The organism is Thermosulfurimonas sp. F29 (assembly GCF_019688735.1).
In the GTDB taxonomy this organism is placed as follows: Bacteria; Desulfobacterota; Thermodesulfobacteria; order Thermodesulfobacteriales; family Thermodesulfobacteriaceae; genus Thermosulfurimonas_A.
The window spans coordinates 336,776-445,165 of sequence record NZ_JAIFYA010000001.1; the positions used below are offsets into that span (position 1 = coordinate 336,776).

Here is a 108,390-nt window from a genome sequence, read left to right on the forward strand (position 1 = left end):
GGGTGCCTGAACGCTATCCCGTGGTCATTATAGGGGGCGGAATATCCGGCATGGAAACCGCCCTCACCCTTGCGGAGATGGGGTACCGGAGTCTCCTGGTGGAACGGGAGGGGAGCATCGGGGGCAAGATGATCCTCCTTTCCAAGGTCTTCCCCACGCTGGATTGCGCTAGCTGTATTGCCACCCCCAAGATGGCCGCGGTGCGGAACGAGGAACGCATTGAGCTTCTGGTGGCGGCGGAGGTCCGGGAAATCGTTCGTGAGGCGCGGGGATTCCGGGTGAAGATCTGGAAGAGGCCCACCTATGTGGATCCCTCCCGGTGTACGGGATGCGGTCGGTGTGAGGAGGTCTGTCCGGTGGTGCGTCCGGACCAGTTCAATGCGGAGCTTACGGTGAGGAGGGCCATTTACATACCCTTTCCCCAGGCGGTGCCGCGAAAGGCCCTGGTGGAAAAGAAGGGACTCTCTCCGTGTTCCGGGGCCTGTCCGCTGGGAATACGGGTGCATGCGCTGGTGGCCCTCCTGCGGGCCGGCCGCTTCCGGGAGGCGTTATGGATGCACCTCCGGGAGGCCCCCCTTCCCGGGGCCCTTTCCCTTCTGTGCGAGGCCCCATGTGAGGCCTCCTGCACCCTCAGGAAACGCACGGGAAGACCCATGCCCGTGCGGGCCATAAGGAAGGTCCTTCTCGAGAAGGTAAACCCGGAGGAGATCCCCTTTCCCGGCCCCCGTCGGAAGGAACGGGTGGCGGTTCTGGGAGGAGGTCCCCGCGCCCTTTCCTGCGCCTACGCCCTGGCCCTTGAGGGCTATCGGGTGGTCCTGTGGGCCGGGGAGGAGGAACTGGGAGGATTCCTGAGGGATCACCCTCTCCTCGATCCCGAGGTTCTCGAGCGGGATCTGGCCCTGGTGCGGCCCCTCCTGGAGATAAGGAGACCCGAGGGGATGGTGCGGCCGGAAGACCTCATCGGGCAGGGTTTCTCCGCGGTGTTTCTCGAAAAGGGGACCGGCCTTGAGGTGAACGAAAGGACCTTCGAGACCCCGCTTCCCGGGGTTTTTGCCTCCCTGCGTCCTTCCGCGTCCCTTCTCCGGGAGGTGTTCGAGGGCAAGGAGGCCGCCCGGAAAATAATGTCTCACCTCTCGAAAAAGCACTTTGAACCGCGAACCTTTTCCGTGAAGGGGCGCGCGCCAGGGGAGATTCCGGCGCTGGATCTCGGGAGGGTTCAGGAAGAGGCCTCCCGGTGTCTGGATTGCGGGGCCTGCTGTGAATGCCGCTCATGTGTGGAGGCCTGCCCGGCCGGGGCCATAGATTTCACCCAGAAAGGGGAACACCGGGAGGTGGAGACGGGAGCCGTGGTGATAGCCACGGGTTTCAGACTGTACGAACCCGAAAAGGACGATCTTTACGGATACCGCCGGGATGCGAATGTCATTACCGGAATGCAACTGGAGAGACTCCTGGCTCCCACCCGGCCCTATAACGCTCTTCTGAGACCCTCGGATGGGAGGATCCCCGGAAACATCGGGCTGATACTCTGTGTGGGCTCCCGATCCCTGCGGGAGGGAACGCCCCGGTGTTCCCGAATATGTTGCATGTATTCCCTCAAACAGGCCCAGTTGCTCCTGGGAGCCGTGCCTTTTGCCGAAGTATCCATTTATTACATGGACATCCGGTCTTTCGGAAAGGGATATGAACGCTTCCGGCGTCAGACCGAGGAAATGGGGGTCCATCTCATAAGGGGGCGGGTGGCCTATGTGGAGGAGGCGGAGGAAGGAGATCTGTGGGTGTACTATGAAGATTTCGACGCCGGGGGAAAGGTGCGTCGAAACCGGCACGACCTGGTGGTCCTGGCCACGGGGGCCCTGGCGGATCCTTCCCTTCGTCGACTGCTGCCCGGGGAAGCGCTGGATGAGGTGGGTTTCGTGCGGGAGGAAGGGGCTCCGGGAACGACGCGGGAGCCCGGGATATTTGTGGTGGGAGGGGCCTCGGAGCCCCGGGACATACCCGACACGGTAGTGCACGCCCAGGCGGTGGCCCTTAAGGTAGCCCTTCACCTCAGGAGGACGGGCTTTGAGGCCTGAAGAAAAGAAAAAAGCAGGGGTCTTTATCTGCGAATGCGGAGGGAACATCTCCGACTATGTGGAGGTGGCCCGGGTAGCGAGCCGGATGGAGAAAGAGGAGGGTGTGCGGGTCTGCCGGGTCTATCCCTTTGTCTGTTCCGAGGGGGCGCAGGAAGACATTATCCGCCATATTAAAGAGGCGGGACTCGAGGCGGTGGTGATCGCCTCCTGTTCCCCCCGTCTGCATCAGGAGACCTTTCGCCGGATGGTCCGGAGAGCCGGACTCAATCCCTATCGATACATCCAGGTTAACCTTCGGGAACAGTGTGCGTGGGTTCATCCCCATCAGAAGGAGGCGGCCACGGAGAAGGCGGAGAGACTGGTTCGGGCCGGATTGAGCCGCGCCCTTCGAAGCCGGGATCTCTTTCCGCCGGAGGTGGAGGTGTATCCGGAGGCGGTGGTGCTGGGAGCCGGTCCGGGAGCCTCCGCGGCGGTGGAAGCCCTTAAGACCCTGGGCCTTACGGTGCGGTGGCTCGACGACGAGACGGAGATCCTCTCCCGGGAGGGACGCCCGGGAGACTACCTTCTCCGGATAAAAAGGGGGGAGAAGACCGAAGAGATCCGGGCCGGGGCCGTGCTCGTGGCCACCGGGATCCTTCCTTACCGTCCTCAGCCCGGGGAGTTCGGATACGGTGAGGAGGGGGTCATCACCCTAGAGGAATATCGGCGCCTGATGGAAGAAAGTCCATCCGGAGAGCTCCGCTACCGGGGCCGCAGGGTGGAAAGAGTGGCCTTTATTTACTGCGTTGGTTCCCTGATAGGGGAGAACCCCTCCGGAGAGTGCGGTCGCTTCTGCTGTGTGGATACCCTGAGGACCGGATTTCATTCCCTGGAACGCTTCGGGATTCGGGATCAGTTTCACCTGCACCTGGATCTCAGGGCTTACGGAAGATACGAGGAACTTTACCGGAGCTTACGGGAAAAAGGAGTCCTTTTCGTGCGTTTTCCCCTCAAAAGAGTCCCTGAGATTCGGCCGGGGAGGAGACCGGCGGTTCGGGTGTGGGACACCTATCTTGCAGAGGAACTGGAGCTTGAGGTGGATCTGGTGGTGCTGGTCTGCGGGGCCCGGGGAAGAGGGGGAGCGATAGGTGAGGCCCTGAAGCTTCCCGTTGATGAACAGGGATTTTTCACCGAGGTCCATCCCAAGCTGCGCCCGGTGGAGACGCTGGCTCCGGGGATATATCTGGCGGGTTGTGCCTCCGGGCCGAGGACCGAGGAGGAGAGCGTGACCGTGGCTCTCGCGGCTTCGGCCAAGGCCGCGGCCCTGTTCTTAAAGGGAAAGATGGAGCTCGAGGCCCGGGTGGTGGAGGTTATGGCGGAAAGATGTGATGGATGCGGAAAGTGCGTGGAAGTCTGTCCCTTCGGGGCTCTGAGGCTTACCCCGGAGGGGCTCCTGGTGGAGGAAAGCCTCTGTAAGGGTGAGGGGGCCTGCGTGCCCGTGTGTCCTAAGAAGGCCCTGCAGATAGCCGGATACGAGCACGATACGATGGAGGAGACCATAAGGAGGCTTGCCGGTGAAGTGGTCGGGGGAGAGGCTTCGGAGGGTTCCTCTGCGGGAAACCCGGATTCTTGAGCTTCTTCGGAGGGAAGCCCGGAGTGTCCCCGAGATGGCGGAGGCGCTGGGAGTATCTCCGGAGGAGGTAATGCTTGCTCTGAGCGGGCTTCTGCGTACGGGAAAGGTGGAGCCCCTTCCCAAAGGGCGAAGGGAAAGATACTTCCGCTACAGGGCCAGAAATGCTTAAGGTGGATCCGGAAAGGAGAAAGAGGCTGCACCATCTCGGCTTTGAGGCCGAGGTGTGCTTCCACTGCGGCACCTGTTCGGTGCTCTGTCCCCTGGGACTTGGCGAGCTCCCGCGCCGGGTCTTCAGGCATGTTCTTCTGGGAAGACCGCCGGAGGAGGTGGCCCGGGAGGTGTTCTCCTGTCTCCTGTGCGGTCTCTGCGAGGAATTCTGTCCGCAGAGGGTACCCATAACCCGCAACATGAGAATTTTGCGGAGGATTCTGGTGGAACATGTCTGGAAACTGGCTTGACAATCTGAACTTTCTGGCCGTAAGCCTAAGGGAGAGAGGGACCCCTCTTCTCCTCAGCAGATGGGATCTCACGGGATGGACCCGGGGGCTTTCCCTTCCCCGGGGAGGCCGGAGGGTGCTCTACACCGGTGCCCTTTATCAGACCATTCCGCACACCGGCATTCTTTTAAGAAGACGCCGGCACTTAAAAACGCTGGAAAAACGACTCCCCCGTTCCCTTCTCCTTTTCCTGCACCGCCGGTTTGATCTGGCTGCGCTCCCGGCCCGGGCCGTATTCCCCCATTCCTGGCACCGTCTTTACTGGGAACCGTTGCGCGCCGCGGTAAGGCTCCTCCGCAGGTCCGGGGCGGAGGTGGGATACCTTTACGAAAGGGATCTTTATCCCGGAACCCTGGCTTACGAACTGGGACTCTGGGAGGTCTTCTTCCGCACCGCGCTGCGGGTAAAAAGGACCCTCGAGGAGAGCGGAGTGGAAGCCATCATTACCGTGGATCCCCACACCACCTTCATGTTTCGAAAGGTCTATCCCGAGGTCCTGCCCGGTGGATTCCCCTTTGAAGTGAAACACTACCTGGAGGTCCTGAGAGACTCGGGGATATCCGGTAGCCGGAAACCGGAAGAGGCGGGAGAATATGTGCTTCACGAGGGTTGCCTGTGGGGGCGGGAACTCAAACTGACGGATTTTCTGGTGGAGTTTCTTGAAAAAGTGGGATTTTCCGTAAAACAGCCGGATTGGTCCGGATTGCGGGTGAGGTGCTGCGGGGGGCCTGCGGAGGCCCTTTTCCCGGAGAGGGCCGGGGAGATGGCCAGCCGGAGGCTCGGGGAGCTGCTGGCCGTGGGCCGAAGGATTCTCACTCTCTGTCCGATATGTCATCTCGGTTTTCTCAGGGTGGGCGATGAAAGGGTTCAGGTGAAAGATCTGGCCCTGGCCCTGGAGGAAAACCTGAAATCCTGAAAGGGGGGATAAGCCATGGCCGAGACCATTGCGGGGAAAAAGCTGGTTATCGTGGTTACTCACGGCCTGGACGATCCCGAAAAGGCCACCCTGGCCCTGGTGGTGGCCAATGCGGCTCTGACCATGGATGTACAGGTTACGGTGGTCTTTCAGGGAAAGGGGGTAATGTGCTGTACCAAGGGCATGTACGAACACATCCTAGCTCCAGGATTAAAACCCCTTAAGGAACTGGTGGACAACCTTCCCAAATTCGGGGCCAGGATGTTCGTATGCATCCCCTGTATCGAGGAACGACACATCACCAAGGAACAGCTGGTGGAGGGGTGCGAACTGGTCAAGGCCGGGAAGCTGGTCAACGAGGTTATGCAGGCGGATCAGGTAATGGTTTACTGATTACTTCCCTATGCAGAATTGAGTGAAGATTTTATCCAGAAGGTCCTCGGTGGTCACCTCTCCGGTGATCTCCGAAAGGGCCGAAAGGGCCTCCCGGATTTCCACGGAGAGGAGCTCCGGAAGGGGCTCGTGCTTTTCGAGGAGGGCAAGGGCCCGCTCTACGGCCTGAGCGGCCCTCTCCAGGGCGGCCTTCTGACGCAGGTTGGGGGCTATCTCCGGGGGCTCCAGGGCCGCCTGTCCGGTGACCACCCGAAAAATGCGCCGGGAAAGCTCGGAGAGTCCGGTGCCCTCTAGGGCCGAGAGGAACACCGGTTCCTCCGGGAAAAAGCTTCGCCAGCTCTCCAGGGTCTCCCCGGAGGCGATGTCTATCTTGTTCACCGCGGGTACATGGGGACGATCCCGGACCTCCTCGTAGAGGCGGCGGTCCGCCTCCTCGGGGGGGCGGCTTCCGTCCACCAGGAAGACCACCACATCCGCAGCCCGCAGTTTTTCCCGGGCCCGGGCCACCCCGAGGGCCTCCACCCGATCGGTGGTCTCGCGAAGCCCCGCGGTGTCGATGAGGCGCACCGGAAGTCCGGCGATCTGCGCGGTCTCCTCGATGACATCCCGGGTGGTCCCCGGAACCGGGGTCACGATGGCCCTTTCCTCCCGGAGAAGGGCGTTCAGGAGACTCGATTTTCCCACATTAGGGCGTCCGGCCAGCACCACCGCGATCCCCTCCCGGAAGATTCGTCCCTCCCGGGAGGCCCGGATGAGTCCGTGAAGGGGCTTAAGGACCTCCTCCGCAAGCCTTCGGCGCATCTCCGGGGGAGCCAGGATCTCCAGATCCTCCTCCGGGAAGTCCACCGCGGCCTCCACCACGGCCAGTAAATCCAGCAACACCTCCCGTACCCGGTGCACCCTTTCGGAGAGCTTCCCGGAGAGCTGCCCCAGAGCCAGACGCAGGGCGGAGTCCGACCGGGCGGTGATGATCTCCTGCACCGCCTCGGCCTGGGCCAGGTCGAGGCGCCCGTTGAGGAAGGCCCTCCGGGTAAACTCGCCGGGTTCCGCCGGTCGAGCCCCGCTGGCCAGAACCAGCTCCAGAATGCGGGTGAGCACCCGGTAACCGCTGTGGGCGTAGATCTCCAGCACATCCTCCCGGGTGTAGGAGCGGGGGGCCCGCATGAGGGCCACCAGCACCTCGTCCACCGTCTCCCCGGTCTCCGGATCTACGATGTGGCCGTAGTAAAGACGATGGGACTCGAAGTGCTCCCGCGGGCGGGCCGGGCGGAAGATGCGCCGCAGAATGGCCTCGGACTCCGGACCGCTCACCTTGATGACCCCGATGGCCCCCGGACCGGGAGGAGTGGCGATGGCCGCAATGGTGTCTTCGGTCCGGGAAAGGGCCGGGGTCATTTCCGCCGGGAAGACCTGACCGGTCCGGGATGCACCACCACATGACGCCGGTCGCCCTGACCGGCGCTGCGGGTGTGCACATCCTTGCGGCCCCTGAGGACCATGTGCACCAGTCGCCGCTCCCGGGCACTCATCGGGGGGAGGGGAACCGGCTTTCTGGTACGTTTGGCCTTCTCCGCGGCCTCAAGCGCCATCTCCCGGAGTTCCCGCTCCCTCTTCTCCCTGAAACCGTCCACATCCACCACGATCTTGGGCCCCACCCCCAGACGCCGGGCCACCACCTTGTTAACCAGAAACTCCAGCGCCTCAATGGCCGCACCACCGTTCCCGGTGAATATGTCCCGGTCTTCACCGGTGATGTTGATGACCACATGGTCCGAGGCCAGTTCCGCCTGGGGCTCCAGCCTGAGTTCGCCGGAAAGAAATAGCTCCTTGAGAAACATCACCGCCCGGTTGGCCCGCTCCGAAAGGATCTTCTCCGGCTTGAGACGCACCTTGATCCGGGCCTTCTTGGCCCCGAGACCGAAAAGACCGCTTGAGCCGTGCTCCAGGATCTCGATCTCGAGATCCTCGGGCAGACAGCCCATCACCCGGCAGGCCTCCTCTATGGCCTGTTCCACATTCTTGCTTTCGAAAATGCGTTCCTCCGTCATCGCTCCTCACCTCGCCTGAAGTTTGTTGGTGATTAGCTGCTGCACTATGGAAAGGAGGTTGTTAACCAGCCAGTATAACACCAGGCCCGAAGGGAAATTTACGAAAAGCACCGTGAAAAACACGGGCATTATAAGCATAAGTCGGGCCTGCGTGGGGTCAAGGGAGGTGGGGGAAAGTCTCTGCTGCACATACATGGAAACCCCCATGAGAAGGGTGAGCACCGGAATGCCGTGAAGGTAGGGTATGTGAAATCCGAGGTAGAGACGATCCGGGGCGGAAAGGTCGTTGATCCAGGCGAAAAAGGGCGCGTGCCGGAGTTCTATGGCCTGAAGAAGCACCTTGTAAAGGGCGAAAAAGACCGGAATCTGGATGAGCATGGGGAGACATCCGGAAAAGGGATTGATCTTGTAAGTCCGGTACACCTGCATGAGCTCCCGGTTGAGGGCCTGGGGGTCGTCCTTGTACTTCTCGCGCAGTCGCTGGATGAGGGGCTGGATCTCCTGCATCCTTTTCATGCTCTTGTAGCTCAGGTGATTGAGGGGCCAGAAGAGGATCCGGATCAACATCGTGAGGAGGATGATGGCCAGGCCGTAGTTGCCCACGAACCGATGGAAGAACTTGAGGGCCCAGAGGAGGGGTTTGGCCACCGGGTCAAAGAAGCCGAAGTGGAGGGCCGCGGCCAGGTTGTGCCCGGCGGCCTTGAGGTTTTCCGTCTTCTTCGGGCCGAAGTAAAGGGCAAACCGGAAGGTGCGGCTCCGTCCGGGCTCCAGAGAGAACTCCGGACTCCAGAGGAGGATTTCGTGACGCTCGCCGGAAAGCCTCCTCATGGTAACCCGCCACCGGAGGTCTTCCGCGGGCAGGATAGCGGTGAGGAAGTAGGCGTCCTCGTAAGCCACCCAGGAAAGCGCCCCTTGATACTCCCGGAGCCCCTTCTTGAGTTTGACCTCCTCCAGGCGTTTCCCGTCGTAAAAGGCCGGTCCCTTGAAGATGTAGCGGTTGCTACGGGTGAAGGGGGCTTCCACCAGTCGAAGAATCAGACGATCCCTCACGGGCTTTTTTCCGTGGTTCACCACCCGCACGGTGAGGTCAAAGAGATAGTCGCGCCCCCGAAAGGTCAGGCTCTTTTCGATGCGCACCGGGAATTCGTAAGCGGGCTGGAAGTCCAGCCCGGCCCTCTCCGGGCCGGAAAGCCGCCAGTTCGTCCTCCCGGGCCCCTGATAGGGATAGATGGCCAGTTCCGGGTGACCGGCCAGATAGACCTCCACCGGAAGGCCCTCCTTGGGGGCGGAGACCAGCTCCACCGGGGGGGAGTCCGGAGAGAGATCCTGCCGATAGTCCTTCAGGACGAAGCTCTTGAACCTGGCCCCGGCCTCGGTGATCACGGCCCGAAAGAGATCCGTGTCCACCGTGATGTCCCGCACCCGGGCGAGCTTTGCCGGAAGAGGAGGGGAGGGCTTTCGGCCCCTTTTCACCTCCGGTGGAGCCGGACCGGAAGGGGATTTCCGGGAGGCTTTGGCCGCCACGGGGCGCTTTTCCGGCGGAGGAGCGTAGTGGGCGGCGTACCACCAGTTGAAAACCATGAGGATAAACACGGAGATGACGATGGCCAGAAGGGCACGGGTTTCCATCAGTTTCGGCCTCCTTCCGGTACGGGATCGTAGCCTCCGGGATGCAGGGGATGACACCTAAGAAGCCTCCTCACGGTGAGCCACCCCCCGCGCCAGATCCCCCAGCGCAGCAGGGCCTCCTCGGCGTAGCGACTGCAGGAGGGGTGAAAACGACAGTGTCCCGGAAGCCAGGGAGAGAGGAACAGACGATAGCCTTTTATGAGTAAGATCAGGAAACGGGTCAGCATTTTCGAAAGGCCTCGGCCAGTTTGCGGGCCACCTCCTCCGGCGTGTGGTTCAGGATCTCGCGGCGGGGGATGAAAACGAAGTCGCATCCCGGAGGGAAAAGGTCCTTGTGGCGACGGAAGGCCTCCCTGAGCAGTCGTTTTATCCGGTTGCGCACCACCGCTTTCCCCACCTTTCTGGAGACCGCAAAACCTATCCTGCGCCGGTCGAGACCGTTGGGGGCGTACACGACGCGCAGAAAGGGCAGGTCCACCCGCCGCCCTTCCCGGAAGACCCGCTCAAATTCCTTCCTGCGGGAAAGCCTTTCGGCCCGGGAAAGTCCCTCACGCCTCAAGACTAAACCGTAAGCCGCCAGCGTCCCTTGCGCCGACGATTTTTCAATATTCTGCGTCCCGAACGGGTGCTCATCCGGGCCCGAAAACCGTGACACCGCTTGCGTTTGATCCGGCTGGGCTGATAGGTCCTCTTCATGTTCTCCGCCTCCGCTCTTTATTCTCTGCCACCGGGGCAAAGCCCCAGACTCCGAGGCACCGGTGAATCCGGTCGTCTTTTTCGGCCCCCCGGCTTCGTCTGGCGGAAAAACCGGGCGGCCCTGGTCAGACCTCGCCGTCAAAGGTAAAATGTTTGCCCCTAAATAAAACCGTGCGGGGAGAGAATGTCAACGCCGGAATTCCTGGAGCGGATTCTCGAGGAAAAGCGCGGGGAGATCGCCCGGAGAAGACGGCGGGGACTCTTTTTCCGTCCCTTCTGGGATCTCCCCCGACGGGACTTCAAGGGGGTCCTCCGGAGCGAAGGGCTCACCATTGTCGCCGAGGTTAAAAGGGCCTCTCCCTCCAGGGGACTTCTCGTCCGGGATTTCGATCCCGTTCGGCTGGCCCGGGCCTATGCCCGGGGAGGGGCGGGAGCCGTTTCCGTAATCACCGACGAGCCCTTTTTCCGGGGGTCCCTGGAGTATCTGGCCGCGGTGCGGCAGGCGGTGGAGCTCCCGATCCTCCGCAAGGATTTCATCCTGGATCCCGTTCAGATCGAGGAGGCCCGGGCCTTCGGGGCCGACGCGGTCCTCCTCATCGTAGCGGCCCTTTCCCCTGAGGAGTTGCGGGAGCTTCTCGCTTATACACACCGCCTGGGGCTTCAGGCCCTGGTGGAGGTTCACCACGAGGAGGAACTGGAGACGGCCCTTTCCGCGGGAGCCGAGATCATCGGCATCAACAACCGCAACCTCCACACCTTCGAGGTCTCGGTGGGGACCACCTTTCGGATGCTGAAGGCCGTGCCGAAGGATCGGCCGGTGGTCTCCGAGAGCGGGCTTTCGGACCCCGGGACCCTCAAGCGTCTGGCCGAAGCCGGGGTGGCCGGAGCCCTCATCGGAGAGGCCCTGGTGAAAAGTCCGGATCCGGAGTATCTATTGAAAAGCTGGCTTAAGGAGGTCCAATGAGTCATGCTCAGACCAAATTTCGAAAAAATGGGCGGGCTGGTGCCGGCCATCGTCCAGGACGCCGAAAGCGGCGAGGTGCTCATGCTGGCCTACATGAACGAGGAGGCCTGGGAAAAGACCCTTTCCACCGGAAAGGCCCACTTCTACAGCCGTAGCCGGGGGAAGATCTGGCTCAAGGGGGAATCCTCGGGGCACATTCAGGAGGTGCGCGAGATCCTCATCGACTGCGATGCGGACACCGTACTTCTCAAGGTGAAACAGCACGGAGGGGCGGCCTGTCACACCGGATATCGATCCTGTTTCTATCGGCGCATCCGGGGAGAGGGGGTGGAGATCGTCTCTCCGAAAATATTCGATCCGGAGGAGGTTTATGGGCGAAAGGGTGCTTAAGTTCGGCATTCCCAAGGGGAGTCTCGAGAAGGCCACCATCGAGTTGCTGGAGCGTTCCGGATGGCGGGTGAAGGTGCACCACCGGAGTTACTTTCCGGAGATTGACGATCCGGAGATCTCCTGTGCCATCTGCCGGGCCCAGGAGATGAGCCGCTATGTGGAGGCCGGGGTGCTGGACGCCGGTATCACCGGGAAGGACTGGATCCTGGAGAACGACTCCCGGGTGGTGCCGGTGGCGGATCTGGTTTACTCCAAGGTCAGCAAGCGTCCGGCCCGCTGGGTGCTGGCCGTTCCGGCGGACTCGAACATACGGACCCTTGAAGATCTTCAGGGCAAGAAGATCGCCACCGAGCTGGTCAACTTCACCAGGCGCTACTTTGCCGAGCGCGGCATCGAGGTCAAGGTGGAGTTCTCCTGGGGGGCCACGGAGGCCAAGGTGGTGCAGGGACTGGCCGACGCCATCGTGGAGGTGACCGAGACCGGGACCACCATTCGGGCCCACGGGCTCAAGATCATCCACGAGCTCCTGGTCACCCACCCCCAGCTCATTGCCAACGAGGAGGCCTGGAAGGATCCCTGGAAGCGGAAAAAGATCGAACAGCTGGCCCTGCTGTTGCAGGGGGCCCTGCGGGCGGATCGCCTGGTGGGTCTCAAGATGAATGTGGCCGAAAAGGACCTGGAGAAGGTGGTGAAGCTTCTGCCCAGCCTCACCGCCCCCACCATAGCTCGTCTCTATCAGGAGGGCTGGTTTGCGGTGGAGACGGTAATCTCCGAGGACGAGGTGCGGGAGCTCATCCCCAGACTGATAGAAGCCGGGGCAAGGGGGATTATTGAATATTCCCTGAATAAAGTGATATAAAGAAACTAAAAAACTTCAGGGGGGCGTTATGAGACGATTTTTTCTGCCGGCTTTACTGTTGATCGTGGTGGCCTCCTGCGGTCCCTCGGTCACCTATCACGAGAGGGCCGCCGGAATGCACAAGGAGCTGGCCTATGTATACCTCAAGGACGGCCGTTATCCCGAGGCCCTGCGGGAGGCCCTGCTGGCCAGGGCCGAGCGTCCCAGGGACCCCGAGGTGTACAACATTCTGGGCCTCATATACATGGGGCGCCGGGACTACGCCAAGGCCAGAGCCCAGTTTGAGGAGGCCCTGCGCCTGGATCCGAAGTATTCCGAAGCCCTGAACAACCTGGGAGCACTGTCCCTTCTCCAGGGCGATTACGACACCGCCATCTCTTACTTCGAAAAGGCCCTGGATAACCCTCTCTATGTGAATCCCTTCATGGCCCTCACCAACCTGGGCTGGGCCTGGCACAAGAAGGGCGACGACGAAAAGGCCCTTTCCTATCTGGAGAAGGCCCTCAAACTCAACCCCCGTTACGCCAAGGCCTACTACTACGCCGGGCTCATTGCCTTTGGGCAGGGGCGCTGGGACGAGGCCAAACTCAACTTCCGTCGAGCGGTGCGTTTCGACCACGCGGACATGGCCTCGCGTTTCTGGCTGGGCGAGGTCTACTTTCGTCTGGGCGAGGTGGAAAAGGCCCGGCACCTGTGGCAGTCGGTGACCCAGCTCGCCCCGGAAAGCGAATGGGCCCTAAAGGCCGAGGAGAAACTCCTTCTCCTCGAGAAGCTCTCTAATGACACATAGGCCGGGCTCCCTCCGGGGAGGGTTCGGCTGCGGCTTCCTCTGCGAGACGACGCCGCAGAGCTTCCCCCTCCCTGCGGGCGGCCTCTAACCGGTTCAGGGCGTTCACCAGGGCCTTGATCCCCGCGGCCACGATGTCTCCGTCCCGTCCCAGGCCGGCGGTTCTCCGTCCGGAGGCGTCCTCCAGGATCACCCCGCAGACCCCCTCGGCCTCGGTGCCCCGTCCCAGGGCGTCGATGTGGAAGTCCACCAGGCGCAGGCGTTCCCCCTCCTCACCCTCGCCGAAGGCGTAACCCAGGGCCCGGGCCACGGCCTTAAAGGCCGCGTCCACCGAGCCCACCCCCACGGCCACCGCCACCCGGCGCCCGGTCTCCCGATCCTCCACCTCCACCTGGGCGATGGGCCGAAGAGAGGTGCCGTAAAGACTGGAGACCTGAGCAGAGACCACCCTATAGCGATACCCCTCCCCCAGAAACTCGTCGTAGAGGATCCCCTCCAGGTATTCGTCGGGAATGCGCCGGAGCACATCCTTGATCTCAGCCCGAAAACGCTCGAAGACCCGGGAAAGGGCCTCCCGGGAGAGACGCCAGCCCAGGCTCCGCAGCTTGTAATCCACCGCGTGTCTCCCGGAGTGTTTGCCGAGCACGATGGCGCTTCCGCTCCAGCCCACATCCTCCCGGTTCATGATCTCGTAGGTCAGACGATGGGCTATGACTCCGTGTTGATGGATGCCGGACTCGTGAGCGAAGGCGTTGGCCCCCACGATGGCCTTGTTGGGCTGAACGAACATTCCGGTAAGCTGAGCCACCAGCTGACTGGTGGGGACGATCCGCCGGGTGTCCACCCGGGTTTCGAGCTCCGTGCCCAGGCGATCCCGGAAGAAGTCTCCCCGGGTGCGCAGGATCATGACGATTTCCTCCATGGCGGCGTTTCCGGCCCGCTCCCCGATCCCGTTTACAGTGCATTCCACCTGCCGGGCACCGGCGAGAAGCGCCGCCACGCTGTTGGCCACCGCCAGCCCCAGGTCGTTGTGACAGTGCACCGAAAGACGCAGGTCCCCGGAATCCAGCGCCTCGCCGAACCCCTCCTCCCGTAAACGCCCTATCAGGAAGGAAATGAGCTCGTAGTACTCGTGAGGCACGGTGTAACCCACGGTGTCCGGGATGTTAATGACCCGGGCTCCGGCCCTGGCCACCGCCACCACCACCCGGGCCAGGTATTCCCGGTCGCTGCGGGTGGCGTCCTCCGCGGAAAACTCCACATTGGGCGTGAACCCCGCGGCCAGCCTCACCGCCTCCTCGGCGAGCCGCAACACCTCCTCCCGGCTCTTGCGCAGCTTGTACTCCAGATGGATGTCCGAGGTGGCGATGAAGGTGTGGATACGGGGGTTTTCGGCCTCGCGCAGGGCCTCCCAGGCCACTTCTATATCTTTAGGATTGGCCCGGGCCAGGGCCGCAATTTCCACCCCCCTGAGCTCCCGGGCCAGCGTCCTCACCGCCTCGAAATCCCCGGGCGAGGCCACCGGAAACCCCGCCTCGATCACATCCACCCCTAACTCCACCAGGGCCCTTCCGATCTCGATCTTCTGGGACATGTTGAGGGAAACCCCGGGCGACTGTTCACCGTCCCTTAAAGTAGTGTCAAAGATGTAGACCCGGTTGATCATGAAAAGCCTCCCGAAAAATCTCGTCAGATCTTAATGTCCTCAGGAGCGGTATACACCTCTATCCCCAGCTTCTGAGCCACCTCGAAGGCTCGGGGCTCCACCATGGGGGAGATAATGAGTTTCCGTGAAACCTTTCGTCCCTCTCGATTTTCGTAAAATTTGACCTTGCGTTCAAAAACATACACCTCTTCCCAGCTTACCGAGGACTTGATCTCCACGGCCCAGATCTCTCCGTTACGGATAAGCACATCTATTTCCACCTGATCGGGATGTCCGAAAACCTCCCCTTTCTCGTCGTAGCCCCAATAACGCTCCACTCGGTACCGGGTAAGTTCCTCAAGGATGCGCCTGAGACCGTCACGAAAGGCCTTCTCGGACATAAGGCCCCAGCGCGCTCCGAGGGCCCCGATGGTGCGATCTATCTTGCGATCCAGTTTCTCGAAGGTCCCCCAGATCTTCCTGCGTTCCTCTCTCCATTCTCGCATCCACTCCTGCCAACGGCGCTCCGACTCTTGTTCCATCTTTTCGATCTGTTCCCAGATCTTGTCTCTTTCCCGTATCCACTCCTGCCAACGGCGCTCCGATTCCTCCCGCATGTGACGAATTTCGGCCAGCATCTTCTCAAAACGGTCCCCGGCCTCCTCACGGGAGAGAGCGGTTTCCCGGAGGAGCTTCTCGATCTCAAACCGCACTTCAGGATGTTCCCTTAAGATACGGGGCAGTATTTCGCGCACTACCTTCTCGATTTCCACAATTTCCATGCCGTTGCCCCGAAAGGTCTTAACAGAAAAATTCTAATCCTCGTTGACGCCGTAAACAAGGAGTGCTAGTTAGAGAAATAAAATTTCCCGGTAAAGGAGGCCTTCCAGATGAAAATTTACTACGACAAAGACGCGGACCTTTCGCTTCTTCAGGGCAAGACCATTGCCGTTCTGGGATACGGAAGTCAGGGGCACGCCCACGCCCTGAACCTCCGGGACAGCGGTCTTGAGGTGATCGTGGGGTTGCGTCCCGGGGGGGCCAGCTTCGAGAAGGCCAGGGCGGACGGCTTCGAGCCCCTCCCCCCCTCCGAGGCCTGCGCCCGGGCCGAGGTGATAATGGTTCTGGTGCCGGATCAAATCCAGCCTCAACTTTACAAGGAGGCCATCGAGCCCAACCTTTCCGCGGGCAAGATGCTCATGTTCGCCCACGGCTTCAACATTCACTTCGGTCAGATCGTTCCTCCGAAAGATGTGGATGTGACCATGGTGGCCCCCAAGGGGCCCGGGCACCTGGTCCGCCGGGAATTTGAACGGGGTGCCGGGGTGCCCTGTCTGGTGGCCGTGCACCAGGACGCCACGGGCGAGGCTCTAAAGCGGGCCCTGGCCTATGCCAAGGGCATCGGCGGCACCCGGGCCGGAGTCATCGAGACTACCTTCCGGGAGGAGACCGAGACCGACCTTTTCGGAGAACAGTGCGTGCTCTGCGGCGGGGTGGCCGCGCTGATCAAGGCCGGTTTCGAGACCCTGGTGGAGGCCGGCTATCAGCCCGAGATCGCCTACTTCGAGTGCTGCCACGAACTCAAGCTCATCGTGGACCTCATCTACGAGGGGGGACTCTCCTTCATGCGGTATTCTATAAGCGACACCGCGGAGTACGGGGATCTCACCCGCGGCCCCCGGATCGTAAACGAGAGCGTGAAACAGGAAATGAAGCGGATCCTGGAGGAGATCCAGAGCGGGCGTTTCGCCCGGGAGTGGATCCTGGAGAACCGGGCCGGCCGTCCGGTAATGAACGCCCTGCGGCGCCGGGAGGCGGAGCACCCCATCGAGGAGGTGGGCCGGCGCCTCCGGGACATGATGCCCTGGCTCAAGAAGAAGTAAGCTTTTTCCAGGAGCGCCTGAGTTCAATGAGAAGATCGCCCAGAGAAAGAGCTACCTCCAGACGACGCGAGGGATCCATTCGTTCGTAAAGGTTACGGAGATGGGCATCCCCCCGGCCAAAAGCCGGGGGCTTTTTCAAGAGCTCCGCTTCTTTTTCAGAATATTCCATTTCTCCAGAACACCGGCCTGTTTGGCCAGAAATTCAACCCTTTCCTCATCCAGATCACCGGCCTTGAGAAGTAATTCCAGATCCGTCCGATCCTTAAAATCCCGATAATAAATCACTAAAATATCCTCCTTGCGGGCGACCTTCACCAGCCTTTCGAAAACCTCAAGGACCAATCCCTGATCACCAGATGTTCCCAGGGGAACTTTGCCTCTATCAGGTCTACAGGGATTAAATCCTCTTCTTTCCAGAAACGCAAAAGCCTTTTACCTCCAGAAAGGTCCACCACGGCTACTTTAAAGCTTAAAAATCTTAGCCGTTTTTCAAGGCCTTCGAAGTCCAGGAAGGCCACCAGAAAGTCGAGATCCACCGTAGGAAGAATTTCCACCTGGGGGGCCAGAGCCAGCTTCCCGACCAGAGTCCAGTCTTTCACCATGTCCTTTGAGTTTTCCAGGAAGTCCAGCGTTTCAATAAAGGTCCGGGTAAGGATTTAAGCCACCTCCTTGAAGGCCTCGCGGGCGGCCTCGATGGTCCTTTCGATTTCCTCCTCGGTGTGGGCCAGGGAGACGAAGGCGGCCTCGAACTGAGAGGGAGCCAGATAGACCCCGCGCTTTACCATAGCCCTCCAGAAGGCTCCGTAAAGTTCGGTGTTCGAAGCCGCGGCCTCGGCAAAATTCGTTACCCTCCCCTCCCGGAAAAAGAGGGTCATCATGGACCCCACGCGATTGCCGGTGACCCTGAGACCGGCCGCCCGGGCCGCCTCAAAAAGCCCCTCGAAGAGCCGGGACGAAAGCTCCTCGAGCCGCTCGTAGGTGCCGGGACGGGTGAGGATCCGGAGGGTGGCCAGCCCCGCCGCCACCGCCAGCGGATTCCCCGAAAGGGTCCCGGCCTGATAGACCGGCCCCTCCGGGGCGATGTGATCCATGATCTCGGCCCGCCCCCCGTAGGCCCCCACCGGAAGCCCTCCGCCGATGATCTTTCCCAGGCAGGTGAGATCCGGTTCCACTCCGTAAAGACCCTGGGCCCCGGAAAGCCCCACCCGGAAACCGGTAATGACCTCGTCGAAGATGAGAAGGGCTCCGTGCTTCCGGGTAATCTCCCGCAAACCCTCCAGGAACCCCGGCTCTGGCGGCACCACCCCCATGTTCCCGGCGATGGGTTCCACGATCACCGCCGCGATCTCACGGCCCATCCTCGAAAAACAATCCTTTACGGCCTCAAGATCGTTATAGGGAAGACTCACGGTGTTGGCCACGATCTCCTCCGGCACTCCGGGGCTGCCCGGAATCCCCAGGGTGGCCACCCCGGAACCGGCCTTAACCAGAAAGGAATCGGCGTGACCGTGATAGCAGCCGTCGAACTTTACGATCTTTTTGCGCCCGGTGTAGCCCCGGGCGAGCCTCACCGCGCTCATGGTGGCCTCGGTCCCGGAATTGACCAGCCGCACCTTCTCGATGGAGGGCACGCACGCACAGATCAGGCGAGCCAGCTCCACCTCGGCCCAGGTGGGAGCCCCGAAACTGGTCCCGCCCTCGGCGGCGGCCTTGACCGCGGCCACCACCTCGGGATGGGCGTGCCCCAGAATGAGCGGCCCCCAGGAGGCCACATAGTCTATGTAGCGTCTCCCGTCCACATCCACCAGGTAGGGCCCCTCGCCCCGCTCGAAGAAGATGGGGTCCGCCCCCACGCTCCTGCAGGCCCGAACCGGACTGTTCACCCCTCCGGGGATGACCTTCACCGCCTCTGCGAAATAACTCCTGGACCTGGTTCCCGCCATGCCTAACCTCCCTCGGATAAGGTATTTTTGAAAGCTGAGGCTATCCTATCCAGGCATTCAAGGTAAGGACCTTTCCATATCTCTTCGTAAAGATCCCTGGCTGTATCCTCATCGTAAATATGAACCAGAGTATTTCGCAGACGGAGCATCCGCACCACCACTTCTTCATCTTCGGGGGCGATCAAGCCTTCCTTCAAAAGCCCTTCAAAACAGGACCGGGGAGAGCCGCATTCCAGTCCTCTTTCACGAAGGTATGCTTGAGCCGCCTGCCATAAGGCCTCAAATGTGTACTCGAAGCGTTTGATACGAATCTCCATTAAAATCTCCTCCGAAAGTCCCTCCAAAAACGATTCCGAAAAGGCCTCCTTCAGTTTTCGCAACGCTCGCTCAAATTTCTCAATCTTTCGGTAGACCCTTTCCATAGTCTGCCCTTCTCCAGGATTCTTTTAAGGAATCGGGGATCCTTTACGGAAGCCAGATCCACCACATCAACGGCTCGCAAAAGGGGCAGGTCTTCCAGGACTTTTTGCAGTTTCCAGTATTCCCGGTCGGTAAGAGGACGCCCCAGATATAAGCCCACATCTATGTCGGAAAGGCGAGGCGAAAAGTCTCCTTCCACTACCGAACCGAAAAAAATTATGTCCGCTTCAGGAAAGAGATCCTCCAGGGCCTTCCCTACTAAAACGAGATACCTTTCGAGAGTCTCCTGAGAAATCTCTTTCTTCATGAGAAGTACTTCCGTATCCGTCGTACGACTTCCTTTTCCGTGAATAACATCTCGTAGTCCGGAAGATCAAGTTCCCGGGAAAGCTTTTCCACCAATCGCCGGCAGGCCTCCTCGCTTTCGGCATGCACCATGGTATAGAGGTTGTAGGGCCAGTCCGGATAGGTCCTGCGCAGGTAACAGTGGGTGATGAAGGGTTGAGCCGCAAGCCTCTCCCCCACCTCCTCCACCCTTTCCTCCGGCACGCGCCAGGCCACCATCACATTGCCCTCGTATCCGGAAAGATCGTGCCGGATAATGGCCCCGAGTCTCCGGATGACCCTCTTTTTCAGAAGTCCCCGCACGGCGGAAAGGACCTCCTCCTCGCTCACCCCCAGTCTTTCCGCCAGTTTCGCAAAGGGCCTTTCCACGAGGGGCAATCCCTCGGCCAGGAGATCCACCAGGCGTTTTTCGAGCTCGGTGAGTTCTACACCTTTCCCCACAGTATGAGCACCCCCAGAATGAGGAAGATGGCCCCGGAGAGCAGGCGGATCCAGCGTACGGGAAGCGCCTCTCCCAGAAGGCGCCCGGCGGCCACGCCCAGGGCCGAGGCCAGCACCAGGGCCAGGGCCGCTCCCAGAAAGACCGGCCAGAAACGCCTCTCCCGGGCCGAAAGGCAAAGGGCGGCCAGCTGGGTCTTGTCTCCCAGCTCGGCCAGGAAAACCGTGACGAAGGCCAGAAGGAAGATCCGCATCAGCCGAACTTCCCTTTCAGGAATTCCTCGGTGCGTTTGTCCCTGGGCACCGTGAAAAGTTCCGAGGTGGGGCCGAACTCTACCAACTCCCCCAGGTAAAAGAAGGCCGTGTAATCCGAAACCCGTCCGGCCTGGGCGATGTTGTGGGTCACGATGACGATGGTGACGCTGTTCTTGAGCTCCACCACCAGTTCCTCGATCCTGGCCGTGGATTTCGGATCCAGGGCCGAGGTGGGCTCGTCCATGAGAAGCACCTCGGGTTTAACCGCAAGCGCCCGGGCGATGCAGAGCCGCTGCTGCTGCCCTCCGGAAAGGTAGGTCCCCCTTTTGTGAAGACTGTCCTTCACCTCCTCCCAAAGAGCCGCCCTCCGCAGGGCTTCCTCCACGATACGGTCCGCCTCCTCCCGGGGGAGTTTTATCCCCAACAACTTGTAGCCCGCCAGCACATTGTCGTAGATGGTCATGGTGGGAAAGGGGTTCGGACGCTGAAAAACCATCCCGATCCTTCGACGAACCACCACCGGATCGAGGTCCAGGATGTTTTCCCCCCGGAGAAGAATCTCGCCCTTTATCGAGGCCCCGGGGCTTAGCTCGTGCAGACGGTTAAGACAACGGATGAAGGTGGTCTTCCCGCAGCCCGAGGGCCCCATGATGGCGGTGACCCTCCGCTCCGGGATCTTGAAGCTTATGTCCTGAAGTGCCGCCTTTTCGCCGTAATAGGCCCAGAGGTTTCGTATTTCAAAAATGGCCGGCTCCCGCGGTTCCGCCACGGCTCTACCGCTCATGCCCTCCGAACCTCCAGGCCAGCACTCGGGAAAGCAGGTTCAGACCCAGCACCATGAGCGTCAGCACCACACTGGCCCCCCAGGCCTGCCGGATCCACTCCTCGTAGGGGCTGATGGCGTACTTGAAGACCGTAAGGGGCAGGGCCTCAACCGGTTGCAGGGGATTAAGGTTCCAGAAAGGATTCCCGAAGGCGGTGAAAAGGAGCGGTGCCGTTTCCCCCATGATCCGCGCCAGGGAAAGCAGAATCCCCGTGCTGATACCCACCATTCCCGTGGGTATGAGCACCTTGATCACCGTGCGCCAGTAATTCACCCCCAGGGCCAGGGAGGCCTCCCGCAGGGTCTCGGGGATCATTTTGAGGATCTCCTCGGTGGAGCGCACGATCACCGGAAGCATCATGATGGCCAGGGCCACCGCGCCTGAGAAGGCCGAGAAGTGACCCATGGGTTTAACCACCCAGAGGTAGGCCACGATCCCCAGTACGATGGAGGGCACTCCCTGAAGCACATCCGCCGCAATGCGCACCACCTCCCCGAACTTCCCCCGGGCGTACTCGGAAAGGTAAACCCCGCAGAGCACCCCCACCGGCACGGCCATGAGCGAGGCCAGAAGCGCCAGCATCAGGGTTCCCACGATGGCGTTCCCCACCCCGCCCCCCTCCTCTCCGGGGGGTTTCGGAAGGTGCACGAAGAAACCCCAGGAAAGGGCCGAAAGCCCTTCCTTAAGAATTCCGTAAAGGATGTGGAAGAGGGGAAGGGCCGGAAGCAGGGCCAGGACCACGATAATACCGAAGGCCAGCCGGTCTTTCAGCTTGCGCCAGAGGAGTCCCTTCATCGCACCTCAAGCCTCACGATGATGATCCGGGCCACGGTGTTCACCACCAGGGTGATGAGAAAGAGAAGGAGGCCTATTTCGATGAGAGCGGCGAGGTGGATGTCCTTGGAGGCCTCGGTGAATTCGTTGGCGATGACGCTGGCCATGGTGTTGGCGAGATCCCAGGGGCTCCGGGGCATTTCGGAGCGGTTGCCTATGACCATGGTCACGGCCATGGTTTCGCCCAGGGCCCGTCCCAGGGAGAGCAGGAATCCGGCCACGATACCGGAAAGGCCGTAGGGGATGGATACCCCGCGGATGACCTCCCACCGGGTGGCCCCCAGCCCGTAGGCGGCTTCCTTGAGTTCGTGGGGGACCATGCGCAGGACCTCCCGGGTTATGGAGGCGGCGTAGGGTAGGATCATGATGGCCAGCACCAGAGAGGCCGTGGGCAGCCCGAGACCGAAGGGCGGGGCCCCCACCTTCATTTCCACCCAGCGCACCAGCGGCACCAGGTAGAAGAGGGCCCACAGCCCGTAGATCACCGAGGGTATTCCGGCGAGCAACTCCACCAGGGCCGAAAGCGGCCCGGCCAGGGGGGCCGGGGCGTACTCGGCCAGGAAGATCCCGGAGGAAAGGGCAAAAGGAGCCGCCAGGGCCAGTGCCAGGAAGGAGGTGAGAAGCGTTCCCACCAGGAAGGGGAGGGCCCCGAACTCCCCGTTAACCGGATCCCACACGCGCCCCCAGAGAAAGCGGACCCCGAAGGCCTTGAGACTGGGAAGGCTTCCCGCAAGGAGGGTAAGGCCTATCCCTGCCACCAGGGCCACCAGCCCCAGAGCCACGGCCCAGCACAAAAAACGGAAAACCCGATCCGGGTCGTCCACACGCATGACACCCTCTTTTACCAGAGGGCCGGAGGGGGAGGCAACCCCTCCGGCCCCCCTCACTAAAAATTAGGATCGGATCCTATTTTTTACCAGGAGGAAGAACGGGTTTCCCTTTATAGGTAATGGAACGCAGGAGCCTTTCGTTTATGCGCACCACATTTTCCGGAAGCCGGGCGTAGAGAAGGCTTTCGTTGTAATTCTGGGCCTCGTGCACGCACCACCACAGGAGCTCCACCAGGGCCCGGGCTCGTTCAAAGGAACGCCCGCCGTAGGCCTGTTCCTGATAGACCAGGATCCAGGTCATGGCCGAAAGGGGATACCCGTCCGGGGCATCGGTGTCCACGATAAGGGTCCTGGTGTCCGGGGGGATCCTGGTTCTGGCCGCGGCGGAAACGCTCTCCAGGGTGGGGAGAACGAATTTGCCGGCCCGATTGCGCAGGGCCGCCACCGCCAGCCTGTTCTGGTGGGCATAGGCCAGTTCTATGTATCCTATGGCCCCGGGGAACTGCTTCAGATAACCGGTAACCCCCTCGTTGCCCTTCCCCCCGATTCCGGTGGGCCAGCGCACGGCCTTGCCGTAGCCCACGCGCCTGCGCCACTCCGGACTCACCCGCGAAAGGTAATAGGTAAAGTTGAAGGTGGTGCCGGAGCCGTCGGAACGATGAATCACCATGATGGGAAGTGCGGGGAGCTTGAGGTCCGGATTGAGTTTGACGATCCGGGGATCGTTCCACTTGCGGATCTTTCCCAGGAAGATGTCTGCCAGCACCTCCGGGGTGAGCCTCAGTCCGGAGGGCACCCCGGGGAGGTTGTAGGCGATCACCACCGCCCCTATGGCCATGGGAAGGTGAAGGATCTTCGCCGGGGCCTTGGCCAGCTCCTCATCGCTCATGGGGGCGTCGGTGGCCCCGAAGTCCACCGTCCGGGCCAGGATCTGGCGAATCCCCCCTCCGGAACCGATGGACTGGTAGTTCACCCGCACGCCGGTCTTCTGGTAATATACATGGAACCACTTGGAATAAAGCGGGTAGGGAAAGGTCGCCCCGGCCCCGAGAAGGGTTATCCTTCCCGCAAACGCCCCTCCGGCAAGCCACAGAAAACCCAGGAACCCTATCAGCCACTTTTTCATGTCCGCCCTCCGTCTCGGTGGTTTGGTCTCATCTTCCCCCGGGATTGTGAACTTTCTGTGAATCCCCGGGGACATTTGCGGGAAAACGGAAGACCATCACCGCCCCCCGGGGTGAAGCCTCGGCCGAGAGAGTCCCTCCGTGGGCCTCGGCGATACGCCGGGCCAGGGCCAGACCCAGCCCCAGGCCCCTCCCGGGCCCCTCCCGGAAAAAGGGCTCGAAAATGCGCTCGCGAAGGTCCTCGGAGATCCCCGGCCCCTCGTCCCGAACGCGAAAGACCACCTCCGTCCCCTCCCTCTCTATTTCCAGCCGGATGCTTCCTCCTTCCGGAGAGAAACGCACGGCGTTTTCCAGCACCTTGACCAGGGCCTGAATCAGGTAGTCCGGATCGGCACGAAAGACGACATCCCTGGGGCCCTCCACCTCCAGCCTGAGCCGTTTCTTTTCCAGAAGGGGGGCCAGCAGGGAGGCCACGGAATCGGCTACCTCTCCGGTTTTGAGGGGCTCCAGGCGCGGTTCGAGTCCTGTCTCAAGCGAGGAAAGGAGAAGGAGGTCCCGCACCAGACGGGAAAGCCTCTCGGTGTGCGAAAGAATGGCCGAAAGGGCCTTCCGGGGGAACTCCTGCTCCGGCAGGTATTCCTCCAGGGCCTCGGCGTAGCCCCTTATGGCGGTAAGGGGGGTGCGAAACTCGTGGGCCAGGGTGGCGGAGAGCAGGCGATTTTTCTCCGAAAGGCGGACCTCCCTGGTTATTTCGATAAGCCGGATGACCGCCCGGTCCTCCCGGATCCTCTCTCCCTCAAGACGCCACCAGCGCCCCTGCCATTCGAATTCCACCCGGGCCCTCCCTTCCCGAAAGACTCTCTCGTGGAATTCCACCAGACCGGGAAAGGGAAGTTCCAGAAGATTCTGCGGCTCCGGAGCGGGGAAGAAGACGCGCATGGCCTTCGAGACCGCCACCACGCGTCGCCTCTGGTCCACGGCCGCAAGCGGCCAGGGGAGGTCCTCAAACGCCGTGGCCTCCGCGAAGCTCCGGGGCACCTCCTCCCTTTCCGGCGGCGCCGGAGGAGGGACGGCCTTTTTTCGTCTGAAAAGCGAGATCATCTCGCCTCACGCAGGGGGACCACCGCCCGGGACGAGGACCCCCGGGGCCTCAGAGGACCCTCGCCCGGTAGCCCACCCCCCATACGGTCTCGATAAGCTCTCCGGCAGGTCCCAGTTTCTTGCGCAGGCGTTTTATGTGGGTATCCACCGTGCGCGCGTACCCCTCGTATTGGTATCCCCAGACCTTGTCGAGCAACACCTCCCGGGAAAAGACCCTTCCGGGGGAGGAGATGAGGGTGGCGAGCAACCTGAATTCCATGGGCGTGAGTTTTACCTCCCGGCCCTCCACCTCCACCCGGAACTCCTCCTCGTAAAGCACGATGGGACCGTAGCGGACGACCGCGGGTTCCTCACGGGAACGCAGGCGTTTCAGCACCGCCCGGGCCCGGAGCACCAGTTCGCGGGGGCTGAAGGGTTTCACCACATAATCGTCGGCCCCGAGTTCAAAGCCCAGGACCCGATCCACCTCCTCTCCCCGGGCCGAGACCACGATGACCGGAACCCGGGTGAGTTCCTTGCGAAAACGCAGAAACTTGAGCACCTCGAGACCGTCGAGATCCGGAAGCATGAGGTCCAGGATAACCAGATCCGGGGGCCTGCGTTCGAGCCTTTCGAGAGCCAGGCTTGCTCTCTCCACCGTTTCCACCCGGAACCCTTCCTTTTCGAAGGCCCGACGCTCGAGTTCCGCCACATCGGGCTCGTCTTCCACGATGAGGACCCGAAGCCCCGGTTCCATATCCTTCAAGCTAGAAAAAATGAGGGGCCTGTCAAGGCGTCCCCCTCCTCATCCGGATCGCCACCTCGGAGAAGAACCGGGGACGGAAGGAACGGATCCGGCGATTCTCGCGGGAGGGATGCACCCGGTTGGTAAGGAGCACCGCCCCCCAGCCCTCCTCGGGGACCAGCCAGAAGGCGCATCCGGTATACCCCAGGTGGCCCAGAGCCCGGCGGGGAAAGAGAGGGCCGGCGCTTGAGCCGGTGGGGGAGGGGCGGTCGAATCCCAGGGCCCAGGTTCCCCCGGGACGCCGGAAACACCAGAACTCCTCCAGAAGTTCCCGGGTGAGGAACCCTCTCTTCCCGCCCTGCCAGACCTCCAGAAAAACACTCAGGAGACGGGCTACCCCCCGCGCGGTCCCGAAAAGCCCCGCCGTCCCGGAGACCCCGCCCAGGGCCCGGGTGTTTTCGTCGTGGACCTCTCCCCTGAGAAAGACTCCCGCGGAGGGAAGGAATTCCGTGGGGGCGATCCTCTCCCGGGGGATCCCTTTGTGGAGAGGCCGGAAGAGGAGCTCGGGGATGCCGAGTTCCCCGTAAACATTTTCGACATAGCGCTCGAGGGGCGTGCGGGTGATGCGGACGATCACCTCCCCCAGCAGGAAGAACCCCAGATCGCTGTAAAGCTCTCTTTCGCCGGGCTGGTAGGCCTGGGTTTCGGAAAGTATGAGACGGACCAGGGCCTCCCGTCTTTCCCGGAGCGGGCGTTCCTGAAGCTTCCGGAAGTAAGGACGCCAGGCGGGAAACCCGGCCCCGTGGGAAAGGACCTCTCGCAGGCTAATCTCCCGGAAGGTATCGTTTCCGAAGAATTCCTCCGGGAAAAAACACTTAAGGGGGGCGGAGAGGGAGATTCTTCCCTCGGCGCGGAGCTTCATAAGGGCCAGCGTGGTGGCCAGCGGCTTGGTGAGGGAGGCGAGATCGTAGAGGGTTTCCGTATCGTTGGGTTCCCGGTGGGAATAGAGGGCTCGCCAGCCCGCGGCGGAGAGATAGAGGCTTCCCGGAAGAAATATCGCGGCCACCGCCCCGGGAAAGACCCCTCTTTCCACACCCTCCCGGAGGAGAGCCCATATCCGCCCCAAACGCACGCGCAACCGGCCCATGCTTGATAAGCTCTTTTAGTGAAGTTTTTCCAGATCCCGAAGGAGGCGTCTAAGGTCCTCGAGAGGTATTTCGTATTCCCGATGGCAGAAGTGACAGGTGACCCGAGCCGGTTCGTTCCTGGCGACGAGGGCGGAAAGCTCTTCCCGCCCCAGGGCGACCAGAGCGGCCTCCACCCTCTCCCGGGAACACCGGCACCGATAGGTCAGCGGACGCTTTTCCAGGATCTCAATTCGTCCGGGGAAGATCCTCTCCAGGATCTCCTCCGGGGATAATCCCTGCGCGAGGAGTTCCGTCACCGGAGCCAGGGCCGAGAGGGCCTCTTCCGCAGCGGCGATGTCCTCTGGTCCGGCGGCGGGCATGCGCTGCACCAGAAAACCTCCGGCCTCCCTTACCGAGCCGTCCACATCCACCAGCACTCCCAGGGCCACCGCCGAGGGGATCTGCTCCGAGACGGTGAGGTAGTAAGCGAGATCCTGGGCAATCTCCCCGGAAACGAGGGCCACCGACCCCTGGTAGGGTTCCTTAAGGCCCAGATCCCGGGTCACGGATAGGAAACCGTTTTTGCCCACCGCGGCTCCCACGGCCAGTTTGCCTCCCCGCGGTTCGAGGTGCACCTGAGGATGCTGGACGGTGCCCCGGAGGTTACCCTCGGCATCGCCCTCGGCCAGGATCTCCCCCAAGGGGCCGCCTCCGTTTATCTGGAGCATGACGCGGCCGGCCTTTAGATCCGCGGCTAGCAGCGCCGCCCCTGCAAGCGCCCGCCCCAGAGCCGCCGTTGCCGTGGGTGAAAGCCCCTGGAGCCGCCGAACCTCCTCCACCACCTCCCGACACTCCACGGCAAAGACCCGGAAACTTCCCTCCCGGGCCAGTCCTCTCACCACATAGGCCATCTCGTCCCCCTCAAAGAGCCTTCCCGCTTCCGCTGAGCGATTCCTCAAGCACCTCGCGCACCCATTCGGGCACCACCCGGGTGGCCGGTCCGTAGCGGTGCTCGTGGAAGAGGTGGGCGTTTTCCGCGGGTTTCAGGTTCAGTTCCACGCAATGGGCCCCGGCCCTGCGGGCCACCTCCACGAACCCCGCCGCCGGATACACCGTCCCCGAAGTCCCGATGGCCACGAAAAGTTCACATCGGATGAGGGCCTCGTAAACCTCCTCCAAGTGAAACGGGGTCTCCCCGAACCAGACCACATGGGGCCTTAGCCCCCCGGGCTTCCCGCAGAACGGACAGGGGGTGCGGGTGAAGATCTTTCCGGTTTCGCGAAAGACGCGCCCGCACACCTCACAGCGGACCTTGAGCAACTCCCCGTGAATGTGAATCACCCGTCGGCTTCCGGCCCGTTCGTGAAGGTCGTCCACATTCTGGGTAACCAGGAGAAACTCCCCGGGCCAGCTTCTTTCCAGTTCGGCGAGGGCCAGGTGAGCCGCGTTGGGCTCCACCCGAAGGAGGTCCCGGCGCCGGGCGTTGTAAAATTCGTGCACTAGGTCCGGATTTCGCCGAAACCCCTCGGGGGTGGCCACCTGCTCGAGATCGTACTTCTCCCAGACCCCACCGGGATCCCGAAAGGTTGGTATCCCGGACTCAGCGGAAATACCCGCCCCGGTAAGAATAACCAGCCGCCTCACAGGTGTCTCCTCAGGGCCTCAAGATAGGTCCTCACCTCTTCCATACGGGGAAGGATCTCCTCACAAACCAGATCCTTCTTTACTTTTTCGTACCCGTGAGCCAGAAGGCTACGCAACCCGGCTATCCGGGCGAACTCGTAGGCAAAACCGGTCTCGAGGACCCCCCGGTCGCCGAGCATTTCTATGGCCTCCTGATAGGACTGGGGAATTCCCAGGCCCTTCCACCGGACCATCATCTGGGCCAGAGCAATGCAACTGTCCGCCGTGAAATAAAGATAGTGAAGAAGGGCTCCCCGATAGATGGGATCCCGGTCAAATTTTTCGAGACAGTCCTCCTTTATCTCTTCCAGAATGCGCAGATAGTTTTCCACGGATTCCATCTTTTTGAGGAGGCGCTCACGATCCCTCATATTCCAAAGATCCTTTTCCTTCTTTCCCGGAAGTCCAGGGCGAGATGCAGGGTTTCGAGTTCGAAATCCATGCGCAGATCCGGGTCCCTCTCAAAGAGCAGGAGACCGTGGCGGATGATCTCCTCGAGGAGGATCAGGTTGTGGGTTCGGTTCAGCACCAGGAGGTCCAGATGGTCCAGCTTCAGGGCCCGACTGAGGGCGGCGTAAAGTTCCAGGAACCGGGAGTGAGTGTAAGGCTCGAGATAGACCGCAATATCAACATCGCTCAGGGGCCCGGCCTTGCCTTCGGCCCGCGAACCGAAAAGATAGGCAAACCTGACCTCCGGGAAGTCTTCCCACACCTCGGAAACTCGGTCCCGAATCTCTTCCCGGCCGGGTCCTCCGTCCTTTTTCATGGAAAACCCCCGGCCCTTTTAGTATACCCCCTTCGGGCCGGGGGAGACAGCAGGAAAAGGCTATTTCTCCATGGCCTTGCGGGTGCGGATGAGTTCCTCCACCACCGAGGGGTCGGCGAGCGTGGAGGTGTCTCCCAGGTCCTCGTACTGGCCGGTGGCGATCTTACGCAGGATGCGGCGCATGATCTTCCCGCTCCTGGTCTTGGGAAGCCCGGAAACGAACTGTATGAACTCCGGCGTGGCGATGGGCCCGATGACCTTGCGGACATGCTGTTTGAGCTCCTTCTCAAGATCCTCCGAGGGCTCGTAGCCTTCGCGCAGGATTACGAAGGCGTAGATGGTCTCGCCCTTGACCTCGTGGGGCACCCCGATCACCGCGGCCTCGGCCACCGCGGGATGGGCCACGAGCGCGCTTTCAAGCTCCATGGTCCCGAGACGGTGCCCGGAGACATTGATCACATCGTCGAGACGCCCGATGATCCAGATATAGCCGTCCTCATCTCTACGAGCCCCGTCGCCGCTGTAATAATAGCCGGGGAATCGGCTGAAATAGACCTCCTTAAAGCGTTGAGGATTTCCCCACACCCCCCGGAGCATCCCCGGCCAGGCCCGTTTAAAACAGAGGTGCCCACCCTCGTTGACCCCGGCCTCAGTTCCGTCGTCGCGCAGGATCACGGGCTCGATCCCCGGAAGGGGCACGGTGGCCGAACCCGGCTTCTGCGGGATGGCGTAGGGCAGCGGCGAGATCAGGAACCCGCCGGTTTCGGTCTGCCACCAGGTGTCCACGATGGGGCACCGGCCACGGCCCACATTCTGGTGATACCACAGCCAGGCCTCGGGATTAATGGGTTCTCCCACCGAGCCCAGGATCCGCAGGCTCGAAAGATCGTACTTTTTGGGCCACTCGTCTCCGGCCCGCATCAGGGCCCGAATAACCGTGGGCGCGGTGTAGAAGAGGGTGACCCTGAACTTCTGTACCAATTCCCAGAAGCGGCCCGGATGAGGATAGGTGGGCACTCCCTCGTACATGATCTCCGTGGCCCCCAGGGCCAGAGGACCGTAAACAATGTAGGAGTGCCCGGTGATCCAGCCGATATCGGCGGTGCACCAGAAGATGTCCTCCGGCTTAAGATCGAAGACCCACTGGAGGGTATGGGCTACATAGACCAGGTAACCACCGGTGGTATGAAAGACCCCCTTGGGTTTCCCGGTGGAGCCGGAGGTATAGAGGATGAAAAGAATGTCCTCGGCGTCCATCTCCTCACATTCGCACCAGTCGGAAATCTCCGGATCGTTAATGGCTTCGTGGTACCATATGTCTCGGCCTTCCACCCAGTTAATGTCGATCCCCAGGCGCCGGACCACGATGCACTTTTCCACCGAGGGGCAGTCCTTCAAGGCCTCGTCGGCGTTCTTCTTGGCTTCCACCTTCTTGCCGGCTCGCCAGTAGCCGTCCGCGGTGATCAGGATCTTGGCCTCACAGTCCTGGATACGGGTCTTGAGCGCCTCGGCCGAAAACCCGCCGAAAACCACGGAATGGATGGCGCCGATCCGGGCGCAGGCCAGCATAACGATGGGAAGTTCCGGGATCATGGGAAGATAAATGGAAACACGATCACCTTTCTTGACCCCGAGTTTCCTGAGCACATTGGCAAAGCGGCAAACCTCCCGGTGAAGCATCTGGTAGGTGTAGACCCGGACTTCCTCGTCGGGCTCACCCTGCCAGATGATGGCCGCCTTGTTCCGATTGGGGCCCTCGAGGTGCCGATCCAGGCAGTTGTAGCAGGCGTTGAGCTTTCCACCCTCAAACCAGCGGATTTCGGGTTTGTTGAAGTCCCAGTAGCAGGTCCGATCCCAGAGCCTGAACCAGGTGATGAGTTCCTTGGCTCGTTCGCTCCAGAAGCCCTCGGGGTCCCTAATAGAGTATTCGTAAATTTCCTCATACTCGTACCTGGAGGAGATGTAAGCCCGGTCCTTCCCGGCCTGGGGGGGATAGAATACGCGCTCCTCCTTCAGGACCGCCTCTATACGATTCTTCTTTTCCATGACGCACCTCCTTGAATTGGGGTTCTCTTTAATTTTGTCTTTAGGAAGAGTCCTTCAGGCTCGGCAAAAGGGCCCTAAATTCAGAAGTCCCCGCCCGTTCCAGCCATTCATAGACCAGCATCTCCGTGGAAACCACCGCTATACCGAGATCCCTCAACCTGGAGGCACCCCAGTAGAAGTTTTCCCGGTTCCGGGAAGAAGTGGCGTCTATTACCACCACCGGGCGATATCCCTCCTCCAGAGCCGAAAGGGCGGTCTGGTACACGCATATATGGGTTTCCACTCCGCAGATGATCAGGCTGGAGCGTCCCTTCTCACTCACCGCCCTTCTGATTTGAGGGTTCCGGAGGGCACTGAATTCCATTTTGTCCAGGAGGGGAAGGTCCTTAAGTCTTTCTATTATTTCCCGAGGATAGGTCCCGAGCTTTTCCCGGTATTGGGTAGTTGCCACTATAGGAACATCGAAGATCTGGGCAGCTTCTATCAGTAAGGAAATATTACGAACCACCCGATCCCGATCCTGCACCACTCTGAGAAGAGTTTCCTGAGGATCTATCACCAGTAATAGGCTGTCTTTCGTCTGCATAAACATATGCTGATACTTTAACATGTGGTTGAAAGTTTGCAAAAATTTACGAATGTGTTAATTTGCACAAAAATAAGTGGGGTGTCATGAATTTCGAAGAGGCGTTGACCTGGCTAGAGCAGCACCAATTTCACGGGATCAAGCCCGGGCTTGCCAGGATTTCCCGGCTTCTTGAGGCCCTGGGGCACCCAGAGAAATGCTATCCCTGTGTACACTTGGCTGGCACCAACGGCAAAGGCTCCACGGCGGCCATTCTTTCCGCCATACTTTCCGCTCACGGTCTGCGCACCGGCCTTTACACCTCGCCCCACCTGGTCTCGGTTACCGAGCGTTTCCGCATCGACGGACGGGAAATACCCCCGGAACGCCTGGCGGAAGTCCTTACCCGGGTGCGGCGCAAGGTGGAAGCCCTTGATCTTCCGGTCACTTACTTCGAGATTACCACTGCCGCGGCCTTTCTTTACTTTGCCGAGGAAAAGGTGGATTTCGCCGTGATCGAGTGCGGTATGGGAGGGCGCCTTGACGCCACCAATGTGTGCCGCCCCCTGGTCTCGGTTATCACTTCGGTGGCCCGGGATCATACCGCCTATTTAGGCAACAATCTCTGGCAGATAGCCTTCGAGAAAGCCGGTATTATAAAGTCCGGGGTCCCGGCGGTGATAGGAAAGGTCCCCCCGGAAGCTCGAAAAGTTATTCTGGCCAAGGCCATCAATGTAAAAAGTCCCACCTATCTCTGGGGGCACGACTTCCGGGTTAGAAAAACCGGAAAGAGATTACTTTATCGAGGTCTTCGGAGGACCCTCCGCAATTTAACTCTTTCGCTGAGAGGTACTTTCCAGAAATACAATCTGGGAATGGCTCTAGCCGTCATGGAACTCCTGGAAGAAAACGGGTTCCCCTTTCGGGAGGATTTGATACGCCGGGGTCTGGAAGGGGTGGTATGGCCCGGGCGTTTCGAGTATTTCCCCCTGGGATCAGGGATAATCCTCGACGGCGCCCACAACGAGGAAGGCGTGGAGGCCCTTCTTTCTTCGCTCAAACAGATGGATATTCACAAGTATTGCCTTGTTTTTGGAGCCACCAACGAGGGAGGAGAAAAGCCCTATCTCTACATGTTACAGAAACTGGCTCGCGGAGCAGAAAAAATCCTGATCTGTGAACCCCCGGGTCCTCGGCATCCCGTAAGTCTTGCAGACTGGAAAAGACATATAAGTCAGAAGGATTACCCCGGGATTGATTTCTGTCAGACACCGGAAGAAGCCCTGAAAAAGGCTCTTAAAGAAGGATCTCCCGTGGTAGTAACCGGATCCCTTTATCTCGTAGGAGCAATAAGAAAAATCCTTAAGGGAGGGGAGGAAAGCCTCCCCTCCCCCAAGGTTATCCGAATACGTATCCCTCTTCACCGTGTTCGGAAATGTCTAGACCGGTAAATTCACTCTCCTCGTCCACGCGAAGCCCCACGATAAGATCCACCACCTTGGCCAGGATGAAGGTGGCCACCAGGGTGTAAACCACCGTGGCCAAAACACCGATCACCTGAGCGGAAAACTTTACCTGAGCGGAAAGGGCTCCGGCGGCCAGGGTGCCCAGGATGCCTCCCACGCCGTGGATGCCCACCACATCCAGGGCATCGTCGTAGCCCAGGCTGTTTTTGGCAAGAACCGCCAGATAGCACACCACTCCGGCCAGGGCCCCGATCAGCACCGCGGCGTGGGTTCCCACGAACCCCGCCGCCGGGGTGATGGTGGCCAGCCCGGCGATGGCTCCACTGCAGGCCCCCAGGGTGGTGGGCTTGCCCTGCTTGAGCCATTCCACCAGCACCCAGGCCAGCATGGCCGTGGCCGCCGCCACATGGGTGTTGATGAAGGCCTGCACCGCGGTGTTGTTCACCGCAAGAGCGCTACCGGCGTTGAACCCGAACCAGCCGAACCACAGAAGTCCCGTGCCGACCACCGTAAGGGGAAGATTGTGGGGGATGAAGGGTTCCTGATGGGCCCCCTTGCGCTTGCCCACCACCAGGGCCATCACCAGGGCCGCCATTCCGCAGCTGGCGTGCACCACCAGCCCCCCGGCAAAATCGAGCACCCCCAGTTTCGAAAGCCAGCCCCCGCCCCAGATCCAGTGGCAGAGGGGATTGTAGACCAGAAGAGCCCAGAGAAGACTGAAGAGCACGAAGGCCGAAAACCGGGTGCGCTCGGCAAAGGCCCCGGTGATGAGGGCCGGGGTGATTACCGCAAACATGCACTGATAGATCATGAAAACCAGAGCCGGCACCGTGGAGGCGTAGTCGGGACTGGGAGAAAATCCCACTCCCCTTAGGGCCAGGTGCTTAAGGCTCCCTATGATCCCGTGAAGGTCCGGTCCGAAGGAAAGACTGTAGCCCACATAGATCCACTCCAGGGTGACCAGGGAAATCATGATGAGGCTTTGAATAATGATGGAGAGGACATTCTTGCGTCGAACGAGTCCCCCGTAAAAAACCGCCAGAGCCGGAGTCATCAAAAGCACCAGAGCCGCGGACATCAGCAGAAAAAGCGTATCGGTGTAATTGACCATAATCCTCCCTCCCGCTTTTTTGCGGCAGAATAACAAGATCCGTGCCAGGAGGCCGACTCCGTCATGGGTTTACTTTCAGCGGGAGGGAGGACCCGACCCCCTGGGCACGGAATTTCATTCCTTACATTTTAGTTAAGCTGCTACCCGGACACCTCCCTTAGGAATCTCTCTTTTCCCTTGAGACCGTATGCCTCCCTCATGATTTACCAAAATGTTAGAAACTGTATCCGGTTTCACGGTGGAGGGTGATATCAAGGCCCTGGACTTCCTCTTCCCGATCCACGCGCAGTCCTATTACGGCATCCACGAGCTTGAAGAGGATCCAGGAGAGGACGAAGCAGAAGAGAGCCCCGGTGGCGGCACCCAGAAACTGGATCCCGAACTGGTGGAGGTTTCCGAAGACCAGCCCGTCGGCCCCGGCGGGGTTTACGGCCCTGGAGGCGAAAAGACCGGTGGCCAGGGCCCCCCAGAATCCTCCCACGCCGTGCACGCCCACCACATCCAGGGCGTCGTCGTAACCCAGGCGATTCTTGAAAAGAACCGCTCCGTAACAAATCACTCCGGCCAGAGCACCTATGATCACCGAGGCCCACAGGGGCACGAACCCCGCCGCCGGGGTTATGGCCACCAGACCGGCTACGGCTCCAGAGGCCGCCCCCAGGGTGGTGGGAGCCCCCTGGAAGACCCACTCGGCCAGCATCCAGGAAAGCGCCGCCAGCCCCGCGGCCATCTGCGTATTCATGAAGGCCTGAACGGCCACGGCGTTTGCCGCCAGCGCGCTTCCGGCGTTAAATCCGAACCATCCGAACCACAGAAGACCCGCCCCGAGGAGCGTGAGCGGCAGGTTGTGGGGATGGAAGGGCTCCCGGCGATGTCCCAGCCTGGGCCCGACGACCAGCGCGGCGGCCAGCGCCGAGGCCCCGGAGGCGATGTGAATCACCGTGCCCCCGGCAAAATCCAGCGCCCCCATCTTGCCAAGCCAGCCGCCTCCCCACACCCAGTGACACAAGGGGGCGTACACGAAGGTGAACCACAATATTACAAAAATGAGATAAGCGGAGAAACGCATGCGCTCGGCAAAGGCCCCGGTGATGAGGGCCGGGGTGATCACCGCGAACATGAGCTGAAAGCCCGCAAAGAGCAGGTGGGGGATGTTCTGAGCCGCCGGAGCCGGGCCCGTCCCCACCCCACGGAAGAAGAGGTAGGAAAGGTCCCCTATAAGAGAGGCTCTATCCGGACCGAAGGCCAGGCTGTAGCCGTAAACGAACCAGAGAAGGCTTACCAGCCCCAGACAGATAAAAACCTGAAGCGACACGGAAAGCACATTCTTGGCCCGCACCAGCCCTCCGTAAAAGAGCGCCAGCCCCGGGGTCATCAGCATCACCAGGGCCGTGGAAACCAACATCCAAACGACATCCGCTCCTACCATGCTCGTACCTCCTGTCCCCAGAGTTTCCTTTCATGCCATGCAACAGTCATACCAAAATGAAAAATTTGTGTATCCATTCTCTATCGCATTGAAAAAAGAAAGCATTTCGGATATCTTTTTACATTTATGTAAATTCTTGGAAGACGATTTTACGGATTTGGAAGCTTGGGAAGGAGGGAAGGCGGGGTTATATTAGGAAAGGTGAAGGTCTATCCTCATCCGGAGGGCCAACCCCGTCTCCTTTTTGCGGATCCGGAGGGGCGTCTTTACGACCATCCCGGGCTATGGACCCTGGGGCTTTCGGGATACGAACTGTTTTTGCCGGATCGTGAGGACTTCATCTCGCTTCCGGAAGGATCCGCCCTCTATGTGCTTCCGGATCGCCATCCGGTGGGACTCGATCCGCAGACCCGCACCCCGGTGGTCCTTTACGAAAACCCCTTTCGCCCGGGAGAGCCGGCCTTTGCGGTGGCGGCCTTTCTGGCCCCGGCCCACACCCAGCTCTACCTCGCCCCGTACGAGCCCGCTCGCGAGGACCTTCCCCCGCTTCCCCTGTATTCTTACGCCTGCGTGGGCTGGTGGCGCGGGCGCTTCTGGGCCACGGCCTTCCGTTCCGACTGGGACACCCGCCAGGAGGCCCGGCTGTTTTCTCCCGAGCGCATCGATAGGGCCGCTGTAGAGATACTCCGGCGTTATCCGCACAATCGCCTGGTCCGACACCTGGTGGAAAATTGCGTCCGGCGCTATCGCTGTCCGGCGGCCCGCAACTTCGTCCTAGGACGCTTCGAGGCCCCCGTCCCCGTCTCCCCGGGATGCAACGCCCGGTGTCTGGGGTGTCTTTCCGAGCAACCCGAAGACGGCCCCCATGTGGCTCAGGAGAGGATCACCTTCGTCCCCACTCCCCGGGAAATCGCTGAAGCCATGGTCCCTCACCTCAAACGCCCGGGACCGGTCATGGTCTCCTTCGGCCAGGGCTGTGAGGGGGAACCTCTGCTTCAGGCCCGGATCGTGGAGGAGGCCCTGATCCTGATCCGCGGAAGCACCCCCCGGGGCACCGTCAACCTCAACACCAACGGAAGCCGACCGGAAGACCTGGAACGCCTGGCCCGGGCGGGCCTGGACAGCGTCCGGATCAGCCTGGCCAGTGCCCGCGAGCACTACCACCGGGCGTACTTCCGGCCCGCGGGCTGGGGACTCGAGGAGGTCCGGGAAAGCATCCGGATCATGAAGAGATACCGGCGCTTCGTCTCCCTGAACTACTTCATCTTTCCGGGTTTTACCGACGAAGAGGAGGAGCTCGAGGCCCTGAGCGATCTCCTGGCCCTGGGGGTGGATTTTATTCAACTCCGCAACTTTGCCATCGATCCCCTGTGGTTTCTGACCGAAATAAATTACTCTCCCGGAAGATCCCTGGGTTTAAAAGAATTCCTTAGACTCCTAAAAAAACGCTTCCCGGGACTTCGCTTCGGCTATTTTAATCCCTACCTGAGATAACAATATTCCCCGGTCAGGACTCTAGGTCAGGACTCTACGAGCGGAAAAAACATTGTCAAACCATGGTGGAAAATTTAAGCTTAAGAATATCTTTCCGGGAGGGAATTTATGGAAACAGTGGAACGAACCCGAAAGACGAGAGAGACCACGATACGGGTCAGACTAGCCCTTTCAGGGAAACCCGGGAGGATCAGTACTGGAGTGGGGTTTCTGGATCACATGCTGGAGCTCTTTTCTTATCACGGTGGCCTGGGACTTTCCGTTGAAGCGAAGGGGGATCTTCATGTGGACGCTCATCACACGGTGGAAGATGTGGGCATCACCCTAGGAGAAGCCCTCTCTGAAGCCCTGGGGGAACGGAAAGGGATCCTTCGGTACGGGGAGGCCACCATTCCCATGGAGGAATCTCTGGCCCAGGTGGTGGTGGATCTCGCTCGGCGGCCCTTTTTTCGTTTCGAGGGGCGTTTTCCTGTGGAGCGGGTCGGATTTTTTGATCTGGAATTGATCCCGGAATTTCTTAAGGCCCTGGCCATGAACGGAGTTTTTACCCTCCATGCCCGGCTTCTTTACGGGGAAAACGCCCATCATATGGCCGAGGCCCTTTTTAAGGCCCTGGCCTATGCCCTGCGCAGGGCACTCCTCGCCACGGAAGACGGTCCCCGATCCACAAAAGGATTACTTTAAGGGAGTATGGCTTATGAAAAAGAAACTGTGGTTTTTCGCCGTATTGATCCTGATAGGATGCACCCGTGGTCCTCTGGAAAGCACTCCCAGCGTCTCAGTCCATACCATAGCCGTACTCCCGTTTGAGGCGGCGTGTCCGGGAGGGAAAGGGGAGTACTTCTCCTGCCCGATCCAGGGACTGGTCGCCGGGGAGATTATCCCAGAGGCTCCCCGGATCATGGACGATCTCCTGCAGGAGGCCCTTTCCGGACATCCGGGATTCCGCTTCGTGTCCCGGCGGGAATTTGAGGGTATCTGGGAGGAGGTTCTGGCCGAAGCACACGAACCTCGCCCCGCTGATATTGTGCGGATGCTGGGAAAGGTCCTGGGAACCGAGGCCCTTCTTTATGGAAAGGTCTTTCGGTTTCGTGAAAGAAAAGGGCGTGGATACGCCGTGAAACGCCCGGCCTCGGTGGCTTTTGCTCTGGTGCTCTTTGATACGAAAAACGGTCACATCCTCTGGAAGGGCTGGTTCGACGAGACCCAGCAACCTCTGAGTCGTAATCTCTTCAAGATCCGGTTATACGGGGGGGTGCGGTGGCTCACCGCCGAGGAACTGGCCCGAAGAGGTCTGGAAAGGACACTTCAGGATTTCCCCTTTCCGAAAACTCCCTGAAAAAGGAGGTGTCATGCTGCTCATTCCGGCCATTGATCTCAAGGACGGACGCTGTGTGCGCCTTTATCAAGGTGATTACACCCGGGAGACCGTTTATGCCGAGGATCCGGTCTCGCAGATTCGGGTCTTTGCGGCTCAGGGGGCCAAAAAGATTCACATCGTAGATCTTTCCGGAGCCAGAGAGGGACACCCGGTCCATTTTGAAATTATCGTCAGGATGGCCAAGGCAGTAAGTGTTCCGGTGGAGGTGGGGGGAGGTATACGCGATCTTGCCACCATAGAACATTACCTGGACTCGGGGGTAGCGCAGGTTATCCTGGGCACGGTGGCCTGCCGAAATCCTGAACTGGTAAAAGAAGCGGCCCGGCTTTTTCCGGGGCGCATTCTGGTGAGCCTTGATGTACGGGGGGAACGGGTGGCGGTTTCGGGCTGGACCGAGGCCGAGGATATTCATTATCTGGAGATGGCCCGGCGACTGGAAGACGCCGGAGTGGCCGGACTCATATTTACCGAGATAGAAAGGGACGGAACCGGCCGTGGAGTCTATACCGAGAGGCTGGAGAGACTCCTTGAAACCGTAAAGCTTCCGGTGGTGCTGGCCGGAGGGGTCTCCACCCTGGAGGATATCCGTCGCCTCAGGGGTCTTGAGCCCCGGGGACTTCACGGGGTTATCGTGGGACGGGCCATCTATGAAGGGACCATAAATCTTGCCGAAGCCTTGAGGGAGGTCGTGGCCTGAGTCCATGGAGAACGAAAAAGAGGTGATCGGAAGGATAGTCGAAGTGATCCAGCACGGCCGGATCCTTCCGGCCTTCGTGGTGGGCACCAAAGGGAAACGCCTGCGCGTCCTCCTTCCCTCCGGAAAGGAGGAAACCGTTTCGTCCGGTCAGACCCTTCTCCTTTCCCGGAAGCGATTCCGGGAACTTTCCCGCAACGAGATCCTAAACATCCTTTCCCGGGCGGAGAGTCGCCGGGAGAGTCTGAAGGTCGAGATAGAGCTTCCCACCCTGTGGGAACTGGTGGTGGAGGAGGCCGAATCCTTCGAGCCCTACGAGCTGGCGGAGATCTACTTCGGGTCGGAAAGCGGTGATGATGAAGCAGCCGCCCTCATAAGGGCCGTACTGGAGGACAAGATCTACTTTCGGTTGCGGGACGGACGGATCTCGGTGCATCCCCGGGAGGAGGTGGAGAGGCTTCTCCTGGCCAAAAAGCGCGAGGAGGAACGCCTACAACGTCTGGCCTTAGGAGAAGTCTTTTTCGGAAAACTCATTAAAGGAGAAGAGGCTCCGGAAGTCCCGAAGGAACTTCGTGAGTATTTCCTCTCGGCCCTGCGGGATTACTGTCTTTTTGGGGACGAAGCTTCCAGGGCTAAAGAAATCAAGGAAATCCTCGCCCGCCTAAAGGCCACGGGTCCGGAGACCCCCTTTCGACTTCTTGTGCGGGCTGGCGTATTTCATGAGGATGAAAACCTGGAAATTTTACGCTTCCGGATCCCGGTGGAGTTCCCCGAGGAAGTGCTTTCCGAGGCCGAGCATCTTACCGAAAAACCGCGATCCCGGGAGGATCTCACCCATATTAAAATTTTCACCATCGACGCGGAGGAAACCCGGGACTTCGACGATGCCCTCCATTTTGAAAGGCTTTCCGATGGATTTCGCGTGGGGGTTCACATCACCGATGTGTCCGCCCTGATCCCCCCTGATTCAGCCACCTTCAGGGAAGCCCTGCGTCGGGGACTCACCCTCTATCTCCCGGAGGGCACCATTCCCATGCTACCCCCGAACCTCTCCGAAAATCGGCTAAGTCTCCGGGCAGGGGAAACCCGCCCCGCGGTCTCCTTCCTGATCGATTTTTCCCCGGAGGGGGACATTCGGGGGTTCCGTATTCTTTTGAGTCGTGTACGGGTGACCCGTCGTCTCACCTATGAGGAGGTAGACGCCCGGATTAAGGAAGGGGACCCCTTCTGGACTGAATTTTATCACCTGGCCTGGGCCTTCTCCGGAATGCGCAGGAGGGCCGGAGCTTTCGCCATTACCCTTCCCGAGGTGGTGCTGCGGGTGAAGGACGGAGAGATCCACCTGGAGCGGCTGGAGTTCACCCCGGCCCGGCTGCTCGTGGCGGAATTCATGATTGCGGCCAATTTTGTGGCAGCCCGATTTCTAAATGAAAAAGGCATCCCCGCCCTCTATCGCTTCCAGAAAGAACCCCTGGAGAGGATCCTTGCCACAGGTGAGGAAAACGATCTGGTGAAGGCCTTTCAGCAACTGCGCTATTTTGTACGCGGCGAGGTGGGCTTGAGCCCGGAATTTCACCACGGATTGGGGCTCCCGGCCTATACCACCGTCACTTCCCCCATTCGCCGGGTCATGGATCTGGTGGTTCAGCATCAGCTCTCCGCGACTCTGGCCGGTGAATCCCCTCCCTTTGACGAGGATCGCCTGAGGGAGATCCTGGTACACCTTGAGGATCTGCAGAGCACGACCGCCCAGGTGCGTTCCCGCACGCATCGTTACTGGCTTCTCAAGTACCTGCGGCTCCACTTTCAGGGGCGGACCGTGCCGGCCCTGGTGCTTGAGGCCGGCGAGCGTCGAGCCAGGGTGTTGCTTCCGGACTTCATGCTGCCGGTGGAAATGCCCCTCTCCCCGGGTCTGCGTCTTAAAGCAGGGGATGAAATCCGAGTCAAGATCCTTCGCATCAATCCCCGACTAGATATTATCCGGGTGGCTCCGGCCTAGCTCCCGAGGCTTTCGGGGTCTATTTCAATGCGATCCCCTCCGGCCTTCTTGGCCCGGTACATGGCTTCATCCGCCCTGCGCACCAGATCGTCAGCACTCCGGCGGGCGTCCCCCCGAGGAATCAATTTGGCTATTCCAATGGAAAGGGTGGTGGGATCAAACCCCGTATCCCGAAAAGACTTAAGGATGCGTTCCGCCACCTTAAGGGCTCCCTTTATATCGGTATGCGGTAAAAGAACCACAAACTCATCGCCTCCGTAACGAAAGGACTGATCCACTCCTTCCCGGGTACAACCGCACAGGATCTCGGCCAGGGTCTTTAACAGTATGTCTCCATCCTGGTGCCCTCTGGTGTCGTTGTAAAACTTGAAGTGATCCACATCAATCATAAACAGGCAGAGAGAATACCTCTGACGAAGGGCCCTATAAGTCTCCTCTATCAAACGCTCCTCGAAATAGCGCCGATTGAAGATATCCGTTAGAGCATCCCGAATGGAAAGGGCTCGAAGTTCCTCTTTGAGCTTCCATTCCCGGAGAAGCCGAGCCAGTCTGGCCTCAAACTCTTCTAAAATAAAGGGTTTCTGGATGAGATCATCGGCACCGGCGGCCACCACATCTACATACCCGTAGTCCCTGGAGTAACCGGTCATGGCCAGAACCATGGTATCCGGATTTCTTTTTTTCACCTCTCTTATGAGAGTCAGTCCATCCAGTCCGGGCATCACAAGATCGGTAATTAAGACCTCGAAAGGTCCTTTTTCCTCAAAGATCTTAAGGGCTTCCTGCCCCTCTCGGGCTTCCTCTACATGAAGTCCGAGGGTGGTAAGATACTCTCCGAGCAGGAACCTCACATCGTCTTCATCGTCCACAAGGAGGAATTTGGGCTTGCGCGGCAGATTTTTCAACAATTCCTTTAGCATCCTTAACTCCAAGATAGTCTTTAAGAATTTCGGCATGATCGAAAGCTAAATCATTCCAGGGGATCTTCTCCGGAGGGAAGACCCTGGCTTCCACGGCATCATCTCCTCCCCGCGGAGCACCCCGGGCACGGGCCACATAGACCGTGGTAATGGTGTGAAAGCGAGGATCCCGGTCCGGTCGGGAATAGGTGTAAAACTGACACAGCAATTCCACCTCCAGACCGGTCTCCTCGAGCGCCTCCCTTCGAGCGGCCTCCTCAAGGCTTTCCCCGTAATCCACAAAGCCCCCGGGAAGGGCCCATCCGTAAGGGGGATTCTTCCGGCGCACCAGAATGATGCCCTCTCCGGTCTCAATTATTAGATCCACGGTAGGGAAGGGGTTACGGTAGCGTTCTAACCGATGACCGCAATAGGGACAGGTTAGATATTCCTTCATTCTGGAAGGCAGTCCTTGGTTAATTCTACCATAAAATCGTGGATTTTTCCGTTACTGGCCACCACATGTTTTTTAAAGGGGTGATAGGGCTCGCCAAGATAGTCACTCACCCTTCCTCCGGCCTCTTCCACCAGGAGCACACCGGCGGCAGTATCCCAGGGCTTAAGCAGGGGTTCCCAGAATCCGTCGAAGCGCCCGCAGGCTACATAGGCCAGATCCAGGGAAGCCGCCCCGGCCCGGCGTATACCCCGTACCCGTAATAGAAAGGCCCGAAAGAGCTCGATTACCCCCGGAGGGTCCTCATGAATGGTATAAGGAAAACCGGTGGCCAGAAGGGCCCTTTCCGGAAGTACAGTATCGGAAACCCGAATCGGGCGTCCGTTAAGGGTGGCCCCCCTCCCCCGGACTGCGGTAAACATCTCCTCCTGCATGGGATGATAAACCACCCCCACAAGAGGCTCTTTATTCTCCATAAAGGCCAGAGATACCCCGAACCAGGGGAAGCCGTGCGCGTAATTGGTGGTGCCGTCCAGGGGGTCCACCAGCCAGTAAAGTCCCCGTGGCTCAGCGCGGGCCACCTCTTCCCCCAGGACGGGAAAGTCAGGGGCCCTGGTCTGAAGGATCTCCACGATGAGTCTTTCCGCCTCCGGATCGGCCTCGGTAACCAGGTCTATTTTACCCTTGTAGCCTATGCGGTGAGGTTGGGTAAAATGTTCTCGTAGAAATATTCCGGCCCTCCTGGCGGCTTCTTCCGCCACCTCCAGGAGAAATTCGAGATCCACTACCGGCCCCCCTTAATTGCAGTTTAGGGCGGCAATATACCCGGATTGAAAGCCTTTGCAAGAGGGGCCCGCCTCCGGCGGGCCTTTCCGGACTAACCTCAGCAGGGAAATTCGTTCAAAATATATCCGTGGTTTTCCAGGACCTCGCGCAGATCTATGCGTTTGTCTTCTGGGAGACCGTAATAGGCCCGTACGAAAGCGGCGGTGGAACGCTCGGGCCCACAGGCGGCCTCGAAAAGACGCCTCTGGGCCTCGGGAGAAAGATGGGCCTGTCGCAGGATCAAACGCAGTTCTCCCTTGAGGCACAATTTTCGGAAGAGTTTGCTCGAACCCCATTTCCGGCTGCCCACCATGATCCAGGGACGCTGAGGGGTGTCAGGGGGAATGACCGGTTCGTGAACATCCAGAAGGTAGAGCGCCTTGGGAGCACAGGAGATCAGAACCACTACCACGAACAAGAACCCAAAAATCCTTCTCATGGTTTCCTCCCTCTAACAGCCATAATCGTTAAGGCTGTAGCCGTGTCTTTCAAAAATTCTTTTAATTCGCTTTCGCACGGGATCCGGAAGATGGTAATAGATTTCCAGAAAGCGTTCCGCGGAGGCCTCAGGGCCGCAGGCGGCCTTAAAGAGTTTCTCCGACGGTTCGGCCGGGACCCTGGCCTCGAATAGAATAGTTTTAAGCTCCTTTTCCTCACACAGACGCTTTTCCAGTCTCGCCGAACCCGCCTTCTTGGCTCCAATAATGACCCAGGGACGATCCGGCCCACCGTAGGGATTATCCTTATTTTCATAGAGATAAACCCCCCGCCCGCCGCAGGCCACCAGCAGGATTACTATTCCCACACCCAACCAGAACATCTTCATTGTTGACCTCCTTCATCAAAAGGTAAAAGGTTTTCAAGAATCCGGTTAACCGTACTCAGAGGGCCCCCATCCTTTTTAAGACGGGCAAGAAGGATCCCCCCCTCCAGGGCAGCGATGACAAAAAGAGCCATATCCTCCGGAGATATCTTCCGGGAAAGGCAACCCCTTTCCTGGGCCCTTCTGAATACATCGGCAAGAGCCTCCCTCCATTCCTGGAAGGTATCCTCAAGGAAGTCTCGTATGGGACCTTTCCGATTGGCGACCTCGATGGCGGTATTTCCGAAAAGACAACCGGTTCGGAAATCCCCCTCGGAAAGTCTCCGATAAATCATATTAAGAAAATGTCCAAAAGCCCGACGAGGAGGCCCTTGAGAGAAGGCCTCCCTTAGGAAGGCAGTAAACTCATTCCGGGCCTTGGCCAGAACCGCCAGAGCCAACTCTTCTTTGCTGGCGAAATGAAAATAAAGAGCCCCCTTGCTTACCCCTGCAACCCTCTCGATATCCGCCATGCTGGTTTCCGCAATCCCTTTTTCCTGAAAGAGCCGGAGGGCCCCCTCCAGGATACGAGCTCTGGTTCGCTCCCCTCGCATCATTGTCCTCCAAACCGACCGGTCAGTCTCTTTTTCAGAATATCACAATCCTTTCATCCAGGCAAGTACCCGAAAAATAGGATCCGATCCTGATTTCAAGAGGACATCAAGCGGGAAAAGAATACCTGTTAACTGACCGTAAACTAATCGGTGTGTCCTTTAAGGATCCTGCGGGCCCGGGAGAAGACCTTGATGGCGCAGTATTCCCCGCACATGGTGCAGGCCTTACTCTTTGAGGCCCCACCCTCCATCCTATAACGACGGGCCTTCTCCGGATCAAGGGATAGCCTGATTTGAGCCTCCCAATCCAGTGCAGCTCGAGCTCTGGCCATCGCAAGATCTTTTTCCCAAGACCCGGGAATTCCCTTAACCAGATCCGCCACATGGGCCGCGATCTTCGAAGCAATAACCCCTTCCCGCACATCCTCCACCGTCGGCAGACGCAGATGCTCAGCCGGCGTCACATAACAGAGGAAATCAGCCCCCGCAGCCGCCGCAAGCGCCCCTCCGATAGCCCCTACAATATGATCATAACCCGGAGCAATGTCCGTGGGAAGCGGTCCCAATACATAAAAGGGAGCACCGTGACAGAGCCGCTTTTCGATCTTGACATTGGCCTCGATCTGATCAAGCGGCACATGTCCAGGCCCCTCAATCATTACCTGCACCCCCGCCTCCCACGCCCTCTGGGTGAGCTCCCCGAGAACAATGAGTTCCTGAATCTGAGGACCATCCGTGGCATCCGCCAGGCAACCCGGGCGGATTCCATCCCCCAGAGAGAGCGTAACCTCATACTCCCGCGCAATCTCAAGCAGCCTGTCGAAGTACTCGTAAAGAGGATTCTCCCGGCGATTATAGATCATCCATTCCACAATAAACGAACCCCCACGGGAAACCACCCCCAGGATTCTTTCCTTCCTTTCCAGACGTTCGAGTACGGCCCGTGTGATTCCGCAGTGAACGGTCATAAAATCCACACCATCCTCAGCGTGCCGGCGAATGGCCTCAAAAATTTCGTCCACAGTCATTTCCACAATGGACTTATGCTTGACCTCCACCGCCTCCACTGCGGCCTGATAAATGGGAACCGTGCCCAGGGGGACCGGACAGTGTTCCCGTATAAGCCGCCGGACCTCATCTATAGGCCCTCCGGTAGAAAGATCCATTACCGTATCGGCTCCGGCAGAAAGGGCCACACGAAGCTTCTCAAGCTCCTTTTCCGGATCCGGAGCGTCACGAGAGGTGCCCAGGTTGGCGTTTATCTTGGTGCGCAGCCCCTCACCTATGGCACAGGGCTTCGCAAGCCTCACCTTCCGATTCCAGGGCACTACCACCCGCCCCGAAGCCACCCCCCGGGCTAGCTCCTCCGGCCCCACTCCCTCCTCCTCCGCCACGCGACGAATCTCCTCAGGAATCTCTCCCCGTTCCACCCTATCCTTCAGTGTCATCATAGTCCAACCTCGTTACTTTTTTCACGAAATACCCCTTCCATTCGTCTTAACTTTAAATAATTTTCGAAGGCTTCGCAAGGAGAACACACGAAAATTGACTGCCTTAATCCGTTAAAAAACCCATCCCTTCCTCTTTAAGAAAATTTTGTGAAAAAGATAACTAGTCAGAGCCGGGTACTTCCAGGACAATGGTGTCGCGGCCATCCACCTCTTTAAGGAGCACGTTTACATGCTCCTCCGGCCGGGTGGGAATATGAAATCCCACATAATTAGGCTGAATAGGGAGCTCCCGGTGCCCCCGATCCACGAGTACGGCTAGCTCCACCCTCCTGGGACGACCGAAATCCATGAGAGCGTCCAGAGCCGCCCGCACAGTACGCCCGGTATAAATTACATCATCTACCAGAATAACATTGAGATCATCCAGGGAGCCCGGAATCTCCGTGGCCTTGACCTCTGGATGGAAGGAAATTCGGCTCCAATCGTCTCGATAAAGACTTATATCCAGCGTCCCCACCGGAACCTGAAACCCCTCCTTTTCCTGAATCATCCTTTGAATTCGACGGGCCAGCGGCACCCCCCCGGTCCGTATCCCGATCAGAATAAGATCGCTGGCTCCACCGTACCGTTCCAGAATCTCATGGGTGAGGCGCCAAAGCGTACGTTCAATCTCCCTTTCTTCAGCCAGAACTAACTTCTTCATAATTTTCTAGTAAAAACCTTAGACCAAACTTATGCAAGAGGGGACAAGCAGATTTTGAAAACTGTGATTAGAACTCTTTCACCGAACTCTCCAGAAGGCTGCCGAGCAAACGATCCAGGATGATACTGGCCGCCGAACGCACGGAAAGGTGGTTGTAGTCGCCGAAGAGGCTTCCTATGGGTTCCAGAAAGTGATCGGCCCTTTCCAGCACCTCCGGGGCGAGCCCCCAGGCCGTTCCCAGAAGGAGAAGCACCGGGCGTCCCGAGCGCACCAGCTCCGCAGCCTCCCCGCAGGAGAGCGTTGAGCGCACGGGACGGGCATCCGTGGCGAGAAGCACCGGACGCTCTCCCTCATCCCCCTCGATCTCCTCGATCACCTCCTCAAGGCCCTTCCGCACCCGCACCAGTTTCAGGGCCTCCACCCGGTCGGGATTATGCCTGGCCCCGGGGCCGGAGAGCCAGAAGCGGAGAAGTTCCTCCACGATGTTCCTCTGATCGGAAAGGGGCTGCACCAGATAGTAAGCCCGGACCCCATAGGTGCGGGCCACGCGAGCGATGTCGTGAAGATCCAGATTGGTAAAGGAGGAAGCGATTCTGCGCCCCTCCTTGTTCACCACCGGATAATGCACCAGGGCCAGGTAAAGGCGGACCCGCTCCCTTTTTAGGGAACGAAGAAGCTCCCGGTCTTCCGGGCCAAGGCGGGCCTTTCCCAGAAGTTCCGGGCGGCGCTCTAGGGTCACCTCCAGGGCCTTCCGGCGCCGCCACCTTTCCACCTCCGCGTGATTTCCGGAAAGAAGGACCTCGGGCACCCTGAGCCCCCTGAACTCCCGCGGCCGGGTGTACTGGGGATACTTGAGAAGCCCCTCGGCAAAGGAGTCCCGGGCCACGGAGTCCTCACAACCCACCACCCCGGGTACCAGCCGGGCCACGGTTTCGAGGACCACCAGGGCCGCGGCCTCCCCCCCGAAGAGCACATAATCTCCTATGGAGATTTCGTCGTCCACGAAGTGTTCCCGAATGCGTTCGTCTATCCCCTCGTAGCGGCCACAGAGGAGGACCAAGCGCTCGCAGGAGGCCAGTTCCCGGGCCACCTCGTGGGTGAGGCGGCGCCCCTGGGGCGAAAGATAAACCACATGGGGCGGAGGGGGCTCTTTGCGCAGGGCCTCAAGAGCACGATAGAGGGGTTCGGGCTTGAAGAGCATGCCCTCGCCGCCGCCGAAGGGCTTGTCGTCCACGGTGCGGTGTTTGTCCGTGGCGAAGTCCCTCAGGTTGTAGAGACGGACCTTAATGAGCCCCCTTTCGATGGCCTTACCGAGGAGGCCCACTTTGAGGGGAGACTCGAAATACTCCGGAAAGATGGTGACGATGTCGAAGGTCATCTTTACCAAAGCCTTACCAGGCTTACCCCATAGGGTTCGAACTTTCGATCAGCCGTGATAAGTATCAAATTCTCTGCCAGAGCCTGAGCTATAAGCATCCGATCAAAGGGATCTTTATGATACCAGGGCAATTTTTCAAGATATTCCGCATGACGGAAAAAGACTGGAAGTTCAAGGAACCCCTCTTCTTCAAGAATTTCAGCCAGTTCTGTCGGGGCTTTCAGCTTGCCCAAAGCTTTTTTTATGGCTATCTCCCAGGCACTGGCGGCACTTACATAAATGGCTTTATCCGGATCGGCAATGATATCCCTGGCCACCTTTCCGAGACGGGGGTCGTCCGAAAGCCACCATAGAAAGACCTGAGTATCAAGAAGATAACCCTTCATCCCGATCTTCAAACATCTTTGTGATTCCTTCAGAGGAATCATCGAAGTCCGGAGCGATCTCGATTTGTCCTTTTAAACGCCCGGGGACCCTCCGGCGGTCTTTCCTGTAAGGTACAAGTTTAGCTACCGGTTTCCCGGCTCTAGCAATAATAACCTCCTCCCCCTTTAAAACCAGCTCTACCAGACGAGAAAGCTGACTTTTAGCCTCGTGCATGTTAACCTGCATAACCCCCCACCTTAAATCGTAAATTCCCCCAGAATTTTAATTAGCTAAACTTAGTCTAGTCTAAAAGAACTTGAAAAGCAAGTCTCAGAGCTGGCTTTCAATAAGACCGGGAGTTGGATTAACGAGGATGTAACCCTCGGAAAGATTGATCTCAAGCACTATTCCCTCCACCATGGGAAGGTAAAAGGTTTTCCGGTTCTCGGTTTCGACCTCCAAGAGATCGTAAGGGCCCACCGGCATAACCCCTTTCACCCGTCCGAGCCTCTCCCCCTTTTCGTCCTTGACCAGAAGGCCCTCTAGCTGGAAATAGTAATACTCTCCTTCCTCCGGCTCGGGGAAGTCCGCGAGTTCGGCGTAAAGGACTCGCCCTCGCAATTCTTCAGCCGCCTCGAGGTCTTCGACGCCTTCAAAGCGGAATAGAAGATCCCGACCTCCGGGAGCCTCACGAACACCTGTGGGGCGAAGACTTTCTGCGGACTCCTCCCGACCGAGATAGAAGACAGGAATATCTTTCAATAAACTTCGATCGGAGAGGAAGGATTGAACGCGAAGTTCCCCTTTTAGACCATGGGGGCGGGTGATCCGGCCCACCGACACCCGCCCCTCTCTTTTGCGACTATTCAATAATTTCCAGAACCGCCCTCTTGCGCAATTTGGTGGAAGCCGCGGAGAGAATGGTCCGCATGGCCCGGGCCGTGCGACCCTGTTTCCCGATGACCTTACCCAGATCCTCCTTGGCCACGCGGAGCTCTATAACCGAAGTCTGCTCACCCTCTATCTCGTTCACCTGCACCGCCTCCGGATTGTCCACCAAAGCCTTGGCCATCTGCTCCACCAGTTCTTTGAGCTTACCCATCTTCTACCTCCTCTCCCTCGGGAGTTTTTACCTCGTTCGAACTAGGCCGCCTTGGGCATGCCAATCTGCTTGAGGATACCGGTCCGTTTAAGGAGGGCCCGAACCGTTTCCGTGGGTTCGGCCCCCCGCTCGAGCCACTTCTTCACCTTTTCCGGGTCAACCTTAAACTCAAAGGGTTCCTTCAGGGGATCGTAATAACCCAGGATCTCCAGAAACTTACCGTCCCGCGGCGCCGAAGCCTCGGCCGCCACCACCCGGTAAAAAGGACGATTGCGCCGCCCCATGCGCATGAGCCTGATCCTTACCGCCACCTTCCTTCACCTCCTTGAGAAATCTCGCTTCCACAAATTTAAACCCTTTTGAGGAAAGATCAAGCGATTTTTTAAAATGCGCGCAAAAGCCGTTGAGCTAGACGCTCAAGCCCCCGGGGCCCCCGGGCCTTGCGCAGAAGCTTGCGCATCTCCTCGTAACTCTTGAGGAGCCGATTCACATCCTGCACCGTGGTCCCCGAACCCCGGGCAATGCGTCTCTTGCGGCTGGCGTTTATGATGCGGGGATTGAGCCGTTCCTGGCGAGTCATGGAATTGATGATGGCCTCCATCTTGACCAGCTCTTTTTCGTCGAAGGGCATTTCCTTGATCTTCTTCCCGATTCCGGGAAGCATCCCGAAGACCTCCTGCAGGGATCCCAGCCTGCGCACCTGGCGTATCTGCTCCCGGAGATCCTCCAGAGTAAACTCCCGACGCCGGAGTTTCTCCTGAAGCTCGCGGGTTTTCTTGAGATCAAAGGCCTCCTGGGCCTTTTCGATGAGGGTGAGGACATCCCCCATGCCCAGGATCCGGGAGGCCAGCCGGTCGGGATAAAAGATCTCCAGGGCCTCGAGCTTCTCGCCGGTGCCCAGGAACTTGATGGGGCAACCCGTGACCTCCCGGATGGAAAGGGCCGCTCCCCCGCGGGCGTCTCCCTCCACCTTGGTGAGGATCACCCCGGTGATCCCTACCTTTTCCTGGAAACTTCTGGCGATGTTTACCGCGTCCTGACCGGTCATGGCGTCGGCCACCAGAAGGACCTCCCGGGGCTGGACGGCCTCCTTTATGGCCGCGGCCTCGGCCATCATGGCCTCGTCCACATGGAGACGCCCGGCGGTGTCGATGATCACCACATCGCGCCCCCGGGCCTTGGCCTCCGCCAGGGCCTTCCGGGCGATCTCCACCGGTTTTTCCGCCGGATCGGTGTCGTAATAGGGTACCCCAACGCTTTCGGCCAGGGTCTTGAGCTGGTCGATGGCCGCCGGTCGATATACATCCGCCGGTACCAGATAGGGTTGATGCCCCTTCTTGCGCAGGAAGAGGGCCAGCTTGGCCGCGGTGGTGGTCTTACCCGAACCCTGGAGCCCCACCAGGAGTACAGGCACCGGCCTGGGTCCCCCCAGATCCAGCGGAACCGGGGTCTCCCCCAGGGTGCGGATGAGTTCCTCGTGGACGATTTTTACCAGCTGTTGCGCCGGCGTGAGACTCTCCAGGACCTCCGCCCCCAGGGCTCGCTCCCGCACCCGCTCGATGAAGTTCTTGACCACCCGGTAGTTGACATCCGCCTCGAGCAGGGCCAGCCTCACCTCGCGAAGGCCCCGCTCCACATCCTCTCTGGTGAGCTTGCCCTTGCCCCGGAGCTTCTGAAAAACCCCTTCCAGGCGATCGGATAAATTGTCGAACATGTCTCCATGATAATGGCCCCCCGAAACCTGTCAAGCAAAACCAAAAATAGGATCGGATCCTATTTTCAAGCAACATTAACCTGTGTTTTCGTTAAAAATGTTTGGAATAAGGCTTTTCTACCCCCTGAGGCGGCAAGGTGAAAAACAGGATCGGATCCTATTTTCTAGGGGAGGGTGAAGGTTTTGAAGGTGAGGTAAAGAAGGTACAGGGCCAGGAAGAAGACGCCTTCCCGCCGTCGGATGGTGCCCCGCAGGGAGATCAGAAAGAGCACCACCGAGAGCACCGTCACCATCAGGAGGTCGGAGAATCCCTGGCGAGGCACCGGGACCGGCCGGATACTGGCCGTAATGCCCAGGATGAAAAGAAGGTTAAAGATGTTGGAGCCCACGATGTTTCCGATGAGGAGATCCGTTTCCCCCCGGCGAACCGCCACTAGGGAGGTGGCAATCTCGGGAAGGCTGGTTCCCAGGGCGATAAGGGTAAATCCGATGAAGGACTTGGGGAGTCCCAGGGCGAAGGCCAGCCTTACGGCGTAGCGCACGGTTATCTCCGCTCCGCCCACCAGTCCCCCCACGCCCGCTCCGAAGAGGAGAAGGGCCAGAGGAACGGAAAGGGCCCCGCCGGGGACCTCCTCGGCGGAGGCGAGGACCTCGGTTCTATTCCGCAACACCTCGAACAGGTTGTAGTAGATGAAGACCCCGAAGAAGAGGAGGAGCAGGACCCCCTCCGTACGGCCGTAAAGAGGTGGAGAGCCGGAGAGATAGGGATCCAAGGCGGCCACGAAGGCCGCGGCGGTGGCGAGCAGCATCATAGGAATCTCCCGGTCCACCACCACACTCCGGATGGAGAGGGGACGGAGGCAGGCGGCCAGTCCTATCCCCAGCCCGATGTTGGCCAGGTTGGAGCCCACGATGTTTCCGAAGGAGATCTCTCCGGCCCGGAGGGCCGCGGCCACATTCACGGCCAGCTCCGGAGCGCTGGTCCCGAAGGCCACCACGGTGAGCCCGATCACCGTGGGGGAGATCCCGAGCCTTCGGGAGAGACCGGCCGCCCCGCGCACCATCCCCTCTCCACCGGCCACCAACACCGCAAGCCCCACCAGGGTAAAGAAAAGATCTAGCACCACGGACATGCTCTCCATTATAATGGTAAAGATGAGGCTTCCCAAAACGGAACTTCCGCTCAAACGCCCGGCCCTGGTGGTGCTTTCCTATCGCTACCTGCTCCGGGACGAATCCGGCCGGCTGCTGGAAACCCCGGAGGAGATGTTCTGGAGGGTGGCCCGTGCCGTGGCCGAGGCCGAAGCCCTCTTCGGGGAAGACCCCGAGTACTGGGCCGAGCGGTTTTATCGCCTCCTGGCCTCGCTGGAGTTTCTCCCCAACTCTCCCACCCTCATGAACGCCGGTCTCCCTCTGGGGCAGCTTTCGGCCTGTTTCGTGCTTCCGGTAGAGGATTCGCTGGAGGGCATCTTCGAGACCCTCAAGGCCGCGGCCCTCATCCACAAGTCCGGAGGGGGCACGGGTTTCTCCTTTTCCCGTCTGAGGCCCAGGGGGGACCCCGTACGAAGCACCCAGGGGGTGGCCAGCGGCCCGGTCTCCTTCATGCGGGTGTTCGACGCCGCCACCGAGGCCATCAAACAGGGGGGCAAGCGCCGGGGGGCCAACATGGGCATCCTTCGGGTGGACCACCCCGACATAGAGGAGTTCATCCGGGTAAAGTCCGATCCCGAAGAGCTGACCAACTTCAATCTCTCGGTGGCCGTAACCGACGCCTTCATGGAGGCTGTGAGAAGGGACGATCTCTTCCCTCTGATCAATCCCCGCACCGGAAGGGAGGTGCGCCGGGTAAAGGCCCGCAGGATCTTTGATCTCCTGGTGGAAAACGCCTGGCGCACCGGAGACCCGGGCGTCATCTTCATCGACACCATCAACCGGGCCAATCCTACCCCTCTCCTCGGCGAGATCGAAAGCACCAATCCCTGCGTCCCGGAAGACACCTGGGTAATGACCGCCGAGGGGCCCCGTCAGGTAAAGGATCTCCTGCACCGACCCTTTTGGGCCCGACTGAACGGAACCGATCACTTATCACCGGAGGGATTTTTTTCTACCGGCAAGAGACCCGTCCTGGAAATACGCACCAAAGAAGGCTTTCATTTAAGAGTTACGGAAAACCATCTCCTTTTACGGGTCTCCCGCCTCACGAGATACTCCATCCAAACCGAATGGGTACCGGCTCGGGACCTTCGTCCCGGAGATCGTCTTTTGGTAAACGCCCATCTTGAAAAGGCTTCCTGGCCGGGATTCGGAAGTTTTGAGGAGGGATACCTCTTAGGGCTACTCCTTGGAGACGGGACTTTTAAAAAGGATAAAGCGGTACTTTCCGTCTGGGCTAACGGTGCCAACGGAATACGGGGAATCTTAAACGAGGCCCTGAAAGCCATCCAGACCCTTCCACACCGAAAGGATTTCCGTGGCTGGCAATTTCTCGCGGAAAGAAAAGAATACCGACTGGCAAGCGCCGCTCTGAGGGATCTGGCCTATTCTTTGGGACTTAAGCCCGGTTACAAAAAAATTACTCCCTTTATGGAGAAAGCGTCCAGCGAGTTCTATCGAGGACTTTTGCGCGGCCTATTTGATGCTAATGGTTCCGTGCAAGGCCATCAAAAAAAGGGCGTAAGCATAAGACTAGCCCAATCCGATCTGGGATTACTTCAGGTCGTGCAACGGATGCTCCTTCGTCTGGGCATCTTTTCGAAGATTTATACTTATCGCCGAAAAGAAGGTCATCGGTTTTTGCCAGACGGCAAGGGAGGAAAGGCCCTCTATTTCACCAGGGCCAATCATGAACTGGTTATCTCCGGAGAGAACTTGAAACGCTTCGAAGAAATTATCGGTTTTACCCACCAGGGTAAGGCCCGGTGCTTGCAAGAGCTTCTGGTCCGATACCAGCGTGCCCTCAATCGGGAACGCTTCCTGGTAGAAGTAACGGAAATTGTACCCGCCGGGGAAGAAGAGGTTTTCGACTGTCGGGTGCCGGGGGTCAACGCCTTTGATGCCAACGGATTCATAGCCCACAACTGCGGGGAGCAACCCCTTCTTCCCTACGAGTCCTGCAACCTGGGCTCCATCAACCTTTCCCGTTTCGTGAAAAAGGGTCGGGTGGATTACGACCGACTCCGGGAGACCGTGCACCTGGCCGTGCGCTTCCTGGACGATGTCATCGAGGTCAACCGGTTCCCGCTGCCCCAGATCGCCCGCATGACCCGCATCACCCGGAAGATCGGTCTCGGGGTGATGGGGTTCGCCGATCTTCTAATCCGGCTCGGAATCCCTTACGACTCCGAGGAGGCCGTGCGCCTGGCCTCGGAAATCATGGCCTTCATAGAACGGGAATCTCTGGCGGAAAGCGCCCGTCTCGGAGAGAAGCGGGGAAGTTTTCCGGCCTTTCCCGGAAGTATGTGGGAAAGACGGGGATTCCCTCACCTGCGCAACGCCACCACCACCACCATCGCCCCCACCGGCACCATTTCCCTCATCGCCGGAACCTCCTCGGGGATCGAACCCCTCTTCGCCCTGGCCTATCGGCGTCGGGCCCTGGGCGGGGTGGAGTGGGTGGAAGTCCACGAGGAATTCCTGCGCGTGCTCGAAAAAGAAGGGCTCGCCTCTGAAAGGCTCCTCGCGCGGGTGATCGAAACCGGGAACCTTTCCGGAATCCCGGATCTGCCCGAAAGACTGCGTCGACTCTTCGTTACGGCCTTCGAGATATCTCCGGAAAGACACTTGGCCATCCAGGCCGCCTTTCAGCGCCACACGCACAACGCCGTCTCCAAGACCATCAACCTCCCGGAATCCGCGGGAAAGGAGGAGGTGGCCCGGATTTATCTCAAGGCCTACGAGATGGGCCTCAAGGGGGTGACGGTTTACCGTTACGGCTCCCGTCCGGAGCAGGTTCTGGAGGTCCCCGGTCGGGAGGCCTGCCCGGATTGCGGGAAACGACTGGATCCCCGGGAACACTGTTTCTTCTGTGCCGGGTGCGGCTACTCGGCCTGCGGTTGAGCCGGCCGCAGGTGCACGCAATCTCCCCAGAGTATCTCCTGTCTCCCCTCCGCGGTCTCCACAATCAAACCCCCCCGCTCGCTCACCTCCCGGGCCACCCCCACCACCTCCCCCTCCGGAAGGATCACCCGCACCCGCTTCCCCAGGGTCTCGGCGAAGGTCTTCCACAGGGAAACCATCCTTTCCGGGGGCAGGTAAAGGTAGGTCTCGAGGCGGGGAAGGAGAACCGATAGCAGTTCCTCCCGGGGTACGGTTCGTCCAAGGATCTCGCGGAGGGCCACCGCCTGCGGTTGGTGCGCGGAGACGGGGAGGTTCAGGTTGAGCCCCAGGCCCACCAGGACATATTCCGGCCGGTTGCCCCGGAAGGAGGCCTCAAGGAGGATCCCCCCCAGTTTGCGCCCGGCAAAGAGGATGTCGTTGGGCCACTTGACGGTGACCGGAATCCCGTATTCTTCCCTCAGGATTTCGGCCACCGCCGCGGCCGCGCCCAGGGAAAGCACCGGGAGGACCTCTCCTGGAAGGGAGGGACGCACCACCAGCGTGAGGTAAAGTCCGCCCTCGGGAGAGAGCCAGCTTCGTCCCCGGCGTCCTCGGCCGCGGGTCTGCCGGTCCGCCACCACCGCTCCGGTAAAACCATCCCCGGCCAGACGCCGGGCCTCGTCCATGGTGCTCGAAAGCTCGCGATAGTACCTGACTTCGGGGATCTTCATGGCCTCGGTGTTCGGCAAGGTTGGCAAAGCGCTCCGATCGTGTTTAAGTTTAAAGTCTAAGGGGAAGGAAGGAAAGGGTGCGCCCATGAGAGGATGGAAGAGGTTTTTCAGGAAAAACTGGTGCTGGCTCTGTGGAGGGGCCCTGGCCCTGCTGGCGTATTACGCCGTGGGGCACCTTACCGAAAGGATCAGGGTGGAGCCGGAACGGATGAGTCCACTTTCTATCGAGGAGGTCCGGCTTCTCAAGGCCTATCACGGAGCCAGGGTGGTGCGGGAGAAAAACGGACGCTGGTACTTCCTCGGCCCTCACGGACGGCGCTGGTATCCGCTCACCACGCAGGCCGCCTGCCGGGACCTGAAGCTGGCCTGCACCGAAACCGCCTCTAAATGAAACCCTCCCGGATCGGCATCATCGGTGGCCTTGGCAGGATGGGGGCCTGGTTCGGTCGGGTCTTTTCCGAGGCCGGCTACCCCGTGCTCGTCTCGGACCTTTCCACCGAACTCTCCAATCAGGACCTCGCCCGGCTCTGCGAGGTGATCATCGTCTCGGTGCCCATGCGAGTCTTCCCGGAGGTGATCCGGGAAATCGGCCCCCTTCTTCCGGAGACGGCGGGCCTCATCGACCTCTGTTCCTTAAAGGCCCGGGAGGTGGCCCTCATGCTGGAGCACTCCCGGTGCGAGGTGGTGGGGGCCCATCCCCTTTTCGGACCCTACGAAAAGGGACTTTCCGGACAGACCGTGGCCCTGTGTCCGGCCCGGGGGCGGAGGTGGTACGGATGGTTCAGGGACTTCCTGGAAGACCGCGGTGCCCGCACCGTCACGGTGTCCCCGGAGGAACACGATCGGATTATGAGTCTGGTCCAGGTGCTCAATCACTTCTGGCTCATGGTCCTGGGGGAGGTGCTGGCCGGAAGCGGTCTCGACCTGGAAAGGGTGGCGGCGCTCTCCACCCCCAGTTTCCGGAAACAACTGGAGATCTTCTCCCGCCTGGCCCCTCAGGATCCCGAGCTTTACACCGCCATCCAGTTCGACAATCCCCGGGGAGAGGAAATACGGGAACTCTTCTGGCGCCACGCCCGCAAGCTCTCCGAGCTCATCTCCCGGGGAGACCGGGAAAGTTACCTCCGGGAATTTCGGCGCATGAAAGACCTAGCCCGAAAGATAGGGACCCTTCTCCGGGGCCCCTCTTCTCACCAGAAAGAGGACCGCACCGACCAGAACCATCAGTAGACAGAAAAATTGTCCCCGGGTCATCCAACCGAAGAAGAGTCCCACCCCGGGATCCGGCTCCCTGAAGAACTCCAGAAAGAAGCGGATGACCCCGTAAAGGACCAGGAACAGGGCCAGTTTCAACCCCGGAGCCCAGTCCTTCCGGCGCACCGACCAGAGGATCAAAAAGAGGAGAAGCCCCTCCCCCAGGGCCTCGTAGAGCTGAGAGGGATGTCTGGGCACGGGGCCTCCGGCCGGAAAGACCATGGCCCAGGGCACATGGGTGGGGCGTCCGTAAAGTTCTCCGTTTATGAAATTTCCCAGGCGGCCGAGGCCGAGCCCTATGGGCGCGGTAACCACTAGAAGATCCGCCCACCAGAAGAAGTTGAGCCGCCTGCGGCGGGCGTAGATCCAGCCCGCCACCACCGCCCCGATAAGCCCTCCGTGAAAGGACATCCCCCCGTGCCACACCGCCAGGATCTCAAGGGGCCTCTTCAGGTAGTAACCCGGATAGTAGAAAAAGACATGCCCCAGCCGGGCTCCCACTATCAATCCCACTCCCCCCCAGAAGAGCACATCCTCCAGCACCTTGACCAGTTCCGGATGGCCTCTCTCCCGGAGCTGCTTCCGGGCCAGATAGTAGGCGGCGAGAAAACCCAGAAGGTACATGAGGCCGTACCAGCGCACGGCCACCGGCCCGATGCGCACGATCTCCGGATTGATCTGGGGATAGGGAAGCATGGTTCCATTATACTCAAAAGTTCTTATCTTTAAACGCGGAGAAAAAACTCCAGGGGGGTGAAGGATGCCGCTGATCATCGTGGGAGCGGAGGAGGTAAGGGAACGGGATGTGGACGCCCGGGCGCTGAGGGTATTTCTCAAGGCCCTGGAGATACTGGGAGGTCCGCGGAAGCTCATCGAGATGCGCAACCTCACCTGGGTGACCAGCCTCATGGAGGCCGCTTACGCCGTCGTGCTCGCGGAGGAGGGCTTCAAGACCGAAGACGACATTGCGGCTTTCCTGGGGCTCACCCGCCAGACGGTGCGCAACATCCTCCGGGCCGACCCGGAGCTCGTCATGATGAAACTGGAGGGGGAACTGCGGGAAAAGACCCCCAAGGCCCATACGGCCGGGGGGTTGGCCAAGCTGGCCTATCGTGAGATCAAGGAGGGGCGGGACGCCCTGCTCTTTTTTTCCAGCGTGATCGAGGAGGGAGCGCGCATCCTGGGCGTGGGCTGGCCGGCGGAGGTGCTGGCCCGCATAAAGGGGCTTCGTTTTCCCGCCTCCGGAACCGAGGTGGCCGAGAGACTGCGCGGCCTCCAGGTGAGGGGCAGGGACCTCGGTGAGATCGCCTCGGCCCGGGACAGCTACGCCCATCCCCGGGAACTGCTCCACCACCTGGCCGAGGCGATCAGGGATTGAGCTTTCGGGCCAGCTCCTTCAACCTGAAGTAGCGGAGATACTTCTGGGCCTCCGAGGGAGTAAGCCCCTCACATTCCACCATAAAGAGGGCCGGCGCGGATGCGTTCTCCCGGGAAAGGAGGATAACCAGAGTACCTCCCTTTTCCTTTTTCCGGGTGATCCTCTTGGCCGGGAACCCTTCCACCTTGAGGCTTTCCATTCGCTCCTCGGGTGTGTCGTAGCTCACCTGCATGGTCAGCGGAAACCACATCCCCTGAACCATACCGCCCACCGCAATGCGCACCGTGAGTCTCCTGGCTTCCGCGGTATAGGTTCTCTCCGCGGTGGTCATCTCCCCGGCCGGGGTGGTCACGGTCATCCCGGTGGGCTCTCCGGCTTTGAACCCCGGCAGATTCGGCAGGTAGGAATAGAGCTCCGTGTAATTCAATCCCAGGGCCGGCCCCACCCACAGCCCGACAAGAATCGCCGCCAGGGCGAGTTTTCTCATCTTTTACCTCTCACGATACTTGATGTTTTCCTTTTCGCTCATCTGGCGCAGCCGGGCCAGGGCCTTCTTTTCGATCTGCCGGATCCGCTCCCGCGAGACCCCGAAGCGCTTGCCGATCTCTTCCAGGGTGTACTCCCCCTCCTCCCCTATACCGAAGCGCAACCGAATGATCTTTTCCTCCCGCGGGGAGAGGGTGGAAAGCAGGCTCCGGATCTTTTCGGAAAGGTCCTTGTCCTTGACCTCCTCGTAGGGGGAGGGGCTATCCTTGTTTTCGATGAAGTCCCCCAGGGTGCTGTCCTCGTCGCCGATGGGAAGCTCCAAGGAGACCGGCTCCCGGGAGGCCTCGAAGATGGCCAGGATCTTCTCCCGGGGAAGACCGGTGCGCTCGGAAAGCTCCGCCGGGGTGGGCTCCCGGCCGAGCTCCTTGACCAGCTCGTAAAAGGCCTTGAAGAACTGACTGCGCAGCTCCAGAAAGTGCACCGGCAGCCGGATGGTCCGCGTCTTGTCCAGAATGGCCCGGGTGATGGCCTGACGGATCCACCAGGAGGCGTAGGTGCTGAACTTGTTGCCCTTGCGGTAGTCGAACCGAAAGACCGCCCGCATCAGCCCCAGGTTGCCCTCCTGGATGAGGTCGGCGAGCGGCAGGCCCTGTCCGATGTAGCGCTTGGCGATGGAGACCACCAGGCGCAGGTTGGCCTTGACCATCTCGTCCTTGGCTTTCTCGATCTCCGCGGCCTTCTCCTGCACCAGCCTGCGGAGCTCCTGAATCTCGTTTTTTTCGGGATACGCCCGGGCGATCTCTTCGGCCTTCTTCACCAGGAAGTTGAGAAGACTCTTCTTGGGCTTGAGACCGGGATCCCGCTTGCGCCAGAGGGCGATCTCCGCCTTCATGGCCAGGATCTCCGGAAGATCCTCCGGATAGTTCTCGAAGGCCTCCACGATGGCGTAAAAACCCTCCCGAATGATCTTGGAAAGCTCCGCCTCCCGCTCCGGGGTAAGGAGGGGGTACTTACCCATCTCCTTGAGGTAGAGACTGGTAACCTCCTCGGACTCCGTGGTCTCGGTCTCCTCCGAGGGCTCGAGTTCGCTCTCCGAAAGGGTGGAAAGCTCCTGAATCTTCTTCTGGGCCTCCTTTTCTACCCACTCCTCCTTCTCGTAGATCTGCTTCTCGTCCAGGATCTCTATGTTGTTTCTGGAAAGAAAGTCGAAAATTTCTTCTATCTTTTCCGGATCGTCGTAATTCTCCGGAAGGATCTCGTTGAGGGCCTCGTAGGTGATGGCCCCCTCCTTCCCCATCTCAAGAAGCTTCTTCTCGAGTTCCTTTTTGGCGCTCATGACCCTCACCCACCTTCTTCATCGAGGAGTATGAACTTTTGGTTTATACCAAAAAGAACCGATCTTGACAAGTTCTTTCAATAAGGTAAACACTGAACCGTAAAAAGTCAAAAATGTCCCCTGAAAGACTGACCAAGCTATTGCGCTACATCCTGGCCTATCGGCCCGACGAGTTCGGCCTCATACCAGACGAAGAGGGTTTTGTAAAGATCAAGGAGCTTCACCTGGCCGTTTCCGAGACCGAGGGGTTCCGGGGGGTCCGCCGCAGGGAGCTCGAGACGGTGCTTGAGGTCTTCGCCCGGGACCTTTTTGAGTTTCGAAGGGAGAAAGGGCGGGTGAGGGCCAGGGAGGTCTTCTACGGCCCGCCGGAGTACGCGGAGGATCCTCCTTCCCTCCTTTTTCTTCCGGTAAAACCCCGGGCCTGGATCCATGTCTCCTGGAGGGGATGGACCCAACCCCGTCCCGCCCTTCTTTCGCCGGATCGGGACCTGGCCGAGCGGCTGGCCCGACGCCGGGGGGCCCTCCTGGTGGAGGTGGACGCCGCGAGGGCCCGGTCCGAGGGGGCCGTGTTTCTGCGCTTTCTGGAAAAACTCTACCTCTCTTCCTGGCTCCCCGCCGGGTCCCTCCGGGGGCCCCGGGTGGACGAAAGATTCCGCGCCCGCTACGCCCCCAAACCCAAAGAGGAAACCACCCCGGAACCCGAACCCGTCATCCCCTTCCACCCCGAAACCGAACTCCCCGAAGTTCCCTACCGCAAAATCACCCGGGGAAAAAAGAAACGCATCCCCTGGAAAGAAGGGCGAAAGAAGGAGAAAAAAAGAGGTTGGTAAAGATCGCGACCCGATAAGGGGCTTGTCAAAGTCGGAGGGGTGGTATAGGGTGAAGGGAAGGAGTGGGGCCATGAGGAGGATGTTAGGGCTTATATTGACGATCCTTTTAGGGGGCTGGGGTTTTGCTCCGGCCCGGGCGGAGCGGCTCACCCTCAAGCGGGCCTACGAGCTGGCTCTGGTGCACAACCCCCTTCTCAAGGCGGCCCGTTCGGAGGTGGCCGCGGCCAGAAGCGGGGTGAGCGAGGCGCGGGGGGCCTTTCTCCCCCGGGTGGACCTGCGCCTGGTCTACGCCCGCACGGACAGCCCCGTGCAGGTCTTCAGCTACAAGCTCGCCCAGGAGAACTTCAAGGCCGAGGACTTTTATCTGGATCGTCTGAACCATCCCGTGGACTACACCAACTGGCAGACGCAGGTGGTGGTTACCCAGCCCATCTTCAATCAGGGACGGGAGATCATCGGGTATCGCCGGGCCAGGATCGCGCTTTCTCAGGCGGAGAACTATCTGCGGGCGGTGAGGCAGCGGGTGCTTTTCGAGACGGAACGGGCCTACCTCCGGGTGCTCCTGGCCCGGGAGCGGGTGGGGGTCATGAAGGAGGCCGTGCGCACGGCCCGGGAGAACCTACGGGTGGTAGAGAGGCGTTACCGGGAGGGGCGCGCCCTCAAGTCGGATCTCCTTGAGGCCCAGGTCTTCCTCTCCCGGCAGGAAAAGGATCTGGCCGCGGCCAGGCATCGTCTGGAGGTGGCCCTTTCGGGGCTCTCCCTGGTTCTGGGAGAGCCGCTTGAGCGTCGTTTCGAGCCCGTGCCGGTGGAGGGGGTGCCCGGTCCGCCGGGGGACTTCGATAAGTGGCGCTGTGCGGCGCTCAGGATGCGTCCGGATCTCAAGGTGGAGGAACAACGGGTGAGACTGGCCCGGCTTGCGGTCAAGGAGGCCCGGTTTCGGTTCCTCCCCTCCCTTAATCTTAAGGGCATCTACGAAAAGAACGCCGAGGACCCTCTTAGCGGAGGGGCCGACGGCGACGCCTACACCATCATGGCCGAGGTCAACCTGAACCTCTTCAGGGGTTTTAGCGACCGGGCCCGTCTTTCCAGGGCCGAGGCGGAGTGGCTTGCGGCCCGGGAGCGACTGCGCCAGTATCGGAGGGAGGTGGAACATCAGGTTCGGGAGGCCTACAGTCGGTACCTCACTGCCCTCAAGGAATACGAGGTCACCCGACGGGCGGTGGCCCAGGCCGAGGAGGGCCTGCGCATCATCCGCCAGAGGTACGAGGCCGGGCTGGCCCTTCTGGTGGAGCTTCAGGATGCGGAGACCGCCCTCAAACGGGCCCGGCTCATGCGGCTTGAGGCCCTCTACGGATTGCGACTGGCCGAAAGCGGCCTTCGATTCGCCGCGGGTCTCATGGACACCAAGAGGATAGACGCCACGGAGGCCTGTCATGAGAAACCCTAGATGGCTGGTTCTGGCCCTGCTCTTTCTGGGGCTTCTGGCCTGCAAGAAGGAGGAGGGGGCTTCCCGTTTGCCGGAAGGGCGCACCTTTTCGGCAAGGATTTACACGGCCGTGCCGCGGAAGGCCGTTCTTTACCGGGAGTTTCCCGGAACGGTGGAGTCCCGTCAGCGGGCCCGCCTTTCCTCCAAAGTGGCCGGTTTCGTGCGGGAGATCCCGGTCCGGGAGGGGGACCGGGTGGCCCGGGGGGCCCTCCTGGTGCGCCTTGACGATCGGGACATAAGGGCCAGGATGCGGGCTCTTTCGGAAAGCACCGAGGCCCTGCGCAGGGAGCTCGCCGCCCTTTCGGCCCGTCTGCGTTTTGCCAGGGCGGAATATGAGCGTTATCGCCGGCTCTTTAAAAATCAGGCGGCCACCGCCGAGGAATTCGAGGCCAAAAGGGCCGAATACGAAGCCCTTTCGGCGCAACGCTCCGCCATCGAGTCCCGCATCCGGGAGGTGGAGGCCCGGCTGAACGAGGTGCGGACGCTCCTTTCTTACACCGAGATCCGGGCTCCCTTCTCCGGCCGGGTGGTCCGCAAGCTGGTGGATGCGGGCACCTATGTGATGCCTGGACAGGCCCTGGTGGTGATGGAGAGTGAGGAGGCCGGCCGGCGGGTGGTGTGTCACCCCGGTGAGGAACTCTACGGAAGAATAAGGCCCGGCACCCGGGTCTTTGCCCGCATCCCCTCGGCGCAAAAGTCCCTGGCCCTTTCCGTGTCCGAGGTGGTCCCCGAGGTGGATCCATCCACCCGAACCTTCACCGTAAAGATGGATCTCCCCCGGCGAACTCACCTCCCCAGCGGCACCTACGCCCGGGTCTTTCTGCCGGCTGGGGAGAGAACCCTCCTTGCGGTGCCCGCGGCGTCGGTGGTGGACCGGGGCGGTTTCAGGGCGGTTTTCGTGGTGGAGGAAGACAGAAGGGTTCAGCTTCGGGTGGTGCGCGTGGGGAAGAGGTACTTTCTCTCGGGGGGAGAGATCCTTCCGGTGTGCCTAGCCGAAAGGTGTGAAGAACTGCTGGAGGTGCTTTCCGGCCTGGCTCCCGGGGAGAAGGTGGTGCTGAATCCCCCTTCGGGCCTGCGCAGCGGCGACCGCGTGCGGGAGGAATAACCCATGGAGACCCGCGGATTCATCGCCCGCATCGTCAATTACTTCGTGGACTCCAAACTCACCCCTCTGGTGGTGATGCTTATGCTGGCCCTGGGGGTCTTTGCGGTGATAAACACCCCCAGCGAGGAAGAACCCCAGATCGTGGTCCCCATGATCGACATCTTCGTGGAGATGCCCGGAGCCACGGCCAAGGAGATCGAGCAGCGGGTGATCAATCCCATGGAGAAGCTCCTGTGGGAGATCCCGGGAGTGGAGTATGTTTACTCCACGGCTTACAACGGACGCGCCCTCACGGTGGTGCGTTACTATGTGGGGCGGGATCCCGAAAAGAGCCTGGTCAAGACCTACGCCAAGCTGTACCAGCACCTGGACTGGATTCCCCCGGGTTGCTCCCGTCCCCTTCTGAAACCGCACGACATAAACGATGTGCCCATCGTGACCCTGACCTTCTGGGGTAAGGGCTACGACGCCTTTCGTCTGCGGCAGATCGTGGCCCGGGTGGACGACGAGATTCGCAACATCCCCGGCATTTCCGAGACCTTTATCAAGGGCGGGCTCAGGAGGGAGGTCCGGATCGAGCTCGATCCCGAGAGGATTTACGCCCTGGGGCTGGATCCGGTGGACATTGCCCGCACCATTTACGCCCAGAACCGGGCCCGGATGGTGGGACGGTATCGCCGGGATTCCTACACCTTTGAGGTTCGTCTGGCCAACTTCTTTTCCGACCTGCGGGACCTCGAGAACACGGTGGTGGGGGTGGTGGCCGGGCGGGCGATATACCTGCGGGATGTGGCCCGCATCGTGGACGGTCCCGCCGAGCCGGACAGCTATGTCTTCATGGTTCCGGGGCCGGCGGCGGAAAAGAAGGGCATCTCCGGCGAGCCCGGGGCCCTCTATCCCGCGGTAACCCTGGCCATAGCCAAGCGCAAGGGCTGGAACGCCACCAGACTCGCAAAGAAGATCCTCCGCAAGGTCGAGCTTCTCAAGGGGGATCTCATCCCCGAGGATGTCCAGGTGACGGTAACCCGAAACTACGGAGAGACCGCCAAGGACAAGACCGATACCCTGCTCGAGCACCTCCTCATTGCCACGGTCTCGGTGGCGGCACTCATCGCCCTTTTCCTGGGGGTGCGGGCCAGCCTGGTGGTGTTGGTGGCCATCCCCACCGTGCTGGCGGTCACCCTTCTGGTCTATTACCTCTACGGTTACACCCTTAACCGGGTCACCCTGTTCGCCCTCATCTTCTGCATCGGTATCCTGGTGGACGACCCCATCGTGGATGTGGAGAACATCGTTCGGCACCTCCACCTTCCGGAGAACCGGGGCAAGTCCTTCCGGGATGTGATCGTGGGAGCGGTGGTGGAGGTGCAGGCGCCGCTCATCCTGGCCACCCTTACGGTTATAGCGGCCATTGCGCCCATGGGTTTCGTCCGGGGTCTCATGGGTCCTTACATGCGGCCCATGCCGGTGGGGGCCTCGGTGGCCATGCTCCTTTCCATGGCCGTGGCCTTCGTGATTACCCCCTGGGCAGCCTATCACCTCCTTCCCAAGGACATAAAGCACGAGGAAAAGGAGACCCTCATTACCCGCGTATATCGCTGGTTCATGGGGCACCTCATCCGGAGCGTGGTCTGGCGCTGGGCCTTCCTCTTCACCGTGGGGGTCCTGTTTCTCCTGGCCTGTTCGCTCTTTTACTTCAAGAAGGTCTATGTGAAGATGCTTCCCTTCGACAACAAGAACGAGTTTCAGATCATCGTGAACATGCCCGAGGGAAGCTCCCTGGAGGAGACGGCCCGGGCGGTGGAGGAGATGGCCCGGGCCCTCATGGCCGAACCCCTCATCACGGACATGCAGCTTTACATCGGCACCGCGGCCCCCTTCAACTTTAACGGGCTCATCCGCCATTACTACCTCCGCCGGGGGGACCATGTGGCCGACATCCAGGTGAACCTGGTGGACAAGCACCACCGCCGGCTTCAGAGTCACGACATAGCCAAGCGGGTGCGGCCTTTGGTTACCGCGGTGGCCCGGAAATACGGAGCCCGGGTGACGGTGGCCGAGGTGCCCCCCGGACCTCCGGTGCTTCAGTCGCTGGTGGCCGAGGTCTACGGGCCGGATTACGAGAAGCAGATCGAACTGGCCCGAAAGATAAAAGAGATCTTCGCCCGCACTCCCGGGGTGGTGGATGTGGACTGGTACATGACCGAACCCCAGACCGAGTGGCGTCTGGTGGTGGATCGCCGCAAGGCCGCCCTTTCCGGGGTGGATCCCGCCCGGGTGATGGAGGTCATGGAAACCGCCCTCCGCGGTAAGGTCCTGGGACTCTTCCACGATCCCTCCGCCAGGGAGGATGTCTACATCCGCCTGCGTTTTCCGGAGGCCGAAAGGTCCTCCCTCCCGGATCTCTCGGACCTCAAGGTGAAAAGCATTTTCGGGCGCCTGGTTCCCCTCTCCGAAATCGCCCGCTGGGAGAAGTCCGTGGTGCCGCATCCCATCTATCACAAGAACCTCCATCCGGTGGTCTATGTGGTGGGCGACATGGCCGGCAAGGAGGAGGCACCCATTTACGGCATCCTAAAGATCAACAAAGCCCTTAAGGAACTGCGGGCTCCGGACGGAAGCCCCCTCAGGATCTACTACACCCATCTCCCCTTCTCCGCCCGGGAATGGGCGGTCAAGTGGGACGGCGAATGGCAGGTAACCTACGAGGTCTTCCGGGATCTGGGGCTGGCCTTTGCCGCCTGTCTGGTGCTCATTTACTTTCTGGTGGTGGCCTGGTTCAGGTCCTATACCGTGCCCATCCTCATTCTCGCTCCCATACCCCTTTCCCTGATCGGGATCATCCCGGCCCACGCCCTCATGGGGGCCTTCTTCACCGCCACCTCCATGATCGGTTTCATCGCCGGGGCGGGAATCGTGGTGCGAAACTCCATCATTCTGGCGGACTTCATCGAGCTGCGCCTGAGGCAGGGCTACGAGCTGGAGGACGCCGTGATCGACGCCGGGGCGGTGCGGTTTCGTCCCATGCTGCTCACCGCCGCGGCGGTGGTGGTGGGAAGCTTCGTGATCCTCTTTGACCCCATCTTCAACGGTCTGGCCCTCTCCCTCATGGCCGGCGAGGTGGCCTCCACCCTCTTTTCCAGGATGGTGGTCCCCATCCTCTACTACCTGGATCACCGGATTAAAAAGGAACGCCGCCTGGTGCTGTGATTCCATCTACTCTACCGAAAGGCCGCACCCCGTGGGGCCCTAGAGAGCCATCTACTTGCGAATTATGGACAGCGATTATTGGGATTTATATTATCGGTAATCGTTCCATTTGAATAAAAACATACCGTAGTATCGTTATTGACATCTTTCTGTACAGCTATTTCATAGGAAATAATCGCATAGACATTACAACTAAAAAATACGCCCTGATTAGCCGCCACAACTTCACCGGGATAAATCAGTCGCTGCCCCCTGACAGGCCATCTACAACTGAGAGAACACGCACAATTCCAGTATAAAGTTCGGGAGGTCATATTTATTACCGTAATGGGAATTCCATTATTAGAATAAATGGAATTACGATAAATTGTAAGGGATAAAGTTTTCTCATCAGTATTATTTTCACTATCACAAACATAAAACTTAACACGAAAACTTCCATAGGAAGTTGCCGTACCATTCAAAACAAGATTGTCACATTGATAATAAGAGGAGCAGGGATCCACACATGGACTCAAAACATTACCGTTACACAAAATATTTATTCCTGCAAGAGATGTTGCATTATAACACCATTTATAATGACCACCTCCGGAAAATGGGACTCCTCCTGCTGCATATATGTTGGCAGTATAATCAGAGTTTTCAAAACCAACCGGAAGTTCATTATTTAAAATACGCAGCCTTTGCTCAGAATGTTCGCAGCTCAATTTTCCCTGCAATTCATTTAAACTCACATACCTCACCATATCATCGTAAGGTTCCGGTCGATTTATGTCCCCGGGGTAATCGTCTACTGAGTCACCGGGGAGATAAATTTTTATGGTGGAATTATTCGTTTGAATGTTGAGGTTCGGACCACCGCTTATGAGGACAAAGGCCAGATTTTCGTGGGTGGCGTTATCACTCTCGTCGGTGGCATTAAGAGAGGTAGTCCGCAGGGCACAGGCTCCGTAAGTAACCAGTTCGGAGGCGATCACGCACACGAAATCCTTGCCCCACGCGTCCTTTCTGTTTCGCAGGTAACTTTTGCACTGATCCGACGAAGGAAGCCGGCCATGATGTGTAAGAGCATATCCAATCAGGGCCTCCACATTGGCCTCCAGACGCTCGCGGTTCTGATTATAATGGATGCGTTTTATAAGAAGCCCCAGTATCCCGGCTCCGATCCCGGCCAGCACCCCTACCAGTACCAATACTATGGCTAACTCTATTAAGGTAAATCCCCTGTTTCTCATCTCGATCCGAAATCCGGCCTGTATCCCCTTCCTGGATCGGGGGAACAAGATATCTCCCCGCTTATCGATTAAAATTTTGGGTTTGAATAAACTCTTTTGTCAAACTTTCGGGAAGGGAGAGACCCTCCTTTTCGACGAGAGCCCGCACATAGTGCCAGTCGCCGTTCCGGATCCACTCCGGAAGGGGGGCCATGGCCAGACGCGTGAAGATTTGACGGCGCTCCTCCTCGGGAAGCCCCCGCGAAAGGATCTCCTTTCGCCAGCGGGCCATGAGCTCGAGATAGACCCCCCACTCCGGACCGAATTCCTCCTCCAGACGCTCGCGAATCCTCCGGGCCGCGGCGGGGCTTGCCCCCGAGGTGGATACGGCCAACTGCAACCGCCCCCGCCGCACCACCGAGGGCACGATAAAGGAACACAACTCCGGCTTGTCCACCACATTGCAGAAGATCCGGTTCCTTTCGGCCTCGGAAAACACGGCTTTCTGGACCTCGGGATCATCGGTGGCGGCCACCACAAGCCAAGCCTCCGAAAGATCCCCTTCCCGATAAGGGCGTTTCTCGAGCTCGATAAGGCCTTCCCCGGCCCAACCCTCTATCCGGGAGGTTACCTCAGGGGCGATCACCCTCACCCGGGCCCCGGCCGCCACCAGAGCCTCCACCTTCCGCTCCGCCACCTCACCCCCTCCCACCACCACGCAGAATCGGTCCCTTAGATTGAGAAAAGCAGGGTAATAAAACGCGCCCTTTCCCATGGTAATTATCATACTCCTTGTAAGAACGAAAATAAAGGTTAAATTGGAGAGTTCCGAAAGGTTATGGACGATTTAATTAACCCTGCGCCTTACATAGAACACACCCTGCTTCGGCCCACCGCTACCGCCGGGGATATAGAGAAACTCTGTGCCGAGGCCCGGGAGTTCGGTTTCGCCGGAGTGTGCGTGCCCCCGGGGCATGTGCCGCTTTCCCGCAGACTCCTGGAAGGCACCCCGGTAAAGGTGATAACCGTGGTGGGATTTCCTCTGGGATTCGAACCCACCGAAATAAAGGTGGCTCAGGTGGAACTTTACACCGATCTCGGGGCCCAGGAAGTGGATATGGTTCTCAATCTCTCCCTGGTGAAAAGCGGAGCCCTTTCCGAGGCCCTCTCCGAGGTGGAAGAGATCGTTCGGGCGGCGGAACCGGTTCCGGTCAAGGTCATTCTGGAGTGCGGATATCTCACGGATCGCGAGAAAAAGGAACTGGCCCGACGGCTTCCGGAAACCGGAGCCGCTTACCTTAAGACCTCCACCGGATTCGGCCCGGGCGGGGCCACCGTGGAAGATGTGCGACTCCTGCGGGAGGCCTCCGGAGGACGCGTAAGGATCAAGGCCGCTGGGGGGATACGGACCCTGGATCAGGCCCTGGCCCTTCTTTCCGCCGGAGCGGAAAGACTGGGCACCAGCTCGGGTGCGGACATCGCCCGGGAGTTTCTGGCCCGGAGGGAGAACAAGGCCCTCCCGGAGGTGGAAATCTTCGTGGACGGAGCCTGCCTGGGGAACCCGGGACCGGGAGGGTTTGCGGCCATCCTCAGGGCCGGGGGGCGGGAAAGGGTCCTCCGGGGAGGCGAACCCGAAACCACCAACAACCGGATGGAGATCCGTGCGGCGGTGGAGGCCCTGAAGGCCCTGCGTCGGCCCTGTCGGGTCAGGATTTACACCGACTCGCGATATCTTCTCTCCGGGGCCAGGGAGTGGCTATCCCGCTGGGAAAAAAACGGCTTCCGCACCTCGGACGGAAAACCCGTAAAGAATCGGGACCTCTGGGAGGAACTGGCCCGTCTCCTCAGGGCCCACCGGGTGGAATGGGTGTGGGTGGAGGGCCACGCCGGGCATCCCGAAAACGAAAGATGCGACAGGCTGGCCAGAGAGGAAGCGAGAAAGTGGAGAAACTCCTCGTCGGCGTAACCGGAGCGAGCGGCGCCCCTTACGCGGTGGCCTTTCTTGAGGTCCTGCGGGAGCTCGGGGTGGAAAGCGAGGTGGTAATCACCCGTCCGGGGGAGGAAGTCCTGCGGCACGAAACCGGGCTTTCGCTCGAGCACCTCGGCCGCCTCACCCGCCGGATCTATCGGGAGGACGAAATCTCGGCTCCTCCGGCCAGCGGTTCGGCACCCTACCGGGCCATGGTGATCATTCCCTGCAGCATGGGCACCCTTTCGGCGGTGGCTCAGGGGGCGGCCAGAAACCTCCTCCAGCGCGCTGCGGATGTAATGCTCAAGGAACGCAAACCCCTTGTGCTGGTGGTGCGGGAGACCCCCCTTAACCTGATCCACCTGAAAAACATGCTCGCCGCCGCCGAGGCCGGAGCGACGATCTATCCGGCCATGCCCGCCTTTTACCATCGTCCGAAAGACCTCCGGGAGGTGGTAGAATTCTTCGTAAAGAGACTGGCAGAGTTTCTGGGTTTTGAAATCAAGGACCTTAAGAGGTGGGAGGGGACATGATAAAAAAGTACAGAACGCTTGAAGAAGCTTCCACGGATCTTCCTTTTTTTATCCGAAGACTGCGCCGTAACCAGTCCATTGTAATTCGTCCTCTAATTCCCTATCCCCATGGGATTCGGCGCTTTAAAACCCTGGAGGAGGCTCAATGGGACCGGGAAAAGTTGATCTTAGAGAGGAGCTCAAAGTCCTCTGCAGAACTTTCGAAAAATACAGAGTAAAATACCTCCTCATAGGAGGCCTGGGAGTAATCCTTCAGGGTATCCCTCGCCATACGGACGACATAGATTTCATGCTATCTCCGGAGCCGGAAAATATCGAACAGCTTAAAAAAGCCCTTTATGAAGTCTTTCAGGATGAGTCGGTCTGGGAAATTTCCCCTGAGGATATAAAATATGCTGTAATCCGATATGGCACCCCTAAGGAATATGCGGTGGATCTTCTCTTTCGCCTGGGAGAGGTGGCGGATTACAAGAGTTTAAAATCCTACGAAGAAACGATTCTATTGGAGGGAATCCCGGTCAAAACCCTTTCCAAGGAAGGGCTTATCTTCCTTAAAAAGGATACTCCTCGGCCTCAGGATCAGTACGATGTCTATTTACTAAAAAAACTGCTGGAAAAAGAAAAAAAAGATGTGGCGGAAGATTAAGTATCTTCTCGAGATGATAAAATTCGAGCACACCATTTTTGCTCTCCCCTTTGCCTACACCGGGGCGGTGCTTGCGGCGAAGGGTTTTCCGGACCCCAGGACCGCTCTTCTCATTCTGGGTTGCATGGTGGGGGCCCGCACCGCGGCCATGACCTTCAATCGCCTGGCGGATCTCCCCTTTGACGCCGAAAATCCCCGCACCCGCAATCGGCATCTCGTGGTGGGGCTGGTGCGCCCGGGCGAGGCCTGGGCCCTCTTTTTTGCGGCCTCCTTCCTTTACTACCTTTGCGCCGCCGGGCTCAACAAACTCACCCTGAAGCTTTCCCCCATCGCCTACATGGTGATCCTGGGTTACTCCTACACCAAGCGCTTCACCTGGCTGTGCCATGTCTTTCTGGGAGCGGCCCTGGCCCTTGCCCCCCTGGGCGGATATGTGGCGGTGAAGGGAACCTTCGAAGAGGCGGCCATCTTCGCCCTGGCTCTCGGAGTTCTCTTCTGGGTGGCCGGCTTCGACATCCTTTACGCCTGTATGGACGAGGACTTCGACCGCCGGGCCGGGCTGCATTCCATTCCGGCCCGTTTCGGGCGTCGCCGGGCCTTCCATCTCTCCTCCCTCTTTCACCTCCTGGCCTTCCTCCTCTTCCTCTTTACCGGATACGCCTTCCGCCTATCCTGGATCTACTATGCGGCCCTCCTCCTCACCGCCGCCCTTTTCATCGCCCAGCGTCTCACGGTGAATCCGCAGACCCTGGAAGGACTGGACATGGCCTTTTTCACCTTCAACGGCGCCATAAGCGTGGTAATATTTCTGGGAGTGTTTCTGGATTTCCTAATTTGATAGAGGGGACGAGAATGGAACGGATACCTTTCACGCCGGAGGGATTCCAGCGCCTCAAGGAAGAGCTCGAACGGCTCAAGACCGTAGAAAGACGAGATGTGGTCAAAGCCATAGAGGAGGCCCGGGCTCACGGGGACATCTCCGAAAACGCCGAGTATGAAGCGGCCAAGGAAAGGCAGGCCCACATAGAGGGGCGCATTCAGGAGCTTTCGGATCGGCTTTCCCGGGCCGAGGTGATCGAGCCCCCCAGGGAAGCCCCGGAAAAAGTCCAGTTCGGCGTGCGAGTCCGGTTGCTGGATCTCGACACCGACGACGAGGTGGTCTATCGTCTGGTGGGGCCCTATGAGTCGGATGTGGAAAAAGGGCTCATTTCGGTCACCTCCCCGCTGGGACGGGCCCTCATCGGAAAAGAGGCGGGGGACGAAGTGGAGGTGCGCACTCCCGCGGGCGTGCGCCACTTTGAAATCCTCGCCATCGAGGTCTAATGCTTACGACTCTGGAACGGCACCTGCTCGAAAGACTTCAGGAGGGGCTGCCACTGGAGCCTCGTCCCTTCGCCGCCCTGGCCCGGGAGCTGGGCCTTAAGGAAAACCAGGTTTTAGAAATGCTACGCTCCCTTAAAGAGAAAGGGATCCTGCGTCACCTGGGAGCCAGTCCAGACTCCCGCAGACTCGGTTTCGTAACCACCCTTGCGGCCACCGCCGCACCGCCGGAGAGGGCCGAAGAGGTGGCTCGAAAGATCGCCGCCCGTCCGGAGGTGACCCACTGTTACCTGCGCCGCCACCACATGAACATCTGGTTCACCCTGGTGGCCAGGGATTTTGAGGAGATCGAAAACATTATCCGGGATATTTCCTCGGAAACCGGAACCACCATAAAACACTTTCCCGCCCGAAAACTCTTCAAATTGCGGGCCACTTTTAAACTCCAAAAATAATAAGGGGAAGGCATCTAGCCTTCCCCCCTCCCCTCTCCCTCCGGTAGTTTGCGCGGAAGGCGTTATTTCTATTCTACCGGCTGGCCCTTGCCGGGAATCCCGTACATCACCGTGGAACCGGTGGAGAAGTATTCCAGTTTACCCTCCTGCACCAGCTCGTTGGCCGCCTTCTTGATCTCCCGCGGAGAAGCCTCCGGTATAGCCCTCTGCATGTCCTTAAGGTAAACCTTGGACTTCGCCCCGGACTTCTTCTCCATGAATTCCATAATCTTTTTCTTGAGCTCCTCCATATCCATGGCCATCTCTAAATCCCTCCTTATTTCTAGAATTGAATAAAGGGGGGCGTTCTGCCCCCCCTCTCATCCTCCTTACATGGGCTCCACATGACTGGTGAACTTGAAGTGGAGCGAGGTGCGGTAGGTATCGTAGGCCAGGCGATAATCGTCGATGCTCTTTTCGGTGAACGGAATCTCACAGAGCTCAAAGAACCGCTCCCAGCCGATCCGCTCGGCCCACTCGCCCAGACGCTCGTACTTGCGGGCATGCTGGGCATAAGTCTCCAGAATCTTCTTCACCCATTTTACCGTGGTCGGCCACCGCGGAGGCTCATTGGGGATGAAAGGAATCACCAGCTTGGAGAACTTGGGCGGAGAAATCCGGTTGGAGATCTTACCGCCCACCAGAATGGCAATTCCATCACCCTCACCGTCGGCCAGCGGCATGGCCGGACACATGGTGTAGCAGTTTCCGCAGAACATGCACCGTTCCTTGTTCACCCGCACCGTCTTCTTCTTCTCCCCGTCGATCTCCACGGTGGCCGGCTTGATGGCCCCGAGAGGACAGGCCGCCACCACCAGAGGAATCTCGCAGACATTCTGGAGACGATCGTCCTCAATCAGGGGCGGCTTCCGGTGGATACCCAGAATGGCGATGTCAGAGCAGTGCACCGCCCCGCACATATTGAGACAGCAGGCCAGAGCAATACGAACCTGGGCCGGAAGCTTGTGGCTTCCGAAGTACTCAAAGAGCTCGTCCATCACCGCCTTCACCACACCCGAGGCGTCAATGGCCGGGGTGTGACAGTGCACCCACCCCTGCGTGTGCACGATGTTGGTCACGGAGGCCCCGGTACCCCCCACGGGGAACTTGTAAGACCCTCCGGGGTACTTCCGCCCTTTGAGGTCGTCGAGAAGGGCCCGGAGCTTCTCCTCGTCGGTTACATGAAACTCGATATTGTTCCGCGTGGTCCACCGAACATAACCATCACAGTACTTGTCCGCAATCTCACAAACCTCCCGGATGTAGTCCGTGGTTACCAGACGCGGACAACCCACCCGCACCACATAAACCACATCTCCGGTCTCGCTCTTATACTTTAGAACTCCGGGCTGGACAATCTCATGACTCACCCACTTACCGTAGTTCTTCTTGATCACCGGCGGAAAGAACTGAGCATAATGGGGCGGACCGATATCGGTGATCCGGTTCTCCATGGGCTTCTGCGGATTATAAAGCTTCTCCGCCAGCTCCGGATCGTAAGGCTTGCTGTAGATCTCATCAAGCTGCGTATTCTGAATCTCTTCATAAACCTTATCGGACATCTCAAACCTCCTTGCGTAAAATTTTCAATCCTTTCAACCCGGTACTAGGCCGGGTGACGCTTACGGAACTCGGCCACATCGCGGTCCCAGCCGCCCTCAACCTCCTCCTCCTTCCAGAACACATAGGGGTTGGCCCGCGGCTCACGCACATGCTGCGGTATGGGCTTGAGCCCGAGAATGTCCACAATGAACCGGTTAAGACCGATACGCTGAATGAGCTCACCAAGACGCTCCCGGTTCTTTCCGTTCTCCATCCAGAAATCCCAGGTCTTCTCAATGAGTTCCTTCAGATTGTCATAAGGCGGCTCAAGCCTCATGAAGGGCACGATCACCGTGGAAAGCTGAGCCCCCTCGAGAATCGGCGCCTTGGCCCCCATCAGAATGGTGGCCCCGGTATCGGTCCCCGGACGCAGGGCCTCGGGCATCACATTGATGCAGTGCATGCACCGATTGCACTCCTTGTTGTTAATGTAAAGCTTCTTCTCCTTCTCGTCCCAGTGCATACACTGGGTGGGACAGAGGTCGATGACCTCTTTCTTGATGTCAAAGGGACCCCAATCCCTGTCGGAATGGGCCCCGGCGTTGGGCTTTAGCTCTCCGCCCACATAGGCCCGCACCGCCTCCTGATCGATCCGGATGTCGTCGATCCAGGTCCCGATGATGGAAAGATCGGCCCGGGCTATGGCCGCCACGCAGTCGTTGGGACAACCGGAGATCTTGAACTTGAACTTGTAGGGAAAGGCCGGACGGTGCAGCTCGTCCTGATAGGTCATGGTGAGATCGTAACAGAGAGCCTGCGTGTCGAGACAGCTCCACTCGCACCGGGCCTTACCCACACAGCACGAAGGAGTCCGCAGATTGGACCCCGATCCACCCAGATCCATGTTCATCTGATGGGTGAGATCAAAAAAGATGGGCTCCAGCTGCTCCGTCACGGTACCCAGGAGCACCAGATCCCCGGTGGACCCGTGAGTGTTGAGCATTCCGCTTCCCCGATGGTCCCAGATTTCACAGAGCTTCCGCAGCGCAGAAGTATGGTACCACTTGGAGGCCGGCTGATTCACACGAATAGTATGAAAGGCCCAGATGGCCGGAAACTGCTCCTGCTGGTCGGAGTACCGCCCGATCACGCCTCCACCGTAACCAAAAACCCCCACGATTCCACCGTGCTTCCAGTGCGTCTCCTTGTGCTTGTAAGAAAGCTCCAGCTGCCCCATCAGATCGAAACAGGCCTGCTTCTGATGCTTCTCCGCATAGGAATAAATGTCGTCCACAAAACTCGGCCAGGGGCCACCTTTCAACTCATCAACCATAGGCGTATCATGTTTCTTGATTTCAGCCATCACTCCCTCCTTAACTAAACAATTTTTCGGCTTTTCCACCCAGGTAGGCTTGAGCCTACCGTAGTTCCCCCATAAATGTCAAGGATCATTTTAAAGAATTAATAGCAATTAGATCCCATAATGCCTTTTTGTACCTTTATATACTATAAAAATCAGAACTTATTTTTTCTGTTCTTAAAAGATATTTATCGTTCCACTTGTCCCAAAAACTTTTTAAGGGCCCGGAAGCTCCGGTGGTCCAGGACGAAGGCCACCCCTCCCCCGGCAAGAAGTGCCAGTCCAAGAAAAGGCCCCAGGGTCCGTAAAGACTCGGAAAAGGGTTTTAGGGAGGCTTCCTGCTGTCCCACCACTTCCGAAACAGCCAGCCCCCAGGGAGGTTTGCCGCTCATGATAAGCAGATAGAAAGAAGTACTCTCTAAAATTCTCGTATCCGCAACCAGGACCTCCACCGATTCTCCATGAAGATTAAAAATCCGCTCCTCCCCTATTTGTGAGAGCATCGAAGGGACAAGTTTGCGAACCTCTCGCAGGGCGTAAAGGGGCACGGCCCAGAGACTTTCTCCCGACCTTACCAGGATAACCCGATTGAGAGCCGTCCCCAGAGGAAGATAAATGGATACGCGCGTTCCCTCTCCGGGTCGAGAGAAAAGTTCCACATATCCTCGCAGGTTTTCTATCTGTTGTTTCACTATATCCAGTCCAAAACCGCGTCCGGAAAGAGAATCGGCCTCCTCCTTCGTACTGAATCCCGGAACAAATAGCGCCTCCTCCAGGCGATCCACCACAATCCCTCGCTCCCGCACCCTCTTATCCACCTGATCCCAGTCAATACCCCGTCCGTCATCCGAAACGGTAATCTTCAGCCAGTTCTGCTCGATCTCAAAGCTAACCATTATGCGACCCTTTTCGGGCTTTCCGGCCCCCTTCCGCTCCTCAGCAGATTCCAGTCCGTGATCAAAGGCATTGCGCATCAGATGAACCAGAGCCGGCCAGATCTCCTGAAGTAAAATCCGATCAACCCTGATATCATGCCCCTCGAAAATAAGTTCCGCCTCCTTACCGGTGGCCCTGACCAGATCCCGAAAGAGTCGTTCCACTCTCACGGCCAGAGTACCCACGGGGACCAGACGAATACCCTGGATCTCTTCGTCCATGGTACGGGTTAGAACGGAAAGGTGAAGAAGAGCCTCCTCGAGTTTGACGCGCCATTCGCGGGGAAGATACCCCCTGAGCCCCGAGGCTATATCCTGCAAACGATAGCCGAGCGCACGCAGTTCCCCAACCATGGAAGACAGTCGCTCCATACGATCCGCGTCCACCCGCAGAGAAATCTCCGGAAGTCCCTCCTCCACCTTCTCTCTCCGCGGAAGCGTATCCGGACGAGGTTGAGGTATTCCTTCGGAAACAACCAACTCTTTCTTTGCGGACTCCTCTTCAACCTCCGAGGGCCCCGAAACGGTCTCCTCACCTGGACCGGCTTCTTTCTCCCGAGAAGAAAGCACCTCTATTTCCTGAGAAAGTTCGCTCAGGAATTCCTCCAGCTCCGGGGAAGACCCCCCCCGGGGGAAAAGAGCGGAAAGAGCCTCCCAGTAAGGTCTCCATCGAGCCTCCCGCCCCTCACCGATGGCCGACAGCTCCTTCTCGAACTCCTCCAGAAAAGAAACCATCTCCTCCAGATTGAGGTATCGCGCGGAATTTTTTATTCTTTCAATATGCTCTAGGATGGCGGGGACCCTGGAGGGTTCAGGGTCTTCCTCAGACAGCATGGCCGAAAGAAGGTTAACCTTTTCTTCCGCTAGCTCCATAAAGGCCTGATAAAGATCCTCGTCTTCCTTCCGCAATTCCTCCAGCGATGCTTTCAGGCGATCTATTCGCTCCTCCGGCATTGCGTTTGAAGGTTCGGGAAGGGAACCCTCCTCGTGTAGTCTCCTGAGGAGGGCCTTTACCTGATCCAGCTTAACAAATAACTCCTCCCTATCCCGGGCCGAAATCCCCTCTTTTTCCAGGACACTTTCCATGTCATGAGCCAGACTGGCTATGGTTTCATAGCCCATATAGGCAGAGATACCCTTGAGGTTATGGGCTGCCCGCAGGGCCTCCCTCTGGATCTCCGTTTCCACAGGATTTTTATCCAGTTCCAGAAAGAGATGCTCAAGTTCCTGTATGTACTGAGAGGCCTCGGCTAGATATTCTTTAAGAAACTCTTCCATATACCACCCCTAACCCAGCCTGATCAGATCCTCTAATTTCAGGGAATCTTCTGCCAGTTTTTTAAAAGACCCGGGAAGGTCTGGAGCCGGAGAACTTTCCGGATCCCGTATCCATATCTTCCCCGGGCATACACCCTTTACATCCACCGACTTGACTCCAGAAAATACCACCGTCTCCACGCAACCCTCCATTGCGTTCCAGAACCTTTCGGGATCTCCGTTCGGTTCAAGGACCGGACCCTTCTTAAAGGCTGGTATCCCGGAAGAAATGTATAAAGTTCCTCCCCGTACAATAGTCGTAGCCTTAACATAAACCGTCTCCCAGGGTAGCCTCTCCCGCAATACCTCGGCCAGATCCTCCGCAAGCTCTGGGCATCCGTCCACCACCCAGATGACTGCCTCCTCGGGGACCCAGGTCTTTTGTCCCAGAAATTCCAGAGCCTCCCCGAATCCCCCGATCCCGGAAAGAATTACAGTGAAGTTTCCGGGACGGGACGAGCTCTCCCGTCCGGGTTTTTCCCTCACAGGCAACCTGTAACGCCTTAACCTATTCACCCTAACACGAGCCGCTTTCTCAAGTAATTGAGCCAGATGCTCGGCCTGCCGGGAGCTCTTTTTACAGAAAGCCGTGGCTCCCAGGAGAAGAAGGGAAAGACCCTCCGGGCCACATCGAGAACTGGTGAGCACTATCGGAGCGGGATGCTGTATCATTAGATATTTGAAGGCTTTCGACCCGGTGAGCCCGGGAAGGTTGAGATCCAGAAGGATAACATCCGGATTGTATTCCGCCGCAGCCCAGAGGGCTTCCTCACCATTGGAAAGCACCTCAAGAAGGTGTAGATTCGGTGAAGATTCTATAATTTCCGAAAGAGTCCGGGCCGCAAGGGGCGAGTCTTCCACGAGAAGTACAGAGAGAGCGTCTCCCTTCCCCTTTTCGCTTTGATGAGTGGCCGCTTCCATGAGAAGAGCCTCCACACTCCCCAGTTCACCAGTGGACAGAATCTCTTTAGGAACAAAAGAGACCTCTCCATCCTGCCAGCTCAGAATCTCGAAAAAGGCCTCCTTTCCTTGCCGTTCGGGGGTTTCGGCTCCCACCACTTTTCCCTGGCGGAAATAAATCCTTCCTTCGCGCTGGCGGAAAGATACGGTCAGAACCCCGCTCTGGCCCGAAAGAGCCACGGCCTGAATCAAGGCTTCAGGGCTGAGCCCCTCAATCTGCCCCTTCAGCCCGGAGACCATCTTTTCCCCTCCTTCCCGGCCAAAATGAAAGAAGCTTGGCCACCTTCTCCAGGGGAAGTTCGGGATAACCTCCCCCCTCGGCAAAATAAATAGGGGCCTCCGGATAAAGACAGTGACGCCGATGGATCACCAAAACTTCTCCGCCCATATTCCGAATCTCCGCCAGCCCTACCTTACCCTTTTCAAATCTTCCCGAACCCACCAACGCCATAATTCCGGGACCGAGAAGCGTGGAAAGCTCCAGCAATAAAGCATCGAAAAGATCCTCTCCCGTAACCCCAGGAGGGATGGGTACCTTTTCCGCCTGAAGTTCGCCTCCGCCGGTCTCAAAAAAACGCCACCAGTGCTCCGTCCCCATCAGATAAATAAACCCCTCTCTGAGGGATTCTCCCTCTTCAAGCATTTTCACCGGCAGATCGAGTCCCTCAGAAAGGTATTCGGCAAAGGCCTCGATCAGCCTTTCCGGAAGTCCCAGGCACCAGAGCTGAGCCGTTCGGATTTCTTCGAGATACTGAATAAGGCGTAAAATAAGGGTATAACTCCCCTCTTTCCCCAGCCCTACAATCAAGCTACGGGCGGGAGCCGCGGTGAGCAGGGACCTTTTACAGAGACTCCCTCGGGGTATCAGCCGAATATTTTCCAGCTCCACCGAGGCCACCCTCTTCAACTTTTCGCAAAAAATTTTTTCAAACTCTCCACCCCTTTCCCAGAGGCCTCCAGGTTTGGGAAGAAAATCCAGCGCCCCGTAACGAAGAGATTCAAAGGCTATCCTGGAACCCTCTTTGGTCAAGGCACTCACCATCAAGACAGGCATGGGCTTTCTTACCATCAGTTTCTTGAGTAAACTGAGACCGTCCATGGCCGGCATGTTTACATCCAGGGTACAGAGATCGGGATCAACTTTTTCTATGAGATTCAACGCCTCCACCCCGTTGGCGGCCTTACCCACCGGAATAAACCCCGGAAAAGAAAGAATGGCCTTTTCCAGAAGCCTGCAGATGAGCGGCGAATCATCAATTATCAGGACCTTCTTCACCGATCTCTCCCTCTCTCCCCTTGATTTTTTACCATTATCCATATTATCCTTAGCATGTCAAATAATGAGGAGGAATTTAAATGAGTGTCCTCATCCTTACCCCCGAAAAGGTATCCAAACTGGAACGCCTCCTTCAGGATTATCTCATCTCCATAGGGGTTAATCTGGCCCTCCTCATAGATGAAGCCGGAAACATCCTGGTGTCTGTGGGGCAGAATGAGGATGTGGATGTCACCTCTCTCGCCGCTCTGGCTGCCGCCAATTTCGGAGCCACCAATCAGATTGCCAGGCTCTTAGGAGAAGACGATTTTTCCATTCTCTATCACAAGGGTAAAAAAGATAATATCCACCTGAGCAAGATCGGTAAAGACATTATCCTGGTCACGGTGTTTACCGATGAGGTTCCCCTGGGTCTGGTTCGCCTCAAAGCCAGTCAGGTAGCCAAAGAAATTCAAGTGCTCTGAAATGGCCCTAATAGACCTGAAGAAGAAAGAGATATACTGCAAAATCGTCTATTACGGTCCCGGACGGTCCGGAAAGACCACCAATCTTTTGTATATTTACAATGCGCTTCCGGAAAAATTCAAGGGGAAATTGCTCACCATTGAAACCAAAGGGGAAAGGACTCTTTTTTTCGACCTGCTCCCCCTGAGCCTGGGTAAAATAAAGGATCTGGACATACGACTTCAGCTCTATACCGTTCCCGGACAGGCCATCTATAAACCGGCCCGCAAGATCGTACTCAAGGGTGCTGACGGAATCGTCTTTGTGGCGGATTCTTTACGCATCCGTCGGGAAAAAAACAAGGAAAGTCTGGAGGACCTCCGGGAACATCTTCTGGAATGGAACATGGATATCCGGGAAGTTCCTCTGGTGTTTCAATACAATAAAAGAGATCTTGCCAAAATGGGCATCCCCATTCTTTCGGTGGAAGAACTGCAGAGGGATCTAAACAACCACCTTCAGGCTCCGTATTTTGAGGCCGTAGCCCCCAAGGGAATCGGAGTTTTTGAAACTCTGAAGGCTATAAGTAAAATGAGCGTTAGATATATAGCTCAAAAATATTTAAAGTAGGGGCTACCATGGAAGAAAAAAAGATTGACGAACTTGAACTGGAAAAGGAAGTCGAAAAGGCGCTGGATGATATCTTTAAAGGAGCCAGAAAGACCGAGCTGAAAGAAGAAGAAATCGAGGGATATTCCTTACTCGAACCGGTGGTGGAGGGAGAAGAAGCCTTCAAGCGAGATCTTGAGGAGCTGGTGGGGGAAATCCTTACGATTGAGTGGGAGATTATTCCTGAAATTGCCGAAAAAGCCGCCGACAAGTGCCGAAGGCTACAGCAGTATAAGCTGGATTCGGACAATCTAAAACTGATCAGACTCCTGGAAAACCTGTTAACCGAAGTTCGTTCACCGGAAAAGATTACGGCCCAGAAGCTCGAAATTCTCAAAAAGGCGGGGGATCTTCTTTATAAACACAACTTCGAAAATCTGGAAGTCTCCTCGGAGATTGCCGATCTGGAAAAGGGGCTGAAAGCTGCGGAGCAGGAAGAAAAGGAGCTGGAGCTTGAGCTGGAACTCGAAACCCAGGAGGAAGTTCCCCGGGAAGAGGTCGTGCCCACGGTTTCCCCCCCTTCGCCCGTTTCCCCTCCCTCGGAGGAACCCCGGATTTCGGTTTCTCCCCCTTCTTCTTCGACACGCCCCCCTGAAACAGAAAACCTCATAAGCCAACTCCTAAAGGACTATGAGCGCCTGGTAGCCCTCGACGAACTGGCCAGACTGGGGCGCCGTAAGGCCCTGCGTAAACTGCTATTGAAAGCCCAAAACGAATTACGGGAAACGCTCCTCCGGGTGGACAAAAAATACGAAGCCCTTCTTTCCAAAAAAGAGGAGGAAATCCGGAACTTTGTGGCTTCCAAGGAATCCAGAAAGACCGTGCCGGAGATCAAAGAGGCCTTCTGGTGCCGCACCTCACTGCGCGCCCTTTTAATCCCCGAGGATGAGGTGGCCTTTGCCGGTGAGATAGAAGACCACTGGCGCCCTCACCTTCTTGAGGGTATTTTTCCTTTGAGGCTTCTCAAGGGAAAAGGGCTGTGGAACAGTTTGTTCGGAAAGGTTCGCCCGAAGCTGCGGGGCTCCCTTTCGGAAAAGGAAGAAAAGGAATTGCGAAAAATGGTCTTCAAGACCAACAAACTATTAACGCACGAAAGTAAGCTTATCCTTCTGTGGAAGGATAATCACTCGCTGGCCCTTCTGGTGGAGGACTTCAGGCTGGTTACCCTGGACTCCAATCTGGAATGGATCCCGGCTGAGCCTCCGTTTTTGGCCAAAACCAGATTCGAAGATGAGGAGGTCTATCTATTTTCGGTAACCCGGGCCTAGTATGCTGGACAGGGAACTCAGGAATTACATAGAAAACCGTCTCAAGGAAGCCGAACTTTACGCCAAACAGGGCCTGGTGGACGAGGCCCTTCAGGTCTACAGGGAACTGCGCAACCTGGTCTCCGAGGAGGAGAACGGCCTGAAGCAGGAGATCCAGAAACGCATCTTCGAGCTCGAGGCCTTCAAGGGGGTGGTCTCGGAGGAAATCACGGGGGAGGAATCCCCCTTTGAGGAACGCCTGAAAAAAGCCTTCATCTTGAAGGATGGTGCCTTCTATCAGCAGGCCATAAAGATCCTGGAGGAACTCCTCGAAGAAAAACCCGCCCTCGAGGTGTATCGAGCGCTGGCGGAATGCCTAGAGGCCATAGGACATTTCGAAAAGGCCGCCAGTATTCTCAAAAAGGCCCTGAAAGAAGTCTCTTTTACACCGGAAATAAAAAATGATCTCCTAAATCTAAAGAAAAAATTGGCCGAAAACCTGGAAAAGGCTTACGAATTCGATGAAGCTCTTTTTATTTATCAGTCCCTTATCAAGGAAATTCCGGAAGAGAAAGAGGCCTTTCGGGAAAAAATAGAATTCCTGAAAGCCATCGTATCCTCCTGTGGGAGATTAAAGTTCCTCCTAAAGAAAAAGGTGGTAACCCCCTCCGTATGTAAAGAAGCTGCCGAAATCGCCAGAGAAACCGGCGAGAGTGTGGAACAGGTTCTTATAGAAAAATTTCAGATACCCAAGAGTGAAATCGGGGAGGCTCTGTCCCGGTTTTACAATTGCCCATTTTGGGAATTTTCCGGAGAACCTCCAGAGACCAAACCCCGGGCCCTTGAAGGGGTAAAGGAATCCTTTTTGCGTCAGCTGGTGGTGGCCCCCCTGGAAACCGACGAGGGAAAAATCCTTCTGGTTACCGACAATCCCTTCAATCTGGACAAAATAGAACAGGCCAAAAAGATCCTGGAACTGCGGGACTTTGAGATTGCCGTCGGCATCAGGGAAGACATTCTCAAGCTTTTAGACTTTTACTACGGAAAATTTCAGGGTATCGAGGTCCCCTCCATCTCCGAGCTGGAAGTTGTACCCGAGGAGGAAGAGACCTCCGAGGAAGAGGAGGCCCTTCCCGAGGATCAGGAAAGTGTGGTGGTTCAGCTGGCCAATTACATCCTGGAGGAGGCTTACAACCGGGGGGCCTCGGACATCCACATTGAGAGTCTTACCGGACGCCGCGGGGCGCAGATCCGGTTCCGCATAGACGGGGAGTGCATTCCCTTCCAGACCGTGCCCTATTCTATGAAGCGTCCCCTGGTCTCCCGGTACAAAATCATGGCCGGTCTGGACATCGCCGAAAAGCGCCTCCCCCAGGACGGAAAGATCAAGTTCCGCACCCGCACCGGCAAGGTCTTCGAGGTCCGGGTGGCCACCATTCCCACCATAGAAAACAACGAGGATGTGGTGATGCGGATCCTGGGAGGGGTCCAGGCCCGGACCCTGGAGGAGATCGGGCTGCGCCCGGAGGTGCTCGAACAGTTCAAAAAGTTACTGGAGATGCCCTACGGATTGATCCTGGTGGTGGGGCCCACGGGCTCCGGTAAGACCACCACCCTGCACGCCGCCCTGCACTACATCAACCGCCCCAGCAAAAAGATCTGGACCGCCGAGGACCCCGTGGAAATCGTGCAGGAGGGACTGCGTCAGGTCCAGGTCAAACCGAAGATCGGTCTAACCTTTGCCCGGGTCCTCCGGGCCTTCCTCCGGGCGGACCCGGATGTGATCATGATCGGCGAGACCCGGGACGAGGAAACCGCTCATACCCTCATAGAGGCCTCCCTCACCGGGCACCTGGTCTTCTCCACCCTCCATACCAACAGTGCCCCGGAAACCGTAACCCGGCTTCTGGGCATGGGCATAGATCCCTACAACTTCGCCGACGCCCTGCTGGGGGTGCTGGCCCAGCGACTGGCCAAACGACTGTGTCCGGACTGCAAGGAGCCCTACGAACCCACCGAAAAGGACATTGAGGAACTCATCTTCGAGTACGGGAAACATCCCCTGAAAACTCTAACCGAGGAAGACATACGCCGGGCCACCCTTTATCGACCCGTGGGCTGTGGTCGTTGCAACCACACCGGATACCGGGGACGGGTGGCCCTCCACGAACTGCTGGTCCCCAACGACGAGGTTCGGGAACTCATCGTCAAGGCCGCCCCGGTGCACGAGATCCGGGATGCGGCCATGCGCAACGGAATGTTTACCCTCAAGCAGGACGGAATCCTGAAGGTGCTTTCCGGGGAGACGGATCTCAAACAGGTACGGGCGGTCTGCGTGCGCTGATCAGAAAAGTCTTTTGAGCTTTCGCACCACCTCGGCCCTGACCCGGTAAACATAACTTCCCTTTTTTACATAGTAAAATTCCCTTCCCCCCCGGGAGAAAAGGAGTCTCCAGGGCCGGGTCTCCGTCTCCACCTCAAGGATCCCCTCCTCGGTTCCGAATTTCTGCGGAGAAACCACCTCCTCCGCGAGAAGGGGAAAAATCCTCCGAAGACGCCTGGTTACCTCCTCCCCGGAAAGGACGCGCTTTTTGCCTCCGGCCTCAAGGGTCCAGCCCTTCTTTTCCCTTTTTAGAAGAAAAAGGGGGCTACCCCTCCAGAAAAAGGCCATCTTTCGCAGGTTCCCGGGATCGAGGCTGAGGACCGTTTTATCCACCCAGGGGTCTATCGACGGAGCAGCGGGTTTGTCGGACCAGATCTCGAAGCGGGCAAGGAGGTTCTCCGGGATCAGGTAGATTTCTTCCCGCCCGTGGAGACGCACGAAACAGCTCTCCCAGTAAGGCCCCCTCTTCCCCACCAGCAGATGGAAGAGTTCCCGGCCCTGCCGGAATCCGGCTATGTGCAGGGCGCTTTCCGGGGTGAGATCAAATCGGGCCTCGTAATCCTTTCCGCTGGCCCTCTCCTCTCCGGAAAGGGAGGAAAGATCGGAAAGAAGCCTCTCGACCAGGGCCTCCCTGGCCGGGTGAGGGAAGTTCTCCCTTCGGGAGGGTCCCCATACCTCCCACCGGCCTCCGGAAAATCTGATAACCAGTTTCCGCGTGGAGTTGCCCAGCCAGGCCCGTATCTCGTCCGCATCCTTCCAGTCCCGATGCCCCAGACGCGTGAGGAGGGCCTCTCTCATCCCTTCGGGACGCTCGGCCCGCTGAACCACCAGGTACATCACCGTGAGAATGACCAGGAGACCGAGCAAAAAGACCAGGTTACGGGGACTCACCGGAGACCTCCTCGAAAAATTTCCCGCGGCGGGCCCGGCGGCGCCAGAAGATCACCGTTCCGAAGAGAATCCAGAAAAGGGCCGGACAAAAGACCACCACGATCCGCCACAGCAGACGCTCCGAAGCGGGAATCGGAGGGAGATAACGAACCGGTTTGAGTTTGGCCCGCAGGGAGAGAAGTTCGCCGCCCAGCGCAAGGGCCTCGGCGGCGTTGGCCAGAAACAGGGCGTTGTCAAAGATGTCGATGATACCGTCCGCGAACATGGCCCCGGAACCCACCACCAGAAGCCTTCCGGAACGAGCCTCTTTTCCGGAGGCCTCCGCCCCGGACCCCTCTGCGGTCTTCTTTTTCCCGGAGGACTTTTCCCCGGGCCAGGGGGGAGCGGTGCCGTTAAAGGGGAGCGGAAAACGCCCCTCGAGAAGAACCGCCAGGGGATAGGCCCCGGTCCTGGCCGGGGGTTTCAGGTCCGCCTCCGAGAGGGGCCCCGGCTCCGCCTTCTCGGTCCAGGCCCCGGCGGAGGAGGTGAAAAGCACCGTGGCCTTGAGCCCGAGCGCCTTTATTTTTGAGGAATCCAACCGGAGCGGGCTTCCCCAGAGATAAAGCAGGGCCTCAAGCCCGTGCGTGAGAGGAGAGGTGCGATTCATCTGAGGGGGCAGGATCTGAACCTGCATGGGGAAGTTCACCGGAACATGCACCAGGGCCCGGAAAAGCCCCATTTCCCTTTCCTGGGAGATGGCCATGGTAACCATCTGACGGTCCAGGAGAAACTCCCTGCGGATCTCCAGGCCGTAGGTGCGAAGGAGCTTGTCCAGGGAAAGGTCCTGGGGGAGCGGAGTGGCCAGGATCTCTCCGGAGGGGCCGGTCTGGTAGGAGAAACGGGCCGCGGAGGTGGCCACCAGGACGGCGCCGCCCCGATGGAGAAAACGCCCGATCTCAAACAGCTGCCGGTCGTTCAGTTTTCCCGGAGAGAGGATCACCAGGAGCCGGGTCTTTCGCGGGAGCCCCTCCTTTTGGGTGAGAGGGGTTTCCCTGACCTCGAGCCCCAGGGCCCGGAAAAGCTCACGGGCCGTGCGGAACCCCCCGGAAAGGAATTCGTTCCCGGTAAGAAGGGCCACCACGGGTTTCCGGGGAAGGGTCAACTTGTAAATACGCGATACCAAATCGTACTCCAGGGTGGAAAGGGAGTCCGGAACGATCTGAGGGATGATCTCCTCGGGTTTGTCCAGGTAGGAAATAGCGATGGCGCTATAAACCCTCCGCACGCTCACCTTATCCCTTTCGATGGTCTGAACGGCGAAGGGTTCCACCCCGCGATCGCGGAGTTTTCTCTCCAGTTCCGGATCCCGGCCGGGATCCACCACCGCGTAGCGCACCCGGGGGTTCAGGGCGGAAAGCTCCTCCAGAAGGGCCCGCACCTCCACCGTGAGATTGCGCATGGCCGGGGGCAATTTCTCCGGGGAGGACACATAATAGGTAATCCGCAGCGGGGCCTTAAGACGGGAAAGGACCTTTCTGGTGACCGGAGAGAGGGTGTAAAGCTTTTCCTCGGTAAGATCCACGCGGGGCAGTCGCATATCCGCCAGAATGGCGTTGGTCACCACGGCCACCCCCAGCCACACCACCACCGAGGGATAAAACAGTTTCCGCCGGAAATGGCGCAGATACCCGGCCACGGTGAAGTGGTTAAGAGTCAGGAAAACCCCCGTGTAGATCAGGAAGAAGAGGGGCTCGCGCAGGGGCACCACCCCTTTCAAAAAGGGGGAAAGATGGGGGATTATGCCCAGGGCGTTACGCAAGAAACTTCCCGCTCCCGGAAGCCAGGAATCCAGGGAGGAGGAGACCAGATCGGTTCCGGCCAGGATGCAGGCCAGCCCGGCCACCGAGGTGATCACGAAGGAAGCGATCTGGTCCTCAAAGAGGGCGGAGACGAAAAGCCCCAGGGCCAGGTAGAAGGCCAGAAGCAGGGCCGCACCGAGGTAGCCGGCCAGCAGAGCCCCCCCGTCCGGATCTCCCAGCACCGCGAGCATCAGGGGTATGATCAGCGTGCCTCCCAGCACGGTGAGGGCAAAAAGATAGGTACCCAGGAACTTTCCCGCCACCAGGGCCCGGGTCGAGAAGGGAAAGGATAGAAGCAGGCCCAGCGTCCCGCTTTTACGCTCCTCGGCCCATACCCGCATGGTGAGGGCGGACACGAAAACCAGGAGGATCACCGGGAAGGGCTCAAAAAAGGCGCGCATGTCGCAAACGCGCGCCAGGAAAAAGGTGTTCATGTAAAGGCCGTTCACCACCAGCAAAAAGGCCACGGCAAAGATGTAGGCCAGAGGAGAACGCAGGTATCCCAGATATTCCTTTTTGAGGATCACCCACACCCCGCGCATCACGCACTCCTCACCAGCTTCAGGAATAGATCCTCAAGGGAAAGCCTTTCCGGATGACACTCCCGCACCCGCCAGCCCCGCTCGCACAGCATACAGGCCAGATCCGTCTTCTCCTCCTCCAGGATCACCCGGTATTCCCCCTCTCTCAGGCGTTTCACCTCGCGCACCCCGGGAAGACCCTCGGTTTCCGGAGGCTCCCCGGCGGTGCGCACCCGGTAGACCGGCCGGGGATAGATCCGGCGGTAAATCTCCTCCCGGGTGCCGGAGGCCACCTCCCGTCCCTGATTCAGGATGAGAACGCGATCGGCCAGGGCCTCCACCTCCTGAAGGATGTGCGTGGAAAAAATGATCGCCTTTTCCCGGGCGAGTTCCCGGATAAGACCGCGCATTTCGGCAATCTGGAGGGGATCGAGCCCGGTGGTGGGCTCATCGAGGATCAGCACCGGAGGATCGTGGATCAGGGCCTGGGCCAGACCCACCCTCTGCCGGAATCCCTTGGATAGCTCCCCTATGGGCCGGTGGAACACCCCCGCGAGTCCGCAGGCCTCGACAACCCACTCCATCCTCTCCCTCTTTTGACCTCCCGAAAGGCCCCGGGCCTCCGCCACGAAAGACAGGTATTCCCCCACCTCCAGATAATCGTAAAGAGGCGGATTTTCGGGAAGGTAGCCGAACCTGGATCGGGCCTCCTCGGGCCTGGCCATCACATCCACCCCGGCCAGCACCACCCTGCCGCCGGCGGGAACGATCTGGGTGGAAAGGATCTTCAGGATGGTGGTCTTTCCGGCTCCGTTAGGTCCGAGAAGGCCGAGGATCTCTCCGGAGGAGACCGTAAAGGAGACCCCTCTCACGGCGGGTCTCCCCCCGTAGGACATCTCGAGCCCCCGGGCTTCCACCAGGACACCCATTTGAACCTAATTAGTAGCACTCCCCCGGGCGAAGGCAAGGGGCTCCTTCCGGAGATCGGCCAGCACTAAGGCGATGCGGACCCTCGTGCGGGAGGATACCCGTCCCCCGCGGGCCCGGTTCTCCAGAAAGGTCCGGAGGTCCTCCCGGAGTTTCTCGTCCACCGAAAGCCCCTCGCCGCGCAGCTTCCAGAGCAGCCTTTCGAGTTCCTTTTCCAGGGGACGATTGCGTTCCCAGAGTCCGGAAAAAAACCGGATGTCCGCGGGAAAACCCCTGGAAAATAGATAATTGAAAAGGACCACCGCCCCGGGACTGCGGCGTCGGGGACGGCGGCCGAAAAATCGCTCGAGCACCTCGCTGAAGAGTTCGTTCTCCCTCAAACCCGCCCAGTGCACCAGAACCAGAAACCGCCGGGTAAGGGTCAGAAGACGATCCACCTCCCTCAAATCGTTGAGGATCGGGGTGAGGGAGACGAAGACGGTATCAAAGGTCCCGGAGAAGGTCCACCTGCGCCAGTCGGCCTCGACTACCTCTACATTCTCGATCCCCGCCTCCCTGAGCTTTCCGCGCAGCACGGTGAGCATCCCCGGGGAGATGTCCAGGGCCACCACCCGCCTTACCCTGGGAGCGAAACGCACGGTATAGGTGCCGGTGCCGCAGCACACATCCAGGAGGGTAAATTCCGGAGCCAGCGCCCCGACCCTTCCCATTTCCGCCACCACGCTCTCCACCATGTCCCGGTAGAAGGATTGTTTCTCCAGCTCATCGTAGGTGTCGGCCATCCGATCCCAGAAGTCGGGCTTAAGGAATTCCTCGTCCTCAGGGGTCCGGAAGGAATCCTGGTAAGCCTTCCAGAACTCGGGACGGAAGGGGTCAGGAACCTTTTCCACCCTCCACCTCGCGATGATAGATGGCATCGAGAATACCGTTTACGAAGGCCGGAGAGTCCTCGGTGCCGAACTCCTTGGCCAGTTCCACGGCCTCGTTTATGGTCACCCGGGGCGGAATATCCGGCCGGAAAAGCAACTCATAGGTGCCCAGACGGAGGATGTTACGGTCGGTGGCGAGCATCCGTTCCAGGCGCCAGTTCCGGGAATACCGCGAGATGATCTCGTCGAGAATTTCCCTCTTATCCCGCACTCCCTCCACCAATTCCCGGGCAAAGGCGAAGGCCTCAAGCGGAGGATTGAGGTGTTTAAGGTATCCGCTCAGGGCCTCCTCAAGAGAGATCCCGGCCACATCCCACTGATAAAGCACCTGGAGGGCGATCTGTCTGCCGCGATGTCTCAGACCCATTCGAGTTCCCTCAAAATTTGCCTCAATTTTTCCCGGAACCGGGGGAAAACATATTCCTCCCGCAGGATCCGATGTCCGTTTTCTCCCATTCTCCAGGCCTCTTCCTCCTGGGTTAATAATCTTCTGAGTACGGAGGTCAAGGCCTCTATGTCCCCGTAAGGCACGAGAAGACCGTTTACTCCCTGGCGCACCACCTCCGGAATCCCGCCGGCGGAGGCTCCGACCACCGGCTTTCGGAAGTACATGGCCTCGAGAAAGGAGATTCCGAACCCCTCCCCCCGGCTGACCAGAACGAAGAGGGTGGCCCCCCGGAAAAAGGGAGCCACCTCCCTCCTCTCTCCGAGAAAATGGACCCGATGCCTCAGGCCGAGCTCCTCACTGAGGCGCCGATATCGGGATAACAGGTCCCCTCCCCCTATCACCACATACTGAAGGGTGGGAAAATCCATTTGCAGTTCGTAAAGGGCCCGGATGACCAGATCCACCCCTTTGTAGGAGGCGTCTTTTGAGAGCCGGGCCACGGTGAGGAGATAGGGACACTTTATCGAAACAGAGGGAGCGGGATCCCCCGGAAAAAAGGGATCAAGGGTGGGGGGAAGGAGGTACCAGGGACGCGAAAGGGTGTTCTCACGGAAAAAACGCTCCGCGGTATAGCGGCTTACGGAAAGGAAGGCCCGGGCCTTACGAAAGACCCAGCGTGCCGGAGGGGGGTATCTCCGCCAGGCCTCAACTCCGTGAAGGACGAAGACCACCTCTTTTCCGCGGAGGAGGAGGGGCAGGGCCCACGGCCAGAGAGTGATCCGGGAAAAGATCGCCGGAGCCCGCAAAACCGGAAACGACCTTCGGCCCGGGAAAAATCTCCCGGCCGGAACATACCTCTCGTCGGTTACCCGATCCTTCAGGGAAAAAACCTCGGCTCCGGGGACAAGTTCAACCAGCGCCCGGGCCAGGGACCGGGCGTAGGCCGCTTCTCCGCTTACCTCGGAAAAAAGGGAGGGGACGCAGAGGATCAAGAGAGCTGAGCCATGAGATCGGCCATCTCGATAGCGGCCATGGCCGCCTCGAACCCCTTGTTTCCGGCCTTGGTGCCGGCCCTTTCCACGGCCTGCTCGATGGTGTCGGTGGTGAGCACCCCGAAGATGATGGGCACCCCGGTTTCCAGGGCCGCCTGAGCGATCCCCTTGGCGCACTCCGAGGCCACATACTCAAAATGGGGGGTGGCCCCGCGGATGATGGCCCCCAGGCAGATCACCGCCTGATACCGTCCGCTTGCGGCCAGCCGTTTGGCCACGAGCGGAATCTCAAAGGAACCGGGCACCCAGACCACGGTCACATCCTCCTCCCGCACTCCGTGCCGGAAGAGCGCGTCGAAGGCCCCCTTGAGAAGCTCCTTACTGATGAAGGAGTTGAACCGCCCCACCACCAGAGCGAAGCGGAGCCCCTCCCCCCGATAACGCCCCTGAATTTCCCTCACCATGACGGCCTCCTTCAGTAATCGAAGATGTTCAAAAGATGACCCAGCTTCTCCCTCTTGCACTTGAGATAACGGTAGTTTTCGTCGTGGGGCTTGATCTCAATGGGCACCCGTTCCACCACCCTGAGACCGTAGCCCTCAAGCCCCACTATCTTCTTGGGATTGTTGGTCATGAGACGCATGCGGCGCACGCCGAGATCCCGCAGGATCTGCGCCCCGATCCCGTAGTCCCTGAGATCGGCCTTGAAGCCCAAGGCCTCGTTGGCCTCCACCGTGTCCTTCCCCTGATCCTGAAGCACATAGGCCCGCAGTTTGTTGAGGAGCCCGATCCCGCGGCCTTCCTGGCGAAGATAGAGGAGGACTCCCCTGCCCTCCTCGGCGATCATCTCGAGCGCCCGCATGAGCTGCGGCCCGCAATCACACCGGAGCGATCCGAAGACATCCCCGGTCAGGCACTCCGAGTGAACCCGCACCAGAATGGGATCCTCGGTAACCTCCCCCTTCACCAGGGCCACATGGGTGAAGGGATCCACCAGATTGGTGTAGGCGTAAAGCCGGAACTCCCCCCAGGGGGTGGGGAGACGGGTTTCCACCTCCCGCTTGACCAGGCACTCGTTGCGGAGGCGATAGGCAATAAGGTCCCGGATGGTGATGATCTTGAGGCCGTGTTCGGCGGCGAACTTCTCAAGATCCGGGAGCCTGGCCATGGTCCCGTCGTCCTTCATGATCTCGCAGATCACCCCCGCGGGACGCAGACCGGCCAGACGGGCCAGGTCCACCGAGGCCTCGGTGTGCCCGGCCCGCACCAGGACCCCTCCCTCCCGGGCCCTGATGGGGAACACATGCCCCGGGGTCACGATGTCCTCGGGACCGCTTTTCGGATCTATGGCCACTTTTATGGTGTGCGCCCGGTCGTAGGCGGAGATCCCGGTGGTGACCCCGTGCCGGGCCTCGATGGACACGGTGAAGGCCGTGTCAAACTGGGTACCGTGCCGCCGGGGCTGCAGGGGAAGCTGGAGACGCTCCACATCCTCCGGGGTGAGGGTCAGACAGATCAATCCCCGCCCGTACTTGGCCATGAAGTTGATGGCCTCGGGGGTCACCTTCTCGGCGGCCATAACCAGATCGCCCTCGTTTTCGCGATCCTCGTCGTCCACCACGATGACCATCCTTCCGGCCCTGATGTCCTCGATCGCCTCCTCAATGGTGGCCACCGGCATTTCGCTCCTCCACAAAAGGGTTTTTTTATTATAGCCTAACCCGAAGGAGCCGAAAGTCACGGAAACTCGTATGGCCGATCGCAACGGTGCCTCCAGGATAGCCCGCCAGGCCCGGGCGGTAACCGTGGCGGTGGTGATAAGCCGTCTCCTGGGCCTGGTGCGCGAACAGGTTCTGGCCCTTCTCCTGGGGGCCGGACGGGAAATGGACGCCTTCGTGGTGGCCTACCGTATCCCCAATCTCCTTCGGGACCTCTTCGCCGAGGGGGCCCTGGGCATGGCCTTCACCAGGGTCTTCAGCGCCACCCGGGAAAGGAGGGACCCCTCCGCGGCCTTCAGGGCGGCCTCGGAGGTGCTTTCCACCTTCGGACTCCTCCTCGCCGGGGTGATTCTCCTGGGGGAGGTCCTGGCCCCGGGGCTGGTTCACCTGCTGGCCCCGGCCTTCCGGGAAGTTCCCGGAAAATTCGAACTCACCGTCTCCCTCACCCGGATCATGTGGCCTTTCCTCTTTTTCATAAGCCTCTCCGCCATACTGGCCGGGATGCTCAACGCCCTGGGGGTCTTCTTCTGGCCGGCCCTTTCCTCGGCCCTCTTCAACGCCTCCGCCGTGGGAGTTGGGGTGGGATTATACTTTCTGGTTGCGCGGCTGGGGCTCCCCCCGGTAACGGGTCTGGCCCTGGGGGTGCTCGTGGGGGGGTTCGTCCAGGCGGCCTTCAACCTCCCCTTCCTCCGTCGAAGGGGGTTTCGATTTCAATTTCGTCCCGCCCCCCGCTCACCGGCGGTCTCGGAGACCCTTCGCCTCATGGCTCCCTCGGTCCTGGGGCTCTCGGCCATGCAGCTCAATGTCTTCCTCAACACCTACTTCGCCACCTCCTGCGGAGAGGGAGCCGTTTCCTGGCTGGCCTACGCCTTTCGCCTCATGTATGTGCCGCTGGGGCTTTTCGGGGTGGGGCTATCCCTGGCCCTTCTTCCCGAGGCCAGCCGGCGCGCCGCCCGAGAGGACTACGAAGGCCTGAGAAAGACCTTCGGCTCCTCCCTGCTGGTGGGCCTGAGTCTCTCCCTCCCCTCCGCGACGGGCCTTGTCGTCCTGGCCGAACCCATCGTGCGGCTCATCTTCGAACACGGACGCTTCTCCCCCGCGGACACGCGCCACACCGCCGAGGCCCTGAGGCTCTTCGCCCTGGGCCTTCCCCTCTACGGGACCACCAAAGTGGTGGTGCCGGTATTCTACGCCCTGGGCAACACCCTCCTTCCGGCCCTTTCCAGTTTACTTTCCGTGGGGGTCAACCTCACCGTAATCCTCCTCTCCCTGAAGCACCTGGGCTTCAAGGCCGTGGCCCTCGGTACCGCCGTGGCCCTCTCCTTTCAGGGGGCCTTTCTGCTCTTCGTGCTCAATCTGCGCATAGGAGGCTTGCTTCCTTTAAGATTTTGGTTAGGATTTTTTAAAATAGCGTCCGGAACCGCTTTCATGGGAGGATTAGCCTTTATTCTCCGGGAAAAGGTCCCGATATGGTTTAATATACCCCTTTGTGGAGCCTTTTTTCTGGGTCTGATCCGTCTCTGGGGCCCGGAGGAAGCTCTTTATTTCTGGAAATTCCGGAGGCCGGCTTAACTTAATGCTAAGCCTTCCCGAAAAAGCCCTGCATCTTCTCAGGGAAATCCTCACCGAGGTTACCGATCCCCGGTTGCGTGAAAGGCTGGAACTTATCTGCCGGGCCTACGACATCCTTTATCAGGAATACAGCCGGGACTATCTCACGGGACTTTACAACCGGCGCAGTTTTGAGGAAAACCTGGAACGCGCCGTGGAGTTGAGCCGTCGGGAAGACAGCTCCTTTACCCTTCTCATGCTGGATCTGGATCACTTCAAGAGGCTAAACGATACCTACGGGCACGATTTCGGAGACCGGGTGCTGGCTGCGGTGGGGCGCACCATCCTGAAAACCGTCCGCCGGGTGGACTTTCCCGCCCGTTACGGGGGGGAGGAATTCGCGGTGATCCTCCCGGGAACCGGGTTCTACGGCGGCCTGGGCGCGGCCCGCCGCCTCAAGGAGGCCATCGAGGCCTTGAGGTTTGACACCCCGGACGGTAAGATCGGAATTACGGTGAGCATAGGAGGCGCGGTCTTCCGCCCGAATCAGCGGATCGGCACCCGGGAGCTGTTACGGGAGGTGGATCAATTGCTCTACTCCGCCAAGCGACTGGGACGCCGGACCATCGTCTTCAAACCGGAGATAGAACCCCGTCTTACGGGTCTATCGCTTGAGGAAAGAAAACTCCTTTTCGGAAAAAAGAAGGATTAAATGCCGGGCAACACCTTCGGGAGACTTTTCCGGGTTACCACCTTCGGGGAATCCCACGGTCGGGCCCTGGGGGCGGTTATAGACGGCTGTCCGCCGGGGATCCCTCTCTCCGAGGAGGACATTCAGGTCGAACTGGAAAGGCGGCGTCCGGGGAAACACCTCGGGGAATCGCCCCGCCGGGAACCGGATCGGGTGGAGATCCTCTCCGGGGTCTTCGAGGGCCGCACCCTGGGAACTCCCATTGCCCTGGTGATCTACAACCGGGACGCCCGCTCCTCCGCCTACGAACCTCTCCGGGAGGTATTCCGTCCCGGACACGGGGACTGCACCTACTTCTGGAAGTACGGCCTGCGGGACTGGCGGGGGGGAGGGCGCTCGAGCGGGCGGGAGACCGTGGCCCGGGTGGCCGCCGGCGCCGTGGCCAGAAAGGTACTCTCCCGCTACGGCATCGAGGTGCGGGCCTACACGGTGGCCCTGGGCGGGGTGTGGGCCCGACGGAGGGATCTTTCCGAGATAGAACGCAATCACCTCTTCTGTCCGGATCCGGAGGCCTATCGGGAGATGTGCCGCCGGATCGAGGAAGCCCGCCGGGAAGGGGACTCCCTGGGAGGGGTGGTGGAGGTGCTCGCCACCGGGGTCCCCCCCGGGCTGGGAGAACCCGTCTTCGACAAGCTGGATGCCGATCTCGCCAAGGCCCTGATGAGTATCGGGGCGGTGAAGGGGGTGGAGATCGGGGCCGGTTTCGCCGCGGCGGAAAAGAAGGGTTCGGAAAACAACGACCCCATCACCCCGGAGGGTTTCCTCTCCAACAACGCCGGTGGGGTGCTGGCCGGGATCTCCTCCGGTCAGGAGATAGTCTGCCGCGTGGCGGTGAAACCCATTCCCAGCATCGCCAAGGAACAGGAAACCGTAAACGAAAAGGGAGAACCCGTGCGCATCCGGGTGGGGGGGCGCCACGACGCCTCGGCCATCCCCAGGATCGTCCCGGTCTGCGAGGCCATGGTGCGCCTGGTGCTGGCGGATCACCTCCTTCAGCAACTGGCCCTTAAGGCCTTCAGGGAACATGCGCAACTACCTTAGGGTATTTATCCTCCTCTTTCTGGTCTGCGTAATCCTGATCCTGATCCTGAAGTGGACCGCGGTGCGGCGTTTTCTGGTGAACCTCCGGGGAGGATCCCGGGAGACCGCCTCCCTCATCCGGGCCCTTCCCTTCGATGTAATTCGGGAGAGGTCCCCCAGGGATCTTTACGATCTGGAAAAAAAGCTCACCCCCACCCAGATCCTGATCCCGGACATCGCCGCAAGCCCCAGAGGGGCTCCCGTGGGGAAGTATGTTCGGGTGAGCGTGGTGGTGGAGGCCTGGGATCGCCGATCCGCGGAGGAACTCCGGGCCAATCAGGGACGCCTGGCCACCCTGATCCTGGACAGCCTTCAGAAGTTTCCCTACCGGAAACTGGAGACCCGCCGGGGTTTTCTGGAGCTAAAAAAGACCATTACGCAACGGCTGGCCTTCTTTTACGGAGACAAGATCAGGGACATAAGCGTGGTTCAGTTCGAAATCCGGGAGGCGAAACGCTAGGTCAACCAGGGATCGAGGTCCCGCAGGATCCCGCGCAGGCGTTCCTCCTCGTCGGGATGCACCAGAAGTAGAACCCTCCCTTCCCGGCCGGAAAGGGTTACCGGCAGGGCCAGATGTCCGAACCCCTCGAGGAGGAATCTCAAAAAGGAAAGGCGGCGCGGGTTTACCCGGAGCTCCACCTTTGCGCTTTCCATCACCTTGACAATTTAGTCCGTAGTCTCTAGCCTTGAAAGGACTCCCATGGGGTTCGCTCAATATCACTGGATCCTGAAGCTCCCCCCTCGAGAAATCGTGGAGGAGTTGCGCCATCGCGGCGGTTTCCCGGAATTGCTGGCGGTGTTGCTGGCCAATCGGGGATTTCGGGACCCCCGCAGGGCTCACGCCTTCCTCTATCCGGAGCTTTCCGACTTCGCCGATCCCATGACCATCCCGGAGATGCCCGAGGCGGTGAGGACGCTTGCCGAGGCCCTTACGGCCGGAGAGCCCATAGGCATCTACGCCGACTACGACGCCGACGGGGTGACCGGGGCGGCCCTCCTCCACCTCTTTTTACGGGAGATCGGGGCGCGGACCGAGGTCCTCTTTCCCCACCGGGAACGGGACGGTTACGGTTTTCACGCCCACCTCCTCCCCTTTTTCCGGGAAAAGGGGGTGCGGGTGCTCGTCACCGTGGACTGCGGTATTACCGGTCACGAGGCCGTGATCGAGGCCCGAAGACTCGGACTTCAGGTGATCGTTACCGACCATCACGAGCTTCCCCCGCGTCTTCCCCCGGCCCGGGCCGTGATCACCGGAAAACGCCTGCCCGGGGACTCTCCCTTCCACGACCTTGCCGGAGTGGGCACCGTGCTGGCCCTGGTGAGGGCCCTCAGGCGCTACCTACTGGAAACGGGTTTCTTTTCCTCAAGGCCCGTCCCTAATCTCAAGCGTTATCTGGATCTTGCCGCTCTGGGCACCCTGGCGGACATGGTCCCCCTGCGGGGAGAGAACCGTCTCATAGCCTTCTTCGGGCTGGCCGAACTCTCCTCGAGCGAACGCCCCGGGATCAAGGCCCTGATGGAGGTTTCCGGGGTGAACGGAGCGGTGGGCACCGAGGAGGTCCTGTTTCGGCTGGCTCCCCGGATCAACGCCGCCGGGAGGCTTCGGGAGGCCCGGCTGGCCTTCGAGCTCCTGGTGAGCCACGATCCGGAAAGGGCCCGGGAACTGGCCGCCGAACTGAATCGCCTCAACAGCGAACGACAGAGGGTGGAGGAACGGGTGCTTGCCGAGGCGCTGGCCCGGATGGAGGGAACGGATCCCCCCGCGGGAATAGTTCTTTACGGGGAGGACTGGCCCCTGGGGGTTCTGGGGATTGCGGCCGGTCGCATAGCCGAGAGGTTCTACCGCCCGGTGGTACTCCTTACCCGAAAGGGGGAGGTGCTCAAGGGCTCGGGCCGCAGCATCCCCGAGGTGGATCTCTACCGGGCCTTTCGCCTGTGCCAGCAAAACCTCCTGGCCTACGGAGGGCATCCCGCCGCAGGGGGGCTCAAGATCTCCCCGGAGGCCCTGGAGGAGTTTCAGCGGGCCTTCGCCCGGGCGGTGGAGCACCTCCTTTCCGAAAAGGGACTTCGTTCTCCGCTCAAACCCAGGCTGACCCTGGAGGGGCAGGTCCGCCTCAGGGAGGTCCTGGATCCCGAATTCGTGGAGGGCTTCCAGAGGCTCGCCCCCTTCGGACCGGGGAATCCCGAACCGGTGCTGGCCTTTTCCGGGTTTGAGGTGAGACAGCCGCGCCTCGTGGCGGAAAAACACCTCCGTTTCACCCTCTGGCAGGAGGGCCTGGGGCTTTCCGCCGTGGGGTTCAACTTTCCGGAAAAAGCCTTAACTTTCCTCAACGAAGGGGGAGGCAGGCTTTATCTTGCCGCGAGTCCCTGCATTTCCGAGTTCCAGGGGAACCGTTACCTGGAACTCCGCATAAAAGATCTGGCCAGGAGGTAAGGGAATGAGGGTCAGCCCCTACATTTTTCGGGAATACGACATCCGGGGGAAGGTGGGGGAGGACTTCACCCCCGAGGTGGTGCGGGCCATCGGGCGGGCCTACGGCACGGTGATCCGGAGACGGGGAGGGCGAAAGGTACTGTGCGGACGCGACGGGAGACTTTCCAGCCCGGAGCTCGAGGCCGCCCTTATCGAGGGAATCACCTCCAGCGGGATCTCGGTGACCCGTATTGGTCTGACCCCCACCCCGGTCATGTACTTCGCCCTGCACTACTTCGAGGGCTTCGACGGGGGGATCCAGGTCACCGGCTCCCACAATCCCCCGGACATGAACGGGCTGAAGATCTGCGTGGGAAAGGAGACCATTTACGGAGCCGAAATTCGGGCCCTGCGGGAGCTCATCGAAAAGGAGGACTTCGAGAGCGGAAGCGGGGACACGGAGGAACTGGACGCCCTCACCCCCTACAAGAATTACCTTCGGGAAAACATCCGTCTTTTCCGTCCCCTGCGGGTGGTGCTCGATCCGGGAAACGGCGTCTGTTCCCTTACTGCCCCGGAGGTCTTTCGGGACCTCGGCTGCGAGGTGGAGTGTCTCTTCTGCGAGGTGGACGGCACCTTTCCCAACCATCATCCCGATCCGGTGGTTCCGGAAAACCTCAGGGCCCTGCGCCGGCGCGTGGTGGAAGTGGGAGCCGATTTCGGAGTGGGCTACGACGGCGACGGAGATCGGCTGGGGGTGGTGAACGAAAAGGGGGAGATCCTCTGGGGAGACCAGCTCATGGTGCTTTTTGCCCGCAAGGTTCTTTCCGAGCGCCCCGGAGCCACCGTTATCGGCGAGGTCAAGTGTTCGCAGGTGATGTACGACGAGATCGCCCGGGCCGGAGGGCGCCCCCTCATGTGGAAGACCGGGCACTCCCTCATCAAGAACAAGATGAAGGAGACCGGGGCGGTGCTCGCCGGAGAGATGAGCGGACACATCTTTTTCGCGGATCGCTGGTTCGGGTTCGACGACGGAGTATACGCCAGTCTGCGACTTGCCGAAATCGTCTCCGAAAGCGAACGCCCACTTTCGGAGATGCTGGCCGACCTCCCGCGCACCTGGAGCACCCCGGAGATCCGTACCGAGTGTCCGGACGAGATCAAGTTCCGGGTGGTGGAAGAGCTGGTGCGGACGCTGAAGGAGGAGGGATTCGAGGTCATCGATGTGGACGGAGCCCGGGTGGTCTTTCCCGACGGATGGGGGCTGGTGCGGGCCTCAAACACCCAGCCCGTTCTGGTGCTGCGTTTTGAGGCCCGGAGTCCCGAACGACTCGAAGAGATCCGGAAGACGATAGAGGAAAAACTCGCCAGAGTCCGGGAAAGATTCTGATGGAACCGCTGGGCAGGGTCCTGGAAGGTCTCCTCCCGGCCCCGGGGTATCGGGAGAGGCTCGCGGCCTGGCGGGTCCTTTCGGACTGGGAGGAGATCGTGGGCGAGGAGCTGGCCTCCCGCACCCGTCCCGCGGCCTTTGCCAGAGGGGTTCTCACCCTGGCGGTGAGCGATCCGGTCTGGGCCTCGGCCCTCCGTTTCGAAGCCCCCCGGATCCTCTCCCTTCTTAACCGGCGAGCGGGAAGGGAACTCTTCCGGGAGATCCGTTTCGTGGTGGAGGTCTTTCCCCGCCCGCGCCGTAAAAAACGCCTTCCCGAACTCTCCCCGGAGGAGGAAGCCCGTCTGGAGGAATCCGTGCGCGTGATCGAGGATCCGGAGTTGCGGGAGGTCTTCAGGGCCTGGCGGAGAGTCCTTCTTCAGGCCGGGAAAAGAAATTAGCCACCTCCGGGCTGTAGTCCCCCTCCCTATCCCGGTAGAGGTAAAGGGGGGGCTCCACCCGGACCTCCGGCCCGGCTCCCTTGATTCCCTCCACCAGCAGGAATCGGGCCTCGTCCCCGGGGTAGGAGTGCACGAAACGCAGGCGCTTGGGCTCGAGCCCGCAGGAGCGCATCTCCGAGAGCACCTCCGCCGTGCGCAGGGCGGTGTGCACCAGAAAGATCCGTCCTCCGGTCCGGAGAATCCCCCGGGCGGCCCGGAGAAAGTCGGAAAGGGTGGCCAGGGCCTCGGTGCGGGCCACCCGGTGGGACTCCTCCGGAGGGACCCTTCCCGCGAAAAGGGGTTTAAAGGGGGGATTGACCACCACCGCGGAAAAGGAATTCGCCTTAAAGGGAGGGGCCTTTACATCTCCGCGCACCGGAAACACCCGGTTGGATAGAGCGTTTTCGAAAACGGTACATCTCAGGGCCCGGGCCAGGAGTTCCTGAATCTCCAGGGCCCAGATCCGTACCCCGGGATAGCGCAGAGCGAGCACCGCCGCGATCACCCCGCATCCGGCTCCGAGTTCCACCACCCGTTCCCGTCCCCGAAGACGCACGAACCCCGCAAGGACCAGGGCCTCCACGGAAAAACGATACCCGTGGCTGGGCTGACAGATGACGAGCCGCCCCGCAAACACCGCATCCCGGGTGAACCCGCATCTCATCGCAATATTCTCATAGAGGCCTCGGGGTTCCCCGTGATCTCCCGAACCAGATCTTCATGGCTCACTGCCTGAAACCAGGGAAAAACTTTACCTCCCTCGAACTCGCTCTTCTCCTCCCGGTTCAACCCTTCCTCCGGATTCCGGTCTAAAAAATCGCGTTCCACCACCGGCTTTCCCGATCCCTCCCTCTGGCTCCCGAATATCCTCCATTATCCCCTGACCTCAGGCCCTCCTGGACCTGCTTTCCCCCTTCGACTTATTTAATTTTTACTTATACTGTCCAGATTTCGAGGGCCACTTCTCAGGGGAAAAACCGGGCAGGGGCGCCGGGGCGGCCAGTTTCGCATCACGGGATCGGAAAAGTCCCGATGACAGGGCAGACACAGGCCCACCCTCAGGATGCGCCGGAGGTCCTCGGCCCCGAAGGCCCGCACTCCCGGCCGGAAGTGCACCAGGGGTTTCCCCGAGAGGGTGACCACCTGGGAGAGACCGTGATCGAGCCCCAGGAGCTCCGCCGGGGCTTCCGCAGGGGTGAAACGCCATCGGTCGCCTCCCAGATAGGTCAGTGTTCCGTATCCCAGTCCCAGGGTCTTGGGATCCGCGTGGCAATCCGGACATCCCCGGGCCCTTCCGGTGTTGTGGGGATACTGGTGGGACCAGGTGATGCGCCGGAACTCCCTCTCCACCTTCCCCTCCGGGGAAAGAAGGGTCACGAAGTCCTGTCAGCCCGGAACCAGAATCTCCACCCTGTTTCGGTAAAGGCCCAGGGTGGGCCGGGTCAAGCGCATGTAACTCCGGAACTCCTCCCACAGCCCTGCGGTCTTGCGGAAGGAGAGCTTGTCGAGCTGTCTTTCCCGGGGGTCCCTTCGCACATGACAGCCGAAACACTGGGGGACGCGGCGGTCGTGACAGGCGTAACAGGCCAGACGGCGATGTACCCGATGCCGACAGGCCACGGGATCCGGGGGTTTAATCAGGAGGAGTTTGCCGGTGAGTTTGGCCCGGAGATAGAGTTTTCCGTTCCTCCTCACCAGGTTGGAGAGCCGGGTCCCCTTCCGGGTCTTTCCGTCTCCGCCGTGACAGGTCTCGCAGGTGATCTCCACGGATTCCTCGAGGTGGGCGTAACTCCTTCCGTCGCCCATGGTTTCGTTCTGGACATGACAGTCCACGCAGCTCATTCCGGCCTTGTAGTGCACATCCGGGGGTATCCGGGAGACGAAGCGACCGTCGGCCAGCTCCTCCGCGCCGAAGGTGCCCTCGCGAATGGGGGCTCCGTACTGTTCGTTTTCGTAAAGTCCCTGATAGGACAACCCGATGCGACCGCTACGATTGTGGCATCGAGCGCAATTCTTGACGGGAATCCTGCGGGTGAGCACCGGGTGAGGTCTTTTCCCGGGCCCCTTCCCAGGGACGAGGTGGCAGGCCGCGCACCCTCCGCCCTTCTCCCTGAGGAATCCCGGAAGCTTCTCCCGGGGAAGCCACAGGTGACAGGTTCCGCAGAGCTTGCGGAAGTAGTCCAGAGCCGGGGAACTCTCCCCGCTCTTCATGAGGGCCTCCACCGAGGCCTCGGCCCCGAAGTCCTTTATCTCTCCCCAGTAATACCGCAGGGTGGTGATGATGCCTCTGTTGGTGGCCATGAGGCTCTTTTTGACCCTCCTGCCGTAGCCGGGGTGACACTCCGGACGCCCGCAGGTGCGATCGGCCAGCCGCAGGTCCGCCGGGTTCTTCACCATTCCCCGGTGGGCCCGTTCTTTCTCCACGGTGAGGGGATCTCCCAGGTGACAGTCCGCACACCCCACCACTCCGCGGGCGTGAGCCCGTCCCGGGCTCTCCCGATGACAGGCCAGACACATGTCCACCCTGCCGGAGGTCAGGGTGTAAACCCTGGGGGCGCGACGAAACCTCCTTTCCCTGATCACCACCGCCACGAGGAGGATCACCAGGGCGAAAGCCAGCCCTCTTTTCATCGCCAGAGCCCCCAGAGGGTAAGTCCCCCGTAAAGGAGCCCCCAGAGGGTGAGTCCCAGCAGGGCCGCACGCCGAACCCGGGGGAAGACGACGACCAGATAGAAGACCGGCCCCGCCAGGGGAAAGAGCAGCCCGGCCACCTCCGGACGGAGGTGACGCAGGGCCTCCTGGATACCCACGAAGAACCAGGGGCCCTTGACCAGTAGATAGGTCCCCGGGGCGTGCAAGCCCACCGGAATCACCAGGGCCGCTCCACAACAAAGGACCAGGGCGAGGAGCAGTTCGGAAAGGGGCAGTCGCCGCAGCCTGAAGTGCCAGACGCCCATCCCCAGGAGAAGGCCCAGGGAGCCGTAGATGTGAAAGAGATAGGCCCGGTGCACTCCGTCCTCCCGCACCATGAAGAGCAGGGCGTCAAGGGTTTTCCCGGCCAGGGGGATCTTCAGGGTCAGGCTTTCGGCGATGTAGCCGGCCAGCCGTCCGGTTTCGTCCCATCGGGTAATGTATCCGGTGAAGGCAAGGATAAAGAGGAGGGGAAGGGAGAGGGTGAGCCCCAGCCAGGAAAGGGGCGTGCGCCGAAGGTAGGCCCGGGCCAGGAGGGCCTCCACCGCGTGATAAAGCAGGGAAAGCAGCACCAGCCAGGCGCTAAAGTAATGCACCCTGCGCCAGAAATCCCCGAAGGGGACCACATTCTCGATCCCCACCGTGGAAACGAAGGGCGCGGATTCGGAGAAGGGATAGGCCAGAAAGAGGCCCGACGCCACGGCCACCAGCAGGGCGGCGGTGAGCATCCAGGAAATCCGCGGGCTAACCCGGTATCTCGAGGACAAGTCCGGCTCGGGTCCTTTCGAAACGGAGCGCATAAAGCCCTCTCTTGGCCGGTCCGGCGATGTAAGCCCCGGTCAGGGTAAAACGGCTCTGGTGGCACGGACAGAGAAAAAGCTCCCGATCCGGGATGTAGTTCACCGTGCAGCCCAGGTGCGGACACCTCCTGGAGAAGGCGCGAAGGCGTCCGTCGGCAGCCCTCACCAGGAAGTACTCCTCCCCCACCTTCACCCTCCCCGGGAGGGGGAGGTCCTTTTCCTTTATCAGGATCTTTCGGGGGGGGCGGGGCAGAAAGTGTTCCGCCGTGCGCAATCCCAGAAATCCGAGAAGCGCAAACGCCCCACCACCAACCAGCACCTGGAGGAGGTCCCGCCGTTGCATGCCCCTATTTAACCCCAAAGGCCCATCCTTGCCAAACGCTCGAAGCCCTATTAACTTTGCGGAAAAAGGGGTGAGTCATGCGGGCCCTCATCGTGATAGACATGCTGAACGACTTCGTGGATCCGAAAGGGGTGCTCTACTGCGGCGAGACGGCTCGAAGGATCATCCCCCGGGTGAAAGAGCTCGTAGAGGAATTCCGGGCCCGGGGTGAACCGGTGATCTTCGTCTGTGACGCTCACGCCCCGGACGATGCGGAGTTCGCCGCCTTTCCCGCCCACTGCGTCCGGGGGACCTGGGGGGCGGAGGTGGTCCCCGACCTGGCTCCCGGGGAGGGCGACCGGGTGATAGAGAAGACCCGCTTTGATGCCTTCTTCCGCACCGAACTGGAGGAGGTGCTCCGGGAGCTCCGGGTGGAGGAGGTGTGGCTCTGCGGGGTGTGCACCAGCATCTGCGTTATGGATACGGCAGCGGGGGCCTTTTTCCGGGGTTTTCGGGTGGTGGTGCCCGGGGACGCGGTGGCCGACTTTGATCCCGAGGCCCACGCCTTTGCCCTTAAAAGGATGGAACGCATCTACAAGGCCGAAATCCGTTGAAACATGTCCATCACTAACTGGCTTCGTCCCTCCGCTCTTTTCACGGATCTTTACGAACTCACCATGGCCCAGGTCTATGTGGCCCGGGGCATGTTCGCCCGGGCCACCTTTTCCCTCTTCGTGCGCAAACTCCCTCCCTCGCGATCCTTTCTCCTTTTTGCCGGGCTGGAGCCGCTTCTTGAAGCCCTGCGCGAATTCCGTTTCACCGACGAGGATCTCGCCTACCTGGAGTCCCTGAGACTCTTTCGAGCCGACTTTCTGGACTACCTGCGGGGCTTTCGCTTTACCGGCGAGGTGTGGGCGCTTCCGGAGGGGACGGTCTTTTTTGAAAACGAACCCGTGGTGGAAATCACGGCTCCGCTTCCGGAGGCGCAGATCGTGGAAACGCTGGTGATAAACCTGGTCAATGTGGAGACCACCCTGGCCACCAAAGCGGCCCTGTGCGTACTGGCGGCCCGGGGGCGAACCTGCGTGGACTTCGGGGCCCGCCGCACCCACGGGCTTGAGGCCGGGCTCCACGCCGCAAGGGCCTCCTACATCGCCGGGTTCTCCGCCACCAGCAATGTGCTGGCCGGAAAGCTCTTCGGTATCCCCGTCACCGGAACCATGGCTCACTCCTTCGTGGAGAGTTTTCCTTCCGAGGAGGAGGCCTTCCTGGCCTTTGCGGAGAACTTTCCGGATAAAGCGGTCTTCCTGATCGACACCTACGATACCCTGCGGGGGGCGAAGGTGGCCGCACGGCTGGCTCGGCGCCTTGCGGAAGAGGGCATCCTGGTTCGGGGAGTGCGTCTCGATTCCGGCAATGTGATCGAACTCTCCCGGGAGGTGCGCCGGATCCTGGACGAGGCCGGTCTTAAGGAGGTGCGCATCTTCGTCTCCGGGGGGCTCGACGAACGGCGCATCTCCGAGATAGTGGAAAGCGGTGCTCCGGTGGACGCCTTTGGAGTGGGCACCCGCATGGGGGTGTCTCACGACGCTCCGTATCTGGATCTCGCCTACAAGCTGGTGGAGTACGAGGGCCGCCCCTGCATGAAACTCTCCGAAGGGAAGGTGACCTATCCGGGGCGCAAGCAGGTCTTCCGACGGAAGGAGGAGGGAAAGTTTCTGGAAGACGAACTGGGCCTGCGGGAGGAGGCCCTTGTCGGGGAACCCCTTCTGCGTCCGGTGTTGAAGGACGGAAGGAGGACGGCCCCCGCTCCGTCCCTTTCGGAGATCAGGGAGCGAGCCCTGACCGAGCTCCGGAGTCTTCCCCCGGAGGTGCTTCAGGGCCTACGGCGTCCGGTCCCGCGCATCTCCCGGGCCCTCGAGGAACTCCGCCGGAAGACCGAAGAGGCCCTGCGGCGGGGGGATTGAGGATGCCCAAACTGCCCCGCCGCAATCCCCGGGCCATGGCCCTGAAGACCCTGATTCGATGGGAACGGGGCAAACCCCTCCTCGACGAGATCCTCTCCGAAGTGCTGGTCAAAAGCGTTTTGCCCGATCCCCGGGATCGAGCCCTCTGCGGAGAACTGGTAAACGGGGTGGTGCGTCACCTCTACTACCTGGACTATGTCATCTCGCGCTTTGCCGAGGAGCCGCTCGACAAGATGGACCCTCAGGTACGCAACCTCCTGAGGCTCTCCGCCTACCAGTTGCTCTTCACCAGGATTCCGGAACGGGCGGCGGTGGCCGAGGCGGTGAAGCTGATCAAACGCGGACGGGGAAAGTGGGTGGTGTCCTTCGTCAACGCCGTTCTGCGCCGAATTGCCGGGGTGCGCAACCATCCCCCGGAACCACCGCGGGAGATGAATCCCGTGGCCTATCTTTCGGTGCGGTATTCCTATCCGGAGTGGATGGTGGAACGGTGGCTTTCCCGTTTCGGAGAGGAGGAGACCGAAAGGTTGCTTGCCGCGGGAAACGAGAAGCCGCCCCTGGTGGTGCGGGTGAACACCCTGCGGGTAACCCGGGATCAGCTCCTCCTGTACCTGCGCTCGGAGATTCCCGAAGCCGAGGCCTGCCGCTACAGCCCGGAGGGCATCGTGCTTCGCGGATTCCGGGGGCGCATCACGGATCTGAGGGCCTTCCGGGTGGGCTGGCTTCAGGTCCAGGACGAGGCCAGCCAGCTGGTCTCCTATCTGGTGTCTCCGAGGCCCGGGGAAAGGGTGCTGGACGCCTGCGCCGGGGTGGGAGGAAAAACCACCCATCTGGCCCAGCTCATGCGCAATACCGGTCGGATTTACGCCTACGATCTCTACGATTGGCGTCTCGAACGCCTCAGGGAGAACGCCGCCCGTCTGGGAGTGAACAATGTGGAGACCGTAACCGGAGATGTCCTCCGGTCGGTGAGGACTCTGGGAGGGAACTTTTTCGATCGCATCCTCGTGGACGCCCCCTGCACCGGCACCGGGGTCATTCGTCGGCATCCGGACATCAAGTGGGCCCGGAGACCGGAGGATCTCGTGGAGGTCCCCAAAAAACAGCTGGCCCTTCTCGAGGGACTGGTCGAGGTTCTGAAACCGGGAGGAGTTCTGGTCTACGCCACCTGCAGTCTCGAACCGGAGGAGAACGAGGAGGTGGTGGCGCAATTTCTTTCGAGCCATTCTGAATTTGAGATCGAGGATCCCCGGAAGGTACTTCCCGAGCCGGCCCGGGATC

121 protein-coding genes and 1 pseudogene (2 of these 122 only partly in view) are annotated in these 108,390 nt (G+C 59.7%); 47 read left to right on the forward strand and 75 right to left on the reverse strand.

What is annotated here, in order from left to right; genetic code table 11:
* The 7 genes in view from K3767_RS01690 to K3767_RS01720 are tightly spaced (at most 15 nt apart) and all read left to right on the forward strand, a layout consistent with a single transcriptional unit that may run on beyond the window.
* Nucleotides 1–10: the 3' portion of a hydrogenase iron-sulfur subunit gene (locus K3767_RS01690; protein WP_221171838.1), read on the forward strand. Its footprint begins 377 nt before the window's first position; 10 of the gene's 387 nt are visible here — the last part of the coding sequence; the start codon falls outside the window, past its left edge; the stop codon is at nucleotides 8–10.
* Complete coding sequence (locus K3767_RS01695; RefSeq protein ID WP_221171839.1) at nucleotides 3–2,075, forward strand: FAD-dependent oxidoreductase; 2,073 nt, start codon at nucleotides 3–5, stop codon at nucleotides 2,073–2,075. The genes K3767_RS01690 and K3767_RS01695 overlap by 8 nt, the downstream gene beginning before the upstream one ends.
* Nucleotides 2,065–3,687, forward strand: a complete 1,623-nt coding sequence (locus K3767_RS01700; RefSeq protein ID WP_221171840.1) for a CoB--CoM heterodisulfide reductase iron-sulfur subunit A family protein — start codon at nucleotides 2,065–2,067, stop codon at nucleotides 3,685–3,687. Before K3767_RS01695 ends, K3767_RS01700 begins: the two co-directional genes overlap by 11 nt.
* Complete coding sequence (locus K3767_RS01705) at nucleotides 3,629–3,856, forward strand: hypothetical protein (protein ID WP_221171841.1); 228 nt, start codon at nucleotides 3,629–3,631, stop codon at nucleotides 3,854–3,856. Before K3767_RS01700 ends, K3767_RS01705 begins: the two co-directional genes overlap by 59 nt.
* The gene (locus tag K3767_RS01710; RefSeq protein ID WP_221171842.1) at nucleotides 3,849–4,145 is read left to right on the forward strand and encodes a 4Fe-4S dicluster domain-containing protein; all 297 of its coding nucleotides are present in this window, start codon (nucleotides 3,849–3,851) and stop codon (nucleotides 4,143–4,145) included. Before K3767_RS01705 ends, K3767_RS01710 begins: the two co-directional genes overlap by 8 nt.
* Nucleotides 4,126–5,100, forward strand: coding sequence for a (Fe-S)-binding protein (locus K3767_RS01715; RefSeq protein WP_221171843.1), 975 nt, complete (start codon nucleotides 4,126–4,128; stop codon nucleotides 5,098–5,100). The genes K3767_RS01710 and K3767_RS01715 overlap by 20 nt, the downstream gene beginning before the upstream one ends.
* A 15-nt stretch (nucleotides 5,101–5,115) precedes the next feature.
* Nucleotides 5,116–5,493: a DsrE family protein gene (locus K3767_RS01720; RefSeq protein WP_221171844.1), complete on the forward strand. Its 378-nt coding sequence runs from the start codon at nucleotides 5,116–5,118 to the stop codon at nucleotides 5,491–5,493.
* On the opposite strand, the gene mnmE is transcribed toward K3767_RS01720, so the two are convergent.
* The 6 genes from mnmE to rpmH are packed head-to-tail and all read right to left on the reverse strand — an operon-like array spanning nucleotide 5,494 to nucleotide 9,866.
* Nucleotides 5,494–6,888, reverse strand: coding sequence for a tRNA uridine-5-carboxymethylaminomethyl(34) synthesis GTPase MnmE (gene mnmE, locus K3767_RS01725; protein WP_221171845.1), 1,395 nt, complete (start codon nucleotides 6,886–6,888; stop codon nucleotides 5,494–5,496). It abuts the gene before it with no gap.
* A complete protein-coding gene (gene jag / locus K3767_RS01730; protein ID WP_221171846.1) occupies nucleotides 6,885–7,541 on the reverse strand; it encodes an RNA-binding cell elongation regulator Jag/EloR in 657 nt (218 codons plus the stop codon). Before jag ends, mnmE begins: the two co-directional genes overlap by 4 nt.
* 6 nt (nucleotides 7,542–7,547) lie before the next feature.
* Nucleotides 7,548–9,170 (reverse strand): membrane protein insertase YidC, encoded by a 1,623-nt coding sequence (gene yidC / locus K3767_RS01735; RefSeq protein WP_221171847.1) that lies wholly within the window; start codon nucleotides 9,168–9,170, stop codon nucleotides 7,548–7,550.
* Nucleotides 9,170–9,397, reverse strand: coding sequence for a membrane protein insertion efficiency factor YidD (yidD, locus tag K3767_RS01740; RefSeq protein WP_221171848.1), 228 nt, complete (start codon nucleotides 9,395–9,397; stop codon nucleotides 9,170–9,172). The genes yidC and yidD overlap by 1 nt, the downstream gene beginning before the upstream one ends.
* A complete protein-coding gene (gene rnpA, locus K3767_RS01745; protein ID WP_221171849.1) occupies nucleotides 9,391–9,729 on the reverse strand; it encodes a ribonuclease P protein component in 339 nt (112 codons plus the stop codon). The genes yidD and rnpA overlap by 7 nt, the downstream gene beginning before the upstream one ends.
* Nucleotides 9,730–9,731: 2 nt before the next feature.
* Complete coding sequence (gene rpmH, locus K3767_RS01750; protein ID WP_221171850.1) at nucleotides 9,732–9,866, reverse strand: 50S ribosomal protein L34; 135 nt, start codon at nucleotides 9,864–9,866, stop codon at nucleotides 9,732–9,734.
* Nucleotides 9,867–10,050: 184 nt separating this feature from the next.
* Here rpmH and trpC point away from each other — a divergent pair, with 184 nt between their 5' ends.
* Genes trpC through K3767_RS01770 form a run of 4 tightly spaced genes read left to right on the forward strand, consistent with a single transcriptional unit; the run spans nucleotide 10,051 to nucleotide 12,869 of the window.
* Nucleotides 10,051–10,830: an indole-3-glycerol phosphate synthase TrpC gene (gene trpC, locus K3767_RS01755; RefSeq protein ID WP_221171851.1), complete on the forward strand. Its 780-nt coding sequence runs from the start codon at nucleotides 10,051–10,053 to the stop codon at nucleotides 10,828–10,830.
* A 3-nt stretch (nucleotides 10,831–10,833) separates the two neighbouring features.
* Nucleotides 10,834–11,220: a phosphoribosyl-AMP cyclohydrolase gene (gene hisI, locus K3767_RS01760; protein ID WP_221171852.1), complete on the forward strand. Its 387-nt coding sequence runs from the start codon at nucleotides 10,834–10,836 to the stop codon at nucleotides 11,218–11,220.
* Complete coding sequence (hisG, locus tag K3767_RS01765; protein ID WP_221171853.1) at nucleotides 11,201–12,079, forward strand: ATP phosphoribosyltransferase; 879 nt, start codon at nucleotides 11,201–11,203, stop codon at nucleotides 12,077–12,079. The genes hisI and hisG overlap by 20 nt, the downstream gene beginning before the upstream one ends.
* Nucleotides 12,080–12,107: 28 nt before the next feature.
* On the forward strand, nucleotides 12,108–12,869 hold the full coding sequence (locus tag K3767_RS01770) for a lipopolysaccharide assembly protein LapB (protein ID WP_221171854.1): 762 nt from the start codon (nucleotides 12,108–12,110) through the stop codon (nucleotides 12,867–12,869).
* On the opposite strand, the gene K3767_RS01775 is transcribed toward K3767_RS01770, so the two are convergent.
* Together K3767_RS01775 and K3767_RS01780 are read right to left on the reverse strand one after the other, a co-directional pair.
* Complete coding sequence (locus tag K3767_RS01775; protein WP_221171855.1) at nucleotides 12,856–14,532, reverse strand: 2-isopropylmalate synthase; 1,677 nt, start codon at nucleotides 14,530–14,532, stop codon at nucleotides 12,856–12,858. The genes K3767_RS01770 and K3767_RS01775 overlap by 14 nt on opposite strands.
* A gap of 23 nt (nucleotides 14,533–14,555) precedes the next feature.
* Nucleotides 14,556–15,293 (reverse strand): PD-(D/E)XK nuclease family protein, encoded by a 738-nt coding sequence (locus tag K3767_RS01780; RefSeq protein ID WP_221171856.1) that lies wholly within the window; start codon nucleotides 15,291–15,293, stop codon nucleotides 14,556–14,558.
* A gap of 108 nt (nucleotides 15,294–15,401) precedes the next feature.
* Between K3767_RS01780 and ilvC the strand changes: the two genes are divergently transcribed.
* A complete protein-coding gene (gene ilvC, locus K3767_RS01785) occupies nucleotides 15,402–16,394 on the forward strand; it encodes a ketol-acid reductoisomerase (protein WP_221171857.1) in 993 nt (330 codons plus the stop codon).
* Here ilvC and K3767_RS01790 read toward each other — a convergent pair.
* The 21 genes from K3767_RS01790 to K3767_RS01890 form a co-directional block, all read right to left on the reverse strand.
* Nucleotides 16,381–16,533 carry a hypothetical protein gene (locus tag K3767_RS01790; RefSeq protein WP_221171858.1) on the reverse strand — a complete coding sequence of 51 codons (153 nt, stop codon included), beginning with the start codon at nucleotides 16,531–16,533 and terminating at the stop codon, nucleotides 16,381–16,383. The genes ilvC and K3767_RS01790 overlap by 14 nt on opposite strands.
* Nucleotides 16,530–16,679 (reverse strand): hypothetical protein, encoded by a 150-nt coding sequence (locus K3767_RS01795; protein WP_221171859.1) that lies wholly within the window; start codon nucleotides 16,677–16,679, stop codon nucleotides 16,530–16,532. Before K3767_RS01795 ends, K3767_RS01790 begins: the two co-directional genes overlap by 4 nt.
* 26 nt (nucleotides 16,680–16,705) lie before the next feature.
* The gene (locus K3767_RS01800; protein WP_221171860.1) at nucleotides 16,706–16,993 is read right to left on the reverse strand and encodes a hypothetical protein; all 288 of its coding nucleotides are present in this window, start codon (nucleotides 16,991–16,993) and stop codon (nucleotides 16,706–16,708) included.
* A 57-nt stretch (nucleotides 16,994–17,050) separates the two neighbouring features.
* Nucleotides 17,051–18,337, reverse strand: coding sequence for a glutamate-1-semialdehyde 2,1-aminomutase (hemL, locus tag K3767_RS01805; RefSeq protein ID WP_221171861.1), 1,287 nt, complete (start codon nucleotides 18,335–18,337; stop codon nucleotides 17,051–17,053).
* A 2-nt stretch (nucleotides 18,338–18,339) separates the two neighbouring features.
* Nucleotides 18,340–18,759, reverse strand: a complete 420-nt coding sequence (locus K3767_RS01810) for a DUF86 domain-containing protein (protein ID WP_221171862.1) — start codon at nucleotides 18,757–18,759, stop codon at nucleotides 18,340–18,342.
* Nucleotides 18,705–19,064 carry a nucleotidyltransferase family protein gene (locus K3767_RS01815; RefSeq protein ID WP_221171863.1) on the reverse strand — a complete coding sequence of 120 codons (360 nt, stop codon included), beginning with the start codon at nucleotides 19,062–19,064 and terminating at the stop codon, nucleotides 18,705–18,707. The genes K3767_RS01810 and K3767_RS01815 overlap by 55 nt, the downstream gene beginning before the upstream one ends.
* Nucleotides 19,061–19,543, reverse strand: a complete 483-nt coding sequence (locus tag K3767_RS01820) for an Lrp/AsnC family transcriptional regulator (RefSeq protein ID WP_221171864.1) — start codon at nucleotides 19,541–19,543, stop codon at nucleotides 19,061–19,063. Before K3767_RS01820 ends, K3767_RS01815 begins: the two co-directional genes overlap by 4 nt.
* Complete coding sequence (locus K3767_RS01825; protein ID WP_221171865.1) at nucleotides 19,528–19,794, reverse strand: TMEM165/GDT1 family protein; 267 nt, start codon at nucleotides 19,792–19,794, stop codon at nucleotides 19,528–19,530. Before K3767_RS01825 ends, K3767_RS01820 begins: the two co-directional genes overlap by 16 nt.
* Complete coding sequence (gene pstB / locus K3767_RS01830; protein ID WP_221171866.1) at nucleotides 19,794–20,579, reverse strand: phosphate ABC transporter ATP-binding protein PstB; 786 nt, start codon at nucleotides 20,577–20,579, stop codon at nucleotides 19,794–19,796. Before pstB ends, K3767_RS01825 begins: the two co-directional genes overlap by 1 nt.
* Nucleotides 20,569–21,414 carry a phosphate ABC transporter permease PstA gene (gene pstA / locus K3767_RS01835; protein ID WP_221171867.1) on the reverse strand — a complete coding sequence of 282 codons (846 nt, stop codon included), beginning with the start codon at nucleotides 21,412–21,414 and terminating at the stop codon, nucleotides 20,569–20,571. The genes pstB and pstA overlap by 11 nt, the downstream gene beginning before the upstream one ends.
* Nucleotides 21,411–22,283, reverse strand: coding sequence for a phosphate ABC transporter permease subunit PstC (pstC, locus tag K3767_RS01840; protein WP_221171868.1), 873 nt, complete (start codon nucleotides 22,281–22,283; stop codon nucleotides 21,411–21,413). The genes pstA and pstC overlap by 4 nt, the downstream gene beginning before the upstream one ends.
* A 76-nt stretch (nucleotides 22,284–22,359) precedes the next feature.
* Nucleotides 22,360–23,409 carry a phosphate ABC transporter substrate-binding protein PstS gene (pstS, locus tag K3767_RS01845; protein WP_221171869.1) on the reverse strand — a complete coding sequence of 350 codons (1,050 nt, stop codon included), beginning with the start codon at nucleotides 23,407–23,409 and terminating at the stop codon, nucleotides 22,360–22,362.
* Between the two features lie 28 nt (nucleotides 23,410–23,437).
* Nucleotides 23,438–24,508, reverse strand: coding sequence for a sensor histidine kinase KdpD (locus K3767_RS01850; RefSeq protein ID WP_221171870.1), 1,071 nt, complete (start codon nucleotides 24,506–24,508; stop codon nucleotides 23,438–23,440).
* A gap of 49 nt (nucleotides 24,509–24,557) precedes the next feature.
* Nucleotides 24,558–25,244: a response regulator transcription factor gene (locus tag K3767_RS01855; protein ID WP_221171871.1), complete on the reverse strand. Its 687-nt coding sequence runs from the start codon at nucleotides 25,242–25,244 to the stop codon at nucleotides 24,558–24,560.
* 31 nt (nucleotides 25,245–25,275) lie between these two features.
* A complete protein-coding gene (locus tag K3767_RS01860) occupies nucleotides 25,276–26,379 on the reverse strand; it encodes a serine hydrolase (protein WP_221171872.1) in 1,104 nt (367 codons plus the stop codon).
* A 15-nt stretch (nucleotides 26,380–26,394) separates the two neighbouring features.
* Complete coding sequence (hslO, locus tag K3767_RS01865) at nucleotides 26,395–27,270, reverse strand: Hsp33 family molecular chaperone HslO (RefSeq protein WP_221171873.1); 876 nt, start codon at nucleotides 27,268–27,270, stop codon at nucleotides 26,395–26,397.
* A gap of 10 nt (nucleotides 27,271–27,280) precedes the next feature.
* On the reverse strand, nucleotides 27,281–28,003 hold the full coding sequence (cobB, locus tag K3767_RS01870) for a Sir2 family NAD+-dependent deacetylase (RefSeq protein ID WP_221171874.1): 723 nt from the start codon (nucleotides 28,001–28,003) through the stop codon (nucleotides 27,281–27,283).
* Nucleotides 28,000–28,413 (reverse strand): DUF86 domain-containing protein, encoded by a 414-nt coding sequence (locus K3767_RS01875; RefSeq protein WP_221171875.1) that lies wholly within the window; start codon nucleotides 28,411–28,413, stop codon nucleotides 28,000–28,002. Before K3767_RS01875 ends, cobB begins: the two co-directional genes overlap by 4 nt.
* The gene (locus K3767_RS01880) at nucleotides 28,410–28,808 is read right to left on the reverse strand and encodes a nucleotidyltransferase domain-containing protein (RefSeq protein WP_221171876.1); all 399 of its coding nucleotides are present in this window, start codon (nucleotides 28,806–28,808) and stop codon (nucleotides 28,410–28,412) included. The genes K3767_RS01875 and K3767_RS01880 overlap by 4 nt, the downstream gene beginning before the upstream one ends.
* Nucleotides 28,809–28,868: 60 nt before the next feature.
* On the reverse strand, nucleotides 28,869–30,854 hold the full coding sequence (gene acs / locus K3767_RS01885; protein ID WP_221171877.1) for an acetate--CoA ligase: 1,986 nt from the start codon (nucleotides 30,852–30,854) through the stop codon (nucleotides 28,869–28,871).
* A 40-nt stretch (nucleotides 30,855–30,894) separates the two neighbouring features.
* Entirely contained in the window at nucleotides 30,895–31,413 is a 519-nt protein-coding gene (locus K3767_RS01890) for an isochorismatase family protein (RefSeq protein WP_221171878.1), read from the reverse strand.
* Between the two features lie 113 nt (nucleotides 31,414–31,526).
* Here K3767_RS01890 and K3767_RS01895 point away from each other — a divergent pair, with 113 nt between their 5' ends.
* Nucleotides 31,527–32,870 (forward strand): folylpolyglutamate synthase/dihydrofolate synthase family protein, encoded by a 1,344-nt coding sequence (locus K3767_RS01895; protein WP_221171879.1) that lies wholly within the window; start codon nucleotides 31,527–31,529, stop codon nucleotides 32,868–32,870.
* Here K3767_RS01895 and K3767_RS01900 read toward each other — a convergent pair.
* On the reverse strand, nucleotides 32,818–33,996 hold the full coding sequence (locus K3767_RS01900; protein WP_221171880.1) for an ammonium transporter: 1,179 nt from the start codon (nucleotides 33,994–33,996) through the stop codon (nucleotides 32,818–32,820). The genes K3767_RS01895 and K3767_RS01900 overlap by 53 nt on opposite strands.
* Before the next feature lie 214 nt (nucleotides 33,997–34,210).
* Nucleotides 34,211–35,425 (reverse strand): ammonium transporter, encoded by a 1,215-nt coding sequence (locus tag K3767_RS01905; RefSeq protein WP_221171881.1) that lies wholly within the window; start codon nucleotides 35,423–35,425, stop codon nucleotides 34,211–34,213.
* A gap of 201 nt (nucleotides 35,426–35,626) precedes the next feature.
* Between K3767_RS01905 and K3767_RS01910 the strand changes: the two genes are divergently transcribed.
* The 5 genes from K3767_RS01910 (at nucleotide 35,627) to K3767_RS01930 (ending at nucleotide 40,993) form a co-directional block, all read left to right on the forward strand.
* Nucleotides 35,627–36,919, forward strand: coding sequence for a radical SAM protein (locus K3767_RS01910; protein WP_221171882.1), 1,293 nt, complete (start codon nucleotides 35,627–35,629; stop codon nucleotides 36,917–36,919).
* A 108-nt stretch (nucleotides 36,920–37,027) separates the two neighbouring features.
* Nucleotides 37,028–37,603 (forward strand): imidazoleglycerol-phosphate dehydratase HisB, encoded by a 576-nt coding sequence (hisB, locus tag K3767_RS01915; protein ID WP_221171883.1) that lies wholly within the window; start codon nucleotides 37,028–37,030, stop codon nucleotides 37,601–37,603.
* A 13-nt stretch (nucleotides 37,604–37,616) separates the two neighbouring features.
* Complete coding sequence (locus K3767_RS01920; RefSeq protein WP_221171884.1) at nucleotides 37,617–38,258, forward strand: hypothetical protein; 642 nt, start codon at nucleotides 37,617–37,619, stop codon at nucleotides 38,256–38,258.
* A gap of 13 nt (nucleotides 38,259–38,271) precedes the next feature.
* The gene (gene hisA / locus K3767_RS01925) at nucleotides 38,272–38,997 is read left to right on the forward strand and encodes a 1-(5-phosphoribosyl)-5-[(5-phosphoribosylamino)methylideneamino]imidazole-4-carboxamide isomerase (RefSeq protein WP_221171885.1); all 726 of its coding nucleotides are present in this window, start codon (nucleotides 38,272–38,274) and stop codon (nucleotides 38,995–38,997) included.
* A gap of 4 nt (nucleotides 38,998–39,001) precedes the next feature.
* Entirely contained in the window at nucleotides 39,002–40,993 is a 1,992-nt protein-coding gene (locus K3767_RS01930) for an RNB domain-containing ribonuclease (RefSeq protein ID WP_221171886.1), read from the forward strand.
* On the opposite strand, the gene K3767_RS01935 is transcribed toward K3767_RS01930, so the two are convergent.
* From K3767_RS01935 to K3767_RS02010, 16 genes are all read right to left on the reverse strand, one after another.
* Nucleotides 40,990–41,898: a diguanylate cyclase gene (locus K3767_RS01935; RefSeq protein WP_221171887.1), complete on the reverse strand. Its 909-nt coding sequence runs from the start codon at nucleotides 41,896–41,898 to the stop codon at nucleotides 40,990–40,992. The two genes, K3767_RS01930 and K3767_RS01935, sit on opposite strands and share 4 nt — an antisense overlap.
* On the reverse strand, nucleotides 41,852–42,349 hold the full coding sequence (locus K3767_RS01940; RefSeq protein ID WP_221171888.1) for an NUDIX hydrolase: 498 nt from the start codon (nucleotides 42,347–42,349) through the stop codon (nucleotides 41,852–41,854). Before K3767_RS01940 ends, K3767_RS01935 begins: the two co-directional genes overlap by 47 nt.
* A complete protein-coding gene (locus K3767_RS01945; RefSeq protein WP_221171889.1) occupies nucleotides 42,346–43,131 on the reverse strand; it encodes an inositol monophosphatase family protein in 786 nt (261 codons plus the stop codon). The genes K3767_RS01940 and K3767_RS01945 overlap by 4 nt, the downstream gene beginning before the upstream one ends.
* Before the next feature lie 98 nt (nucleotides 43,132–43,229).
* The gene (locus K3767_RS01950; RefSeq protein WP_221171890.1) at nucleotides 43,230–43,610 is read right to left on the reverse strand and encodes a hypothetical protein; all 381 of its coding nucleotides are present in this window, start codon (nucleotides 43,608–43,610) and stop codon (nucleotides 43,230–43,232) included.
* A gap of 12 nt (nucleotides 43,611–43,622) precedes the next feature.
* Complete coding sequence (locus K3767_RS01955) at nucleotides 43,623–43,997, reverse strand: hypothetical protein (protein WP_221171891.1); 375 nt, start codon at nucleotides 43,995–43,997, stop codon at nucleotides 43,623–43,625.
* Complete coding sequence (locus K3767_RS01960) at nucleotides 43,994–44,587, reverse strand: TetR/AcrR family transcriptional regulator (RefSeq protein WP_221171892.1); 594 nt, start codon at nucleotides 44,585–44,587, stop codon at nucleotides 43,994–43,996. Before K3767_RS01960 ends, K3767_RS01955 begins: the two co-directional genes overlap by 4 nt.
* A 143-nt stretch (nucleotides 44,588–44,730) precedes the next feature.
* On the reverse strand, nucleotides 44,731–46,035 hold the full coding sequence (gene thiC / locus K3767_RS01965) for a phosphomethylpyrimidine synthase ThiC (RefSeq protein WP_221172371.1): 1,305 nt from the start codon (nucleotides 46,033–46,035) through the stop codon (nucleotides 44,731–44,733).
* Between the two features lie 163 nt (nucleotides 46,036–46,198).
* On the reverse strand, nucleotides 46,199–46,741 hold the full coding sequence (gene pyrR, locus K3767_RS01970; RefSeq protein WP_304941219.1) for a bifunctional pyr operon transcriptional regulator/uracil phosphoribosyltransferase PyrR: 543 nt from the start codon (nucleotides 46,739–46,741) through the stop codon (nucleotides 46,199–46,201).
* Nucleotides 46,742–46,808: 67 nt separating this feature from the next.
* Nucleotides 46,809–48,119, reverse strand: a complete 1,311-nt coding sequence (gene trmD / locus K3767_RS12015) for a tRNA (guanosine(37)-N1)-methyltransferase TrmD (RefSeq protein WP_255592129.1) — start codon at nucleotides 48,117–48,119, stop codon at nucleotides 46,809–46,811.
* Between the two features lie 2 nt (nucleotides 48,120–48,121).
* The gene (locus K3767_RS01980) at nucleotides 48,122–48,505 is read right to left on the reverse strand and encodes a type II toxin-antitoxin system VapC family toxin (protein ID WP_221171893.1); all 384 of its coding nucleotides are present in this window, start codon (nucleotides 48,503–48,505) and stop codon (nucleotides 48,122–48,124) included.
* Nucleotides 48,486–48,731, reverse strand: a complete 246-nt coding sequence (locus tag K3767_RS01985; protein WP_221171894.1) for a type II toxin-antitoxin system Phd/YefM family antitoxin — start codon at nucleotides 48,729–48,731, stop codon at nucleotides 48,486–48,488. Before K3767_RS01985 ends, K3767_RS01980 begins: the two co-directional genes overlap by 20 nt.
* Nucleotides 48,732–48,815: 84 nt before the next feature.
* Nucleotides 48,816–49,328 carry a ribosome maturation factor RimM gene (gene rimM, locus K3767_RS01990; RefSeq protein WP_221171895.1) on the reverse strand — a complete coding sequence of 171 codons (513 nt, stop codon included), beginning with the start codon at nucleotides 49,326–49,328 and terminating at the stop codon, nucleotides 48,816–48,818.
* Nucleotides 49,329–49,347: 19 nt separating this feature from the next.
* Nucleotides 49,348–49,587 (reverse strand): KH domain-containing protein, encoded by a 240-nt coding sequence (locus K3767_RS01995; RefSeq protein ID WP_221171896.1) that lies wholly within the window; start codon nucleotides 49,585–49,587, stop codon nucleotides 49,348–49,350.
* A 41-nt stretch (nucleotides 49,588–49,628) separates the two neighbouring features.
* The gene (rpsP, locus tag K3767_RS02000) at nucleotides 49,629–49,898 is read right to left on the reverse strand and encodes a 30S ribosomal protein S16 (protein ID WP_221171897.1); all 270 of its coding nucleotides are present in this window, start codon (nucleotides 49,896–49,898) and stop codon (nucleotides 49,629–49,631) included.
* A gap of 71 nt (nucleotides 49,899–49,969) precedes the next feature.
* A complete protein-coding gene (gene ffh, locus K3767_RS02005; RefSeq protein WP_221171898.1) occupies nucleotides 49,970–51,301 on the reverse strand; it encodes a signal recognition particle protein in 1,332 nt (443 codons plus the stop codon).
* Between the two features lie 164 nt (nucleotides 51,302–51,465).
* Complete coding sequence (locus K3767_RS02010; protein ID WP_221171899.1) at nucleotides 51,466–52,434, reverse strand: calcium/sodium antiporter; 969 nt, start codon at nucleotides 52,432–52,434, stop codon at nucleotides 51,466–51,468.
* Nucleotides 52,435–52,456: 22 nt separating this feature from the next.
* On the opposite strand from K3767_RS02010, the gene K3767_RS02015 reads away from it, so the two are divergent.
* Nucleotides 52,457–55,357 (forward strand): ribonucleotide reductase N-terminal alpha domain-containing protein, encoded by a 2,901-nt coding sequence (locus K3767_RS02015; protein ID WP_221171900.1) that lies wholly within the window; start codon nucleotides 52,457–52,459, stop codon nucleotides 55,355–55,357.
* On the opposite strand, the gene K3767_RS02020 is transcribed toward K3767_RS02015, so the two are convergent.
* Nucleotides 55,339–56,085, reverse strand: coding sequence for a biotin--[acetyl-CoA-carboxylase] ligase (locus K3767_RS02020; protein ID WP_221171901.1), 747 nt, complete (start codon nucleotides 56,083–56,085; stop codon nucleotides 55,339–55,341). The genes K3767_RS02015 and K3767_RS02020 overlap by 19 nt on opposite strands.
* A 67-nt stretch (nucleotides 56,086–56,152) precedes the next feature.
* Between K3767_RS02020 and K3767_RS02025 the strand changes: the two genes are divergently transcribed.
* Together K3767_RS02025 and K3767_RS02030 are read left to right on the forward strand one after the other, a co-directional pair.
* Nucleotides 56,153–56,458, forward strand: coding sequence for a hypothetical protein (locus K3767_RS02025; RefSeq protein WP_221171902.1), 306 nt, complete (start codon nucleotides 56,153–56,155; stop codon nucleotides 56,456–56,458).
* Entirely contained in the window at nucleotides 56,455–57,297 is an 843-nt protein-coding gene (locus K3767_RS02030; RefSeq protein WP_221171903.1) for a prephenate dehydrogenase/arogenate dehydrogenase family protein, read from the forward strand. The genes K3767_RS02025 and K3767_RS02030 overlap by 4 nt, the downstream gene beginning before the upstream one ends.
* On the opposite strand, the gene lgt is transcribed toward K3767_RS02030, so the two are convergent.
* Nucleotides 57,217–58,017: a prolipoprotein diacylglyceryl transferase gene (lgt, locus tag K3767_RS02035; protein WP_221171904.1), complete on the reverse strand. Its 801-nt coding sequence runs from the start codon at nucleotides 58,015–58,017 to the stop codon at nucleotides 57,217–57,219. The genes K3767_RS02030 and lgt overlap by 81 nt on opposite strands.
* A 64-nt stretch (nucleotides 58,018–58,081) precedes the next feature.
* Here lgt and K3767_RS02040 point away from each other — a divergent pair, with 64 nt between their 5' ends.
* Nucleotides 58,082–58,699, forward strand: coding sequence for a bacterio-opsin activator (locus K3767_RS02040; protein ID WP_221171905.1), 618 nt, complete (start codon nucleotides 58,082–58,084; stop codon nucleotides 58,697–58,699).
* Here the strand turns inward: K3767_RS02040 and K3767_RS02045 are convergent.
* Both K3767_RS02045 and K3767_RS02050 read right to left on the reverse strand, forming a co-directional pair.
* Nucleotides 58,689–59,186 (reverse strand): hypothetical protein, encoded by a 498-nt coding sequence (locus K3767_RS02045; protein WP_221171906.1) that lies wholly within the window; start codon nucleotides 59,184–59,186, stop codon nucleotides 58,689–58,691. The two genes, K3767_RS02040 and K3767_RS02045, sit on opposite strands and share 11 nt — an antisense overlap.
* Nucleotides 59,187–59,189: 3 nt before the next feature.
* A complete protein-coding gene (locus tag K3767_RS02050; RefSeq protein WP_221171907.1) occupies nucleotides 59,190–60,521 on the reverse strand; it encodes a sigma-70 family RNA polymerase sigma factor in 1,332 nt (443 codons plus the stop codon).
* 113 nt (nucleotides 60,522–60,634) lie between these two features.
* Between K3767_RS02050 and K3767_RS02055 the strand changes: the two genes are divergently transcribed.
* From K3767_RS02055 to K3767_RS02070, 4 genes are all read left to right on the forward strand, one after another.
* Entirely contained in the window at nucleotides 60,635–61,351 is a 717-nt protein-coding gene (locus tag K3767_RS02055) for a hypothetical protein (protein ID WP_221171908.1), read from the forward strand.
* Nucleotides 61,352–61,421: 70 nt separating this feature from the next.
* Entirely contained in the window at nucleotides 61,422–62,798 is a 1,377-nt protein-coding gene (locus tag K3767_RS02060; RefSeq protein ID WP_221171909.1) for a TolC family protein, read from the forward strand.
* On the forward strand, nucleotides 62,785–63,942 hold the full coding sequence (locus K3767_RS02065) for an efflux RND transporter periplasmic adaptor subunit (protein ID WP_221171910.1): 1,158 nt from the start codon (nucleotides 62,785–62,787) through the stop codon (nucleotides 63,940–63,942). Before K3767_RS02060 ends, K3767_RS02065 begins: the two co-directional genes overlap by 14 nt.
* A 3-nt stretch (nucleotides 63,943–63,945) precedes the next feature.
* Nucleotides 63,946–67,152, forward strand: a complete 3,207-nt coding sequence (locus K3767_RS02070; RefSeq protein WP_221171911.1) for an efflux RND transporter permease subunit — start codon at nucleotides 63,946–63,948, stop codon at nucleotides 67,150–67,152.
* Nucleotides 67,153–67,214: 62 nt separating this feature from the next.
* Here the strand turns inward: K3767_RS02070 and K3767_RS02075 are convergent, their stop codons facing one another.
* A complete protein-coding gene (locus K3767_RS02075) occupies nucleotides 67,215–68,132 on the reverse strand; it encodes a hypothetical protein (protein ID WP_255592130.1) in 918 nt (305 codons plus the stop codon).
* Between the two features lie 78 nt (nucleotides 68,133–68,210).
* Here K3767_RS02075 and K3767_RS12020 point away from each other — a divergent pair, with 78 nt between their 5' ends.
* The gene (locus tag K3767_RS12020; protein ID WP_255592131.1) at nucleotides 68,211–68,360 is read left to right on the forward strand and encodes a hypothetical protein; all 150 of its coding nucleotides are present in this window, start codon (nucleotides 68,211–68,213) and stop codon (nucleotides 68,358–68,360) included.
* Here the strand turns inward: K3767_RS12020 and K3767_RS12235 are convergent.
* Both K3767_RS12235 and K3767_RS02080 read right to left on the reverse strand, forming a co-directional pair.
* Nucleotides 68,346–68,390: pseudogene (locus K3767_RS12235) on the reverse strand (prepilin-type N-terminal cleavage/methylation domain-containing protein); the annotation flags it as partial. The gene K3767_RS12020 and the pseudogene K3767_RS12235 sit on opposite strands and share 15 nt — an antisense overlap.
* Nucleotides 68,391–68,451: 61 nt before the next feature.
* Nucleotides 68,452–69,144 carry a bifunctional precorrin-2 dehydrogenase/sirohydrochlorin ferrochelatase gene (locus K3767_RS02080; RefSeq protein WP_221171913.1) on the reverse strand — a complete coding sequence of 231 codons (693 nt, stop codon included), beginning with the start codon at nucleotides 69,142–69,144 and terminating at the stop codon, nucleotides 68,452–68,454.
* 63 nt (nucleotides 69,145–69,207) lie between these two features.
* Here K3767_RS02080 and deoC point away from each other — a divergent pair, with 63 nt between their 5' ends.
* The 6 genes from deoC to K3767_RS02110 all read left to right on the forward strand — a co-directional run bounded on the left by deoC (nucleotide 69,208) and on the right by K3767_RS02110 (nucleotide 73,292).
* The gene (gene deoC / locus K3767_RS02085; RefSeq protein ID WP_221171914.1) at nucleotides 69,208–70,335 is read left to right on the forward strand and encodes a deoxyribose-phosphate aldolase; all 1,128 of its coding nucleotides are present in this window, start codon (nucleotides 69,208–69,210) and stop codon (nucleotides 70,333–70,335) included.
* Entirely contained in the window at nucleotides 70,311–70,871 is a 561-nt protein-coding gene (locus K3767_RS02090; protein WP_221171915.1) for a UbiX family flavin prenyltransferase, read from the forward strand. Before deoC ends, K3767_RS02090 begins: the two co-directional genes overlap by 25 nt.
* Nucleotides 70,872–71,016: 145 nt before the next feature.
* Complete coding sequence (locus K3767_RS02095; RefSeq protein WP_221171916.1) at nucleotides 71,017–71,517, forward strand: nucleotidyl transferase AbiEii/AbiGii toxin family protein; 501 nt, start codon at nucleotides 71,017–71,019, stop codon at nucleotides 71,515–71,517.
* The gene (locus K3767_RS02100) at nucleotides 71,501–72,355 is read left to right on the forward strand and encodes a 4-hydroxybenzoate octaprenyltransferase (RefSeq protein ID WP_221171917.1); all 855 of its coding nucleotides are present in this window, start codon (nucleotides 71,501–71,503) and stop codon (nucleotides 72,353–72,355) included. The genes K3767_RS02095 and K3767_RS02100 overlap by 17 nt, the downstream gene beginning before the upstream one ends.
* Nucleotides 72,356–72,369: 14 nt before the next feature.
* A complete protein-coding gene (gene greA / locus K3767_RS02105; RefSeq protein ID WP_221171918.1) occupies nucleotides 72,370–72,840 on the forward strand; it encodes a transcription elongation factor GreA in 471 nt (156 codons plus the stop codon).
* Nucleotides 72,840–73,292 carry an Lrp/AsnC family transcriptional regulator gene (locus tag K3767_RS02110; RefSeq protein ID WP_221171919.1) on the forward strand — a complete coding sequence of 151 codons (453 nt, stop codon included), beginning with the start codon at nucleotides 72,840–72,842 and terminating at the stop codon, nucleotides 73,290–73,292. Before greA ends, K3767_RS02110 begins: the two co-directional genes overlap by 1 nt.
* Before the next feature lie 68 nt (nucleotides 73,293–73,360).
* Here the strand turns inward: K3767_RS02110 and K3767_RS02115 are convergent, their stop codons facing one another.
* The 6 genes from K3767_RS02115 to K3767_RS02140 all read right to left on the reverse strand — a co-directional run bounded on the left by K3767_RS02115 (nucleotide 73,361) and on the right by K3767_RS02140 (nucleotide 80,721).
* Nucleotides 73,361–73,594, reverse strand: coding sequence for a dissimilatory sulfite reductase D family protein (locus tag K3767_RS02115; protein ID WP_255592133.1), 234 nt, complete (start codon nucleotides 73,592–73,594; stop codon nucleotides 73,361–73,363).
* Between the two features lie 66 nt (nucleotides 73,595–73,660).
* Nucleotides 73,661–74,785 (reverse strand): dissimilatory-type sulfite reductase subunit beta, encoded by a 1,125-nt coding sequence (dsrB, locus tag K3767_RS02120; protein ID WP_370630436.1) that lies wholly within the window; start codon nucleotides 74,783–74,785, stop codon nucleotides 73,661–73,663.
* A 152-nt stretch (nucleotides 74,786–74,937) separates the two neighbouring features.
* Nucleotides 74,938–76,236 (reverse strand): dissimilatory-type sulfite reductase subunit alpha, encoded by a 1,299-nt coding sequence (dsrA, locus tag K3767_RS02125; RefSeq protein ID WP_221171921.1) that lies wholly within the window; start codon nucleotides 76,234–76,236, stop codon nucleotides 74,938–74,940.
* Between the two features lie 185 nt (nucleotides 76,237–76,421).
* Nucleotides 76,422–78,446, reverse strand: a complete 2,025-nt coding sequence (locus tag K3767_RS02130; protein WP_221171922.1) for a chemotaxis protein CheA — start codon at nucleotides 78,444–78,446, stop codon at nucleotides 76,422–76,424.
* Between the two features lie 9 nt (nucleotides 78,447–78,455).
* Nucleotides 78,456–79,685 (reverse strand): response regulator, encoded by a 1,230-nt coding sequence (locus K3767_RS02135; RefSeq protein ID WP_221171923.1) that lies wholly within the window; start codon nucleotides 79,683–79,685, stop codon nucleotides 78,456–78,458.
* Nucleotides 79,657–80,721, reverse strand: a complete 1,065-nt coding sequence (locus tag K3767_RS02140) for a response regulator (RefSeq protein ID WP_221171924.1) — start codon at nucleotides 80,719–80,721, stop codon at nucleotides 79,657–79,659. Before K3767_RS02140 ends, K3767_RS02135 begins: the two co-directional genes overlap by 29 nt.
* 80 nt (nucleotides 80,722–80,801) lie before the next feature.
* Between K3767_RS02140 and K3767_RS02145 the strand changes: the two genes are divergently transcribed.
* From K3767_RS02145 to K3767_RS02160, 4 genes are read left to right on the forward strand one after another with little or no spacing between them, the layout of a single operon-like run.
* A complete protein-coding gene (locus K3767_RS02145; RefSeq protein WP_221171925.1) occupies nucleotides 80,802–81,185 on the forward strand; it encodes a roadblock/LC7 domain-containing protein in 384 nt (127 codons plus the stop codon).
* A gap of 1 nt (nucleotide 81,186) precedes the next feature.
* Nucleotides 81,187–81,795, forward strand: a complete 609-nt coding sequence (locus tag K3767_RS02150) for an ATP/GTP-binding protein (RefSeq protein WP_221171926.1) — start codon at nucleotides 81,187–81,189, stop codon at nucleotides 81,793–81,795.
* 8 nt (nucleotides 81,796–81,803) lie between these two features.
* Complete coding sequence (locus K3767_RS02155) at nucleotides 81,804–83,102, forward strand: hypothetical protein (RefSeq protein ID WP_221171927.1); 1,299 nt, start codon at nucleotides 81,804–81,806, stop codon at nucleotides 83,100–83,102.
* A 1-nt stretch (nucleotide 83,103) separates the two neighbouring features.
* On the forward strand, nucleotides 83,104–85,425 hold the full coding sequence (locus K3767_RS02160; protein WP_221171928.1) for an ATPase, T2SS/T4P/T4SS family: 2,322 nt from the start codon (nucleotides 83,104–83,106) through the stop codon (nucleotides 85,423–85,425).
* On the opposite strand, the gene K3767_RS02165 is transcribed toward K3767_RS02160, so the two are convergent.
* Genes K3767_RS02165 through K3767_RS02200 form a run of 8 tightly spaced genes read right to left on the reverse strand, consistent with a single transcriptional unit; the run spans nucleotide 85,426 to nucleotide 93,631 of the window.
* Nucleotides 85,426–86,355, reverse strand: coding sequence for a DUF4340 domain-containing protein (locus tag K3767_RS02165; RefSeq protein ID WP_221171929.1), 930 nt, complete (start codon nucleotides 86,353–86,355; stop codon nucleotides 85,426–85,428).
* Nucleotides 86,342–88,735, reverse strand: a complete 2,394-nt coding sequence (locus K3767_RS02170; protein WP_221171930.1) for a Gldg family protein — start codon at nucleotides 88,733–88,735, stop codon at nucleotides 86,342–86,344. The genes K3767_RS02165 and K3767_RS02170 overlap by 14 nt, the downstream gene beginning before the upstream one ends.
* Nucleotides 88,735–89,643 carry an ABC transporter ATP-binding protein gene (locus tag K3767_RS02175; protein ID WP_221171931.1) on the reverse strand — a complete coding sequence of 303 codons (909 nt, stop codon included), beginning with the start codon at nucleotides 89,641–89,643 and terminating at the stop codon, nucleotides 88,735–88,737. Before K3767_RS02175 ends, K3767_RS02170 begins: the two co-directional genes overlap by 1 nt.
* A 6-nt stretch (nucleotides 89,644–89,649) precedes the next feature.
* Nucleotides 89,650–90,531 (reverse strand): class I SAM-dependent methyltransferase, encoded by an 882-nt coding sequence (locus tag K3767_RS02180; protein ID WP_221171932.1) that lies wholly within the window; start codon nucleotides 90,529–90,531, stop codon nucleotides 89,650–89,652.
* Nucleotides 90,515–90,937 carry a transcription antitermination factor NusB gene (gene nusB, locus K3767_RS02185; RefSeq protein ID WP_221171933.1) on the reverse strand — a complete coding sequence of 141 codons (423 nt, stop codon included), beginning with the start codon at nucleotides 90,935–90,937 and terminating at the stop codon, nucleotides 90,515–90,517. The genes K3767_RS02180 and nusB overlap by 17 nt, the downstream gene beginning before the upstream one ends.
* Nucleotides 90,928–91,950: a glycosyltransferase family 4 protein gene (locus K3767_RS02190; protein ID WP_221171934.1), complete on the reverse strand. Its 1,023-nt coding sequence runs from the start codon at nucleotides 91,948–91,950 to the stop codon at nucleotides 90,928–90,930. The genes nusB and K3767_RS02190 overlap by 10 nt, the downstream gene beginning before the upstream one ends.
* On the reverse strand, nucleotides 91,947–92,414 hold the full coding sequence (ribE, locus tag K3767_RS02195; RefSeq protein ID WP_221171935.1) for a 6,7-dimethyl-8-ribityllumazine synthase: 468 nt from the start codon (nucleotides 92,412–92,414) through the stop codon (nucleotides 91,947–91,949). The genes K3767_RS02190 and ribE overlap by 4 nt, the downstream gene beginning before the upstream one ends.
* A gap of 11 nt (nucleotides 92,415–92,425) precedes the next feature.
* Entirely contained in the window at nucleotides 92,426–93,631 is a 1,206-nt protein-coding gene (locus K3767_RS02200) for a bifunctional 3,4-dihydroxy-2-butanone-4-phosphate synthase/GTP cyclohydrolase II (RefSeq protein WP_221171936.1), read from the reverse strand.
* 70 nt (nucleotides 93,632–93,701) lie between these two features.
* On the opposite strand from K3767_RS02200, the gene murJ reads away from it, so the two are divergent.
* Genes murJ through K3767_RS02220 form a run of 4 tightly spaced genes read left to right on the forward strand, consistent with a single transcriptional unit; the run spans nucleotide 93,702 to nucleotide 97,510 of the window.
* Nucleotides 93,702–95,240: a murein biosynthesis integral membrane protein MurJ gene (gene murJ / locus K3767_RS02205; protein ID WP_221171937.1), complete on the forward strand. Its 1,539-nt coding sequence runs from the start codon at nucleotides 93,702–93,704 to the stop codon at nucleotides 95,238–95,240.
* Between the two features lie 4 nt (nucleotides 95,241–95,244).
* Nucleotides 95,245–95,931, forward strand: coding sequence for a GGDEF domain-containing protein (locus tag K3767_RS02210; RefSeq protein WP_221171938.1), 687 nt, complete (start codon nucleotides 95,245–95,247; stop codon nucleotides 95,929–95,931).
* Complete coding sequence (aroC, locus tag K3767_RS02215; protein WP_221171939.1) at nucleotides 95,932–97,011, forward strand: chorismate synthase; 1,080 nt, start codon at nucleotides 95,932–95,934, stop codon at nucleotides 97,009–97,011. It begins immediately after the preceding gene.
* Nucleotides 96,995–97,510, forward strand: coding sequence for a hypothetical protein (locus K3767_RS02220; RefSeq protein ID WP_221171940.1), 516 nt, complete (start codon nucleotides 96,995–96,997; stop codon nucleotides 97,508–97,510). Before aroC ends, K3767_RS02220 begins: the two co-directional genes overlap by 17 nt.
* On the opposite strand, the gene K3767_RS02225 is transcribed toward K3767_RS02220, so the two are convergent.
* Nucleotides 97,507–97,704 (reverse strand): DUF4911 domain-containing protein, encoded by a 198-nt coding sequence (locus K3767_RS02225; RefSeq protein ID WP_221171941.1) that lies wholly within the window; start codon nucleotides 97,702–97,704, stop codon nucleotides 97,507–97,509. The genes K3767_RS02220 and K3767_RS02225 overlap by 4 nt on opposite strands.
* Before the next feature lie 46 nt (nucleotides 97,705–97,750).
* On the opposite strand from K3767_RS02225, the gene recJ reads away from it, so the two are divergent.
* From recJ to K3767_RS02240, 3 genes are read left to right on the forward strand one after another with little or no spacing between them, the layout of a single operon-like run.
* Nucleotides 97,751–99,484, forward strand: coding sequence for a single-stranded-DNA-specific exonuclease RecJ (recJ, locus tag K3767_RS02230; protein ID WP_221171942.1), 1,734 nt, complete (start codon nucleotides 97,751–97,753; stop codon nucleotides 99,482–99,484).
* 4 nt (nucleotides 99,485–99,488) lie between these two features.
* Nucleotides 99,489–100,853 carry a phosphomannomutase/phosphoglucomutase gene (locus tag K3767_RS02235; RefSeq protein ID WP_221171943.1) on the forward strand — a complete coding sequence of 455 codons (1,365 nt, stop codon included), beginning with the start codon at nucleotides 99,489–99,491 and terminating at the stop codon, nucleotides 100,851–100,853.
* Nucleotides 100,853–101,290: a DUF721 domain-containing protein gene (locus K3767_RS02240; protein WP_221171944.1), complete on the forward strand. Its 438-nt coding sequence runs from the start codon at nucleotides 100,853–100,855 to the stop codon at nucleotides 101,288–101,290. The genes K3767_RS02235 and K3767_RS02240 overlap by 1 nt, the downstream gene beginning before the upstream one ends.
* Here K3767_RS02240 and K3767_RS02245 read toward each other — a convergent pair.
* The 6 genes from K3767_RS02245 to K3767_RS02270 all read right to left on the reverse strand — a co-directional run bounded on the left by K3767_RS02245 (nucleotide 101,244) and on the right by K3767_RS02270 (nucleotide 105,181).
* Nucleotides 101,244–101,993, reverse strand: coding sequence for a tRNA1(Val) (adenine(37)-N6)-methyltransferase (locus K3767_RS02245; protein ID WP_221171945.1), 750 nt, complete (start codon nucleotides 101,991–101,993; stop codon nucleotides 101,244–101,246). The genes K3767_RS02240 and K3767_RS02245 overlap by 47 nt on opposite strands.
* Nucleotides 101,990–102,160: a hypothetical protein gene (locus K3767_RS02250; RefSeq protein WP_221171946.1), complete on the reverse strand. Its 171-nt coding sequence runs from the start codon at nucleotides 102,158–102,160 to the stop codon at nucleotides 101,990–101,992. Before K3767_RS02250 ends, K3767_RS02245 begins: the two co-directional genes overlap by 4 nt.
* A 93-nt stretch (nucleotides 102,161–102,253) precedes the next feature.
* Nucleotides 102,254–102,679: a hypothetical protein gene (locus tag K3767_RS02255; RefSeq protein WP_221171947.1), complete on the reverse strand. Its 426-nt coding sequence runs from the start codon at nucleotides 102,677–102,679 to the stop codon at nucleotides 102,254–102,256.
* A gap of 36 nt (nucleotides 102,680–102,715) precedes the next feature.
* A complete protein-coding gene (locus tag K3767_RS02260; protein ID WP_221171948.1) occupies nucleotides 102,716–103,960 on the reverse strand; it encodes a hypothetical protein in 1,245 nt (414 codons plus the stop codon).
* A complete protein-coding gene (locus K3767_RS02265; RefSeq protein WP_221171949.1) occupies nucleotides 103,957–104,748 on the reverse strand; it encodes a cytochrome b N-terminal domain-containing protein in 792 nt (263 codons plus the stop codon). Before K3767_RS02265 ends, K3767_RS02260 begins: the two co-directional genes overlap by 4 nt.
* A 16-nt stretch (nucleotides 104,749–104,764) precedes the next feature.
* Nucleotides 104,765–105,181 carry a ubiquinol-cytochrome c reductase iron-sulfur subunit gene (locus K3767_RS02270; protein WP_221171950.1) on the reverse strand — a complete coding sequence of 139 codons (417 nt, stop codon included), beginning with the start codon at nucleotides 105,179–105,181 and terminating at the stop codon, nucleotides 104,765–104,767.
* 59 nt (nucleotides 105,182–105,240) lie between these two features.
* Here K3767_RS02270 and K3767_RS02275 point away from each other — a divergent pair, with 59 nt between their 5' ends.
* The 3 genes in view from K3767_RS02275 to rsmB are tightly spaced (at most 3 nt apart) and all read left to right on the forward strand, a layout consistent with a single transcriptional unit that may run on beyond the window.
* A complete protein-coding gene (locus tag K3767_RS02275) occupies nucleotides 105,241–105,756 on the forward strand; it encodes a cysteine hydrolase family protein (RefSeq protein WP_221171951.1) in 516 nt (171 codons plus the stop codon).
* A gap of 3 nt (nucleotides 105,757–105,759) precedes the next feature.
* Complete coding sequence (locus K3767_RS02280) at nucleotides 105,760–107,109, forward strand: nicotinate phosphoribosyltransferase (RefSeq protein ID WP_221171952.1); 1,350 nt, start codon at nucleotides 105,760–105,762, stop codon at nucleotides 107,107–107,109.
* Nucleotides 107,110–107,111: 2 nt separating this feature from the next.
* Nucleotides 107,112–108,390: the 5' portion of a 16S rRNA (cytosine(967)-C(5))-methyltransferase RsmB gene (gene rsmB / locus K3767_RS02285; protein ID WP_221171953.1), read on the forward strand. It continues 89 nt past the right edge of the window; 1,279 of the gene's 1,368 nt are visible here — the first part of the coding sequence; the start codon lies at nucleotides 107,112–107,114; its stop codon lies beyond the right edge, outside the window.

What these genes read in the sequence shown, in the direction of transcription:
- K3767_RS01710 (WP_221171842.1), top strand. Translation starts at nt 3,849, where the DNA reads ATGCTTAAGGTGGATCCGGAAAGGAGAAAGAGGCTGCACCATCTCGGC.
- K3767_RS01715 (WP_221171843.1), top strand. Translation starts at nt 4,126, where the DNA reads ATGTCTGGAAACTGGCTTGACAATCTGAACTTTCTGGCCGTAAGCCTA.
- K3767_RS01720 (WP_221171844.1), top strand. Translation starts at nt 5,116, where the DNA reads ATGGCCGAGACCATTGCGGGGAAAAAGCTGGTTATCGTGGTTACTCAC.
- mnmE (WP_221171845.1), bottom strand. Translation starts at nt 6,888, where the DNA reads ATGACCCCGGCCCTTTCCCGGACCGAAGACACCATTGCGGCCATCGCC.
- jag (WP_221171846.1), bottom strand. Translation starts at nt 7,541, where the DNA reads ATGACGGAGGAACGCATTTTCGAAAGCAAGAATGTGGAACAGGCCATA.
- yidC (WP_221171847.1), bottom strand. Translation starts at nt 9,170, where the DNA reads ATGGAAACCCGTGCCCTTCTGGCCATCGTCATCTCCGTGTTTATCCTC.
- yidD (WP_221171848.1), bottom strand. Translation starts at nt 9,397, where the DNA reads ATGCTGACCCGTTTCCTGATCTTACTCATAAAAGGCTATCGTCTGTTC.
- rpmH (WP_221171850.1), bottom strand. Translation starts at nt 9,866, where the DNA reads ATGAAGAGGACCTATCAGCCCAGCCGGATCAAACGCAAGCGGTGTCAC.
- trpC (WP_221171851.1), top strand. Translation starts at nt 10,051, where the DNA reads ATGTCAACGCCGGAATTCCTGGAGCGGATTCTCGAGGAAAAGCGCGGG.
- hisI (WP_221171852.1), top strand. Translation starts at nt 10,834, where the DNA reads ATGCTCAGACCAAATTTCGAAAAAATGGGCGGGCTGGTGCCGGCCATC.
- hisG (WP_221171853.1), top strand. Translation starts at nt 11,201, where the DNA reads ATGGGCGAAAGGGTGCTTAAGTTCGGCATTCCCAAGGGGAGTCTCGAG.
- K3767_RS01770 (WP_221171854.1), top strand. Translation starts at nt 12,108, where the DNA reads ATGAGACGATTTTTTCTGCCGGCTTTACTGTTGATCGTGGTGGCCTCC.
- K3767_RS01775 (WP_221171855.1), bottom strand. Translation starts at nt 14,532, where the DNA reads ATGATCAACCGGGTCTACATCTTTGACACTACTTTAAGGGACGGTGAA.
- K3767_RS01780 (WP_221171856.1), bottom strand. Translation starts at nt 15,293, where the DNA reads ATGGAAATTGTGGAAATCGAGAAGGTAGTGCGCGAAATACTGCCCCGT.
- ilvC (WP_221171857.1), top strand. Translation starts at nt 15,402, where the DNA reads ATGAAAATTTACTACGACAAAGACGCGGACCTTTCGCTTCTTCAGGGC.
- hemL (WP_221171861.1), bottom strand. Translation starts at nt 18,337, where the DNA reads ATGGCGGGAACCAGGTCCAGGAGTTATTTCGCAGAGGCGGTGAAGGTC.
- K3767_RS01810 (WP_221171862.1), bottom strand. Translation starts at nt 18,759, where the DNA reads ATGGAAAGGGTCTACCGAAAGATTGAGAAATTTGAGCGAGCGTTGCGA.
- K3767_RS01815 (WP_221171863.1), bottom strand. Translation starts at nt 19,064, where the DNA reads ATGAAGAAAGAGATTTCTCAGGAGACTCTCGAAAGGTATCTCGTTTTA.
- K3767_RS01825 (WP_221171865.1), bottom strand. Translation starts at nt 19,794, where the DNA reads ATGCGGATCTTCCTTCTGGCCTTCGTCACGGTTTTCCTGGCCGAGCTG.
- pstB (WP_221171866.1), bottom strand. Translation starts at nt 20,579, where the DNA reads ATGAGCGGTAGAGCCGTGGCGGAACCGCGGGAGCCGGCCATTTTTGAA.
- pstA (WP_221171867.1), bottom strand. Translation starts at nt 21,414, where the DNA reads ATGAAGGGACTCCTCTGGCGCAAGCTGAAAGACCGGCTGGCCTTCGGT.
- pstC (WP_221171868.1), bottom strand. Translation starts at nt 22,283, where the DNA reads ATGCGTGTGGACGACCCGGATCGGGTTTTCCGTTTTTTGTGCTGGGCC.
- pstS (WP_221171869.1), bottom strand. Translation starts at nt 23,409, where the DNA reads ATGAAAAAGTGGCTGATAGGGTTCCTGGGTTTTCTGTGGCTTGCCGGA.
- K3767_RS01850 (WP_221171870.1), bottom strand. Translation starts at nt 24,508, where the DNA reads ATGATCTCGCTTTTCAGACGAAAAAAGGCCGTCCCTCCTCCGGCGCCG.
- K3767_RS01855 (WP_221171871.1), bottom strand. Translation starts at nt 25,244, where the DNA reads ATGGAACCGGGGCTTCGGGTCCTCATCGTGGAAGACGAGCCCGATGTG.
- K3767_RS01860 (WP_221171872.1), bottom strand. Translation starts at nt 26,379, where the DNA reads ATGGGCCGGTTGCGCGTGCGTTTGGGGCGGATATGGGCTCTCCTCCGG.
- hslO (WP_221171873.1), bottom strand. Translation starts at nt 27,270, where the DNA reads ATGGCCTATGTGGTGAGAGGACTGGCCCGGGAGGGAAGTTTCCGGGTC.
- K3767_RS01875 (WP_221171875.1), bottom strand. Translation starts at nt 28,413, where the DNA reads ATGAGGGATCGTGAGCGCCTCCTCAAAAAGATGGAATCCGTGGAAAAC.
- K3767_RS01880 (WP_221171876.1), bottom strand. Translation starts at nt 28,808, where the DNA reads ATGAAAAAGGACGGAGGACCCGGCCGGGAAGAGATTCGGGACCGAGTT.
- acs (WP_221171877.1), bottom strand. Translation starts at nt 30,854, where the DNA reads ATGGAAAAGAAGAATCGTATAGAGGCGGTCCTGAAGGAGGAGCGCGTA.
- K3767_RS01895 (WP_221171879.1), top strand. Translation starts at nt 31,527, where the DNA reads ATGAATTTCGAAGAGGCGTTGACCTGGCTAGAGCAGCACCAATTTCAC.
- K3767_RS01900 (WP_221171880.1), bottom strand. Translation starts at nt 33,996, where the DNA reads ATGGTCAATTACACCGATACGCTTTTTCTGCTGATGTCCGCGGCTCTG.
- K3767_RS01905 (WP_221171881.1), bottom strand. Translation starts at nt 35,425, where the DNA reads ATGGTAGGAGCGGATGTCGTTTGGATGTTGGTTTCCACGGCCCTGGTG.
- hisB (WP_221171883.1), top strand. Translation starts at nt 37,028, where the DNA reads ATGGAAACAGTGGAACGAACCCGAAAGACGAGAGAGACCACGATACGG.
- K3767_RS01920 (WP_221171884.1), top strand. Translation starts at nt 37,617, where the DNA reads ATGAAAAAGAAACTGTGGTTTTTCGCCGTATTGATCCTGATAGGATGC.
- hisA (WP_221171885.1), top strand. Translation starts at nt 38,272, where the DNA reads ATGCTGCTCATTCCGGCCATTGATCTCAAGGACGGACGCTGTGTGCGC.
- K3767_RS01930 (WP_221171886.1), top strand. Translation starts at nt 39,002, where the DNA reads ATGGAGAACGAAAAAGAGGTGATCGGAAGGATAGTCGAAGTGATCCAG.
- K3767_RS01940 (WP_221171888.1), bottom strand. Translation starts at nt 42,349, where the DNA reads ATGAAGGAATATCTAACCTGTCCCTATTGCGGTCATCGGTTAGAACGC.
- K3767_RS01950 (WP_221171890.1), bottom strand. Translation starts at nt 43,610, where the DNA reads ATGAGAAGGATTTTTGGGTTCTTGTTCGTGGTAGTGGTTCTGATCTCC.
- K3767_RS01955 (WP_221171891.1), bottom strand. Translation starts at nt 43,997, where the DNA reads ATGAAGATGTTCTGGTTGGGTGTGGGAATAGTAATCCTGCTGGTGGCC.
- K3767_RS01960 (WP_221171892.1), bottom strand. Translation starts at nt 44,587, where the DNA reads ATGCGAGGGGAGCGAACCAGAGCTCGTATCCTGGAGGGGGCCCTCCGG.
- thiC (WP_221172371.1), bottom strand. Translation starts at nt 46,035, where the DNA reads ATGACACTGAAGGATAGGGTGGAACGGGGAGAGATTCCTGAGGAGATT.
- pyrR (WP_304941219.1), bottom strand. Translation starts at nt 46,741, where the DNA reads ATGAAGAAGTTAGTTCTGGCTGAAGAAAGGGAGATTGAACGTACGCTT.
- trmD (WP_255592129.1), bottom strand. Translation starts at nt 48,119, where the DNA reads ATGACCTTCGACATCGTCACCATCTTTCCGGAGTATTTCGAGTCTCCC.
- K3767_RS01980 (WP_221171893.1), bottom strand. Translation starts at nt 48,505, where the DNA reads ATGAAGGGTTATCTTCTTGATACTCAGGTCTTTCTATGGTGGCTTTCG.
- K3767_RS01985 (WP_221171894.1), bottom strand. Translation starts at nt 48,731, where the DNA reads ATGCAGGTTAACATGCACGAGGCTAAAAGTCAGCTTTCTCGTCTGGTA.
- K3767_RS01995 (WP_221171896.1), bottom strand. Translation starts at nt 49,587, where the DNA reads ATGGGTAAGCTCAAAGAACTGGTGGAGCAGATGGCCAAGGCTTTGGTG.
- ffh (WP_221171898.1), bottom strand. Translation starts at nt 51,301, where the DNA reads ATGTTCGACAATTTATCCGATCGCCTGGAAGGGGTTTTTCAGAAGCTC.
- K3767_RS02010 (WP_221171899.1), bottom strand. Translation starts at nt 52,434, where the DNA reads ATGTCCGTGGTGCTAGATCTTTTCTTTACCCTGGTGGGGCTTGCGGTG.
- K3767_RS02015 (WP_221171900.1), top strand. Translation starts at nt 52,457, where the DNA reads ATGAGGCTTCCCAAAACGGAACTTCCGCTCAAACGCCCGGCCCTGGTG.
- K3767_RS02025 (WP_221171902.1), top strand. Translation starts at nt 56,153, where the DNA reads ATGAGAGGATGGAAGAGGTTTTTCAGGAAAAACTGGTGCTGGCTCTGT.
- K3767_RS02030 (WP_221171903.1), top strand. Translation starts at nt 56,455, where the DNA reads ATGAAACCCTCCCGGATCGGCATCATCGGTGGCCTTGGCAGGATGGGG.
- lgt (WP_221171904.1), bottom strand. Translation starts at nt 58,017, where the DNA reads ATGCTTCCCTATCCCCAGATCAATCCGGAGATCGTGCGCATCGGGCCG.
- K3767_RS02040 (WP_221171905.1), top strand. Translation starts at nt 58,082, where the DNA reads ATGCCGCTGATCATCGTGGGAGCGGAGGAGGTAAGGGAACGGGATGTG.
- K3767_RS02045 (WP_221171906.1), bottom strand. Translation starts at nt 59,186, where the DNA reads ATGAGAAAACTCGCCCTGGCGGCGATTCTTGTCGGGCTGTGGGTGGGG.
- K3767_RS02050 (WP_221171907.1), bottom strand. Translation starts at nt 60,521, where the DNA reads ATGAGCGCCAAAAAGGAACTCGAGAAGAAGCTTCTTGAGATGGGGAAG.
- K3767_RS02055 (WP_221171908.1), top strand. Translation starts at nt 60,635, where the DNA reads ATGTCCCCTGAAAGACTGACCAAGCTATTGCGCTACATCCTGGCCTAT.
- K3767_RS02060 (WP_221171909.1), top strand. Translation starts at nt 61,422, where the DNA reads ATGAGGAGGATGTTAGGGCTTATATTGACGATCCTTTTAGGGGGCTGG.
- K3767_RS02065 (WP_221171910.1), top strand. Translation starts at nt 62,785, where the DNA reads ATGAGAAACCCTAGATGGCTGGTTCTGGCCCTGCTCTTTCTGGGGCTT.
- K3767_RS02070 (WP_221171911.1), top strand. Translation starts at nt 63,946, where the DNA reads ATGGAGACCCGCGGATTCATCGCCCGCATCGTCAATTACTTCGTGGAC.
- K3767_RS12020 (WP_255592131.1), top strand. Translation starts at nt 68,211, where the DNA reads ATGATGTGTAAGAGCATATCCAATCAGGGCCTCCACATTGGCCTCCAG.
- K3767_RS02080 (WP_221171913.1), bottom strand. Translation starts at nt 69,144, where the DNA reads ATGGGAAAGGGCGCGTTTTATTACCCTGCTTTTCTCAATCTAAGGGAC.
- deoC (WP_221171914.1), top strand. Translation starts at nt 69,208, where the DNA reads ATGGACGATTTAATTAACCCTGCGCCTTACATAGAACACACCCTGCTT.
- K3767_RS02095 (WP_221171916.1), top strand. Translation starts at nt 71,017, where the DNA reads ATGGGACCGGGAAAAGTTGATCTTAGAGAGGAGCTCAAAGTCCTCTGC.
- K3767_RS02100 (WP_221171917.1), top strand. Translation starts at nt 71,501, where the DNA reads ATGTGGCGGAAGATTAAGTATCTTCTCGAGATGATAAAATTCGAGCAC.
- greA (WP_221171918.1), top strand. Translation starts at nt 72,370, where the DNA reads ATGGAACGGATACCTTTCACGCCGGAGGGATTCCAGCGCCTCAAGGAA.
- K3767_RS02110 (WP_221171919.1), top strand. Translation starts at nt 72,840, where the DNA reads ATGCTTACGACTCTGGAACGGCACCTGCTCGAAAGACTTCAGGAGGGG.
- K3767_RS02115 (WP_255592133.1), bottom strand. Translation starts at nt 73,594, where the DNA reads ATGGCCATGGATATGGAGGAGCTCAAGAAAAAGATTATGGAATTCATG.
- dsrB (WP_370630436.1), bottom strand. Translation starts at nt 74,785, where the DNA reads ATGGAGAACCGGATCACCGATATCGGTCCGCCCCATTATGCTCAGTTC.
- dsrA (WP_221171921.1), bottom strand. Translation starts at nt 76,236, where the DNA reads ATGGCTGAAATCAAGAAACATGATACGCCTATGGTTGATGAGTTGAAA.
- K3767_RS02130 (WP_221171922.1), bottom strand. Translation starts at nt 78,446, where the DNA reads ATGGAAGAGTTTCTTAAAGAATATCTAGCCGAGGCCTCTCAGTACATA.
- K3767_RS02135 (WP_221171923.1), bottom strand. Translation starts at nt 79,685, where the DNA reads ATGGTCTCCGGGCTGAAGGGGCAGATTGAGGGGCTCAGCCCTGAAGCC.
- K3767_RS02145 (WP_221171925.1), top strand. Translation starts at nt 80,802, where the DNA reads ATGAGTGTCCTCATCCTTACCCCCGAAAAGGTATCCAAACTGGAACGC.
- K3767_RS02150 (WP_221171926.1), top strand. Translation starts at nt 81,187, where the DNA reads ATGGCCCTAATAGACCTGAAGAAGAAAGAGATATACTGCAAAATCGTC.
- K3767_RS02155 (WP_221171927.1), top strand. Translation starts at nt 81,804, where the DNA reads ATGGAAGAAAAAAAGATTGACGAACTTGAACTGGAAAAGGAAGTCGAA.
- K3767_RS02160 (WP_221171928.1), top strand. Translation starts at nt 83,104, where the DNA reads ATGCTGGACAGGGAACTCAGGAATTACATAGAAAACCGTCTCAAGGAA.
- K3767_RS02170 (WP_221171930.1), bottom strand. Translation starts at nt 88,735, where the DNA reads ATGCGCGGGGTGTGGGTGATCCTCAAAAAGGAATATCTGGGATACCTG.
- K3767_RS02175 (WP_221171931.1), bottom strand. Translation starts at nt 89,643, where the DNA reads ATGGGTGTCCTGGTGGAAGCCCGGGGGCTCGAGATGTCCTACGGGGGG.
- nusB (WP_221171933.1), bottom strand. Translation starts at nt 90,937, where the DNA reads ATGGGTCTGAGACATCGCGGCAGACAGATCGCCCTCCAGGTGCTTTAT.
- ribE (WP_221171935.1), bottom strand. Translation starts at nt 92,414, where the DNA reads ATGGTGAGGGAAATTCAGGGGCGTTATCGGGGGGAGGGGCTCCGCTTC.
- K3767_RS02200 (WP_221171936.1), bottom strand. Translation starts at nt 93,631, where the DNA reads ATGCCGGTGGCCACCATTGAGGAGGCGATCGAGGACATCAGGGCCGGA.
- murJ (WP_221171937.1), top strand. Translation starts at nt 93,702, where the DNA reads ATGGCCGATCGCAACGGTGCCTCCAGGATAGCCCGCCAGGCCCGGGCG.
- K3767_RS02210 (WP_221171938.1), top strand. Translation starts at nt 95,245, where the DNA reads ATGCTAAGCCTTCCCGAAAAAGCCCTGCATCTTCTCAGGGAAATCCTC.
- aroC (WP_221171939.1), top strand. Translation starts at nt 95,932, where the DNA reads ATGCCGGGCAACACCTTCGGGAGACTTTTCCGGGTTACCACCTTCGGG.
- K3767_RS02220 (WP_221171940.1), top strand. Translation starts at nt 96,995, where the DNA reads ATGCGCAACTACCTTAGGGTATTTATCCTCCTCTTTCTGGTCTGCGTA.
- K3767_RS02225 (WP_221171941.1), bottom strand. Translation starts at nt 97,704, where the DNA reads ATGGAAAGCGCAAAGGTGGAGCTCCGGGTAAACCCGCGCCGCCTTTCC.
- recJ (WP_221171942.1), top strand. Translation starts at nt 97,751, where the DNA reads ATGGGGTTCGCTCAATATCACTGGATCCTGAAGCTCCCCCCTCGAGAA.
- K3767_RS02235 (WP_221171943.1), top strand. Translation starts at nt 99,489, where the DNA reads ATGAGGGTCAGCCCCTACATTTTTCGGGAATACGACATCCGGGGGAAG.
- K3767_RS02240 (WP_221171944.1), top strand. Translation starts at nt 100,853, where the DNA reads ATGGAACCGCTGGGCAGGGTCCTGGAAGGTCTCCTCCCGGCCCCGGGG.
- K3767_RS02245 (WP_221171945.1), bottom strand. Translation starts at nt 101,993, where the DNA reads ATGAGATGCGGGTTCACCCGGGATGCGGTGTTTGCGGGGCGGCTCGTC.
- K3767_RS02260 (WP_221171948.1), bottom strand. Translation starts at nt 103,960, where the DNA reads ATGAAAAGAGGGCTGGCTTTCGCCCTGGTGATCCTCCTCGTGGCGGTG.
- K3767_RS02265 (WP_221171949.1), bottom strand. Translation starts at nt 104,748, where the DNA reads ATGCTCACCGCCGCCCTGCTGGTGGCCGTGGCGTCGGGCCTCTTTCTG.
- K3767_RS02275 (WP_221171951.1), top strand. Translation starts at nt 105,241, where the DNA reads ATGCGGGCCCTCATCGTGATAGACATGCTGAACGACTTCGTGGATCCG.
- K3767_RS02280 (WP_221171952.1), top strand. Translation starts at nt 105,760, where the DNA reads ATGTCCATCACTAACTGGCTTCGTCCCTCCGCTCTTTTCACGGATCTT.